The sequence below is a fragment of the Mucilaginibacter ximonensis genome, from assembly GCF_042686265.1.
Classification (GTDB): Bacteria; Bacteroidota; Bacteroidia; order Sphingobacteriales; family Sphingobacteriaceae; genus Mucilaginibacter; species Mucilaginibacter ximonensis.
Genome location: NZ_JBHUPD010000004.1, coordinates 345,698 through 461,040 on the forward strand (window position 1 = coordinate 345,698; position 115,343 = coordinate 461,040).

Sequence of the window (115,343 nt, forward strand, 5' to 3'; positions counted from 1 at the left end):
AACATTTATACACGATCTGTCTGGTTATGGAGCCGAAAAGACGGGCGGGCGCTGGAACAGTAAGGGTCGCCCGGTTTTATATACGGCAGCCTCACGTGCGCTGGCCATGGTTGAGGTTGCGGTGCACGTACCCCTGGGCATTATTCCGGTTAACTTTTTCATAGCTGCACTCGAAATTCCTGAAAAAAACATTCTGCAATTACTGCCCGGCGATTTACCAAACAATTGGAACAGCAATCCATTTACCAAGGGCACACAACTTATTGGTGATGATTTTTTGCGAAAAGCCGAACATTTGATCATGCAGGTACCGGCAGCTAGCGTACCCGGCGACTTTAACTACCTTGTCAATCCGCGACACCCTGATTTTGGCAAGGTCAAAATAAAAAGTATTGACCCGTTTGTATTTGACATTCGGCTATTTAAGCGGTAGCCGCTAACACTCGGGCAAACTCAACGGGATATTAATTGCCAGGCCCCCATCGGCAGTTTCTTTATATTTGGAGTTCATGTCCTGCGCGGTTTGCCACATCGTGATGACCACCGCGTCCAAACTTACTTTAGCTTTATCGGGGTTGGTTTGCAGGGCCAATTGTGATGCTGTGATGGCTTTGATGGCACCCATGGTATTACGCTCTATACACGGCACCTGCACCAGTCCGCCTATCGGGTCGCAGGTTAGGCCCAGGTGATGCTCCATCGCTATCTCCGCCGCCATTAAAACCTGTCGCTGCGAGCCGCCCAGGCATTCTGTAAGCGCCGCTGCAGCCATCGCCGACGACACGCCTATCTCGGCCTGGCACCCACCCATAGCGGCTGATATTGTTGCTCCTTTTTTGAAGATACAACCAATTTCAGAAGCCGTCATCAAAAACTGGATGATGCGTTTATCACTAAAGCCGTCGCAAAAAACAATAAAATATTGCAGCACTGCCGGGATAACCCCTGCAGCGCCATTAGTTGGTGCAGTTACCACACGGCCAAAAGAAGCGTTTTCTTCGTTTACAGCGAGCGCAAAACAACTAACCCAATCTAATATATTCTGAAAGCCATTGCCGGTTTTGCGAATAGCTTCTATCCACTCGTTGTAGTTACTATAGGTGTTATTGCCAATGAGTCGCTTGTTCAGATTGGCGGCGCGACGAGCTACGTTCAGTCCGCCGGGTAAAATTCCCTTTTCATGACTGCCACGATACATGCATTCAGCCATGGTATGATATATGTTCAATACCCCGGCTCGGGTATCCTGTTCGCTGCGCCAGGCCTGCTCATTCTCGGCAACAACTTCTGATACTTTCAGTCCGGTTTTAAGGCACCAATGCAACAAGTCGCCGGCTGTGTCAATCGGGAACGGTAGGTCGACTTCTGTTTTTTGTTGCCCCGCCCCTCCTTCCTGAACCACAAACCCGCCACCTATAGAGTAATAAGTTTCTGAAAGTGCTTTGCCTGTAGTTAGAAGTGCCTGGAAAGTAACCGCGTTGGGGTGGAAAGGTAAACTTTCGTTATATAAGAAGAGTAAATCGGCATCAATTGTAAAATTAATCTCCTGCTTGCCGCCAAGCGTCAGTTTATGGCTTTCGCGAATCTGATTGATTTTCGGAACAACGTTATCTACAGCAAAAGTTACGGGGTCATCGCCGCTTAGACCTAATATAACCGCAATGTCGGTACCATGACCGTGACCTGTTTTGGCAAGAGAGCCATATAGTAAAATTTTCACTTGGGTTACCAGCGGCAGCAGGCCCTGAGCTTCCAGAACCTGAACAAATTGCTGGGCGGCACGCCACGGGCCAAGCGTATGTGAGCTTGACGGGCCGATGCCAATTTTAAACATATCAAAAACAGAAAGTTGTTCGCGTTGCATTACGGCTAATATACGGCTAAAAGCGGCTATTATTACAGTAAAACCGGATATTTACGCATCATGTGCCCAATAGCCGTATGCCGCCGGCTTTCAGGTCTTTTATGATTTTTTCTTGCAGGGCAATTTTAACGGTTAGAAAATCAGCTGGATTTACCCAGATATTGACTGCATAACGAATACAATCCACCTCTAAACCAATGATACCTACGCGGATAGCCGGATTCTTGATCACGCCGGGGATGGCGTTTACCGCGTCTGTCATAATCTGCTTAGCTTGATCGACATCGACATAATAACCCAGTTTTACCTCAAAATCCAGACGACGCTTACCCTGCCGGGTATAGTTAACAATAACCTCGTTAAAAAGCTTACCATTGGGTATGATGATGGTTTTATTATCAGGCGACAGCAAAACGGTGTAAAATATCTGAATAGAGGTAACCTTTCCTTCCTGCCCTTGTGCCAGGATACTGTCGTCAAGTTCAAAAGGTTTTAATAGTAGGATTAACACCCCGCCGGCAAAGTTTTGAAAGGTGCCAGATAAAGCCAGACCTATAGCAACCGTAGCACCGCTTAAAATGGTAGTAAACTCGTTAATCGGGATACCAATGGTGATTAACACCAGTATCAGCAACAAAATATACAGCGATGTTATAGAAAGACTGATAAAGAAGGGCTGTAGCGACGAGTGCAGCTCGCGCTGGCTCATGCGACTGCGGATACGGGTTCCTAAAAACTTAATAAGCTTTAGGCCAATAAGCAATATAATGATTGCCCCTACCAACCTGACGCCGCTTACCAGCAGCCATTGGTAGGCATAATATGTAAAATCGTGAAATGCCTTTATCATAGCGGCACGAAGTTACAAATTTTTAACGTCCGTAGATAGATACGAAAAGCTCGAAGCCTTTGTAAAAGACCCAGTCAACGACTGTGGTACGTATTTGTGTGGTTTTTCCTTTAAGCGGTTTCATTTGGGTAGATGTATTCAATTGTTGTGCCTGTTTTTCTGTTTGTGAAATTAAGCACAAATTTAAGCATGAATGTTACCGTTTTATTATGAAATTAATCATTTGATTAACAAATGACGCTCCGTTTACCCCTAGATGACAATGAGTTATGTTTGGCAAAAAATGCAGGCTGTATGAAATAGCGTACAATGGCATTTGACGGTGTTTTGTTTCACGCGGATGTGAAACAGATGAAACAAAATGAAACAGCATTTTTTGTAAACAACTAATAAATAGCACCTTACCAAACACAAGTGAAACAGGATGAAACAAGAAAAAATACTTTTAGGTCATTTTCTTGTTTCATCAACCAAACCTTATGTTTGTTAAGAAAGCATTTTTATAAATTAGTATATGCCTAAATCGGTAATCAGTTTTTTGTTGGCTATACTATCATTGAATGCATTAGCGCAGTTTAAAAACTGGGAATACGGCTCAAAATATACTGCAAATTACATGCTGGCATCAAGCGAGATGAATCGGAAATATTTTGAAGAAGAGGGACATCCTTTTGCGCTTGTAAAAAATGCGGTCGAACTTCAAAAACTGATCGACGAAAAGCTTGCTCCTAAAATATTTGCTGTAAATCTGCAGCTAAACAATGACGATGATTTAACAAAATCAGTAATCCTACTCAAACAGTTCAACAAACTGGAATACCTAAACCTTACGTTAACGATACCGGGGCCATTTAAACTACCACAAGCCATTGCAGAATTACAACAATTACAGGGAGTGGAATTTAACACGGAGACCATTGATATGAATGATGCACTAAAAAGCTCATCGCATTGAAAAACTTGCATGTTATCTCATTCTCCAAATATAAAGCCGAGCTACCACCCTCAATAACCAGACTGGCGCATATAGATAGCATCAAACTTAGCACCACAAACATTGGCAATAATAACCTAAGTGGGGTTCAGTGGAAAAAGGCACATATCACCGGCGATCCGGCGGCGTGGAAAGATTCGACAGGTATTCATAAACAAACCGAAGAAAAAGCTTTACTGAGTCTGGTATCTGTCAAAACATTAAGGACAGTTTACTTTGATGATATAAAACTTAATGATCCGTCAATAATAAAACGATTCACACAGATAGAAGATTTGAGAGGGCTCTTTGAAGGCGACGACGACCCGGAAGCGTTTTTGATAGCGTTGAGCAGCCTAAACAATGTGCATACATTATATCTCAATTTATTTTATGACCGCTCCATCAGCCTGAACTGGATAGCAAATATGCCGCAGTTACAAGATGTTTTTATTGGGGGTATGGATCATCCTTTTAAAAGTTTTGAAGCGTTAGGCCAGCTTACCAATTTAAAATCGCTCACCCTACATCAATTTGCGCTTGGCGCTATGCCAGATATTTTTGGAAAACTTAATCATCTAAAAAACTTACAGCTTACTTTAAATGGCATTACAAAGGTACCTGCGGGCCTGTTTAATTTGCCCGCGCTTGAAAACCTTGATCTCACTGAAAATAGCTTAACTTATTTACCTCCGCTTTTAAGCTACGGTTGTACCGGGTTAAAACATGTTAATTTGATGATGAACCAATTAACCTCATTACCCGCGGCTTTTAGTGGTCTGCAAAATCTGGAAACCCTTAATTGCTCGAACAATAAAATTGAAACCATCCCCGGCGGTTGGGCTTATTTAACACATCTTAAAGAGGTGAACTTTGCGATCAATCACCTAACAGAATTTCCGGAGGGATTGCAAAATAATCACTCGGTTGAACGCATAACGCTTTTTTTTAACAAAATTCAGACCGTTCCTGATATTGATGGCGATGGCTATAAATTGCGTTACCTGGGTATAACCGGCAACCGCAATATGTTTGCTTTGCCTGAGCATATTGGCGCCTACACACAATTGGATACTTTAGAAGCTCAGTATCTTAATTTAAATGAGCTGCCCGAATCATTAGGCGATTGTAAGCAACTAAAAATGCTGTTATTAAGCAGAAGCATTACAAAGAAAACAACGCTGCCTTCCGGCTTAAAAGATACCAGGAACCTGGAAATACTGGAGCTTAATGATAATCCCCTGTTAGATCACCGTAGTATTTTCGATGTCATCCTGTCTCAGCCAAGATCAAATTTTAGAATAAATTTGTCTAATTGCGATATCAGGCAGTTACCTTCTGCCAGCAAATGGCTCAGCATACCTTTTGTTTCTATGAACTTGCGTGACAACCCCATCAGTGAATTACCGCAGGAACTAATAAACAGCAAGGTAAAAGGCGCTATAGATACTAATAGCACGAATATTCATCCATAAAAAAACCCCGCTTGCATTGCAAACGGGGTTTCTATATTCATCAGCTCCGGAAGCTTGATATTACATCATGCCACCCATGCCACCGCCACCCATTGGCGGAGCCGCAGGAGCATCTTCAGGATCGTCGGCTAATACGCACTCAGTTGTTAATAACATTGAGGCGATAGAAGCAGCGTTCTCTAAAGCTACACGGCTTACTTTAGTTGGGTCAATTACACCTGCGCCAATTAAGTTTTCAAACTTGTCGGTACGGGCATTGTAACCAAAGTCGGCTGTGCCTTCTTTTACTTTTTGTACTACGATAGAACCTTCAATACCTGCGTTTTCGCAGATCTGACGTAATGGTTCTTCAATAGCACGACGGATGATCTGAATACCGGTATTTTCGTCATCGTTGTCACCTTTCAAATCTGCCAAAGCAGCTACGGCACGAATGAAGGCTACACCACCACCTGCTACGATACCTTCTTCAACAGCGGCACGGGTAGCGTGTAAAGCGTCGTCAACACGGTCTTTTTTCTCTTTCATCTCAACTTCTGATGCTGCACCAACATATAATACAGCTACACCGCCAGACAATTTAGCTAAACGCTCTTGCAGTTTTTCCTTATCATAGTCAGAAGTAGTTGCTTTGATACCAGCCTGAATCTCAGCTACACGAGCTTTGATCATATCTGATTTACCAGCACCATTGATGATGGTGGTGTTATCTTTATCAATTGAGATTTTTTCTGCCTGGCCCAGGTCGCTCAATTCAGCCGACTCTAATTTGATACCTTTTTCTTCAGAAATTACAGTACCGCCAGTCAGGATAGCGATATCCTCCAGGATAGCTTTTCTGCGATCGCCAAAGCCAGGTGCCTTAACAGCAGCTACTTTCAGTGAACCGCGGATTTTGTTAACTACCAAAGTAGACAGCGCTTCTCCGTCCAAATCTTCAGCAATAATTAATAATGGCTTGCCAGTTTGAACTTGTTTTTCAAGGATTGGCAATAACTCTTTCATTGAAGAGATTTTTTTGTCGTAGATCAAAATGTAAGGGTTTTCCAACTCAGCTTCCATTTTGTCTGTATTGGTTACAAAGTAAGCCGACAGGTAACCACGGTCAAACTGCATACCTTCAACAGTTTTAACTTCGGTTTCAGTACCTTTTGCTTCTTCAACAGTAATCACACCGCCGGTACCAACTTTTTGCATCGCATCAGCAATCATTTCGCCAATAACGTCGTCGTTGTTAGCTGAAATTGAAGCTACTTGTTTTACTTTGCTAAAGTCATCGCCTACATCTTGTTTTTGAGTTTTTAAGTTCTCAACTACAGTTTTAACTGCTTTGTCGATACCGCGTTTCAAATCCATTGGGTTTGCGCCGGCGGCAACGTTTTTAATACCTGCAGTAACAATAGCTTGCGCTAAAACAGTTGCTGTTGTAGTACCGTCACCTGCAATATCAGCAGTTTTTGAAGCTACTTCTTTAACCATTTGCGCACCCATGTTTTCAATAGGGTCTTTCAATTCAATTTCTTTAGCTACGGTAACACCGTCTTTAGTAACTGCCGGCGAACCGAATTTTTTATCGATGATAACGTGGCGGCCTTTTGGACCTAAGGTTACTTTAACCGCGTTAGCTAAAGTGTCAACACCTCTTTTCAGGGCGTCTCTTGCTTCGACATTATATTTTACTTGCTTTGACATGCTTTTGATTAATTTTTTGATTTGGTAATTTATCGAATCACTGACCAAGCGATAAGCCACATTCGTGCATTCGCTTAATCATACATTCACTAATTATTATAACACAATATAAATATCAGATTCTCTCATTATCAGGTAATCTTTACCTTCAATAGTTACTTCCTGACCGGCAAATTTTCCGTAAAGAACCTTGTCGCCGGCTTTCACTGTCAGCGGGATCAAGTTACCGGTAGAGTCGGCATATCTGCCCGGACCTACAGCTACTACTGTACCATGTTGCGGTTTTTCCTGAGCGGTTTCCGGAATATAGATACCAGAAGCGGTTTTAGTCTCGGCAGGAGCAGCTTCCACTACTACCCTGTCTCCGATAGGTTTAATGTTTAATGACATAACTAATATTATTTATTTTATGATTTATAAGTTTGTTTGTGCTTACCCTCGCATCATCAATTATGCCAATTGAATAATTGACACTACTTACTGTTGTATTGTCAGATTTATGTAACCACGAAGTTTTTATGGCTGTTTAAATTACAGGTGCAATGTCATGATGACAGTGCGCAACTAAACAAAAAAAGCTTTGAAGTTTTTACCTCAAAGCCTTTATATATGCATATTTTCTAGCTTATTTTTTAGCAGGTAACTGCAATGGAGCAGTCTGACCGGCAGGAGCTGTTGTAGTTGGCGCAGCTTTCAAAGATTTGTCAATCTGATCTTTATATTGCGAGCCCGGAGATGTTGAGGCGCCGCCTTTGCTAACCACATTAATTGCCAAAGCCAATACCATCAAAGTAATAGCTAAAACCCAGGTGCCTTTTTCTAAAAAATCGCCGGTTTTTTGAACGCCCATTAATTGAGATGAGCTCGAAAAATTTGATGTCAAGCCACCGCCCTTTGGGTTTTGGATAAGTACGATCAGCCCTAAAAGCACACACACTATCACAACAATAATCGATAATACTAAATACATTTCTTTATATTAATTTATTTTATTTTCTAATTGCTCAATTTGGCCTGCAAAGTAAAGGCTTTTTTCCGGATATTTCAACATCAATTTTTTATACGTGATGATAGCTTTGTGATAAAGCATCTGCTCGGTATAAATGCGTGCTAACGTTTCAGTTACAAGCTCTTCTTTATCTTCTGAACTGCGCTTGGCTTTATTCTCATTGTCAAGCTTAATTTCAGCCGGATGTTTGATATGCGGTTCTTCCTGAATAAAGCGTTCAATGATCTTATCTTCTTTACGATTTGATTGCGCATTTGTTAACAGCGGCGCAGTTTTGTCGTAATCAGTTAGCGATGTATTAGCGACAATACTTTGATAATACTGTTGCTGCAATTCATCAACTACAGGCTTTTGCGGTTTATTTTCAGCAGCAGGCTGTGTACTTTGCTTAGCTGAATGATGGGTATAAGGCTGATAAATGTATGCGTGCTCTTTACGGGTTTTGTCAAGCCACCACATAAAGGTATAAGGCATTTTTTCATCATTATACTTTGATACATCGTCCTTAAAATAAGGGTCAGGATACGCTACATCGGGCGGAGGCGCTTGCTGATAAGTTGCAGCTGCCGCCTGTTGCTCAGTAGTTTCGGCATATTTTTCAGGCTCTGGCGCATTTTGTTGATTTGAATCGCCGCTGATAGCAGGTTCAAAAACAAAATAGTTTTCATCAGCGGTAGCCTCCTGCGCTGATTTATTCAAAATAGCCAGTTGCTCCAGGCCGATATCTTCAATGCTTACAATCTCATCATAAACCTCGTCATCAATAGGTTGATGGAAATATCTAACCTCTTCATAAGATGAAACCGGCTCTGTGGGAGTGATATCTGTTTTGGCCATGTACGCTTCATACTCTCTGGCCAGGTTGTTTTTTTGTTCTTCGTGAAACGAGGCCGCGGGTTCAGGCTCTGGCGCTGACAAGGGTTGTTCAATAACAGGCTGCAGCTCAGTTTCCTGATGAAAGGCCATTGGCGTTGCCTCAGCCACAGGCTCAGGCTCCGGAGTTATGGACGGTACTTCAAGGCTATCAACTGCATCTGCAGGCTCGCCTTCATCAATATAAGCCGGAATATTTTCGCGTGTGGAGTCAACAATCGCCTCGGGTTCAAAGGTTGGTACCGGCGGTGGCAGGTGATCATCAGTGAAATCGGCGGCTTTTTCAACAGGTTCGGCGTCATCATCATTTAACACCTGAACGTAAGCTGCTTCAGCATCGGGTACAGGCGGCACAAAAGGCTCCGCTTGCGGGATAGCGTAGTTAACATCGGTTAATACCCCGGTGCCTGCTTCGTTAAATATGATCTGCTCGTTGGATACTTTTGCCAGACTGTCAGGAGCGGTGGCCAGCTTATGCAGTAAACCCGGATTAAAATAAGCTGCAGCGTGTTTTACATGACGCTTGTCGCCATTAGGCATCAACAAGGCGCGTAAGGCACCGCTTTGCGGGAAGTCTGAAACTAACGACTGTAAGCTGAAGATATACGAGTGATTATTATCGGCCGGATTAGCCAAAAGCTTCCATAAAAAATCGTATTCTGCGGTATTTCCTTGTCCGTTCACGGGATGAAGCTATAAAATACTTACCAATTATTAAAGGCCTTGTTAAAAATATCGTCGATCAATTGGGTAGTAACCGTCTTAATCAGCTTTTGTTCTTGTGTGCTGATATCGCCCTGAAAATTGACATTTTTTGCAAAGGTCTGTTCAAAATTCAGCTTCTTGTCTGCATCATATACAAACTTAACCTTAACGGTAATGGTCAGCACCGAGGCATTAGCAAGAGGCGGTGCATTTGGGTTAGTAGCCTGTACAGAAACCGGGGCATATGAGTAACCAATGATAGACCCCGTCATTCGGGCATCGGCTTCTCCATTTACGATATTAAGGCGTGTGGTGGTGCGAATACGATCTTTAAGCGCCTCGGTAAAAGTCTGGCTTAAATTGGCTACTACAATAGGCGCGTTGTTTTCAAAGAAACCAACGTTAATGGTATGCATAGCCTCAGGCACGGCCGAACCTGATAAACCATAGTGGATTGAACACCCCGGCGACACAAACAACACTGTAGCCAGCATTAGCCCCAAATAGATACTTAATGATCTTTTCATCAACCCTTATAAATTTAATTCTTTTATTTTTCTGTATAAAGTACGCTCTGATATGCCCAACTCATTTGCGGCCAGTTTACGCTTGCCTTTATGCTTTTTCAAGGCTTTGCGTATCAAATCAGATTCTTTTTCAATCAGCGATAACGACTCTTCTACTTCCTCCGCATCATGAGTGATATTAAAGCTGTTGGTGTTATTAACGGGTTGTTGAATGGTAAATTGCTGGTCAGGGCCATCAGGCATCTCAATATCACGATAAAGCTGATTAATAGCCTTGGAATTATTGGCAAAATTTGGTGTCACACCGCCATGTTCAATAATGTCGGCCACCAATTTTTTCAGCTCTACCATATCACGTTTCATATCAAATAAAACCTTGTATAATATGTCACGCTCACTAAAATCTTCTTTCGGCTGATTATCAAGACGCATCGGCAGGTTTTTGCCGTTGGCCTCCTGCGGTATATAGCTTAAAAGTGTTTGGGCGCTGATAGTATGGTCGCGCTCCAGAACGGCCAGTTGCTCGGCCATATTTTTCAACTGGCGCACGTTACCCGGCCATGAGTAATTAATTAAGACCTGTTGTGCTTCTTCATCAAGTTGTATTGGTGGCGTACGGTATTTATCTGTAAAGTCTGATGTGAATTTCCTGAACAGCAGATAAATATCCTCCTTCCTGTCGCGCAAAGGTGGTATACGCAACGGAACCGTGTTTAAACGATAGTACAGATCTTCCCGAAACTTGCCATTTTTTACTGCTTCGTAAACATCAACGTTAGTTGCTGCTATTACGCGCACATTGGTTTTTTCAACCTTTGAAGACCCTACTTTAATGTACTGCCCAGATTCCAGCACGCGCAACAAACGTGCCTGCGTGCCCAGCGGCATTTCGGCAATCTCATCTAAAAAGATGGTACCGCCATTTACTGTTTCAAAATAACCTTTACGCTCGCCAACGGCACCGGTATAAGCCCCTTTTTCGTGGCCAAAAAGCTCTGAATCGATAGTACCTTCAGGTATGGCGCCGCAGTTAACCGCTATAAACGGCCCATGCTTACGCGGGCTCATTTGATGAATAATGTGCGAGAAAACCTCTTTACCGCTACCACTTTCCCCGGTTATTAAAACGGATATATCGGTAGGCGCTACCTGGTTTGCAATATTTATAGCCCGGTTAAGCAACGGTGAGTTGCCGATGATACCAAAGCGTTGTTTTATTTCTTGTATTTCCATAAGGTTGGTGAGTGGTTGATTTGGTTAGATTAGGTGAAATGGTTTTCTGCTTATAACTACTCACTTAATCAACCGATAAACTTAATCAACTATAGTTCCCATTAAAGTTGCTGTAGTACAGCGTTCCGCCATAACATTTACGTACATACCCGGTTTAAAACGATCATCTTTCGGGAAAACCATCATTGCATTTTGATCGGTGCGGCCGCAATAATCGTCTTTTGATTTTTTTGACAGTCCTTCAATCAATACTTTTTGAACTTTACCCAGTTGCTGTTGTAAACGCAGGTGCGACATTTTTTGCTGTAAGGCGACGATTTCGGTTAAACGCGCAGCTTTCACCTCTTCCGGAATGTCATCAGCATAGCGTTTGGCTGCCAAAGTTCCGGGACGCTCGGAGTACATAAACATATAGGCAAAATCATATTGTACATATTCCATCATGCTTACGGTTTCTTTATGTTCCTCATCAGTCTCCGTGCAGAAGCCGGTGATCACATCGGTCGAGATAGCACAGCCAGGTAAAATACGCCGGATGGCATCCACCCGGTCAATATACCACTCGCGTGTATAGGTACGGTTCATCAGGTCAAGTATTCGGCTGTTACCAGATTGCACCGGCAAATGAATATACTTACAGATATTATCGTGCCTGGCCATGGTATACAGTACTTCATCAGTAATATCCTTTGGATGCGATGTCGAGAAACGCACACGCAGATCAGGGTGTATCAGTGCAACCATTTCCAGAAGGCCGGCGAAGTTTACAGCCCCCTCTAAATCTCCCCCGGTTGGGGAGACTTGTTCGTTGGCCTCTTCAAAGCCCTCCCCCCCGGGGAGGGTTGGGTGGGGCTGTTTCGCCCACTTATAACTATCTACATTCTGGCCTAACAAAGTTACCTCGCGGTAGCCATTGTTGAACAGATCCTGACACTCCTGTACAATTGAATACGGATCGCGGCTACGCTCACGGCCACGGGTAAATGGCACCACGCAGAATGAGCACATGTTGTCGCAGCCCCGCATAATGGATACAAAGGCATTAATGCCATTGGTATTTAAACGAACCGGGTTAATATCGGCATATGTCTCTTCGCGCGATAACAACACATTCACCGCCTTTTGGCCACTGTCAACCTGGTCTATCAGATTTGGCAGGTCGCGGTAGGCATCGGGACCAACAACAACATCAACCAGTTTTTCTTCTTCTAAAAATTTTGCTTTTAAGCGCTCGGCCATGCAGCCCAGCACCCCAACCACCATTCCCGGGTTTTTACCTTTAGCCACCTTAAATTCTTTCAGGCGGTTACGTACCCGGGTTTCGGCGTTTTCACGGATTGAGCAGGTATTGATGAAAACCACATCGGCATCGTTAAAGTCGCCGGTAGTTTTAAAACCCTGCTCTGACAAAATGGATGCAACTATTTCACTATCAGAAAAATTCATGGCGCAGCCATAACTCTCAATGTAAAGTTTACGCCCGTTATTTTTCCCTTCAATTGGGTCTAACACCAAAGCTTCACCTTGCCTGCTCTCATCATGCGTCTTGTCCTGACTAATCAAATCCATCATTATTTATAAAATTGAGCAGCAAAAATACATAAATTTTGAATACCGTGTGACAGATTGGCAGAATTATGAAATTAAATAAACACTTCGCTGGTATGTAATATTCTTATAGAGATTAAATGAAATGTACACAAAAACAACATTGAGCTGTTAAAGCAATTCATCTATCTGCCTTGAAATGACACAACATAACCGAAAATATACCATCCGCATATGGCCCATCGTGATATTGGTGTTCATATTTGCATTGGGCGGCACCGGCTGGTATCTCTATAAACGCTTTATAGCGGGCGACAAGTGGAAGCCCCTGCTGCAAGCCAAACTGAAAGAACTGGTTTTAAGATCCAGTGATAGTTTATATCATATCGAGTACTCCAACTTCGACCTGAATTTAACCTCAGGCAACGCCACACTCTCCGACTTTAAACTGGTGCCGGATACGGGAGTATATCAGAAATTAGTAGCAGCGCATAAAGCTCCTGACAACATCTTTAACCTGAGTGTAAAAAAACTTACCATTAAAAACGTAGGCGCTAAAAAAGCTTATCAGGACAAGATCTTAAATATCGACGACATTGAGATCGATAAACCCAACCTTACTATTATCAACAAACGATACAATTTTAATGATACGGTTAAGGTAGGTAAGCCTAAAACCCCTTACCAGATTATTGAAAAAGTGTTTAAGCAGTTAAAGATCGATTCTATATCGCTCAAAGACATCAGCCTCAATTACATTAACAAAAACGAGGCGGTAATGAAACAAACCATGTTGAAGCATCTGGATATTAATATCTCCAAAATACAGATCGACTCGGCAGCTGCACTTGATACTTCGCGCTTTTATTACACCAGAGGTGTCGACGTTACTTTACATGATTATAAGATTGCAACACCCGACAGCATGTATCGCGCCGAGCTAAAGCAAATCTACTTTTCGACCGCTAAACGTGAGATAATTTTGGACCGGGTAAACTTTACACCCCGTTATAATCACACCGAATTTTATAAAGTGTTAGGTACGTCGGCAGATATTTTCACACTAAAATTTAAAAAGATAGCTATTACCGATATAGATCTGCAACGTTTTTTGCGCGATCAGAAACTCTATGCAGGCAGTATGGATATCGATAAAGCTAATGTTGAAATTTTTAGCAACAGCAATTACAAAGGCAAAAAAACCAGTAAGATTGGTAAAGACCCGCACCAGGCATTGCAACGGGTGGCATTGGATATGAAACTGAACAGGTTGAATTTAACTCATAGCAACATTATCTATTCAGAACTTGACGCCACTACCCAACAAACCGGCGTTATTACTTTTAACAATACCACCGGGCATTTCTTCAACGTAACTAACGATCCAGATGCTAAAAGACGTAATCCATTCATGATAGCCGGTATAAATACCCGTTTCATGAACGCAGGGCCGCTGCAGGTGAATTTTAAATTTAATTTGAATGCTAAAGATGGCGCCTTTAATTATTCAGGCACACTGGGTAAGTTCGATGGGAGAATATTGGATAAATTGGTTAAACCGCTGGCTATGGTGCACGTTAAAAGCGCCGATGTTGAGCGCCTTAACTTTAACGTAAACGCCAACAACTATGGTGGTAAGGGTCACCTGGAGTTTTATTATAAAAATCTGAATGTTGAACTGTTAAAAAAAGTAGATGGTCAGAAAAAATTGCAGACGCAGGGGTTTATATCCAAAATAGCTAATGCGCTGATTATTGAAAACGACAACCCGGATACAAAAGGCAATTTTCGCCTCGGACCTATCAATTTGAAACGTGAACCAACAACCTCTTTTTTCAGCTTTTTATATAAGGGTTTGCTTGACGGCCTGAAGCCAAGTGTAGGTTTTACAAAGAAAACTGAAGGTACGGTAAACAAAGTAGTAACTAAAGTGAGTAGTTTAATAGATAAATTCAATAAATTTAAAGCAGACAGAAAACAAAGGAAACTGGAAAGGCAAGCACGACGCCAGGCTAAGCGAGACTCTGTTGCTAATCTTAAAAATAACAAGAACCGCTAATGGCGTTAAAATTTTTGAAGCATAAATGGCACAAAACTACGCTGATTGGCACAGGTGTGTTTGTAGTGCTGCTGTTTATTGCGGCCTTTGTTATAAATAGTTATTGGTCGCCGGTATTGTCGTCAAAAGTCAAGGACGCTGTTATAAAGGCTACAGACAGTTTATATTCGGTCGACTTCTCAGATGCCGACCTTCATGTGCTGGAGGGCCGGGTGCTATTTTACAATGTTACCCTCAAAATAGATACGCCGGTTTACAATCGTCTAAAGGCACGCGGATTAGCGCCCAATAACTTGTTTAGTGTGCACGTTAAGCGATTAATCTTATCGCACATTCATCCCTTTAAACTATATTTTAATCACGTAGTTGACATCGACCGGATTTCGCTCACGTCTCCGGATGTACAGTTAAGTTATCAATTAAATCATACCAAAGACACTGTTAACAAAGACCACCGTACCATTTGGCAAAAAATCAGCAAATCAATAAAATACATTCATGTTGGCGATATTTTATTAAACGATATCAAGTTCAAATACAAAAACTACTCGGGTAACAAACTTGCAGTTTCTGAATTGAAAGAAATGAACCTCCAGGCTAATGATCTGCTTATAGACTCGGCCACTCAAACGGACAAAAGCCGGCTGATGTATTGTAAAAATATCATTGCCGACCTAAACGATTACAAAGGCACCACTGCCGACGGCTTGTATAAATTCAAAATCAAACAGCTTAAATTATCAACGCAGATATCGCAATTGATGGTACACGGGGCAACATTTGAGCCGGTTAACCCGCTTACTTTTTTTGGAAAAACGCTCCAGGATCGCTTTGCTTTTGGCATCGATTCATTGTGGCTCAATAACTTCGACTACCTTAATTACCATAAGTACCGCATTATCAATGCATCCAGCCTGGTGGTTAAGGGCTGTGATTTTTCATTGTTTAATAACCCAGGCAAACCCAAAACTTTTAAAGATAAGATCAACAGCTTCCCCAACGTTGCTATTTATCAGGTTAATGCCCGGGTTAAGATTGACACCATACGTTTGAAGCATGTCAACGTTACCTACTCAGAGCACAATAAAAAATCTAACATGGATGGCAGCATCTATTTCAATAACACATCAGGCACCATCTTGAATGCTACCAATAACAAAGAAGCATTACAGAAAAACAACCTGATGCGTATTTCGCTGAACAGCTATTTCATGAATCGTGGTAACTTCTCTACGACATTTGTTTTAAACCTTACAGACCCTGATGCCGCTTACAGTTATACTGCTCATATGGGCCCGATGGACCTGTCGGTTGTAAACACAGCGCTTATGCCATTTGCCCAGGTTAAGATTACCAATGGCACGCTTAAAAGCCTTGATTTTAAATTTGATGCAAACAGGCGTCGCTCAAAAGGTACTGTTACTGTACTATACAATAACCTGAAGGTAAAACTGTTAAAGACAGACACTGTGCACTCAACATTGCGAGGCAAAATGGTGGCATCGCTATTTGCCAATATATTCATCCTGAAGCACGATAACCCCGATGCACCCGGGCTAATTCCACGTTCATTCCATATCGATATGAAACGCCAGCCCAACTTCTCGTTTTTCAAAGCTATATGGCAGAGTTTACTACAAGGTTTAAAGCCGTCGGTGGGTTACGATAAAAAAACTCAAAAGGCCACCAGTGAGCGCATGGCCCAGAGTGAACTGAAAAAGAAAAATCGCCAGACAAAAAAAGAGCAGCGGCAGGCACGTCGCGCAGAGCGTAAACTAAAACGAAAGCTGAAAAAGGAAAGGAAAGAAGCTGAGAAAGCGGCGGAGGCTAAGCAATAAACATATAAACCACCTGGTTATTTACTGCAACAACAATTTCAAGTTAACCCCAAAGTTGGTAAACGAGGTATTGAATGCCTGCGAAGTGTATGGTTTTGTCAGGTTTGAATCGTAAAACAGATTTAGTACAAAACGCTGACTTATGGCATAATCAATTGAAGGCCGGTAAGTAATATTCTGTGCACCTGAAGATATTTGAGCCGCTGCTAAATCAGCCTGATAGATCAGGGTTTTATTGTTACGCAGGGCAAAATCAATCTTGAAGGTTAAATCATTTTTAAGAATCAAACCATCAAACAAGCCAAACGGAAAACGAAAATCTCTTGTTTTATATCCAAATCCAAAAGTAACCACCTGTTCATTCTGCTGCGTCAGCTGGCTGTTTAACAAACTTAAACTCAGCGCCCGGCTTTGGCGGTATTCAAGGTTGGTAGTCATATTGTTTTTAAAACGAATATCAATACCCAGTAAAGGCACAAATTGCTCAAAAATAGTGATTTGCGAAAATTGATATTTAGGCAAAAAATCGTTATTCACATCGCGCTGGCTTGATGCGCCGCCCAGTTCCTGATATTGTAACAAAGTGTTATACTGGCTTACTGAGTAGGAAGACTGATAGCCATGGTTAATATCAAATGAGTCAAAAAGTTCTTCAAAAAACGGCAGCCTGCTTAAACCGGTATATCTTATCTGCCAGTTGGGTATCGGCGTACTCGGAAACTGGCTAAGGCTGGCGCTGTTAGCACTTTTGCCAGTATAAGCCGCCAGGAAGGCCGGCACTAAAACGTTTTGCGAGTTTGGCCCGTAACCGTCGGCATAACCGCTTGCACCTGTGCCGCCAGAATTTGGGTTGGTATTGCCCAGGCGCCTGGAAATAGCTTGCCTGTTGTCTAAAAACTTCTGATAAGGCTTTGAGGTGTTATTTACACCGCTTTCTTTAGAAAATGCAGTGGCCAGCGAAAAATAAGAAATACTGTAATTTCCCGTAGTAGTTGGCGTAAGGTTTTCAAATGATCCGCTGGCGCTTAAAAACTTGAAGTTGGTTTGATAGGTATGGTCTTCAGTTTTGTAAGCCGATAACTGAATCTGCAAGTCGGGCGTAGGCTCAACGGTGGCTTTTAAACGCAGGTCGACATTTACTGACTGTACATACAACTGATTTTGTAAAGTGTCGCGCGTTATCCAGTTATTGGCAATGGCCCGGCTGCGAATATCAGCCTGGCTACCCAACAAGAAACCAATACCCGGCGCATCATAACTCAAATCCTGCCCAAACAAATTAGATTGCGGCAAATACCCCGGCAGAAACGTTGCGTCTGTACGGGTATAATTAGCGCTCAGGCTTTTCACACTGGTAATCAACCCGGTGAATACGCGGGTTAATGCGCTATTTTGCGGGTTGGTACCATTTCTAAGAAAGCCAATTTTGTTGTACAAAGTCTGCATGGTCAGCACCGGATCCAACTGAATTTTGCGGGCATTTTGAATACTGTTACCTACATTAAATTGCGGGTTGCCTATGGCAAACTCAGGCGCTGCCTGCCAGGTAAAGTTAGTACTGTAATGCGTGGTTAACGCGGCCCAGTCCATGCCCGGTATTTTATTTAACGGTACCGTATAGTTGACATTAAAGGTGTGGTTATAATTAGTAGTTCGGCCAAGCTTCCGGATGTTTTGCCAAAGCGTATCAATCTTCAAACCGTCCAGTTTACCATAAGGCTCGTCCACTACTGAAAGGTTAGTTGCATCCACATCAACCGATAAAGACCTGGTAAGCTGCCAGCCAAAACCATAAACACGGGTGATGTTAAAATTTTTGTTGTAAGTGGTTGGGATGAATACAGGGTTATTCGGGTCATTATTTCGCGGCGAATTCTCAGAGTAAAACCTGTCAAAGTTGATACTGAAATTCAACCGCGTTGGCGCCAGCGCAAAGTTAATATCCCTTATTAAGGCTAACGAGTTGGCCTTTATAATTTTAGCAAACGGACTGACAAATTTAGGCGCGTTGGTATAATTATAAGCAAAAGCCAGGTGGTAGGTTTTTTCCAGATCGTTCTCTGTCGTAAAATCATGATGCGTGTACTCGGTATAAGCGTAGCTGGCATTCAAATTCTCTACGTCATACACATGGTTCGTCTTTTTGTCGGGCGCCCGCTCTTTATGCACGTTGGTAAAGTTTACGCTTTTGCGCATGGTATAATCCTCGGCTGCATGCTTAATGGAGTCGCGCTGCTGCGCCGATTGTGTGGTACTCAGCGTTTGTTTCAATAAGATATCGGCCTGCGCCGGATCATATTGCGGGGTATTTACCTGGTTGGATACATTGACGTAAGCCGGAATCCGGATACCGCTCTTTGCCGGGAAGAAACGGCCCAGATCCATATTGGCCGATACATCATACCCCTGGTTATCGGTAAGCTGACGATCTTCAAGTTTAGAATCCAAAGCGCCAAAGCCAGCTGTACTTTTATTGCCGGCCACGGTAATAGTACCCAGATCAGCCAGTTTTACATCGGCCCGGGCAACGGCTGCCCATCCGCCTTTGTTGTCAAAATCAGTTAAACGCAACTCGTCAAACCAAACAATGGCCGACTTGGCCAAGCCATCATCAGCACCGGGCGCAGCGTTATTTCGATAAGGATTGCGCACGCCTAGCATAATCGTTCGCAGACGGCTCAGATCAGGCACCCCCATAATGGTGATGCGATTCTTCCCATTGGTGAACGTAAATGGCTTGTTCACAGGCCATGGTTGTCCGTTAAACTTAGCGCCGTTACGAGCTATCTTGGCATCGGTTAATATGGACAGGTCAATATCTAATTGGTTGGCATCCGGCCATATTGAATTTTCGTTGGTCGTACCCGGGCCGGTAACCGTCAACGGAATTTCATATTCGTAATAATTATCCTGGTAATCTGCCCCTAAACGAATAAAAGCGCTTACATCATTGTCGTGCAGCGTGCTTTGGTTGGCTTCTGCGTGAATAAACATTTGCAGATGCTTGTATTTGCGCAAGTCATTATAAAAAGTTTTAAAGGCAGCTTTTGAATAACCATCGCTTAAGTTCTTTACGTTCAAAGAAAGCGATTGCTCGTTTAATTGAGTATTGCTTTGCAGGTTATTATAATCGCGCTGACGAATGATACCTGGCGGCACTACATACGGGATAGGTATGCGCTTACCATTTTCCTCAATATTTACCGTCTCAACGCTGATGCTGGAATTATCAAGCGGCGGATTGGTCAAAGCCGGGTCGGCAATTACATTTAACGGGTTATTTTCGGTATTGTAAGCCCGCCAGTCGCCGCGAACCAGCTGCAGCGTAGCAAAACGCAGGATAGCGGTATCAGCGAAACCTGTCATGAACATACGCATATAGCGTATTGCTTTAAAATCCTGTATACCACCAACAGCTTCGTTGTAAGCTGTTATTGGTATCCTGAACTGATACCAGTTAACCGATTGTGTAGTACCATCGGCCAGTTTAACCTGGGCCGTGATCTTATCGTTTACAAAATTTTGGCCCACAACCAAATCTTTAGGCCGCATGGAAACTTTGTATTGAAAATACTGGTCGTCCTGGCTCATATTGTTATCCCTGTCGATATCTTCACCATCGGGCAATGAAGTATTGGCCGATGTTTGCAGGCCCAATAAAGCCTGTGATTGCTCGGCCGTTTTAGAGTTACTTTCGTTACCGTTGTATTTGGAGTAGCGTTTTAAAATATCGGCTTTAGCATTATCCTGATTGGGCCCCAGGTAATATTCATAATCATCTGAAGAGGGGTCGGCCGCGATAGCACTGGCAGCGCCCGGGTTCAAAGCAGCTTTAGCTGAATTAACAAAAGGGGCAAATTTAGTTTGCTCATCGGCATCACTTAAACCGTCCAGACCAACGTCCTGTAAAACACGCGACGCCGGATTACTGTCAAAAGCGTTAACCACGGGCTGTGTTTTGGGTACCCGGCCCCAGGCAGTTGTATCAACAGTACTCAGGTCGCCGTTAACAGGTAAACCGTTCTCTAAGCTTTTACGGCCGTCTTTTAAAACGTCCTCAGAAATACTACCCAGGTTAAAATACAGATCGCCGCCGGCCGAGTTGGTCTTGTAGATAAACGGGTCCATCACCCAAAATTCTATGTACTCTACGTTAAGCGACTGAAAATCATTAGTCGATATACCACGATACATACCGCCCCAGCGCGATGTCGGATTTTGCAGGCTGCCATCGGCATTAACGCCGGTAGTAGTATAGTTATACGGGCCGCGCACTGTTGGATAGAAAGCTAAATCTAAAGTCGCAATACTCAAAGGCTGCCCTGTAACCGATTGTTTATAAGGGAAAACCTCAGTCTGTAAAACCTGGCGCTGATAGTGGTTTGATAACTGCGTCCGTGTTACACCGGTTGAGCCGGTGTTGGTATAAAATATGGGGTCGATGTTATAAAAGGCCAGTCGCGCCCGATTATAGCCATAGCTCAGGTTATTAAACAGCCCCGACTCCGGGAACATCTGTGGCGTAGCCGAAATCTGCCAGGTATTAGCGCTTTTGACGTCGATAATAGATTGGCTGTTTTCAAAATCATCTAAATATGAAGTGCCGTTTCTTGAACCGGCATAGTTTAAAACGCCAGGGCTGCCCGGCAACAGTTTGGCAAACTCACCGCTTAATGCTATGGACGAAGGCGCCTTGGTTTGAATGAACGGAATCTTATCTACCAATCGTGTTAAAAAACGCGAGTTTGAAGCATAATTAAAGTCAAAACCCAAAATGGTATTCGAGATAGACTCCTGCCCTATTTCTTCATTTTGCGAAATGGGTTGCTCGGTAAGGTGCATTATGGTAGCGCCCAGATTCAAGTTGGGGCTATACTTATAATCAAACCTCGACCCATATAATGACCTTTGCTGAGCACCAAACAACTCATTATTTTCCACGTGTACCGCTATTGGCTGCCCTGACGACAGTATAGCTGTGTTGATTACGTTCAATCGCCCGGCATTGTAATCAATAGTATAATCTGTTCCTTCAATAAGCTTTGTTGCGCCTGCCGAAACTGAAACTGCTCCCTGCGGAATGTTAATGGCATTTAACTGGTAGGAGCCGCCGCCACCCTGTGCCGTATAGGTACCCTTAATGGTGTATCTGTTAAGTTTTGGAAAAAATTGCTGGGCGACAGTTTTGGTAGAATCATACAATTGCTGATAGACGTACCGGGTATTCAGCTCTGTTTCAGCAGGTGTAAATTGCCTGGCAAGGTCAGAGCCAAAAGGCTCAAGCACCGGAAACATAATACGCCCGTTCTGCGAATCGATGGTGATGCCCTCTAAAAAGTCAAAATAACCGTCGGGCTGTTTTTGATTTTGCTGATCCAGATTATCTAAACCGGTAAGCTTCAGCCAAAGCTTTGAACTAGTGTTTTGCCCCTCCTCCATCACCGGTTTTTCTATGCCGTTTTTATCATCTAAACGGGTAACCCCCAATTTAAAATTAGCAGGGCTCACCTGGAAGGCATTTAACGAGTAGATGTTTTTCATCATCAGCTTCCAGGTTGGCAGGTTGGTTTTTAATAAGGTGTTCTTTAACAACTTTACGTAAAGCACCTTCGGCGCATTAGGTGTCGCCGGTATATCACTTGAAAACTCGCCCACCTGGTATTGCTTACCGTTGTAAGTGTATTGGTAAGCTACGGCCAGTACCTCGTCGTTATTTAACGGGTAGTTTAAGGAAATATAACCCAGTTGCGGGTGCAATGTATATTCCTTTGAAGTAAGTTTGCGCGCATAAGTAAGTTTAGCATAGTTATCAGTACCGCCATGGGCTGCAAAATAAGTAATCAGCGAATTCGACGGGTCGTTAGTATTGCGCGCAGCGGCGGGTATATTAGCTAAAAGGTTGTTTGACTGATCGGCAAAACCCGGCCCCTGAAAACCTGCCGGCAAACCTGAAAAACCCGGGCCACCCTGAATCTGCGCGGTATTATACGGTGCATTCTCACCAAGATCCAAAAAGCCCACTACGTCGCGCGAGTCGGTGGTGGCATTGGTGCGGTTGGTTGTCCAGACTTCAATTTTGGTAATATTGATGTTTGAATTAATGATGGGTATGTTAGCCAGCGCTTTATTATAGTTATTGCGAAAAAATTGCGATAAGAAATAATGCTTGTTGGCCTCATAGTCGGACGCTGAAATGGCAAAGTTGCCTTGCTGGCCCTGATTGGTTATGGTGATGTCTTTTGATTGTGACCGCTGCTGCGAGAAAATAGACGTTACTTCAAGTTTACCAAACTTTAGCTTTGTTTTTAAGCCAAATAGGGCCTGTGTGCCGGTAATAAGCTGGGTATTCAGTGGCATGCTCACCGTACCTGCCTGTATTTCCTGGATAATCTCGTCCGGGTGCCCCACATAATCAAGCTTCACCTGGTTATCAAATTGAAATTGGGCATCGGTATTATAATTGGTAGCTATCTTTAACTTATCGCCGATAGTACCATTCAGGTTCAACTGAATGTGCTGATCAAAGTTAAAGTTGTACTGCTTACGCTGTTTGGTATTAAATAGCGGATTCTCATTTTTATTAATCTGTCCGCTCAGAATAGCCTCTACTGATCCCTGCGGACGTATATCAATAATCGAGCTGCCAAATATTTTTTCAAAAGTTTGATTATGAACGTTTATCTGCGGAATAAAACCCGGCTGTGTTTGCGCATACGAGTAATTATCGGCCAGCCGCTTAAAGTAATCCCGCCGTTCTTCTTGTTGCTTCAGGGCAAGGTATTGGCTAAAAGTAAGATAAACCGGCGGCCTGTAAAGCAAGTTACCCACACGTTCATACAAAATGTACTGGTTGGTAAGTGCATCATACTCAACGGTGCGGGTAACCCCAAAAGGTGGCGGGTCAAAAATTCCCTGCCGGTTTAATGCATTGTTGGATTGGGTGCGTTTATAAGGTGCTTTTACAGTAACAGAATCTTTTTTAGGCGATTGTTGCGCAAAAGCAGATTCAGAGCCGCAAAATGCAGTTATCAAAATCAGACCCAGAAGAAATTTATAAGTAAAATTTCTTATCACTTGCAACAACTAAAATCTCATCGTAATTATAAACTTTTTAAGGCTAATTTTATAAGCGCTTCAACTGTTAAGCTTTGGCCATTTTTGTTCAGTTCATGGTCAAGTACTTTTTCAGCAGCGTTACGCGCAAAGCCCAGCATAATCAGTGCAGCCAATGCTTCGTCTTTAGCCGTTTGCGCAACCGCCAATGTAGTTGTTGATGTTCCGGGACCCTCTTTACGCAATTTATCCTGCAGCTCTAAAATCACTCTTTGTGCCGACTTTGGGCCTATTCCTTTTATTCTTTGTATTACCGAAACGTTGCCGTTAACAATTGCAGCGTATATTTCGGCCGGGGCAAGCGAGGATAACATCATGCGGCCGGTATTTGGCCCTATGCCCGATATAGATATTAAATGCAGAAACAAATTACGCTCACTTTCATCAGCAAACCCATACAACGTATGCGCATCTTCTTTTACGTGAAGCCAGGTAAAAAGTTTGCAACGCTCGGCATCGCCCAATAAAGAATAAGTATTTAAAGAAATATTAATGTGGTAGCCCACACCATTAGCATCAATTACCACGTAAGCCGGGCTTTTAAAAACTAATTTCCCATCTATATAAGCGTACATGTTTTATCTATAAGTAAAGGTAAAAGGTCCACAAATCTTTCTCACTAACATTGTCTCAAATCTAATCAACAAACGCTAAACGGGCAATGTTATTTATTATTATTTGCTTTCGCCTGGGCGTCTACAACAGCAATGGTCACCATGTTTACAATCTCCCGTACAGAGCTGTCCAACTGCAATATGTGTACTGATTTTCGCAGCCCCAGCAATATAGGCCCAACAGCTTCGGCATTGCCTATCTCCTGCAATAATTTGTAAGCGATATTGCCCGACTCCAAGTTGGGAAAGATCAAGGTATTTGCCGCCCGCCCTTTTAATGTTGAAAACGGAAAGTTATCGGCCAGTAACGATGCATTCAAAGCAAAGTTAGCCTGCATATCGCCATCGACGATCATTTCAGGATAACGTTCATGTAAAATACGCACAGCTTCGCGTGTACCCTCGGGAATGGGCCCCTCGTTTGAACCGAAGTTTGAATAGGAAAGTATGGCTACCCGCGGACTTATGTTGAATTTACGCACAGAACGCTCTATAAGTACAGTGATATCTACCAACTCTTCGACCGACGGATCTACATTTACGGTAGTATCGCCAAAAAACACCGGACCTTTTTGTGTAATCATCATATACATACCCGCTACGCGGCGTACACCTGGCTCAGTGCCAATAATGTGCAATGCCGGTTTAACCGTAGCCGCGTAATTTTTACTCAGGCCAGATATAAGGGCATCGGCCTCGCCAAACTGAACCATACAGGCACCATAATAGTTTGAATCGGCCATAAGCTGGCGGGCTTCAAACAGGGTGATACCGCGGCGCTGACGCTTTTCAAAATAAAACTGAGCATATTCTTCGGTACGTTTAGTACCAAGATGCGGATCAATGATCTCGACTTCGCCCAACTCCATTTGATTTTCTTCAATAACCTGTTTGATCTTGTTTACATCGCCCAATAATATTGGCGTAGCAATGCACTCGTCTTTAACAATCTGCGCAGCACGTAATATCTTATAATTCTCGGCATCGGCAAAAACAACACGTTTAGGGCTATTTTTAGCCATGATGGTAATGTTCCTCAACAATTTATCATCGTCGCCTACGCGGGCTCTTAGCTCTTCTGCGTAAGCTTCCCAATCGGTGATCACTTTCCTGGCAACTCCCGATTCAATAGCTGCTTTGGCTACCGCCGATGAAACTTCGGTTATCAATCGCTGATCCATCGGTTTGGGGATGATATATTCCCGGCCAAATTTCAAATTCTTGGCGTCATAAGCTAGGTTCACCGCTTCTGGTACCGGTTTTTTGGCGATACCGGCAATGGCATGCACAGCCGCCAGTTTCATCTCCTCATTAATGGCGCTTGCGCGGACGTCAAGGGCCCCTCTGAAAATATAGGGGAATCCTAAAACATTATTTACCTGGTTCGGAAAATCTGACCGGCCGGTAGCTATAATCAGATCCTTGCGCGCATTCACCGCCAGATCATAAGCTATCTCTGGCTCCGGGTTAGCCATGGCAAATACTATTGGATTTTTAGCCATGCTGCGCACCATATCCGGCGTAACCACATTGCCTGCCGAAAGGCCTATAAAAACATCGGCATCTTTCATCGCATCAGCCAGCCTGGTGATTCCTTTGCGCGTTGTTGCAAATTGCAGACGCATTTCGTCCAGGTCAGTGCGTTCAGGAGTGATCAGGCCGTTAATGTCAAACATCACCAGGTTTTCTTTTTTAACGCCCAGGGACAGATATATTTTTGAACAAGAGATGGCTGCAGCGCCTGCGCCGTTAACCACCATCTTTATTTTTTCGAGTTTTTTATTTTGAATTTCACAGGCATTAAGTAATGCCGCGCCCGATATAATGGCAGTACCATGCTGGTCGTCATGCATTACCGGGATCTTCATTTCGGCCTTTAACCTGCGTTCTATTTCAAAACAGGTTGGCGCTGATATATCTTCCAGGTTAATGCCGCCAAAAGTTGGCTCCAGGGCTTTCACAATCGTCACAAATTCATCAACCGATTTGGCGTTCAGTTCCAAATCAAACACATCAATATCGGCATAAATTTTAAACAGCAATCCCTTACCTTCCATTACCGGTTTGCTGGCCTCGGGGCCAATGTTACCTAAGCCTAAAACAGCCGTACCGTTGCTGATCACGCCAACCAGGTTACCCTTTGCAGTATATTTATAAACATCGTCAACATTTTGGGCTATGCGTAAACATGGCTCGGCTACTCCCGGCGAATATGCCATAGTCAAGTCGCGCTGCGAATTGGTGGGCTTAGTGGGCACAACCTGTATTTTGCCCGGGCGACCCTTGGCATGATAGTTTAATGCGTCCTGTTTACGGTTAGATTTATCCATAGGTTTATAATGAAATCAGCATCCAAAGTTAAGGCTTTTTAAACTTGATAAGCAAAATGCCCTGACGGTTAATTGTGAAACAATCAATTCAGATCATTTAACATACCAAAACAAAAAACCGATGACTGTTTATACAACCATCGGTTTTTATTATATATTTTTTTCAATTAGTCGGCTTTAGCAATCTTTGCAACCGGGCCCAGAGCCACTTTTTGTCCGGCGGATAACTGCCCGTCAGGAATGTTATTCCAGGCTCTTACATCGCGAACATTCAAGCCGTGGTGAGCGGCAACTTGCTCTAAAGTTTCACCCTGTTTAATCACGTAATATTCAGGTACTGCATCTGCTGATTTTGAAGCAGGCGTATAAACCAAAGTATTAGCTCTGGCGGGCGCGGCACTGGCTACATAAACAGGTGCGGGCGCTTTTACAGGTACTGATAAAGCAGCTACGGTTGGCAGCGGCTGTAAAAGTACCGGGTCATTAATACCATTTAATACATTGTACAATGCAGGGTAGTTTTTTTGATCAACGTGTGGGATTATCAAACGACGTTTAGCTGTGGTTGTACCGTTAATAATCAATCTTTTATAAGCCGGGTTCAACATGCTTAGGTCCATGAGATTAGTATTAAGCGCTTTGGCTACATTTCCCAGATCAACCATACGGTCAACCATCAAAGTATCCGTTTTAGGATTAAAGTTCAGAATATCAGGAATAATAGCATGCTTTTTACCATAGTTCATCACGTATGACATGGCAATAAAAGCCGGCACATAGTTACGCGTCTCGGGCGGTAAATATTGACGGATAGTCCAGAAGTCCATAGCGTTAGCTTTTTCAATAGCACGCTCTACGCTGCTTTTACCGCAGTTGTATGAAGCAATAGCCAGCAGCCAGTCGCCAAACTCCTGGTAAGCATCTTTGAGGTAGGCCGCAGCCGCGTAGCTGGCTTGTATCGGATCGCGGCGTTCGTCAATATAGCTATCCATGTTTAAGCCATAAATTTTGGCTGTGGTGGCCATAAACTGCCACGGGCCGGTTGCACCTACACGCGAAATAGCAGCAGGATCTAACTTAGACTCGACTATTGACAGATACTTAATCTCTGTTGGAATGCCTGCCTCTCGGAATATCTTCTCATAAATGGGGAAATAATATTTAGAAAGCGCCATTACATGGCTCATCTCATCGCGGTGGCGGGTATAAAGGTCAATGTAAGTTTGTACATACTCGTTGTAATCCAAACGTATATCCTTCTGAATTGAGTCTAATCGCAGCTTAAAGATGGAATTAGTATAAGCACTAACCGGGATTTCTAAACTGGTATCGCCAAAACTTTTTGGTGAATAAGCGGTTAGCGACCCTGCATTTACAGCAGCGGCGTTTAACGAATGAGCATTTACAATTTGCAGTGATAAGATGAAGGCAGCAACAGTTAAAATTCTCTTCATTATTAGTTTAATAGGGTTGAGCCATTATACGTAATTTGCGGCCAAATGTTTTACCAATATATTAATTTATTAAAGCTCCACGAAATATTTGGAGAAATTAAGTAATTCTTGTTCGTTAAAATGTTTGGCTAACAATTGTAAACCTAACGGTAATCCGTCGGCGTTATTGCCCACCGGCAGCGAAATTGCAGGTACTCCGGTTAATGATGCCTGCACCGTAAAAATATCTGCCAGGTAACTTACTACCGGGTCGGCCTCTACATTACCCAAATCATAAGCCGGGCCTGGCGCAGTTGGCATTAAAATAAAATCGTATTCCTCAAATATCTGAGCTGTTTTATCCTGTATCAACCGGCGCACTTTTTGAGCTTTGGCATAATAAGCATCGTAATAACCTGCGCTAAGTACAAACGTACCCAGCATAATACGCCGTTTTACTTCCTTACCAAAACCTTCAGAACGAGAACGTTTGTAGGTTGACATCAGGTCGGTAGCCTGCGGGCTGCGGTAGCCATAATGTACGCCATCATACCTCGACAGGTTTGATGATGCCTCAGCAGTAACCAAAACATAATACGCCGGTACCAGGTAATCCAGATAATCAAAGGCTATAGGGGTCACCGTGTGGCCGTCAGCACGTAATTTATCTATGGTGGCGGTTAAAACGTTTTTAAGATCTTTATCAACTCCGGGGCTTGAAATTGATTCCTGTAAATAGGCTATTTTTTTCTTTCCGGTCGGTTTTTGCAGATTAGCGGCATAAGTCGGTACAGGTTGAGACGACGAGGTGCTATCATAATCGTCCGCACCCGCCATCACTTCAAGTAATAAGGCTGCGTCTTCGACGGAGTTGGTTATCGGGCCAGCCTGATCAAAAGACGAAGCATACGCGATTAATCCATGACGCGAGATACGTCCATACGTTGGTTTAAAACCAACGGTACCGCAAAAAGCAGCCGGCTGCCGCACCGAGCCGCCTGTGTCAGTACCAATGGCGGCGTGACACATCCCGGCTTGCACAGCTACTGCTGAGCCACCTGATGATCCGCCCGAAACTTTAGTATTGTCAGCATAATTTTTTACAGGGCCATAATACGAGGTTTCATTAGCAGCCCCCATGGCAAACTCATCGCAGTTGCAGCGGCCAATAATTATGGCATCTTCACTCAGCAAACGCTCAACTATTGTCGCTGAATAGATAGACTCAAAATTGGAAAGTATTTTAGATGATGCACTAACCTTATGCCCTTTATAACAAATATTGTCCTTTATGGCAATGACCATACCAGCCAGTTTACCGGCTGCACCTTTTTTAAGGCGGGCATCAACTTCAACAGCGCGTTGTATCGCCTCGTCAGCAAAAACCTCATTAAAGGCATTCAGGTGGGCATTTTTTTCGATTGCACTCAGATAGCCCTTTACCAGTTTTTCAACGGTAACCTTATTACTTTGTAACTCGCTCTTTATCTCATTTAAAGAGGAATAAATTTTAGTCATGGGCCGAAAATAAAAAACTTATCTGTTGAAATAGAAATTAATTTCAACAGATAAGTTATCAATACAAGCTCTGATCGTAACGATCAGAAATTATGAGTTATGCTTTTCTTCGTCGTTTGCGCCGTTTGAAGCATCCTTAAATTCTTTAACGCCTTTACCCAAGCCTTTCATCAGTTCAGGTATTTTTTTGCCTCCGAATAGTAACAACACTACTATCAGGATGACAAAAACTGCAGGTCCATCTAATCCCATGATATTTTACTTTTATATTAGTTTATAATTAATTATTCGTTCGTTTTTTTCTCAGGCTCCGCAACGTGAGTTGATGCTGCTCCTTCCGCAGGAACCTCGCCACGGTAATGTTTATACAACTCAGGATCACTTTCTGCCGAACCATCAAATACAACACTGTCAGTAGCTGCATGCGACTGACCAACCGGAACGGTATTGGCCACCGGAGTAACAGCAGGCGTTGTGGTAGTTGAAGGAGTTTCTTCTTTAGTACCGTCAGGGTTATCTGTAGAATGCTCTGCAATTTTTGGAGTTTCTTCAGCCGCAGGTTTTGGCTCCTCTTTTTTCTTGTCGTAATTATCAATCTGGTTATTGATCTCTCTCTTCACCCCCTCTGAGGCTTCTTTGAAATCACGGATACCTTTGCCTAAACCACGTGCCAGACCAGGTAATTTATCGCCACCAAATAACAATAATACTACGAACAGGATTAACAGTATTTCGGGTGGGGTAAATTCAAAGAATAATAAAACTGAACTAAACATACGCTCTCTCTTCTTAATTAGGTTACAAATATAAGCATTAATTATTTACAAGTTATCTTACCTGTCAGCCAGCCAAATTTTAGGGTCGACAGGCGTACCGGCTTTATACAATTCAAAGTGCACCATGGTATCGCCGGTCACACCGTCGGCACCTGCGACACCTAATGATTGCTTGGTGCTTACTTTTTGCCCGGCAGCGACAGTAGCCGATTTCAGATTAGAGTAAGCTGTCAGGTACTCGCCATGACGAATAATGATGAGCCATGAGCCCAATACATTCTGAACTTTTGATACAGTGCCGTCAAATACAGCCCTTACCGTTGCACCTTCGTTGGTACGGATATCCAGGCCGGTGCTTTCGCTGCGGATACCATCTGTTGTAAAGCTACCAAAACCCTGAGTTATTGCCCCACTGGCGACAGGCCAAGGTAAGCGGCCACGGTTACCCAAAAAGTCGTTAGATAATTTGGCTGCCTCAGGTGTGGCATTTAATATTTCGCTATTTGTTTTACGAGCTACCGGTTTTGCTGGCGCGGTAACCGTTGTACCGGCAGCGGCAGCTCTGGCTTTTTCGGCAGCTAATCGTGCTGCTTCTTCAGCCTCTGCTTTCCGTCTTGCTTCTTCAATCTGGGCCTTGATAACGGCACGTGTAATTCTTCGAACTTCGTTTTGCTTTGCCAAAGCCTGTTTCCGCAGTTGTTTTTCCTGACTGGTCAGGTTTTTCACAGCTACTGATTGATCGTTTCGCTCTTTACCCAGGTTATCCTTTTCTTTTTCCTGATCTAAAAGTAACGTGTGTTTTTGCTCTTTAGTCTTATCGAGCTCTACTATTTTTATATGAAGATCCTTTTGCTTACTTTCAATAGACGCGGCCTGGCGTTCACGATAAGTAGCAAATTGCTGCAAGTATTTTAAGCGTTTATAGGCCTGGTTAAAATCTTTAGCTGCGAAAATAAACATCAATTTATTATACCCGCTTTTGTTACGGTACGCAAACAACACCATATCGGCATACTTTTTCTTCAGCAATTCAAGCTGGCTTTGCAAGCTATGCACGGTGTTGGTATTTTCTGATATCTGGCTGTCAAGGTTTCGAACTTCGCCATTTATCACCGTAATTTTTTGTTCACGCAAACTAATTTGCGCCTTCAGGATATTAAGTTGTTTGAGCGTTGACTTTTTGTTTTTTTGCGTCTCGTCTAACTGCCGGTTTAATTGCTCGAGCTCGTCATTAATACGGTCGCGCTGCTTTTTTAGCTCTGTACTGCTTTGCGCACGAACGGCTACGGCTGCAAAAATGCATATCAAAAAGAATAATACTTTTAAAAATTTCATCCGGTTCAAAAATATTAATTTTTTAATCGGCAGGTGTATATCTGTCCGGAATATTGAAAGGAAAATCTAATTCAAGATCAAAATCGGCTTTGGTATAATGTAAATTAGCCTGTATCTTCTTATTCTGAATGGTCGATAAAATATCAATTTGTGAAGGCAGTAATTTATTGCTGGCCTGTATAAAATTACTGTTGGTAACCAACAGCGCTTGCTGCTCGGCCTGGTTTGATAAATTAAATTGCGTTACCCGTAAATTGGTGCCCATATTAAGGTTGTAAACCAGATCCTGCAAAGTACCCGACAGCGTTACATAACCCATGTCGGCCCTGATGTTTGAATTTTCTGTCAATGTTTCAGGCATAGCATTACCTACCAATAACGATTCGATAGTTTTATAATTAACCTGGCGGCTGGCGTATTTATATATGTAACTAAAAGGCTTTTTCAAGTAAACGCCTTGTAGTTTATTAATGATCTTGATACTATCCGGCGTGATCAGGGCACGGGCCACCTCAATACCCAATACCGCGGTGATAGAAACCCAGATCTTTTTATCGCGGGCTATACGCACATTCATGGTCACATCGTTCGAGCTGCCGTTAACATCCAGCTTGGTTGACGCCCTGCCCGAGAAAGTATTGAAAGTTACCTGGTGACTTTTAATTGCAGCAAGCTCATTTTTTACATAAGTAATGTCAGGAGGCGTGGTAGCAATAGTTGTGACGTTGTCTACCTTGGGTGTGGTAGAGGTAACCGTTGTAGTTATTGCTTTTTTGCGGGCCTTGCAACTTACCACGGCCAACAACGCGCAAACTATCAGTACCTTATTCAATATATTTCTTTTCATTTATTTTTCGGTCCAAAACGGGCGAGCTTGCGCCGTATTCTTTAGCTTTTTTCCAGTACTGTACTGCCCCGTCGGCATCACCTAAATAAAACAATATATCGCCATAATGTTCGGCTTGTACGGCACTTTTATTTTTGTTATGCGCCTGGGCCTTTTCCATCCAAACTTTAGCATTTTGATAATCCTTTTGCTTAAACAATATCCAGGCGTAAGTATCCTCAAACGATGCATTCCCGGCTTCCAGTTCATTGGCGTGTTTGGCCATCGCGGCCGCTTTGTCCAGCTGTTCGCCCCGTATAGATAAGTAATAGGCATAGTTGTTCAGCGTATACTTATTATCAGGCATATAACTCAATGCTTTTTGGTAAGCATTGTCAGAGCTTTTATTGTCTTGCATGGCATGGTAACAATCGCCCAATTGCGAAAAACCTTGCGACAGCAGGTTTTTATCTTCAAATTCAAGCGCTACTGCGTTTTTTAAATAGGTAGCAGCCTTTTTATATTCTTTTTTTTGCAGATAAGCGGTACCCACAAAAAAGTTCATCCAGCTTTGGTTCGGAAAAAATGTAAGCGCATCCTCGCCGTCCCTAATGGCAGCCTCCAGATCATTATCTGCCAGATCAAGGCGCACCAACTGATCACGGGTTTCATAAATCTGACCATTTAAGGCTACCGACTTTCTGTATACCGCTTTAGCCTCTGTATATTTCTCGCTTTGCACCAGCATATCCCCATAAAGCGCCTGCGCCTTGGCTTCGTTTGGATGTGTATCGACAATAATCTTACTCAGTTGCAACGCACTGGCTAAAGCGCCCGTTTTTGCTCCCGGATCAGAAAACTTTGGGAAATAGCCCATCATAATCCTGATCTTTTGATCGATATTAAGATTAGGGTTGGCAAAGGCAATTTTCAACTCGGCAAAGCTTGCATCAATATCTTTTTTGCTTTTATAAACATCAGCCAATCCTAAATGCACCAAAGCATTATCGGGGTCAATAGCTTTAGCCTGCTGCAGCACCTTAAAAGCTTTATCGTTCGCGTTGTTATTGGTATATATCTCGGCCAGCAACAAATAGTATTTGATTTGATTGGAATTAGCCGCAATCATTTGCTCCAAACCCGCAGCAGCTTTATCCAGTTTACCTTGTTTCAGATATATTTTTTGACGAGCTAATATTAAGTCGTCTGAGTTACCGGCAATTTGTTCAATCTGATCATAAACTTTCAAAGCCTCATCATACTGGCCCTGTATCACCAACGCATTAGCTTTGTCAAAGTAGTAATCTGTACGATCAGGGTTTAGGCGGATAAGTTGAGAAAATACATTATTCAGTTTATCAATCTTATTACCCTTCTCGTAAATTTCGGCTAACGACGCCCAATACCACTCATTATCCGGCTTAACGGCTACTGCTTTTTCAAGCAGTGGTTGGGCTTCGGCCAGTTTATTCTCTTTCCGGCGAATATTGGCAAGTTCATAAAGCGCCGCATCATTTTGCGGATCGAGCACTAAAATCTTGTTAAATAATTCGGCAGCCTGTGCGTTATTTTCGACAGTCTTTTCGCGCAGCGCGGAAAAAAATAGGTTTTGAATGGCGCCCGAATCGATACTGGTTTGGCTGGCCTGAGCAGGTGCAGTTGTTTGTGCGTGGGCAGGCATAGCCAACAAACAAGAGCCGGCTACTGATAAAGCGCATGCCCAACGTTTAAATTTGATTACCCCTGTTAGCTTTCTGTCCATTTGATACATCGCAACTTATTTGCTGAAGATTGCTTTAATATTTTTCCACTCCAAAAACAAAGCCCCGCCACCAAATAATAGCAAGAACGCATTGCCAATAAATATGTTGCGTTTAAATATATAGAATGATAGATAAACAAACACAATCGACACTAAAATATAGCCCAGGTTTTTTTTAAGATTGTACGGTATCGGGTAGTTTTTTTGCCCCCAAATGTACGACAGTATCATCATTACGGTATAAGCCGTTAAAGATATCCAGGCAGAGGCCATATAACTATATCGAGGAATCAGAATAACGTTAAGCACAATAGTTAGCAAGGCACCAATACCCGATATATATAGGCCATATTTAGTTTGATCAGACAACTTATACCATACGGAAAGATTCATATACACACCTAAACTCACATAGCCAAACAACAATGGCGGAATAACTTTGATACCTTGCCAGTAAAGCAAGGTTTGCACGTGGTCTTTACCTTTAATAAAATACTTTAACAATTCAATATTCGCAACCAGCGCCACAAATATTCCGCAAACGGCAATTACAAAAAAATCCATAATGCGTGCATAAGTCTGACCCGCATTTTTGTTCTTTGCGTGATTAAAAAAGAAAGGCTCGGCGCCTAACCTGAAGGCATTGACGAATATGCTGAGAAATACCGCTATCTTGCTGCAAGCCCCGTAGGTTCCCACATCAAGCAACGGGTCGCCGGGCAGTAATTTACCCAGCAGTACCTTGTCCATATTTTCATTTACCAGATATGAAAGGTTAGCTATCAATATGGGCCAGCTATAACGGTACATATTAAGCAGCATATCCCGGTCAAAATCAAATCTGATTTTAAACAACTGCGGCATTAAACACAATAGCGTGACTGCACTTGATATTAATTCTGAAATAAATACATAGCCAATCCAGCCCTTAGCATACCAGTGGCTTATCCATACCGAGCCAATCAGCTGATGTTTGATCCAAAATGGTAATAAATAGATAAAAGACAGGTTGAATCCCACAAAAACTAACACGCTGATCAGTTTAATAATACTGTACCTGCCCGGTTGTCCATCTGCGCGTAACTTAACAAAGGGGATGGCACACCAGGCATCAAGTATAACTATCGCCATAAAAAGGATAGTATACCGTAAAAAATCAGCTTGCGAAGTACCAAATGCCGGAGTTGTGTTAAGCCCTTTTTTAGCCATCGCCTCGGCATGATCTACATTAATGAAACCGGCTATTTGTTTCAAAAATGGCAAGGTAAACAGCAAAAACAACACTGTAACCACAAATACCGACGCAAAAGCATTGTTGTAAACCTTCTGCTTTTTGTCGGGATGCTTGTTAAGATACCTGAAAAAAGTGGTCTCCATGCCAAAGCTTAGCAAGGCGTTGGTCATGGATACATAGCTGTACATGGTAGTGACCACACCATAAGCGGCAGTAGCGTAGTTACGGGTATAAACCGGTGTCAGGAAAAAAGTAAGCACCCGGCTGGCAATGGTACTTAAGCCATAAATAAAGGTTTGCCCGGCAAATTTTTTAGCTGTTGACAATAGATAAATTATTAAATTGATGTCATGCTGAACTTGTTTCAGCAACCTACGGTACAGTTTTATTTAAACAATCCGCGTTTTAATACCTCAAAATTACGATAGTTTTTCAATTCGCCCTCATGCGATTCGATGGTGATGACCTCGGCATTTTCAGGGCCCTCTTTGCACCATTCCAAAAACATATCCAGCATGGCCGGCTCGCCTTCGGCTTCAATAAAAACATCGCCATCCGGCTGATTTTTTACGGTACCGCGAATACCCAACTGATCGGCCACTGCTTTGGTTGACGCCCGGTAAAAAACGCCCTGTACTTTTCCGCTAACTATAATGTCAAGATGCTTCATTTGAAGTCAAAAGTAGAAATTAAAAAGTCAAAAGCTCGCCTTATTTATCATTTCGACCAATGAGCGAAATCCCTGCCGCTGTTGGGCATGACTGCTTTGCAAAGGGGGGATAACATCTTTCGCTATCGCTCAAGATGACAAAACGATAAAGGAAATTCGAAAGTATAGCTACACCAATTTTTTAACTTTTGTTTCAGCGGTAATTTTCAGATCGTCAAGGCCGGTTATGAGGTTGAGGCCGGGGGTTTTGCCGGGATCAAGACTGCCTTTCTCCTTGTCGATTCCCAGCAGGGTGGCACCGTTCAGGGTAGCCCATTTTAGCAGACGCTCCAAATTAAGCGACGCGAAATTATCTTGTAGCACCTTCATTTCGCTCAAAATGCAAAGCTTATTGTTTGATGCCAGGCTGTCCGTACCCAAAGTTAGATTAAAGCCCTGATCAAGAAAGAGGTCGATTTTTGGCAAGGCGTCTTCGATGTATAAGTTGGCATTTGGACAAAAGCACCAGTTTATACGTCGGTCAAAGCGCTTAATGAAATAAATATCCTTTAGGTTAGTTGTGGTATTATGTACCATCAAAATATCCTGCTTGTTGGTGAGCAGGGGTATAACAGATTGTAGCGAATTACGCGCCTGTGGCTTAAAATAGCTTATATCTATACCAAAATGGGCATACAGATCATTAAACGCGCCTAACTTATAGCGGTAAAACTTATTCTCCTCCTCACTTTCCTGGTTATGTATGCTGATGACGTTTTTGTTGGGATGATCGTCGCAATACCTTTTGAGAAGTTTAAACAATTCTTTTGAAACTGAATATGGCGCATGCGGCGTTATGGAACAAGGCTGTGGCTTAAACTGATCCATCAACTTCAGCGCCCCTTCAAAAGTAGTTTGTGCCCTTTCAGGAGTAAAACTAAAGGTCTCTACAAAAGTGTGGTAATATATCTTGCTTTTAGCCTTTATAGGTATGGTAATATCGCTGTTGGAAATGTCGCCCACGGCAACAATTCCGTTTTCGTACATCTCACTATCGGCTTTAATGGCCGCAGCCTCTATTTCCTGAGGAGTTGAGTTTCTGATTGCCTGCAGGTTCTTGATAAACTGCACCAGGCCACCTCCCTTTTGTACTTTGCCGTGCAAATGCGAAAGCTCGACATGACAATGAGCGTTCACAAACCCAGGGGTTATCACACCACTTAAATTTTCGACAGGAACATGTTCGAACCCTTTTGGGACCTGGTCTGATACCGCGATGATCTTATTCTGATCATCAATGGTAACATAACCATTTATTATCGGATCGGCACTAATTGGAAAAACGTAATCGGCTCTAAAAATTTTCATTAGATTTAACTTAACGGTTACCCACTTTTTTCGATCTATTAACTTTAATACATTAACTTTTGGTTATTGTTTTTAACTCAATGATTTTAAAGATAGATTTTTTAAATTTTCGTATTTTTGCAGCGTGAGCGCTGAAAAAGAGAAAATTGATATCCGTAGCCTGAGCCTGGCCGACCTGCAAAAGCATTTTATCCAAATGGATGAAAAAAGCTTCAGGGCAAAGCAGGTTTACGACTGGCTATGGAAAAAATCTTGCTTTTCGTTCGACGAAATGAGCAACCTTTCAAAAGAACTTCGTGCCAAACTCGACAGCAAATTTGTTATTAATAATGTTAAAATTAATAACTCGCAGTTTAGCGCTGATAAAACTATAAAAAATTCTTTCATTTTACACGATAAGCATTTAATTGAGGGTGTTTTAATTCCGACACCCGAACGAATGACCGCATGTGTGTCTTCCCAGGTAGGCTGCAGCCTTACTTGTAAGTTTTGTGCTACCGGATATATGGAGCGCAAGCGCAACCTAAATCCTGACGAGATTTACGACCAGGTAGTACTTATTGACCAACAGGCGCGCGAAAATTATGGTATCCCGCTAAGTAACATCGTGTACATGGGCATGGGCGAACCATTGCTCAACTATAAAAACGTTTTGGAGTCAGTTGAAAAGCTTACTTCAGAGGATGGTTTGAACATGGCTGCCAAGCGTATCACCGTGTCCACAGCCGGTATTGCCAAAATGATTAAGAAATTAGGCGATGACAATGTAAAGTTTAACCTGGCCCTGTCATTACATGCCGCTAACGACGAGAAGCGTAATACCATTATGCCCATCAATGAGCAAAACTCGTTAAAAGCGCTCGCCGAGGCTTTAAAATACTACTACGCCAAAACCAAGAACCCGGTAACCTACGAGTATATTATTTTCGATGGTTTTAATGATAACATCGCTGATGCCGATGAACTGGCTCGTTTTTGCAAACACCTGCCGTGTAAGGTAAATATCATCGAGTATAACCCTATTGCATTTGCTGCTTACCTGAATGCCGGCGAGGATAAAGTTGAGGCCTTTGCCAATCATTTGCGCAAGCAAGGGGTAAACACACACATACGCCGCAGCCGGGGTAAAGATATTGACGCAGCCTGCGGACAGTTAGCTATTAAGGACGGCAAATAGCAAACACTCAGTTAATACAGCAAATTAAGCTTTATTTGATAGGTAATTAGCAGCTTAAAATTTATATTTAGGCACCAATTACTTATCACAATGGATATTGCCGAAAAACAGATAGTCATATGGCCGCGTTGGAGAAAGGTCGTCTTCAGATTTCTTTTTATTTATTTTACACTTACCATAACCCCCTGGGCATGGTTTGATGCGGTACCATTTTTGCCTAAATATTACAACCAATTATGGGCCTGGTTAGTCAAGTTTGGCAATGATCACCTTTTTCATATTACCAAGGTATTGGTATACCCCAATGGTAGCGGCGACACGTCTTATAACTGGGCCGAAATTTCGCTCATTTTAACACTATCCCTGGCAGGTTGCATAATTTGGTCGGCGGCCGACCGGGGGCGAAAAAACTATGAGCGATTAAATTACTGGCTATGCGTGTTTACACGCTACTATCTGATCATGACAGCTTTAGTATACGGCATCATAAAGCTGTATGCATTACAAATGGAGTTTCCCAATTTGCATCAATTGGCAACGCCGCTGGGTGATTATTTGCCCATGCGCCTATCCTGGCAGTTTATAGGCTACTCAACGCCTTATCAGGTATTTTCTGGCGCGATGGAAGTAGTTGCTGCTTTGCTGTTATTATATCGCCGTACAATTACCCTTGGCTTGGTTACAGCGTTAGCTGTTTTTACCAACGTAATGATGCTTAACCTATGTTATGACATTCCGGTTAAGATATTTTCTATGCAATTAGTTTTTATCTGCTTGTTTTTATTAGCCAGTGACGGTAAACGTTTGTTTGATTTCTTTATCCTGAACAAACCGACACCTGCTGCGGACAATTATAATTTCCCGTACCGAAAAAAATATATGCGTATAGTCCGGGTGGTGCTTAAGGTGATATTTATTGGTTATGCCTTGTGTATGCAAATTTATAGCAGTTACAAGGAATATTTAGACGAACATCCGGCACAAACAAAGTCTTTGATTAAAAATGGCCTATACGATGTTACCAGTTTTAAACTCAACAACAAATTGCCAGCGCTTTTCACAGCCGACAGCCTGGCGTGGCAGGATGTTATCCTTGAAAATGGAACAGGCAGCATTAAAACCGGCGACTCTCTATTTAAAATGAGGTATAGCCGCGGCTATTTTGATTATTTTATTGATACGCTAAACCGGCGCATGGATTTTAAAAGGGAATATAAAGGTTCAGTATACACCATACTTAGTCTGCATTTTGAACTTCCTGATTCCAATACGATAAAGCTATCTGGTAAAAGGGGCGAAGACAGTTTGAAGGTGGAATTAAAACGCAGCAAACATCATTTTCAACTGGCCGAAAGGCAGTTTCACTGGCTTAGCGAGCATAACCGATGAGGATAACCTTAAATCTCAGTTACGTTGCCGACTTTGTGTCGTTGTTGTTTCCGCAGTTATGCCCGGCGTGTGGCAATGAGTTAGTAGCGCACGAAAAAGTGATTTGCACCGATTGCCAATACAATTTGCCGCAAACCAATTTTCATCTGATAAATGACAATATTGTCGCTCGTCAATTTTGGGGTAAGATTAATCTGAATGCAGCTTATTCGCTATATTACTTTACAAAGGGCGGCAAAGTGCAAAACCTTATGCATCATTTTAAATATAAAGGCATGTCGCAAATTGGGAATATGCTGGGTAGGATAGCCGGTTCTCAACTGGCTGCTAATGCTACATTTGCTTCGGTCGATTACATTATCCCAGTGCCTCTGCACAAAAGCCGCTTAAAAGAACGCGGTTACAACCAAAGCGCATGCTTTGCTGAAGGATTAGCTGAAAAGCTTAAGGGCACTGTAGAAGAAAATAACCTGATTAGGATACGCGCCACACAAACACAAACCCATCGATCAAGATTTGAACGTTTTGAGAACATGCAGGAAGTTTTCGCCGTAAAAAATCCGCAGAAATTAAAAGACAAGCATGTGCTGCTGGTTGACGACATTGTCACTACCGGCTCTACGCTTGAGGCCTGTGCTATCCCGCTTCTGGAAATTGATGGATTAAAACTCAGTATAGCTACTATTGCATATGCTGAGTAGAACAGTGATTAGTTAATTAGGGATCAGAGATCAGACCTAAACGCGACAACTAATCTCTAATCACCAACCCCTAATCTCTATTTCTGGTATTTGCTTAATTTCTCGAAAAGAATCTTCGGTTCGAAAGGTTTAAGAATGTAATCGTTCATACCTGCGTTACCTATATCGCCCATCTGGCTGGTAAGCATTGAAGCCGTAAGCGCAATAATCGGCAAGTTTTTGAAATATGGTTCAGGCTTATTGCGGATAATCTGCGTGGCCTCTAAGCCACCCATTTCGGGCATGTGGATATCCATCAATATTACGTCGTACTTTTGAGTCTCGATTTTGCTTACAGCCTGCACACCGTTTTCTGCAAAATCAATCTGTGCGCCCCATTTGGTCAAAATCTTATTGATCAATAATCTGTTGATCTGATTGTCATCAACCACAAGTACACTGATATTTAAAGCTGTTTCCACGTTTGAATGATTACTTTTTTTGTTTTCTGTTTTATTAAATGTAATAGTAAACCAAAATGTTGAACCTTTGCCAGGCACACTATCCACGTTTATAAATGAATCGTGCAATTCAATTAAGCGCTTACTAATTGCCAAACCAAGGCCTGTACCGCCAAATTTGCGGGTTGTACTGGCCTCGGCTTGTTTAAACGATTCAAATATCGTATTTAATTTATCACCCGGTATGCCAATTCCTGTATCAGTTACAGAAAAGCGTATGCGTACATTTTTCCGGGTTTGATCAATAACATCCAAACCAATCTTAACGCCACCTTCGGTAGTAAACTTAACCGCATTACTGGCAATGTTTAATAAAATTTGCGACAGCCTCGTGCTATCGCCTATCACTATATCAGGCACCCTGGGGTCTATTTGGGCCTGAAGGTAAATATTTTTTTCTTTAGTTTTATATTGCAAAGATGAGGTTACGCCTTGAACCATATCGCGCAGATGCATTTCTGACTGCTCCAACTCTACGTTGCCGGTCTCGATCTTGGTAAAATCCAATACGTCATTGATCAAGGTCAATAAATTGTCTGACGAAAATTTAAGTACTTCCAGATTCTCCTGCTGAGCATCCAGCTTCGGACCATCCAGTAACAAATGCGACATGCCAATAACGGCATTCAATGGTGTACGTATCTCGTGGCTCATTACCGAGATAAACATATCCTTGGCCCTGCTAAGCGCAAGTGCCTCTTCTTTAGCGGCAATCAGTTCCAGCTCAACCTTCTTTTTAGAACTGATATCAATTACAACCTCAATATATTTATCAACCTCGCCTTTTTTATTCAGGATAACCGAGTTGATTACTGTAAGCCACATTGGCTGGCCATCTTTACGGTAGGCAAGCAGGTCAACTTCAAACGATTGTTTATTTTTTGACAGTTCGCGGCCTTTTTGAATAATGGATATGTCTGTAAGTTCGCCCTGTAAAATATCGCCCAAATGCTGGTTGCGTACATCGTCAATGCCATAACCGGTAATTTTCTCGAAGGCTGTATTTACCCATTCTATCTCGCCGGCGGCATTATTGATAACCACGCCACTTGTAGTATTGCTGGCTACTAAAGAAAGCATTTTGAGCTCGGCCTCAACCTTCTTACGCTCTGTGATGTCTATCATTGTGGTAACCTGACGTTCAACATCGCCGGCATCATTTAGCAAAGGGCTATTTGACATGGCGACCCATATGGGTTCATGATTTTTTGGATAAATCAATATTTCGCAGCTGTACGAGCGGCTTTCCTGAACTGCCTTCAATGCCGATTCAAACACGGCCATATCCGTATCTTTACCTATCAGTATCTTACCAAAGCGCTTACCCTTCATCTCTTCCAGGGTGTAGCCAGTCATCCTTTCCATCGCTTCATTCATCCAGATAACCGTACTATCTGCGCTACGGCTCATCATGCCGCTGGGCGATTTGCGAGCCGCAAATGACAATATCTCTACATCGCGCTCGGCATTTTTACGTTGGGTGATATCTGAAATAACCCGGATATATTTGTCCACCTCACCCTTATCGTCATAAATAACTGTAGTGATTAACGATAACCACACCTGCTGCCTATCTTTACGCGTAGCATAAACATGGACAGAGTACGATTTTTTTGTGGCTATCAAATCGGTATACTGCTGCATCGGATTATGATAGTCATCCTTACCTACAATTATATCGCGCAGGCGCTTACCTTTTACATCGTCAAAACTAAAGCCGGTAATTTTTTCAAAAGCATCGTTCGTCCAGATGATATTATCTTTCGCGTCGGCAATCATCACGCCATTGATAATCTTACTGGCCACCAGCGACAACTGCTCTAATTCGGCTGTCAGTTTTTTCTGATAGGTAACATCTCTGCCGTTTGAATACCATTTACCGGCCTTGTAGATGCCGCACCAGCCTATCCATTTCTCGCTACCGTCAACATTGTAAGTGCGTGTTTCCAGATCAAAAGCCTGACCGGTAGCCTTGGCCTTTTCAATTAGCGGAACAAACTCTTCCCGGCCTACGCCTGCCACGAAGCTCCACAGTGGCTTGCCGATACATTGCTCGGGTGTGTAGCCTAGAATATGAGTCACCGCTTTGTTAATGAACTGGATACTGGCGTCCTCATTGGCAATCAAATGCAATTCGGGAGATGAGTCGAACAGGCTATAAAATTCTTTATGTGCGTCTAATGATTCCTGAAGTTCGCGCTTTTGCTTACGCAATAAAAAGTGTGACATTACCTCATCGGCCAATGTACGTAAAGCATCGCGTTGTTCGGCGGTAAGCTGTCGTGGTACGGTGTCAATAACACATAATGATCCTAAACGATGTCCCTCAGGATCAATAAGCGGGGCACCGGCATAAAAGCGAATATTCAGCTCGCCGGTAACCAACACATTGTCTTTAAAGGTATCGTTCTCGGGCGCGTTGGTTATTTCCATCAACTCGTCAGTGAGGATGGTATGCGCGCAAAAAGCATCTGCACGCGAGGTCTGGTCGAGCTCTAAACCAACTTTTGATTTGAACCATTGCCTGTCGCCGTCAACCAGCGAAATAAGCGCAACGGGTACCTGGCAAATGTAAGAGGCCAGGCGGGTAATGGCATCATATTCCTTCTCCGGCAACGTGTCTAACACATGGTATGAACTAAGCGCCTTGAGGCGCTTAGTTTCATTATCTGTTACGACTTGTTGCGTTTGATTCATTTATAATGGCTATTCCTTGTATAACGGAAACTTTTCCGTTAGCTTATGGACCTTTTTACGAACTTTCTCCAAAGAATGTTCGTTTTCCGGATCATTAATTACTTCATCAATCAGCTCCACTATGGTTTCCATTTGTTTCTCTTTCATGCCGCGGGTAGTTACGGCAGCAGTACCTATACGGATACCTGAGGTAATAAATGGCGACTTGTCATCAAACGGCACCATATTTTTATTAATGGTAATATCTGCTTTAACCAAAGCGTTCTCGGCAGCTTTGCCGGTTACGTTTTTGTTACGCAAATCTATCAGCACTAAATGGTTATCGGTACCACCCGACACAATCTCATAGCCCCTGTCTAAGAAAGCCTTTGCAATTGCTGCGCCATTTTTCTTAACCTGGGTAATATATTTCATATACTGTTCAGACAGGGCTTCGCCAAACGCAACTGCTTTAGCGGCAATAATATGTTCAAGCGGGCCACCCTGTGTGCCTGGAAAAACTGCCATATCCAAAAGATTTGACATCATTTTGGTTTCTCCTTTCGGGGTTTTTAATCCCCATGGGTTTTCAAAGTCTTTCCCCATCATGATCAGGCCGCCACGTGGACCACGTAATGTTTTATGGGTAGTGGTAGTAACAATATGACAATGCGGCAGCGGATCAGTCAACAATCCACGGGCAATTAAACCTGCAGGGTGAGAAATATCTGCCAATACCAATGCACCAATTTTGTCGGCAACTGCTCTAATACGGGCGTAATCCCAATCGCGTGAGTATGCCGAGGCACCGCAGATAATCATTTTCGGTTTTTCTTTTAGGGCTACTGCTTCCAGTTGCTCATAGTCAACGTACCCGGTTTCTTTTTTAACTCCGTAGAAAAACGGCACATACAACTTACCTGAAAAGTTTACACCCGAACCGTGCGTTAAGTGCCCACCGTGCGAAAGGTCAAAACCTAAGATCTTGTCGCCTGGTTGCAGACAGGCCAGCATCACTGCAGCATTAGCTTGCGCGCCTGAGTGCGGCTGCACGTTAACCCATTCGGCGTTAAACAATTGTTTGGCGCGCTCAATAGCTATGGTTTCAATTTCATCAACTATCTGGCAGCCACCATAGTAACGTTTGCCCGGCAGGCCTTCAGCATATTTATTGGTTGCAACAGAACCTGCCGCTTCCATAACTTGCCTGCTTACAAAGTTTTCAGACGCTATAAGCTCTAATCCTTCTTCCTGGCGCTGTTGCTCTTCGTCTAACAGCTCGAATATAAGTTTGTCTCTTTTCATTGTGATATTTAAAATCGCCGCTAATTTAGTAAAGATTAACCTTTTAGACTACAGAATTACTGGATTTAAAGCTATCCGTGCAAAACTTTGCAGATATGTTAATAACTGTCCCCGGCTATTCGGCCACTAAAAAAGCGGTTTTATTGCGTATTGATTTGCTGTTATTTGCTTAATTCAAATCCCCAATCTTTCCCTTTTTCTGTCGCAGGCACGCCGGTAGCCATCCACTCAGGCATTGGTGCGCCTTTCAGAAAATGGTCAAAAAACTGCTGCTCGCGTATAGTAATGTCTTTACGGTTTTGGCGCTGTACCAGGTTATGCGCCTCGCCATTATACATGAGCAGCCAAACCGGTTTACCCAGTCTGCGCAAAGCCGTAAACATTTCAATACCCTGATAGTATGGCACTGCTCCATCGGCATCATTACTCATAATAGCCACAGGCGTGTGCACGTTCGGGAAGTGAAATAAAGGCGAGTTCTCGATATACAGATCAGGCCTTTGCCACAGACTGGCTCCAATACGGCTTTGGGTATGCTCATACTGCGACTGGCGATTATTACCACTCTCCCAGCGGATACCGCCATAAGCCGAGGTCATGTTGGCTACCGGTGCGCCGGCCCAGGCCGCAGCATACATATTGGTAGCCGTAATCAGGTAGGCCACCTGGTAACCGCCCCAGCTTTGGCCTTGTATGCCTATATGCTTACCATCAACCCAGGCATTCTTTTTCAAAGCCGCAACCCCCGAGTTTACATACTCAACGGCTGATTTACCCGGATGGCCGGTTTCATAGCTAATATCAGGCGTAAACACCAAATAGCCATTACTTACAAAGTAAGATATCGGCAAGCGCGAAGGTGTAGGTGCCGGTGGAATATAATTGTACAGTGTCTCTGATACTTTTTCATAGAAATAGGCAATCATCGGGTACTTTTTCTTTGGGTCGAAGTTTTCAGGCTTGAAAAGAATACCCGTGCCCGGGTGACCTTTTGGCGTTGTCCAGTGGACCAGTTCGGCAGTACCCCAATTGTAATCGGCTTGCTGCGGATTAATAGCGCTCAGTTTGGTCTCTGTTTTCAGATCGGTTGAGGCATACAGATCGGCCGGATGCTGGTAGTTTGATTTGGTGTAGATGAATAGATCAGCATCTTTAGCTCTGCGCAGTGTGCTGTAGGTGTAAGGCGCCATTACCGCCTTCTCTGGATTGCCTGTAGCATTTAAAGCTTTTTTATAATACCCCCACTGCTTGTTCTTTTCATTCTGTGTAAGCAACCAAAGCGGCTTGGTCGACGAGATTGACTTCTCTTCCGGATCAGTAGCCCGATAGCGAAAGATCAACTTATTCAATCTACCTATGTTGTTGGTGAGGTTCACCGCAGCAGCAGTAACCGGGTCTACTTTCCAGATATCATACCGGTCGTAAATCAACACGCTTTTATCCCCCTCTTCCCAACCGGCTACCCCATAAGGCGAGGCATCGTCAGGCATATCATTATCCTCCTGTCCCATTTTGGTATGCACGTTGGTATTAAGGTTTATTTTTTTGCCGGTGGCGATGTTGTAGCTTACCCAATTTTGTTTTTTAGCGTCGAACCATAACACAAACTTACCATCGGGCGATATATCATAATTTGCCTTTAAGCCCGGGTTGATCAACTGGCGCGAGCCCGTATTGATATTGATCAAAAAGGCTTGCTGGCGTGAGTAGCCCTCCCACTGTGCTGAAACGCGTGCACCGGTATCGCTTACACCTAAAACATAATCACCTTTATAATTATCGGGGATAGATATGTTCATGATGGCTTTATCGCCCAGTTGAATGGTTTTAGCGCCATTTGCCGGGTGAACAACCGCCAGGTAACTGCGGCGCAGGTCGCGGTTCAGGTTATGCAATTGCTGCGATTGCAGGTAATCTTCCTTATAATTCCAGATATCAAGCTTGGCCACTTCAAAATCAACAATGGTCGTATCAACCGGTTTAGGGATAGGCGCTGTGCCGAAGTAAAGGCTCTTGCCATCTTTACTAAACTGCAGGCGACCGTTTTCGCTCACGGCCCAGTTATCAGCCATTCCGTTTGAATTTGGCGCCGATAATATCACAGCGCTATCTGCCCCGAAATTATAATAGTACAGGCTGTAAGGTTTAATCTTTACTTTCTCCGGATGCTTTTCGGCTACGAAAGCCAACTGCGTACCGGCGTCATCAAACAGCAAATTGCGGTAAGTACCATTGCCTGTGCTGATATGTTTCAATGATTCATGGCTGATATCATAAATAAATATGCCGGCCTTAACATCTTTCACCTTTTTAGGCGCCGATACGGAGAACGCCAGCAAAGTACCCGTTTTGTTAAGTTGATAGTCGGTAACATATTTAAAGGTTTTGCTTTTGCCGGTAGCCAACTGCCTCACTGTCAACTCAGCGTCCGGCGCATTGGCGGCAGCTTTTGCGGTATCCACAGGTTTTTGTTTGGCTACGGCGCTGCTATCTGCAGGGATAAAGTAGGCTATAACCGGTGCTTTCTCTGCCGTCTTAAAGTTGCGCACCGATGGCACCTTTTCTATACCCGACTGCCCCAGGGTTATAATCCCCAGCGTATCTTTTGGAAACTCGGAGGGCTTCTTCTTTTTAATCCGCAATTGGCGCACCTCCTGGTAAAAAGGTCTGATTAACGTGATCACATATTTTGAGTCGGACGTAAACCGGGCAGTATCTGCCCGGGGGATAATCGTCTTGCCGGTTTGTTTAGGGTTGGTGATAACGAGTTGCGCGTCGCCTGCCTGAGGTTTTATGGTATAAAATACCCCCGCGCCATCATTACTAATACTCTCGCCGGTGACACTCTGCCACCCATCAAATACAGAATGATCCAGTGGTTTTTTGTTATTTTTTTGCGCAGACGCAGTAAGACAAGCCCCAAGGGCAATGGCGGAGATCAGTAATTTTTTCATTCAAAATGATTGAACTCTAAATATGCTGATTTTTAAGGGCAGATGAAAGTCGATGAACAGGTTTGTTACGTTGGGGATATAGTGTGGAGCGGGGCGCTGTCATGCTGAACCCGTCGAAGCATGAGGGCAAAGGCCGGCGCTCGCCCTTCGACAAGCTGGGTGACATCCAAACCTAATCTCTAATCAACTAATCACTGCTCGCTCCCTTAGCCGATATCCAAAAGTTATTATACCCTAAACCAATTTGGATATCGATCAGTTCCTGTTGCAGCATCTCCAGTACGGCTAAGAAGTTATATACAAAATGCACCTTATTTTCAGACTCACGGGCGATGGCCTTAAAATCCATCATTTTGTTGATACGCAGCAGATCGTCAATAGCTTTTTTTTGCTTTTCAATGGTGTACGGGTATTGTACTACGGTGTGGGTAACCTGCTCACTACGGTTTTGGTAATTGCGCATCATGCGGTTATAAACCATCATCAGGCGATATAACGTCAGGTCGGTTAGTTCTTCGCCAGGGGTGGCCGCACGTTCTGCGCTTTCCACATCGGCAGCTATATTGCCGCGACGTTCCTGCATCAGGCGCTCCTCTTCCATGGGGCGCAATTCCTCGCACACTACCTTGAATTTCTTGTACTCAACCAATTTGCGTATCAGTTCCTCGCGGGTGTCTACTTCGTTTTCCGGGCTTTCGCTTTCATGGCGGGGAAGCAGCATTTTAGCCTTAATGCGCATCAAGGTAGCGGCAACAAAAATAAACTCGCTGGCCAGCTCAATATTCAGGCTCACCATGTGGTGAATATAGTTCAGAAAGTCGTCAGTAATACGGGCAATAGGTATGTCCTGTATGTCCAGCTCATCGCGCTCAATAAAGAACAACAACAAGTCAAACGGACCTTCAAACTGGGGTAGTTTTATCTCAAAGCCTTCTTGCTCCATATGTTGCTGTAAAAATACAATTTTTTGCCATTGCTATCGCGATAGCAATTTCCATAGCACGCCACTGATTTTTTTAAAAATTTTGAAATATGAATATTCTGTTTTAACTTTGAAATACAAAGTACTTTTTAAATTAAAAAACATGAAACTTTCCAGAAAAAAGTTTACCCTGATATTCCTGGCATCGGCGTTTGCCTTTATAATGATTACCAACCTGATTTTAGTACCCGTAAATGGCGACTGGTTTGCGGGCACCAATTCGCCAATAGCCTGGAAACGCACAATGGCTGCTGTGATATATCCTATAAAAGTTATTTTGGTTGGCCCATTATCTTTAGTACTGAATGATCCTGATCCGGCGCCACCTATCCGGGTACTTGGTTGTGCCGTATACTGGTCTTTTATTGCACTGCTTATTCATTTCGTTTTCAGCAAAATCATACCGGTAAAAAAGCAGAATATTGAAATTAATCAGCCAAAATAAGACCGGTAAATTGGATAATTATTTTTTAGACACAGACATTACCAAAATATCCTTAAATTATAAATTAAACTTAGTTACTTTGTAAGTTATAATAGTCGTATAAATATCAATGCAGGTAAAAGCCGGTGATTTATTAGAAAACATCAACTATCCCTCTGATTTAAAGAAGCTTAGTGAAGAGCAATTAGAGCAGGTTTGCCAGGAGCTGCGTCAATATATTATTGACGTGGTATCTGTAAATGGCGGGCACTTTGCCGCCAGCCTGGGCGTGGTTGAGCTTACCGTTGCCCTGCATTATGTACTAAATACCCCTTACGACCAATTAGTGTGGGACGTTGGCCACCAGGCCTACGGCCATAAAATACTGACCGGCCGCCGGCAGGTATTTGATACCAACCGCATTTATGGCGGTATCAGTGGTTTCCCTAAGCGTGCCGAAAGCGAGTATGACACTTTTGGTGTGGGACACTCATCAACTTCTATTTCTGCAGCTCTGGGTATGGCAGTAGCATCGCAATATAAAGGCGAAATCGACCGCCAGCACGTTGCTGTGATTGGCGATGGCTCGATGACTGCTGGTATGGCTTTCGAGGCACTGAACCACGCGGGGATTGAAAATTCAAACTTACTGGTTATTCTTAACGACAACAATATGGCCATTGACCCTAATGTTGGCGCTTTAAAAGATTATCTGACCTCAATAACTGTTTCAAAACCATATAACCGGTTCAGGGATGATATTGCCGGCGTACTGGCCAAAATATCGTCAATAGGCCCTGACGCTTATAACCTGGTGCAAAAAATAGAGAAAAGCATTAAAGGCACTCTGCTTAAGAGAAGTAACTTTTTTGAGGCCTTGAAATTCAGGTATTTTGGACCGATTGACGGACATGATGTTAAAAACCTGGTTAAGGTTTTAAATGACCTGCGCGATATACCGGGGCCAAAACTTTTACATTGCATCACTACCAAAGGCAAAGGCTATGCACTTGCCGAAAAGGATCAGACCAAATGGCACGCTCCCGGTTTGTTTGACAAGATAACCGGCGAAATCAAAAAGGCCACATACGACAAGCCACAGCCACCAAAATACCAGGATGTGTTTGGCCATAGTATTATTGAACTAGCCGAAGCTAATCCTAAAATTATGGGTATTACTCCCGCTATGCCGTCGGGCTGTTCATTAAACCTGATGATGAAGGCAATGCCAAACCGTGCATTTGACGTAGGCATTGCTGAGCAACACGCCGTAACATTTTCGGCGGGTTTAGCTACGCAGGGTTTAATACCGTTTTGTAACATCTACTCCAGCTTTATGCAACGTGCCTATGATCAGGTGATCCATGACGTGGCGATACAAAAGCTAAACGTGATATTTTGCCTTGACCGCGCCGGTATTGCCGGTGCCGACGGGCCTACCCATCATGGCGCTTACGATTTGGCTTTTATGCGCTGCATACCCAATATGACAGTGTCGGCACCGATGAATGAAGAAGAGTTGCGCAACCTGATGTATACGGCACAGCAGGACGATATGGGTCCGTTTGTAATACGCTATCCGCGGGGCAACGGGGTAATGGTTGACTGGCAACGCCCGTTTAAAGCCATACCGGTAGGTAAAGGCCGTAAGTTAACTGATGGCGAAGATGTGGCTATATTAACTATTGGCCACGTTGGTAACCAGGCCGTAAAAGCTATTCAAGAATTAAATACCGAGGGTTACTACCCTGCACATTACGATATGCGCTTTGTAAAGCCTTTAGATGAAGTTTTACTACACGAAGTATTTAGCAAGTTTGGCAAAGTAATTACCGTTGAGGATGGCTGCCTTGAAGGAGGCATGGGTAGTGCCATATTAGAGTTTATGGCCGATAACAACTACAATGCACAGGTAATACGCCTGGGTATCCCTGATCGTATTATTGAGCACGGCGAACAACCAGAGCTTTGGGCCGAGTGCGGTTATGACGCGGCAGCTATCGCAACGCAAGTAAGGGCCATTGGTATAAAAAGCAGTACTACTACTATCGCCAGTTAAAAAATAACTTCGAACACGATCTTCCGGTTTGTCACTTTGAACGAAGAGAGAAATCTATATATTGATATATGACGTTCTTGGTGCTTGTATGGATTTCTCCCCTGGTCGAATGACATTTTTTAGTATTAAAAGTAAAAGGGCTTTTCGTAGTAACGAAAAGCCCTTTTACCTTTAAATGTATATACCCCGACTAATGAGCCTGGTAACTTGCTATGTCGTTATATATCTGCCTGAAAGAGCTTCGCAAGCCTATCGTTATCATGGAGGTTTTGTCTTTGAACTGCGAATTACTTTCCACACGATAAACACCACCTAACTCAATCCTAAGGTTATATTTAGGGTTAAGGAGGTAAGCTACCTTACCTTCGGCATAAGCCATATTAGTTGTTAATCCCTGGCCTATGTAATTTCCATATTCGCGCGCCGGATTATTGTACAGCTTAAATATGTCTTTACCATAATTTAAGCCATTTATATCCAACCCGTAGTGACCATAATCTAATTCGCCGCTAAAGTCGAAGCGCTTATAGCTATAGTTAAGTAAGCCTACCAATTCTTTAAAATTTGCCCCCCAAGGGTGTGCCAACGGTTCGCCCTGTTCGCTATAGTTTTTAATAGACATAGTTTCAGAGTAGGTATATGGCAAAGCGCCGTTATATTCGGCCAGGTAGTTCAGGTTTTTAACACTAAACAAATTTGCCCCTTTTAAGCCCAATTGCCAGCTATATTTATTCCTGAAGCTACCTTTTCCTGAAAAGAAATCAACAGATCTGAACTCGTCCAATACAAATTGGCCATAAGCGGTTATGCCATCAGTAATCTTATATTTTCCGGTAAAACCTATCATTGCGTTATCCGGTGAGCCGTTGGAGGCCTCTACCGGTCTTAAAAAAACAATCGGATCTAAATAAGCAGGGTCCAATCCGCGATGTGCATTAGTAACAGAATCCCTGTCGGCAGCAATAACAGCATCAAAGAAACCCAATGACACGCGATTACTTACGTTCCAATCCAAATAGTGAAATATCCCCCATTTGCGGTTGTAACCGTTTACGTAATTATTTAAGGGAGATGGCGGGTCTGTCATATATGCCCACATGGCCATATACCGCACATTACCCAAATTAGCAGTCAGCTTTAAAAATGGATAATTTGAGGCATAATCAGATAATACAACAGAACGATAGCCGTCCCCAATAAAGGTTTTATCATTACCTAAAGTAATATTCAGGTATTTTATAGGCGTGTAAGAAACAACTGCACTGACATCAGACCAATCTTTAGTTTTCTTTTGATAGCTGCGGTCATAAGCCCGGCCAGGTACAATACCCACCTGATTGATATAGGTATCTAAATATTCAGGAAATACAGCCTGGTTTTCTGAACCGCTTGAGTAAAAATAAAAGTTCTTGCCTACAGTACCTCCAAGCTGATAGGCGCGCGTATTCAGCCAGGTGGTTTTGTGCCCTGAAAAGTCGCGGCCTATTACCAAATCAGGCATAAAATCGCCAAAAAAAGTAAAGTCTTTTTGTTTGACGTCGAACAGGTGTTCATTAAAGATCTTACGGTATAACCAGCTGTGGCGCCTCGATGTATCTACACCATAATTCATCAATGAATCATACTTGCGTTGCAGATTGCTGTCAATGATGTACGATTTTAAAGCTGTATGAATACGGGTTTTGGTAGAATACAGCTCCTCATTAAATTTCTGATAGAACTGATATGAATAAGGTTGGTATGTAGCCTGAGCCATACCAACCTTAACAAATATTAGAAGCAATATTACACTGCTAATGATCTTTTTCATGGAAGTAGATTTAGTAGAAAAGATACGCCTATTCGAAGTAGTTCATGATTTTGAAACCACCTTTTTTCAAATAATCGTCTTTTTTAACCAAATGCAGGTCTGACTCCATCATATCTTTAACCAATCCGGCTAAATCATATTTTGGTTTCCAGCCTAATTGTTTTTGAGCTTTAGTTGGGTCGCCAATCAACAAGTCAACCTCGGTTGGCCTGAAATATTTAGGATCGATTTTAACTACAGTCTGGCCAATTTTTAACAGTTCCGGATCCAGATTAAGCTCTTTTTGTTTTTCCTTATCAATGTCTATAACTACACCACGTTCATTTTCGTCTTTACCGCTAAACTCCAATGTAACGCCAACTTCATCAAAAGCCATACGTACAAAATCTCTGACAGTGGTAGTTACACCAGTGGCAATGACATAATCCTCGGCTTTGTCTTGTTGCAGCAATAACCACATCGCTTCAACATAGTCTTTGGCATGGCCCCAGTCGCGTTGCGCAGAAAGGTTACCTAAGTAAAGGCAGTTTTGCAAACCCAAAGCAATTTTAGATGTCGCACGTGTAATTTTACGGGTTACGAAAGTTTCCCCACGTATCGGGCTCTCGTGGTTAAACAAGATGCCGTTACAAGCGTACATGTTGTAAGCTTCGCGATAGTTTACAATAATCCAATAGCCATATAGCTTAGCAACAGCATACGGCGAGCGTGGGTAAAACGGCGTAGTTTCACTTTGAGGAACTGCCTGTACCAAACCATACAGTTCAGAAGTTGAGGCCTGATAGATACGGGTTTTTTGCGTTAAGCCCAGCAGTCTTACCGCTTCTAGAATGCGCAGTGTACCAATACCGTCTGCATTACCGGTATATTCAGGTGTTTCAAAGCTCACCTGTACGTGCGACATCGCGCCCAGGTTATAAATCTCATCCGGCTGAATCTCTTGTATCAGCCTTATTAAATTCGTTGAATCTGTAAGGTCGCCGTAGTGCAACTTGAATTTAACATTCTGTTCGTGCGGATCAGCGTACAGGTGGTCAATACGATCGGTATTAAATAATGACGAACGTCTTTTAATACCATGCACCTCATACCCTTTTTTTAGTAAAAATTCTGCGAGATAGGCACCATCCTGACCGGTGATGCCGGTAATTAAAGCTACTTTCATTGTAATTGATTAAGTCTGCTGCAATAATACACTTTTATTGCAGAAACTGGTTAGTTATGATTGATGATAAGCTTTATTAAGTAGTATTGTTTAAAAAAAATAAAAATACTTTTATTTAGCTTCGTCAAATGCAGTAACAGCCTCTTCTAATTCACTATACCATACCTGGCCATATTTGCGGGTAAGCGGGCCTTTCAAAAACTCATGAACACGCACTTTTAGCTCATCGCCGAAACTACAGGCGGGGCTGCATATACTCCAGCGATCATAATGCAGTACATCAAATTCAGGGTATTTCGTAATACGGATAGGATATAAATGACAAGAAATAGGCTTTTTCCAATCAACCGCCCCTTCTTCGTACGCCTTTTCGATAGCACATTTGGTGATGCCGCCTTCCCATATTACATAGGCGCATTCTTTATTGGTGTCTACACAGGGAGTGGTGTAATCACCTTCAAAATCGGTCACATAGGTGCCGTTTTCCTCAATGGTAGCAATTCCTTTTTCAGTCATGTAAGGTTTTACCTTCGGATATATTTCATTCAGAATATGCAACTCACTGTGATCTAACGGAGCGCCTGAGTCGCCCTCTAAACAGCAGGCTCCTTTACATTTGGTAAGGTTACAAACAAAGTTTTCACGTACAACATCCTCGTGTACCAGCACACTACCAACCTCTATCATCATTTCATTTATTTTAACGGGTTAAGCGGGTACTTCAACCCTTTAGCATCAGTTAATTCCATGGTAACACTACCCACTATCAGGCCTACATTTGCTTTTACCGGTATCCGGTTTGCATCATCTGTTATCCACAAATACAGCTTACTGTCTTTTTTAAAGATCCGACCCGGTATTATAGTGGGGTTAAATTTCAGGCAGTTGAATTTGCCGATACTGCTATCCATTATTTCCTTCCCTACGTAAGTAATACTTAGTGTATAAACCCCGTCATCCAAAAAATAAGGTAGTTCAAATTTATCGCCCACTTTAATTTTAGATATATCGAGCCCGCGGGCAAAGTAATATGCCGATACAAAGTCAAACGTCTTGCCTTTGGTCAGAAAAGTACCTTTATTGGCTACTATTTTACCCTCGCTTTGATTAAACTTTACTTTATCTGTATGCTTCCAGCTCCCTTCTTTCCTATTCTCAACATACAGGTATGGCAACAGTGTCGAACGGTCTACATAACTTTCATAACGGTTGCGTACTTTGTAAAAAAAATCGAATGTGCCGGCCGTTTTACCGTCGGCAATGATGTGGAATGTGGGGTGCCCGTCTATCTTTTCGCCGTCTTCAACTTTAAGGTGCCCCTCCGCGCCGGTAAAGATGCCGTATCTAAACTTATAAGTCAACTCTTCGCCGGCTTTAAATACCGGTTCGTTAATATCCTTAAGCTCTTGGGCAAAAGTGACATTAGCGCCTAATGCAAATATTACCAGCAGTAAATACTTCATTTAATAGTTTATAACAAAAAGGTATTGCAATTAGGGGGTAATATAGCTATAGCGCTACAAAAATCAATATCTCCTTGTTTTTTTATATAAAACGGCCACGTCTGCAATTTAGTCTTTACGTTTATAAATAGGCACGGTTGAGCATGGCTCGCCAAACATGAGGCTTTTTACCACCGGCGTCAATTTCTTGCCTAATTCCACATAAGCCGACACCGGCACGTCGATATCCCCACAGCCCTTAATTACAAGCCGCTGGTCGCGATATTGCTCCACGTCGATACCAGCGAACGCTTTCGTATATAAAACAGTCTCCAGAGTCTCTAAATCGCCAAAAACAACCTCTTTAGCATAAGGCGCCATACGGTTTGCCAACAATAAATACGCCCAGGCAGGTACAATAGCATCGGCTGTGCAGGTAAGCGCCACCAGTTTATCCTGGTATTGGGTCCAGTCATGACCCTTTACAAAGTCGCGAAAATCCTTTTCCCGCAATATAAGGCCATGAAACAGGTTGTCTTTTATATCGTAAACCACGCGGTTGCCCGGGGTGTAAAATTCGGCAGGGTCCAAAGTTACCAAACCACTCTGCGCCACTTTATTCACAAAGTTCTCTTGTATTTCCATTTCCAATAAAATAAAAATCCGGGATACGTATTAGCAACGTTATCCCGGATACAAAATTACTTTAAATATTGATTAGAGTATCTTAGCTCTGTTATCTTTTACATTATCCTTATCTTTCAAGGCATCAAACAGCGATCCTTCTATACGCTGTAACAAGGCGCTGGCCATTTGTTCTTTCTCTCTGACAGCGTTGGTAAGCGGTGCCGGATTAATAAAGCCATCAACCTGTAATACATAGACACCTTGCTGGCCCGCAATTGGTTTCGACAACTTGTTAACCGCTAAACCAAATACGGTACCAATTGGCTTATACTCGGCCGATGAGCCTGGTATAACAGGGTTAGCAAAAACAATGTTTTGTACAGGCACCACTTTAACACCCACCTTTTGGGCAACCTGATCAACAGAAGTTGCGCCATTTGCAGCAGCGGCAAATTTATCTGACAGCATTTTGCCTTTTACCTGCTTAATTACTTCAGGTTTGATTTTGTCTTTAACCAGGTCAAGCGACAAAATGCCTTTAGGTTTAACTGTAGTTAAATGAGCAACCACGTATTGGTCGCCCAAAGTGAATACCTGGTCGCTAATTTCGCCTTGTTTTGCTTTAAATACCCATCTAACCAATTCACGAGCCTCAAATAAGCCAGGTAAAGCAGCGGCAGTACCTTGTATATCGTCAGCTTTCTGAATTTTTAAACCTTCTTTAGTAGCCTCAGCATCAAAGTTATCTTTATTGATGGATGCCAGGAAAGTTTGCGCTTTGCTGTAAGCAGCAGATTGCGTAGTAGTGCTTGCCGTTAGCGGTTTATCAACAGTAGCAACTTTAACTACTTTTGATGATCCTTTTTGATCCTCGATCTCAATAACGTGAACGCCAAACTGAGTCGTAACTACTTTCAGGTCGCCTTTTTTCCCGCTAAAAACAGCATCGTCAAACGACTGCACCATAGCGCCACGACCAAAAGTACCTAAATCCCCCCCTTTGGCAGCCGATACTTTATCGGCAGAAAAAGTTTGAGCTAAAGCAGCGAAATTTCCTTTACCGCTTTCAATTAATTTCCTTAACGAGTCGGCTCTGGCCATAGCTTTATCAGGGCCGCCAGCTTCTGCAGCGGTAATTAAAATATGTCTGGCTTTAACTGAGTCCGGGAAAGTGCGGGTTGCAACCAGTTTAGATAATTTGTAAGCACCTGCAGAAAGGTACGGACCATAAATGAAGCCCGGGATCTGCTTAAACATGATGCTATCAATTTTTGGATCAAGCTGACCTTTTGCCTGCCAGGTTAACGGCGCCTTAGTTTCTGAGTTAATCTGAACAAACAATGAATCGTCTGTTGATTTGATAAAATCAGGCAGCAGCTTGTTCATCTGCGTTTCAACAACCGCCGAATCGGCTTTTGAAGGCGCTGCATTGAATGAAACATAGCTGATAGCTCTTAGCTCCTGCGGATTTTTAAATTCGTTTTTATGCTCATCATAGTAGCTGCTGTAATCAGCATCCGTCGGGGTGGCTTTAGCATCAGGTATCGAAGCGTACTCCAGCAAAGCATATTTAAAGTTAGCTAGTTTATTTTTAGCCTCGTAACCGTCTTTTGCATCAAGCGAGTTAATGTAAATTCCGTTGCTTACCAGCGCCAGATATTTTTCAGCTTTTTTACCGTCAATAAGGTCTGTAACAAACTCGTTCCATTTAGCTCTCTGGGGATCGTCGTCCTTCATGCTCTTAATAGCATTTTGGGCATTAGTTATAGCAGCCGGGTCAAACTTACCGGTTGACGGGTCTGTAAAAGCCTGAACCACACGAGGATTTGGATTTGGACCTGTTAGCATATTTTGTGTTTCGTCGCCACCTACAGCAAGGCCCACTTTTTCAACCTCTTTGGTAAAAATAGCTTTGCTAACTAATTGGTTCCAGGCACTCTCTTGTACATAAGCAGTGATTTGCGACGTTACATGCGTTTGGCCCGATTGCCTGAATTGAGCCAGGTTTTGCTCAACCGCAGCATTAAATTTATCCAGAGGGATTTTTTCATCGCCAACCGAACCTAATTCATTATTATCTTCTTTAAAAAAAGATCCACCGCTTCTTACTGCCTCAGTAGCAATAAATGCAAAAAGCGAAAGCCCGATCACACCTGCGACAATTTTACCCATTCGGTCGCGCAGATAACCCATTATAGCCATAAACTTATTCTATGTTGTTTTATTATTAATAGTAATCTCAAAAAGAGGGCGCAAGATACAATTTTTAGTAAAATTTTATCATACAAATTTTTACGATAAAATTACTTATTTCTTTTCGGTATGACAGGCGCTTTTTGAAACGACGCCGGAGCCTTTTTCGGCATAGCCGGGCCTGCAGGCTGGTTAACCGGTGGCGTAGTAATTTGCTGTTGATTTACCGGTGGTGTAGTAAGGGTTGGTACCTGGTTAACCGGCGGCTGATTAGCTGGCGATTGACCGCCTGCCGACTGATCGCCGGTTGGCATGTCATTTACATTGAATGACCCTGTCGATTGCGTCATCTGAGGGTTACGCAGTTTATCGTCACTGGTAAAGTTTATTCCATTTAATATATCGCCGGTAGCGGTTATAATTTGGACCGGTTTGTTGGAATACATGATCTTTTTCTGTTGATCCCAGATTAACTCATCCGATTTGAAAACATCACCTTTAGCTGTAGTATAAACCACATGATGATAAAATTCGATTTTTTGCACCACGGTATGGTACACGCCCGAGTCGGCTACGATATTACCATCTTCTTGGGTATTAATATCGTAAAATATAATTTTCACGCCTTTAGGCATCATCCAAAAAGGATCTGAGATATTGTACTGGATCATCATGGGCGTGACCATCTTTCCCTTTACAATAGCAGAGTCGCTGTAGATTATTTCGGCCCCACGGATAGTATCAACCGGAGCGCTGGTATATTTGGCCGAAACCTCTTTGATTTTTTTCAGGTCATTTTCGCATGCGCTTAACAACAGCACGCCGAAAAGCAATGCCGGGAAAACAAAAGGTATAAACCGTTTTAACCGACTATGCATCATTCAATTAATCAAATTTATAGCGCTGGAACCATTTATCGTTCAACGTAAATCCTATTCTGAAATTAATGAAATTCTCTTTTACCAGTCCGTTGTTCAATGTTCCGCGCTGACCAAACTCAGCAGCCAGGTTCAATTTATAATAACTGGTTTGCGAGCCTCTGAGCGGAATACCCACACCCAGGTTAACTGATTTTGATTTGATATTGGTATAACCGCCCCCGGTTACATTGGGCACGTTGTAGTAAGTGTTATCCAGCGTAATGCCGGCGCGATAATCCAAAGTGGCAAGCCAGTTATTAAGCGCGTTAATATTTGGGGTGTACTGTCCGCCTAAATTAAAAGTACTGCTGTTAACGGTGCCGGGGTTAGTGCCGTCAATACGCAAATCGGCCCATTTACCGATCGAATAATCAGCACCCACCAGAAATTTCAAATCCTGTTGATAAGACACACCAAAATGATGTACTTGCGGCAGTTGTATTTTTGACTGATTATTTTGCTGATTAACAATAGAATCAAGATTAACGTTGCGGTTACCGCTTACATCAAATGTATAATGGCTGATGATATAGCTGCTTTTTGATGTAATCTGCGTACCTGCCGAACCTGAATACCCTAAAGTTAAGTGGCGGGTAAGCGACATATCATATATATATTGAAAACCGTAATCATAGTTCCAGCCGCCTACAGCATTATTGCGTTCAACACTGGTATTTAAGGCGCCGTTTAATTGCGGCATCTCGACAGATTGATTGTGCTTAATATTACCAAAAATATATGAAGCATTGATACCAAACAAGAAGCTGCGGGCAATAGAAAAGCCGTAACCAATGTAGGCTTTGTTTAAGCCACCCTCGCCGCTGTAAATGTAATTGGTGGCATTGGTGTCAATGCTTGAACCTGTACCATAACCTTTAATAGTTTTGGTATAATTATAACCAACCTGACTGTAAGGCAACAAACCAAAGCTCAACGCCGAGCCGGTAGTGACCGGAATAGCAAAGGCGACATGACTCATTCTAAAGCTGCCGTTTTTTTGCGACGGTTCGCCGCTTTGACTTAATGAAAGACGATTAGCATAAATACCGGCATCAATAACTGTAAAACCTATAGCTGCATATGATGCAGGGTTTTGCGGGTTGATACTTGAATATCTGTTGATGGTGTTAACACCGGTAGATATACCGCCCATTGAAAGGTTTTGCGGCAATAAGCTTGGAACCAGATCGCCCAAACCATATTGTGAGTAAGGCGAGCTTGTAGTAGCTGTAGTCTGCGCGCTGGCTTTAAATACAATAGCTGTAAGTAAAAATGTAATAAAGAACTTGGTATATCTAGTCATTATGCTTTTTTGTAGCTGCGTTTAATCCTTTTAGAACCAGGTATGGTTCATTTTTAATATAGGGGGCAAAGATGCTATTTTTTAACAGGCTATCAAAAAAATTACTATCACCCCCGGTTAGTATAATATTTAGTTGCTGCCCGTTGTAAGCGTAGCTTTCAATAAAGCCCAGCAGCTCGTATTTTATTCCGTTTTGTACGCCTGAGCGTATAGAGGTCTCTGTATCGTCGCCCCCTTTGCTATCAAAAGCTGCATCCTGCTTAACCACCGGTAAAGCCGATGTATAGTGGTTAAGTGCATTATAACGCATATTTAATCCCGGTGATATGCTGCCGCCAAAATAATTTCCGTCAGCATCAACCCAATCATAAGTAATGCAAGTGCCGCCGTCTATTACCAGATTATTTCTATCCGGGTATAGGGAATGTGCCCCTACCACACCCGCCAGCCTGTCAAGGCCCAAAGTTTTCGGTGTACGGTAATGGTTGCGTATACCTGTGGTCATTTCGGTATCAAAATATATTACCGCCATTTTTTGCTGCAACACGGGCTCCCATTGCTGGTTTTGCTTTTTTACTGTTGATATAATCGCTCTATCAACGCTATACTTCGTTAAAAAAGTATCTATAGTTGATGCCGCTAAATCTGTAAAATACTCGGCGTGTATCAGCTCATCCTCCTCAAATATGGCTGCCTTGGTAAATGTGTTCCCTATATCGACAACCAGCACAGGCATCAGGCCTTAACCATTGATAGGATAGATTCAAAAATGGCAAGGCCATCCTCATTACCAAGTATAGGGTCTGCAGCACGCTCAGGGTGCGGCATAAAACCAAATACGTTACGGTTTTTATTGGTGATGCCTGCAATATTTTCTAATGATCCGTTAGGGTTCGAATCGGGCGTTACGTTGCCTGACTCATCGCAATAGCGAAACAATATCTGGTCGTTATCTTTTAACGATTGCAATAACTCTGCATCGGCAAAGTAGTTGCCCTCGCCATGTGCTACCGGAATTTTAAGTGCACGCTCAGGATTAATTTGTGCAGTAACCAATGCGTTTGTGGTTTCTGCTTTCATGTAAATATTACGGCAAACAAACTTACGATGGTTATTGTGCAATAATGCACCCGGCAACAAACCCGCTTCAGTCAGTATCTGAAAACCGTTGCAGATACCCATTACATAACCACCTTTTTCGGCAAACTGAATAACCTGTTGCATAATGGGCGAAAAACGGGCAATAGCGCCAGAGCGCAGGTAGTCTCCAAAAGAGAAACCGCCTGGCAATATAATAAATTCGGCACCTTGAAGGTCATGATCTTTATGCCAAAGTCTAACCACTTCTTGACCCATTATTTTTTCTAATACGTGAATGATATCTTCATCACAATTAGATCCGGGAAATATTACAACTCCAAATTTCATCAGCTATGCTTTTTTATTTTAATCTGCAGCACAATAACGTCTACATAAAAATTGACGCTACAAATCTAACATAACAGCCGAAATTTGAACGAATGTAAAAGTTAAAAAGTGTTAAACTGAAAATAAACGATGCCCGCAAGCAGTATAAAATACAGGCTTTCATAAAACCAACGCACGCCGGCATATAAAAAATAATAAGCGAAATATATACTGAGCGGTACTACGCACAGCAAAAAATGTGTCAAAGAAAATTGAGCTTTTACGTAGAATGATAAACCTGTTATCAAAAACACAACAAACAGCAACTGGAACGATTTACGTATCTGCACATAGCTTCTGAAAAAGACCTGCTGTATACGTACGGCGCCTAAAACAAATATCAGTACAACAGGTATGAGTATGAGATAATTGTAGCTGGTAATGCTTACGTGAGTAGGAAATTTAGAAGCCAATGGTGTCCAGATATCTGAAAACTCAGGCAATTTATCGCGCAGGTAATAGATTACCGCCAAAAAGAAAAAAACTGTGGCGTAACCCATGATACCAATGATCCACTCGCGCCAGTAAAACGGTCTGAAGAGCAGCAGCGCTGCCCATATTGACAGAAATAAATAAATGAATGGGAAATAAATCAAGGAACCAACGGCGACAATCATTCCTAAATCATAAGTTATGGATTTCGCATCGTCGCCTTTATAAAGGTCGAAGAGTTTATAGAGCATCCATATCAACAAAAAATTACAAACCAGCGGTGGGCTCAGCACTAAAAATGGCGTGAACAGCCCCGACAGCGTTACATACATCAATGCCGGTAAAAAACTGGGCTTACCCAACAGGCCGAACTGATTGGTTAAACGGTTAACCAGCAGGGCTTGTCCAAAAACCAGCAAGGCAGCCAGAGTAATATTTACCAAAGGCGGAAAATCATAATGATAAGCCTTAGGCGCAAGCATACGCGCGAAAGGCTCGAGATACGTAAAATCAATCTTGGCAGGGGCGTTATAAACATAGCCCACACGCAGTAAAAACAATAATATGCCCAGCCACAAAATATTTAACGGGTTGTAGGTCCTGAACAAATTTATCATGTGGCAATATTAGCAGAAAAAGAGGACAAGTTAAAAGCCTCCTCTAAATCTCCTGCCCGGCAGGGCACACTTTTTATTGTAATATTTAAAAAAGACCTTCCCTGCCGTGGAGGGTTTGGGTGGGACCAATCACCGTGCGTAGCGCTTAACCATATTGTGCACCACCTCGGCTGTTTCATCCGGAAAGTCAACCCATACCCTATCCTCACTTTTGATCCAGGTATTAACGCGTCTCACAAAACCAGCGTCGATATGCTGTACCACGGGTACACCCATGCGCGAAGCTGCCAGCGCATTGCATTGCTGCTCATATTGCCCTGACATAGGTATCATCATCACCTTCTTTTGCAAAAACAGCGCTTCAGCCGGCCCCTCAAAACCACCTCCGGTAAGCAAACCGTCACAACTGGCCAGGCTAACATTAAATCCTTCATTGTTTACCGGGATTACTTGCACATTGCCATCAGTATAACCCGTTTTTTGGCGTTTAGAGAAGATATGCCATTGCACATCTGTCTGCTTGAGCAGCGCTGTTAGCTTTTTGTCGTCGTAAGCGGGTAGATATACGGTATAATGCCCCAGGTTACTAGTATGCATATCGCGTATCTCGCTCCTGATGACGGGGGTGTGTATAAAATCATCATATCGCTCAAAATGGAATCCGACATGATGCGTAGTGGGCGAATAATGGTTCAATATTGCCGGCCCGTAATTAAACCATCCGGCTTTTGGTCGCGGTGTTTTAGGTGACACAAACGCACATTGATGACTCAGTGAAACCGAAGGCATGCGCTGCAATTTACAGGCCCAGGCACTAACGGGCTCAAAATCATTAATGATCAGATTGTATTCTTTTAATGGCAGATGGTGCATATCGCGCCACATTTGCGGCAGGTTCATGAGCTTATAAGTTGCCCATTTATCCACCCCGCCCCTGGTACCAAAAACAAAGCTTAAACCATGAAACTTGTATTTGACGGGTTGAGTAAGCGTTACCTCAGCCTCAGTGCCGCTTACCAGTAAATCAAGCTCGCCATACTTTTGCAGCAACGGCACAATCTCCCGCGCACGGCTTATGTGCCCGTTGCCCGTTCCTTGTATGGCATAAAGTATCTTCATCAGGTATTGTGGTACAGACAAAGATATTATTTGCGTGAAAGAATTGCGTATTAAAACAAATAACTTGCAGAAAGGGCAAAGCCGGCGCTTTTTTCCTCGTTATCTATACTACCTTGTTCTGCATGCTGAAAATCAAAAGTATAATGCAGATTTATCCCAATATTTTTAAAAAAGCTATAGCCGACGCCTAGGTTGCCTCCAATTACTTGCTTACGATAACCATTGGTGGTGGTATAGCTTATATTTTGATTACCCCCACCACCTGCTAAAGTACCTTCTGTCTTTTGCGATAGTAAAAATGCTACCTGCGGGCCTGCCATAAAAGTCAGACCGGCCAAGGGCTTATAACCAATTAGCAGCGGCACATCCAGGTAATTATACCTGATTTTTAAATTAACATTGGCAATTTGGGTAGGTGAAAGATAAACCGGATAACTTAACGTGGCGCCCTTCTGCGTATATAACAACTGTGGTATAAATTCAAACTTACTGTCCAAATGTATAATGCCGTAAATGCCACCTTGAAACCCGGCACGATAACCATAAGTGTCGCCGGGGCCGTGCGAACCACTTTTGGTTGTGGCAAAACTCATTATATCGGCTCCGGATTTAATGCCAAGGTGCACTTTAGCATTTTGTGCATAACTGTGATTAATATGGAAAAGTATAGCTGAGCAAGCTAAGATACAGCTTAGTAGAAAGGTTTTCATGTTTGTTTCGCGACAGTATTTATCTTAATTAAACAAATAGCTTACCGTTAAAGCAAAGCCGCTGTTTCTTTCAGGACTGTGCAAATCATAGCCGCCATCGGCCACGCCGGGGGAATATATATGCTGAAAATCATACATATAATTAAGACCAAGCATAAAATCGGGATTAATGGCGACAGCCATACCTAAATTACCACCATAACTAACCTTTCTGTATCCAGAGGTGTTAGAGCTTGAACTTTCGGTATTGCCGTAATTTACTGTTGTTTTTTGTGACACCAAAAATGAAAGCTGCGGTCCAAGTGTAAAGGTAAGGTCAGGTCGGGGCTTAAATCCTACCAAAAAAGGCACATCGATATAATCCATCGAAATTTTGTAATCAGCTCCCGATACAATATCTCCAACAATATATGATTTAGTTGCTTTAGCCCCTTTTTGCGAATAAAACAATTCAGGCATAAAATCAAACTTGTCGCTGAATACAAAAGGTAAAACACCCACAACACCAGCCTGAAAACCGGGACGATAAGAATAATTGCGAACGCCTCTTGCGGCATCGTTATAAGAGCCTAAAGTAGTCACATTCAAGCCACCTTTAATGCCCCAACGTGCTTTGGTACTTTGAGCAAAAGATTGATTAATACTGGCTAATATGGAAGCGCAAGCCAACGCGCATGACAGGACAAGGTTTTTCATTTTTAGGTTTATTGGTTTATACCTCGCAATATAATCATTGATCGAATAAAACCAATAAAAAGAGATGAAATTACGACTGCTCCTGCCTGAACCTTTCCAGCAATAAATTTACGTCCATCTTAGCGTCCAGGTCTTCTGTATCGGTATGGTCGTCGTCCTCTTCGTTTTCTTTTTTGAAATCTTCGGGGTTGTATTTAAAGATGTTCCAATTACCCTGGTTGTACTCCAGGGCTGTAAGGCTTTCAACCCAGTCGCCGCTGTTCAAGTAAAGCACTTTGCCGGGTTTATCGGTAGCGATAATTTCGCGTATTTCGGCTTGGTGAATATGCCCGCAAATTACGTATTGATATTGCTTGTCGACAGCCAGATCGGCCGCGGTTTGCTCAAACTGATTGATAAATTTAACTGCATCCTTAAACCTGGCTTTAATCTTAGCCGAAAAGCTCATTTTTTGGCGCCCCATTGCGGTTAACAGCCAATTGGTGAAGCTATTTAGCAGTATTAAAGTATCATAACCAATGGCGCCCAGTTTAGCCAGCCATTTGGAGTGCTGCATGGTTACATCAAACACGTCGCCATGAAAAATCCAGGCTTTATTGCCATCAATATTTAATACCAGTTTGTTTAATAACTTGAATGAGCCGAGGTCAAAATCGGCAAACTTGCGCAGCATTTCATCATGGTTGCCCGTAAGGTAATAAACAGGAACGCCGTCAGTAATAAATTTCATAATGCGGCGCACCACCTTCATGTGCGCCTCTGGCCAGTAAGACTTACTAAACTGCCAAATATCGATAATATCACCATTAAGAATCAGCATTTTAGGCTTAATGCTTTTCAGATACTTCAATAATTCCTTAGCATGACAGCCATAGGTACCTAAATGCACATCAGAAATAATTACAATTTCAACTTCGCGCTTCGCCATGAAAATATTGGGGGATAATAATCTGGCCGGTAATTTTTACCGGAAAATTTAATTGGCATTTAGAAAGCAAACACTTAGTCTTCGCTTTCCTCTTCATTAACTGTAAGTTCGTATGGACTAAAGTAAAACACCCCTACCATTACCAGGAGCATTACCACAACGACATATGCATATTCAAATTGCATAACTTAAATTTTAGCAAAGTTCAGATTATCAGATTATTTTAACATTAAGACTCTGTTAAATGTAAAAGGTTTCATCAACCCTCAAATTTATTTTTTATTCGCTCAATTTGTTTAAGATGATGCTTTAAATGAATGAGGGCAAACTTGAACCATTGCTTACCATTAAGCATGCCCAGGATTGCGTGGTTAATTTTGTGTATGCCGGTTTCATCGGCCAGGCGCGGTGCAATAACCTCAATGCGGTGGCGACATTTAATGATCAGGTTGCGGGCCTCTTCTTTACTGATCTTGCTGACGTTCATTTTTGAAGCTACTGACGCCGGAGTTTTAACCTTTACCGGAAACATGCGAAAAAACAGAACAAAACGCCCCATCCAGTTCAAACCCTTGCGCGTAGTATCGCAGGTACCGTTGACACAACGTTCAACAGCAATAGATGCCCCGAGTGTAGATTGCAGTACATGCGCATAAACTTCGGCTATTGACCAGCCGCCTGCTTCAGGTGTTTGGGCAAATTGCTCGTCTGTCAACCTATCTAACAAGTCGCGATAAGTATCCAGTGTTTGATCGATGGCACGGCGTTCTTCGGCTATTTTCACGGTTAATATTTGGTTATAACAGTAAAGTTAGTTCTTTCAGATCACTAATCTGCACCTTTACCTCATCGGGCTTGGGTGCGTTAAACGGATTAAAATAAATGGCATCCATACCGTAGTTCAGCGCACCCAAAACATCCGCTTCAAGGCTATCGCCAATCATTACACTTTGCTCCCTGGTAGTGCCGGCCAGGTTAATCGCATGTTCAAATATCGCAGCATCGGGTTTGTTAACGCCTACCAGTTCAGAAATCACAATATGTGTAAAATATTTACCCAGCCCCGAGCCGCTGATCTTAATATCCTGCGATTCTTTGAATCCGTTAGATATTAAATGCAATTGATATTTTCCTTGCAGATACACTAATGTTTCATGCGCATTGGGAAAAAGGTTTGTTTTGGTAGGACACAGCTGTACATAAGCATCCTCAAACCCTTGGGGAATGACATCAGGTTCAACACCCAAATCCAAAAAAGTTTGTTTAAAACGCGCCTCGCGCAATGCCTGTTTGGTAATGTTACCCAGGTGGTATTCGCGCCACAGCCGATGATTATTTTCGGTGTAAGTTTCAATAAAAACATCTGCCGATTTAAGCCCGATATCGTTCAAGCGGTGCGTTACAAATAGTTCGTGCAGCGCCTCTTCAGCATTTTTATCAAAATCCCAGATAGTATGATCAAGGTCGAAAAAGATATGTTGGTACTTGCTCATGGTTTGAGCAAAGTTAAGGTTTTATTATTGGCGGGGCGACTCACCCGGTCATAGCTTCGCTCAACCACCCGCTCTTCGCCTGCGGCGTAAAGAGGGTAAAAAATATTCAACTTCAAATAACGAGATATTTCATACACAAAAACCCTCTTTACCGCTTGCGGAAGCGAGGGTCGACAATGGGAACGATGCTGGGGTGAATTCCCGCGCGCTTTAACAATTATCTGAATGAATAAGATATACTCCCTTCCTGACTCATTGGGGCGCGGCGGCTTTTGTTAAATTTCATGTCGCGCACAGCATCTACAACTTTGCGTACAAAACTTTTATTCATTACGGTGGTATGAAGGCCGTCGGCCTCTGCCCAGGTAACGTTGCCCTTACGGTCCATTTTAAAATTTACGGTTACGGTGCCGTAGGCGTGACCCAGTTTATTAACACGCGCTTGCATGGTAATGCTGCGTCCGCGGGGAATATGTACGCTTTCGCGTTTAGGTAGTTTGTCGGCAAATACGCTTAAGCTGCCGGTAACCAGCAGCACAGTAAGCAATTGGGTGAGTGTTTTTTTCATGGCGATGTTATGTTATACCCTATAACTCACCGCCAATAAGATTGTTTATTGATTTTTGCAAAATACACCTGATGATATCCAGAAGTGTACTTCCTGTTAGTACGGATTTGTAATCCGGACCTCATATTATGGGAATTTGCAATCCCCTTCCTGCACTTAGCGGATTACAAATCCGCAACCATCAAGACCGGATTACAAATCCGGACTAACATATAAACATATCAAAATCCGAAATCGAACATTTGAATTCGAAAATCTCCTAAACCTTCTCTCCAAATGCCAAATCGCCGGCATCGCCCAGGCCCGGTACGATATAAGATTTACTGGTCATCTCCTCGTCAACTGCGCAAACCCATATCTTAGCTTTTGGCAGGTTGGCTCGCACATGCGTAATCCCCTCCGTACTTGCAATTACTGAGGCAATATGCAGATTATCTATTTTATAAGTCGCCATGAGTTCTTTACACACATCGACAATACTTTGCCCCGTAGCCAACATTGTATCGCACAAAATAAACGTCTTGCCGTCAAGGTTGGGGGTTGAGATATGATCGATACGGATGGTGAAAGCGCCAGAGCGTTTGGTTTTACGGCAAGCGGTGATAAAAGCCGACTCCGCATCTTCAAAATAATTTAAAAAACCCTGATGAAAGGGCAATCCTGCGCGTAATATCGTCCCCAGCACCGGCGTTTCTATGGGGAGTTTGAGTGCACAAATACCTAACGGTGTTTGCACCTCCGCGTCGGCGTACTTAAACGACTTGCTGATCTCGTAAGCTAATATTTCGCCAAGTTTTTCCTGATTGCGTCTAAAACGCGTCTTGTCCTGCTGCACAGCGCTATCGCGCATCTGCGCTAAAAAACTATTGGCAATTGTGTTGGTTTTATTGAGCACAAAGAGCATAGGGGGTAAAGATTAGGGATTAGAGATTGGTTTTAGCTTTTACTTGGTTATAACGTAAATTTAATTATTCCTTATATAAAACCTAATCTCTGATCAACTAATCGCTAGTTAATTAAACCTGCTGACATAGGGCTGTCACAGCCGGTTTTTTACTTTGCCGAACATTAGATAGTCATAATCGTTTAATACTAATTACTAATCTCTAATCTCCAGCCTCTAATCACTACTTTTGTAAAGATGGATTTTAAATTAACCTCTCAATATAAACCCACCGGCGACCAGCCTGAGGCCATACGCCAACTGGTTGAAGGTGTAAACAACGGCGATAATTACCAGACATTACTGGGCGTTACAGGCTCAGGCAAAACGTTTACAGTGGCCAACGTCATTTACCAGACACAAAAGCCTACGCTTATATTGAGCCACAATAAAACGCTGGCCGCGCAGCTGTATGGCGAGTTCAAACAGTTTTTTCCTGAAAACGCCGTAAACTACTTCGTGTCGTATTACGACTATTACCAGCCGGAAGCTTTTATCCCGACTACCAATACTTATATCGAAAAAGACCTGCAGATCAACGACGAGATTGAGAAGCTGCGCTTGCGCACCACCTCTGCTTTAATGAGCGGCCGCAGGGACGTTATCGTGGTGTCGTCCATATCCTGTATTTACGGTATGGGTAATCCTGAAGATTTTGCCAACTCAGTATTTAAGTTTGCCGTTGGAACGCGTATTAGCCGCAACGCCTTTTTACATCGGTTGGTAGAGATTTTGTATTCGCGCACCACCGCTGATTTTAAACGCGGCACGTTCCGGGTTAAAGGCGATACCGTAGATATCTTTCCGGCTTATATGGACCACGCTTACCGTATTTCATTTTTTGGCGATGATATTGAAGAGCTAAGTACCTTTGACATACAAACAGGCAAAACGCTGGAAAAAATGACGCACATGGTGCTTTATCCAGCCAACCTGTATGTGGCGCCGCGCGACAGATTTACCCAATCTATCTGGGCTATTCAGGAGGAACTGGAAACCCGCAAAAAGCAATTTATTGATGATGGCCGTTACCTGGAAGCGAAGCGATTGGAAGAAAGGGTTAATTACGACCTGGAGATGATTCGCGAGTTGGGGTATTGCTCGGGCATTGAGAACTACTCACGCTTTTTTGACGGGCGGCAGCCGGGTGCCCGCCCCTTCTGTCTGCTGGATTATTTTCCGGATGATTACCTGATGGTTATTGACGAGAGCCATGTAACTGTTCCGCAGATACGGGCCATGTATGGCGGCGACCGTTCGCGTAAGATCTCGTTGGTTGATTATGGCTTCCGCCTGCCGGCGGCTTTGGATAACCGGCCGCTCAATTTTATGGAATTTGAAAAACTGGCGCCGCAAACCATTTATGTTAGCGCTACGCCCGGCGATTTTGAATTGGAAAAATCTGACGGTGTGGTAGTTGAACAGGTAATACGCCCTACCGGCTTGTTAGACCCCGTAATTGAAATACGCCCGGTAATTAACCAGGTAGATGATTTACTGGACGAAGTTGATAAAACGGTAAAAATGGGCGACCGCGTTTTGGTGACCACACTGACCAAACGTATGGCCGAAGAACTGGCCAAATACATGGACCGCCTGGGTATTAAATGCCGCTACATCCACTCAGAAGTAAAAACACTGCAGCGTGTCGAAATTTTACGCGACCTGCGTTTAGGCGTTTTTGATGTACTGATTGGTATAAACCTGCTGCGCGAAGGTCTTGACCTTCCGGAAGTGTCACTTGTTGCTATTTTGGATGCAGATAAAGAGGGTTTTCTGCGTAGTGAGCGCTCCTTAATTCAAACTATTGGCCGCGCTGCCCGGAATGACAGGGGCCGGGTAATTATGTATGCCGACAAGGTTACCGACTCAATGGATATCACCATAACAGAAACATCGCGTCGCCGCGAAAAACAGATCAAATACAACGAAGAGCACGGCATCACACCAATGACCGTTGGCAAAACCAAAGCAGAGATTATTGAGCAAACCTCGGTTGTTGATTTCCAGGGCGGTGTGCAGAAGGCTTACGTAGAAGAGGAAACCCTTACCCTGGCCGCCGACCCGATAGTGCAATACATGTCAAAAACGGATTTAAAAAAATCCATCGACAATACGAAAAAAGATATGCTTGCCGCTGCCAAGGACATGGATTTCCTGCGCGCCGCGAAGCTGCGCGACGAAATGTTTGCCCTGGAGAAAATGATGGAAGAAAAGTTTTCGTAGGGGATAATGCTCCCCCAATTGTCATGCTGAACTTGTTTCAGCATCCCACAAGCTGAGTAAACGCTTATATGCATGATGGGATGCCGAAACAAGTTCGGCATGACGACATTAACTCCACTCATTAAATTGACACTCCACTGATGTAACAAGCTTAGCGGTAAGCTGTCTTACCATAAACGTGCAAATCATAAGCAAACAATTTTGACGTTATTATAATTATATTTGCAGTCGCTTTAACAGCAAAACCAAAGTAAATGGAAGAGTTAATTCGTTTTTTATTCATCACTATCGCCATACTTTACATTGTACGGGCGATTTTACGTTGGGCCATTCCCGCCCTTTTTCAAAGTGTAGTAAACAAAGCGCAACAACAATATAACAATCAGGCTAATTATCAGCAAAACCGCCAACAGCAGCCTTCCGGGCGTGTTACGGTTGAATATATTCCTGAGAAAAAAGAAAAAAAGACCCATTTTTCTGATAAAGCCGGCGATTTTGTTGACTATGAAGAAGTAAAATAAATGGCATTTGAACCCAGGAGAGAGCTTTTTACCCGCAGGCCCCGACACAACAAAACACCAAAATATGTTTTGCTGATCATAGCCAACTACGTGGTTTGCTGTGCACTCTTTACGCTCGACGTTAAGTTAAACTGGTTCTTTTTTACCGCTATTGGCTTTTTAGTTATCTATAACTATTTCAACATCCGCAGAAATATTGAAGAGTTTACCCGACAAGTCATTATTGCCTATGGTATTAGTTTGCTCGGGCTAATATTATTATTTGTCCTGGCACGTAACCAGACTTTATAAATCCTTCCAAATAACTTCCTATTGTCGGGCAATTTTCTATTTTTGGGCAATAATATATTATCCAAATTTAAAAGAGCTTAGATGAGTAACTGGTTTAAGCGCAATGGCATTCATTTTGCCATCGGCGGAATTTTTTTAGTGATATGCTTTCTGTACTTAACCCCTGCTTTCCAGGGCAAGGTACTGGGTCAGGGCGACGTGCTAGGTGCCAAATCAACCACCACCGAGATAGATGCCTATAAAGCCAAAGACACCACCATACTTTGGACCAACCAGATATTTGGTGGTATGCCTGCATTCCAGTTATGGGCTCCTTACAAAGCCAATATAACTACGCATGTTATTCACGTAATAGATACCATATTCCCGAACCCAATCGATACTTTGTTATTGTTTTTGTTTGGCACCTATTTTCTGTTTATCGTACTGAAACTTAATCCGTGGCTTGCTGCAGCAGGCGCGGTGGCGTTTACGTTTTCGTCCTACAATATCATCTTGCTGGCCGCCGGGCATAGTAACCAGGCTTTTGCCATATCTTATTTTGCGCCATTATTAGGTGGCATATTACTGGCCATAAGAGGCCAGCGAATTTTGGGCGCAGCCATTACGGCGCTCTTTTTATCGTTAGAAATAAGAGCCAACCACGTGCAGATGACCTATTACTTAATGTTTGCTATCATCATCCTGGCGTGCATTGAGTTATACCATGCTATTAAAAACAAAACACTTAATGAGTATCTGAAATCACTGGCCTACCTGGGCGGCGCCATCGCAATTGCCTTGTTGGTAAATGCGTCTATACTCTGGAGCACCTATGATTATGGTAAAGACACCATCCGCGGGCAATCAAACCTTAAGCAAAACACTGCTGAGCCAAGCACAGGTTTAGCTAAAGATTATGCGTACCAGTGGAGCCAGGGCGTTACAGAGTGCTTTACTTTCCTGGTACCAAATGCTTACGGCGGCGGCTCAGGCACTGAGCACCTGGACCAAAACTCGGCAACTGTTAAAGTTTTCACTGATGCCCAACAACCCGAAGATCGTGCCATTGGCATTGCCAACCAAATAGCCTCGGGTAGTGAGCAAATTGGCATGCATGGCCTTGGAACTTACTGGGGTAATAAATCTTTCACCAGCGGTCCGTTTTATTTTGGTGCTGTAATTTGCTTCTTATTTGTATTCGGGTTACTTATAGTAAAAAGCCGTTTAAAATGGTGGATACTGGCGACAGTGTTATTAACTATGTTGCTGTCATTTGGCGGCAACTGGCCTTACCTGTCAGATCTGTTCTTCAACTATTTCCCTTTATATAATAAATTCAGGGTGGTTGAATCGATACTCGCCGTCGCCGGCCTTTGTTTCCCTATTTTGGCGCTGCTTGCGCTGAAAGAAATGATTGATGCGCCCGACAGAAAAGAAATTACTAAAAAGCTGAAGCTATCATTATACATTGTAGGCGGTTTACTTTTAGTATTAATTGTAGTGCCTGAATTATTACTGAGTTTCAGATCGACCGGGCAGGCAGACAGTGTAGCCAATCTTACCCAATCCTTACAAAACGACGCTAAATTAGCTCAGGCCGTTTCGGCGGCGATTGTTCAGGATCGTATCAGTCTTGAAAAGGCTGATGCTGTACGTTCATTAATATTTGTTGTAGTTGCATTTGGTTTACTGTTTGCTTTCGTCAATAAAAAAGTTAATGTTACCATCTTGTCGCTTGGTGTATTGGTATTGGTTTTGGTTGATATGTGGCAAATAGACAAACGCTATTTAAATGCCGACAACTTTGCTGATAAACAGGAATCTATAACACCTCAGCCACGAGAGGTAGATCAGTTTATTGCGCGGGATACCGACCCGGATTTTAAAGTATTTGACACTAGTGCGCCATTATTATACGACACGCATAATCCGTTTTTCCATAAATCATTTGGTGGCTACTCGGCCGCGAGATTAAAACGTTACCAGGAAATTGTTGACAATCAGTTTACCAAAAGCGTCAATCATGATGTACTGGATATGATGAACGTGAAATACATCATTACTGCCGATCCTAAAACCCAGAACCTTACCATGCAGGCTAACAACACTGCTTGCGGCCACGCCTGGTTTATACAAAAAGTTAAGTTTGCCAAAGATGCCGATGAAGAAATGCAAGCCATAAGCAGCTTTAACCCTAAAGAAGAGGCTATCATTGATCAGCAATACAAACCGATGATTGATCAGAAAGAAGCATATCTGGATACCAACGCCACGATTAAGCTGGTGAATTACAACCCCGATCATATGACTTATGAATCAAGTTCGGCAGGCTCACAGATAGCGGTATTTTCTGAGGTATACTATAATCGCGGCTGGAAAATGTATATAGACGGAAAAGAAACACCATATTTCCGCGCTGATTATATTTTACGCGCCGCGCAGATACCGTTGGGTAATCATAAGATAGAATTTATATTCCACCCAACATCCTACTATACCGGCGAAACCCTTTCAATGGTGGGGTCAATCCTATTGGTATTATCGTTGGGCTTTGCAGGATATGTCGAAAACAAAAAGAAAACGCCGCCTACTAAGGCAGCATAGCTAATACCCAATAAGAAAGGCGATCTGAAAATAGGTCGCCTTTCTTATTTCAATCATTTGTTCTTCTATTCTTCAACCAATAGAAACCTAAATTGAGCGCAATTATTGTGTGATTAAAAATTGTTGGTATCAGGCCGTAGTATCGCTTCATGATATCAAAGCGCTCCATCAAACTTTGGCGATGCTTGTGCTTAGACATCCCTCCCACCTTATATTTAGCCACATATTGATGTACGTTAACAATAGTCTTAGCTTTTTTAGCAGCACGTAATATCCAGTCGATATCGGCACTGAGCTGATATTTCGGGTCGTAGGGTTCAACCAGCGAGCGTTTAATATAAATGGCCTGGTGGCTGATGCTCATGCCATATTTAAAATTGCGCCAGGTAAAGTTTTCGGGAGCCTTATGACGGCGTTGGCCCAGACTTTCGTTATTAGCGCCGATCATTTCTGTTTCGCCGTAATAGATATCAGCATCAGGAGTACTGGCAAAAACTTGGGCAACTGTTTCGGGCGAGTAAAACTCGTCGGCCGAGTTCATGAAAATGACGTAATCGCCGGTGGCTAATGCGAGGCCCTTATTCATGGCGTCGTAAATGCCTTTATCCGGCTCGCTCACCAAACTGGCTATTTTATCTTTATATTTTTCAATGATTTGTAACGTACCATCCGTTGAAGCGCCGTCAATAACAATATATTCCATATTCGGGTACGTCTGATTAATCACCGAAAGCATTGTACGCTCAATATCAGTCGCGTTATTATAAACCACGGTGATGACACTCAATATGGGCTGTCCGGCTTTCATTTGATCAATAACGATTGATATACATTAATATATTGCTCGGCTATTTTTTCATAGGTATAATCGTCCAACACCTTTTGGCGTGCATTGGCTGATAGTTGTTTAATGTCGCCATTTAACACCTCTGCTAAACCTTTAGCCATATCGGCCCGATCTTTTAACGTGGCCAGATACCCATTATGTTGATGATCGATCATCTCGGGTATTCCTCCGGTTTTAAAAGCTACCACGGGTGTCCCACAAGCCATCGCTTCCATGACGGTATTGGGCAGATTATCTTCCAGCGACGGCGTCACAAAAACATCCGCCAGGCTATAAACCTCAGCCAGCTCATCCTGCGAGGTAATAAGATTTAACTCATATACTTTAAAGGGTAACTGGCTTACATCAAAATGTTTATTCTTACCAAAAATCACCATTTCTACGGGTTCGCTGGTGTACCGTTCCTTCAGGAGCTTCAACGCTTCCAATAAATAAATTAGCCCTTTACGCCTGTCGTTAATATTAGCAGCACCAAACAAAATGATTTTAGCTTGTGGATCAATCCCTCGCTTTTGCCTTGCCGCTATTTTATCTTTTGGCGAATAGATATTGATATCAATCGGATTAGGTATGGCTTCGATCCTGAAATCTTTAATCAGCGAACTTCTTTTGGCCTCGCCGGCCAGCCATTTGCTACAGGTTACAAAAGTAACATTCGGTGCCCCGGCAAATAGCGCGGCTTTGCGAAGCCAGCCTTTGTGCGAGATATCATTATCACCGGCATCGCGCAAAAAAGGGCAGTTACCGCATTGTTTCAAAAAACCCTCACAGTAGCCTGCATAATGGCAGCCGCCAGTGAAGGCCCACATGTCGTGCAGCGTCCATACTACAGGCTTGCCGGTATTTACAAGTGCTTTCAAATCGGTAATGGAAAGGAAGCCCGAGTTTGTCCAATGTAAGTGGATAATATCTGCTTCTTTAATCAGCCGATGCTCTCTGATATTGACACCTGCATCGGCTGTCGAAAAAGCAAAGTTGACTGTTTTATCCTTTGCATGGAATAGCATGAAGGGTATACGCTCGCGCAGAAAATTCAGGTTGGCGATAAACCGGGTGAATCGATTTACGGCAATGCCTTGAACCAGCTCATCATGAGTTTTTTTATATTGAACCAGTAACCTTGCATCCGCTTTTTGCGACACCAGCGCTTTCAGCAACCTCAAGCAAGCGGCGGGGGCGCCGCCTCCGGCATCGGATGTATTGATGAGGGTTACTTTCATTAGCACAATTATACTAATAATGCTGATAGCTATAGTATCCCGAAAATTTTTACTTTTGAGTATTAATCTATAACAACCCGGTACCAAAACACATGAGTTACTTATTTCAGGATTGGCAGGCAAATCGTCGCAATTTTAAGGGGCAACTGGTGTTGTTTATGTTCAGGCTGGCATCGCTCATTAACCGGTCGATGGTAGCTAAAGTGGTATTTTATCCTTATTTGCTTTGGTACCGCTATGTGGTTGAATGGGTTTGGGGAATTGAGATACCGCGCAAAACCCAGATCGGCAAAGGACTTTCCTTGTATCACGGCACAGCTTTGGTAATTAACCAAGGAGTTGTTTTTGGCGATAACTGTACTTTGCGCAACAGCGTAACCATAGGCCACAAAAAACTGGCCGACGGCACTTTTAGCCGCTGCCCGCGATTGGGAAACAATGTAGACGTCGGCGCCAACGTGGTCATTATCGGTGACATTGAAATCGGCGATAATGTGATTATCGGTGCAGGTTCAGTAGTAACTAAAAGCATACCGGCTAACAATACGGTAGTGGGCAATCCGGCAAGGATACTGGAGAAAAAAGAGACTTTATAATATCGATGAATTTAACTGATCGTTCTTTTTGGAAAGCATTTTGGGAATCAAGACTGGGGCTGATATTTAATATTAAGCGCGATTATGTTTTCGGTAATATCCTGGGCAAATTAAAGGCCGACAACGGCTATAAAACGGCCATTGAGCTGGGGGGCTTCCCGGGTTACTATGCCATCTACCTGAAAAAATACGAGAATATGGATACCACCCTGTTCGACTATTTCATTCACCCCGGACTGATCAATCAGTTATTAGAGGCTAATGGACTAAAACAAGGCGACGTCAACATCATTGAAGCTGACTTATTTGAATACAAGCCCACGCAACAGTACGATATCGTGTCCTCATTTGGACTTATAGAACACTTTAAAGACACCAAAGCTATCATACAAACGCACTTACCTTTTCTTGAAGAAAACGGTACGCTATTTATAACCCTGCCTAACTTTAAAAGCATCAATGGTTGGGTGCAACGCACCTTCGACCGCGAGAATTACGACAAACACTACATTGAATGCATGGACCCTGCCCTGCTGTCCGGTATTTTTAATGAGCTGGGGTTGAAAGAGGTTGAATCATACTATCACGGCAAGTTTTCCATGTGGCTGGAGAATAAAGGCACACAATCAGCCTTTGCAAAAGCTTTTGTTAAAACTTTATGGTTTACCGGTAAGGTGATCACCAGGATTGCGCCTTTTGAGAGTAAGGCATTGTCGCCTTATATTGTGGTGAAGGGGAAGAAATAAGAAAACCTTTAGCCGCCTTGTCATCCTGAGCATCGCGAAGGATCTTATAGAAGCGATAAGCAAGGGCGCATAAGATTCTTCGCGATGCTCAGAATGACAAACCACTGATTTATAACGCTTTCTTAGCTGCTCCCTTAGCCCGCCATTGCTTAAACAACCGCAAGCCGCGTTGCACCAGTGAACCTTTACGCTTTTTCAGGAAATTGCGGATGGCTATGTGCGCCTGCTCATTTTCTTTGATCTCTGCAGGGAAATATTTGATAGGTTTTTGTGCGATGTCAACGCCGTACATATGCTCAATGTTGGAATGCACTCCCGTACCGTCATGACCGATGTTATGCACCAGTGAGTGGGCCGGATTAAGTGATAATCCGTCTTTTAGAAATATTGACGCATACCAGCGTATTGCCCATGAATTATTTCGGCCGGCTTTAAACTCCTCCATCTGGCGCCAAAAATTCATGGTGTATTCAACCGAAAAATTAAAACGTTTCTCAACGTCAAACTGCTTCATCAGCACGTCAATATCCGGTTCAAAGTTTTTCCAGGCGCGCGCCCAGGTGGCCCAGCCCCAACTGGTTGCTATACGGTAAAAGAAGGTCTCAGGCAGATTTTTATCCTCTAAAGGATACATATAGGCGCCAATATGCATCACCCTATCATCGGCCAGGTATTTATCTAACGATTCGTTAAAGTATTCCAAAGTATAGGGTGACGTAATCATGTCATCCTCAAAAACAATGATCTTACCAAATTCGCTCACCAGCTGGCTTACGCCCATGATAATAGAATTAGCCAAACCCAGGTTATCCCTGCGGGCAATTACTTTAACTGATTTGAAACCACTTACCTCATTAGCCAGTGCGCGTACCTGTTCAACTTTTTCTTTGTCGGCGTCTGTTTTTGGGCCGTCGCAAAAAATATAAAGCTTACTCTCGGCAGCTAGTACATTTTTTTGCAATGAAGCAATCGTCCGCCGCATGTGGTCGGGGCGGTTATACACAAATAAAGCTATAGGGGCCAGGTTTTGCATATCGTTTAAAATATATCGGGTTTGTGTTCAGCTTTTTTACACAGAACGGTATAATAGTTGGCAAATTTTTCTTCAAGTTTTTTCCCGAAGACAGAAGCTGCCAGTTTTTTTACATTGTGCTCTAAGTCGATCTTAAAACTGCTCAAAAAATTTTCAGTTTTTTTTAAGGTTTTAAAGGTATAAAACTTGGTTACCTCGGGCGCTATGGTATCGGTCAGGTCTTTTACCACCTCAAAGCCTTCCGTCAATAACAAGTAACGCAACGAAGTCGGTGTATACATATTGATATGTCCGTAAGCCAGGAAGTGCTTAATGCGCGAATCAACACCGGCCCGGTAATCGCGCGGCACCTCGATCAATACCATTTTGGCTACACGCTTTAGTTCGCGCAGCAGCATACGTTCGTGCTCTACATGTTCCAATACGTGCGTCAGGATGATAAGGTCCATGCTGTCATCGCCGAAAGGCAAATGATAGCCATCAAACTCCTGCACCGATTTTATGCTTGAGATATTACGCTCTTTTATACGCTCCACACCACTTGCTGAAAGCTCTACCGCATGCAGTTCGGTCGCAAAATTTCTGTCAGCCAGCAACTTTAATATCACACCATCGCCTGCGCCAACTTCAAGCACTTTGTTGAAAGTGTAGCCTTTACAAACTTCTAAAATGTGCTCAACTTTATATTTGGCACCCAGCATACGCCAGGTTTCATCATTATTTTCATAATAACTGTCGTAAGCCGTTTTTAAGTTGCCGCTGCTGTTAACTTCCTGCATTTTGGGTTTTATGGTGATTTTTTTGTGACGACAAAATTAATATATAAATGCTAAATAGCTTGGCCTGTACTGATTAAATGTTACTTTATGATTGTGACCCAGCCTGACAGGGGTTTGTCGCCGGTTTGCAGGTCGATAACATAATAATAGGTACCAAACGGTAAGGCAGAGCCATTAACTTGCCCGTCCCAGGGTTTGGAATACCCTACGCTGCGAAAGATAGTCGCCCCGTTTCGATTAAACACGGTGAGTATGCTTTTGGTATAAGTTGAAAGGCCCACGATTTCCCACATATCATTATGACCATCGCTGTTGGGGGTAAAGCTGTTGGGAATAATTACTTTTTCGTATACATTCACCGTTACCTTATCGGTTACAAGTGAGCAGCCCTGGTCTGTAATAGCCGTGAGTTGATAAGTTGTCGTTTCGGTCGGCGAAACAACCGGGTTCAGGCTGTTAGGGTTATCTAAACCCGTGGTTGGCGACCAGCTATAGGTTACATTACTACCGGTAACCTTAGCCTTAAGCTGGGCATGATCGCCTTTAAACATCCTGATATCGGGGCCTGCATCAACAATTGGCTTGGGTATTACAATTACTTTAAACGTAGTGGTAACGGCGCAGTGACCGCTGTCTGAAACCGCAACGGTGTATAAGGTAGTTTTAGCTGGCGATGCCGATGGAGACGCAATATTAGTAGCCGACAAACCATCGGCAGGTGACCATTGATAAGTGTTTCCTCCCGCTACCGTAATTGTTTTTCTATCGCCGGCGCAAACGGTAACACTATCAGGTGGGATAGCCGCAGGTGTATGATAAACCCTGATAGCAACCGCATTGGAGGCTGAGGGAACATTACAGACAGCTGTCGACACCAATCTGCGGTAGTAAACTGTGGTACTGCCTGGCGGCGGATTATAATCAGGATAGTTGGGGTTACCTGTCATAATATCCTGATAAATAACGTTGTCTGTTGAGCTTTGCCATTGATAGGTAACTCCGTTGCCGGTTACTACTGAACCTTTAATAAAATCGGCATCGCCCTGATCGCAAAAAGCAGTATCAGCCGGAGCTGTAATGTAATTGGCAGATGCAGTTGCCGACACGTTAATGGTAAGCGTGTCACTATACAGCGGCGCCAAACATGGATCTGTTGAAACAGCTGCACGGCGATATGACATGGTCTGACTTATCGGTTTAGGCTGATAGTCGCGACCCGTTGCACCATTTATATCGCTGAAATGTATGCCATCCACAGAGTTTTGCCATTGATAGGTAAATCCAGTACCTGTTGCGTCGCTACCTTGCATAAATTTGGGGGTTGCAGGTATTGAACATATTACCGAAGTGTCGGGCTGAGGCTGAGAAATAGTATTATTGGAGACATTCACGGTAGATACTTTAACCACCACTACATTGCTTAAATTAGGTGTAGAGCAGGTATTCGAGTGATCATCATCTACATAGGTTACTACCCGGCGGTAATAAGTGGTTTGCGAAATTTTAGGCGGATCATAGTCTTTGCCGGTGGGATTGTTTGCTGTAAGATTACTGAAATGCACATTATCTGTTGATTGCTGCCATTGATAATAAAAGCTGCCTGTGCCGCCGCTAACCTGTTGCCCGGTTATTAGTGCAGGGTCAGCACTGGCGAGGCACAATGTACCATCGGATGTAGCTATAGTGTTATTGGTGATGGTAATTGGTGTTTTTATAAAAATACTTACCTGATTAGAGTTAAGCCCAATGATACCGGTGTAACACGGACCGGCATACACTTCGCGTTTAAAAAAAGTGGTTTTAGTTAACACGCCCGGTTTGTAGTCAGCATTGGTAGCGCTATCTATAGGCTGAAAATTATCGGAGGTTGTTGACAACCACTGATAAGTGTAAACACCGCTACCACCTGTAGGCGGCCGGGTCGACATGAGTGTGCCGGGGTCTCCTGAGCCGCAAAAGGTCGTAGGGCCCGTAGCACGTAAACTATCAATATTTTGCAGCTTTGGAACAGCGGTGAACATCATTACCGGGCTAATTGACGGCACATTACAGCCTGGTGTAAAAACGAGTCGTCTAAGGTAAAAGGTGTAAAGATAACTCACGGCCCCCAGATTTTGATTTGTAGGAAACGTAACGATAGATGCCTGCATGTTTGTCCAGTTACCACCAATGGTATCTGTGGTTATCTGCCATTGATAGCTGTACTTATCGCCGCCACCGGTGGGCAGGCTACCGGTTAAATTGCTGGCGCCGGCCGCACCACACCCTACCGTAGACTCGGGCGGAGCAGGCGGGTTGATAAAGTTATTTTTTACCGTAGGCGAGGATGGATCTACTTTTAACGGGTTGCTTAAATTAAATTCGCATGGTCCGGAAAATACTTTCCGAAGGTAGTAGAAGGTGCCTGTTTCATTAGGAGGCGTATAATCCATACTGGTAGCAGCATTGCCGGGCGCGATAATTTCCGTAAAATTAGTACCATCGGTTGATCGTTGCCACTGATAGGTATAGGTGCCTGTACCGCCAGCAGGCTGAGTACCCAGCAAAGTACCGGCAGTGCCGCCGCAGTTGGCCGGATTACTGATTATGTTATTGGTAATTGATGCAGCCTGCGTATATTTTGCTAAAAACATATCATAATCGGCCACGGCAGTTTCGGGTTCAGGGCATTTGTCGCCAAAATCAACAGTTGAACAAAATGTTCCGGCCACTATCACCCCATTGTCGTTGGTTGGGGCCAGGGCTGCGGCGCTTACATTATTACATGTATTATTACCAGAGGTAGCCAATGCGGACAGATTGAGGTTGCTGGTAGTATATCTGCCTAAAAACAAATCCTGTTTGCCATGATAAGATTTTGTAACAAATGCATTATTGGTGCTAAAATCTACATTACCGGTGAAGGTTCCGCTTATGTAAATGTTGTTTCCGTCAGGGCTTATAGCAACATCTGCAGGCAATACAGTCGCCCCAGCGCTGCCAATGTTTTTGAAAGCGGTAAAGCCCCCGGTTTGGCTGTATTGCCCAATAAAAACGTCTCTGCTGCCCTTAGGATTCAAAGAGGCATTTGCTAAATACCAGGCAGGCGACGTATAAGAACCTACGACATAAACTCTGCCGAATTTGTCTACGGCGACTTTAAAGGTTTGGGTATTATCAGTGAAATTATCGCCGATAGTATTGATCCAGTTAAATGCACCAATGGGCGAATATTGCACAACAAACAGCGATTTTTGTGCGCTACGCCGGTTTAGGACACCCAAGGGATTAAAATCCACCGCCCCGTTTAAATAACCTGCAACATCAATATTACCGTCTTTATCAACAGCCAGACTACTTACTGTATTATCAAAACCAGTGTAGCCCAGATCTATAACAAACAGCACGTCGCCCAAAGCCGAATATTTGATCAGCATGCCATCAGCATGATTAGTGCCGCCTTTTGCAGTATAGCTGGTATTGCCAACTGTTGCCGTTTGCTGAAATTGCAGACCAACATAAGTATTGCCGTTATCATCGTTAGCGACGCTATTTCCCGAGTCGTCGGTGACGCCGCCAATATCGTCCGACCACAGATACCCCCCATTAGCATTTAAACGTACAACAAACGCATCATACCCTCCTGTGGATGTGAGTGTGTTTCCTCCATTTGTGTTGGCGTCCATAGTGCCTGAAAATTTACCGGTGACAGACAGCGCACCGCCTGTACCAATGCTTATGCCGGTCGGAAAAACATCCGGACCAGCAAAAGCATAGGCCCAGGCGAAGGTGCCGTCGCTTGCATATTTGGCAACGAAGCCATAGGTTGAACCCGATGGAGCTGTAAGCGCAGTAGTGTTAGCCGGGCTTGGATTAAAGTCGACAGTGCCGGTAAAACTGCCAATTACATACACATTATTACCGGCATCGACCCTGGCGGCAGTTGGGGTAGCGTTGCCGCTTGCACTGCCTGCATCCCCAAACCATTGGGGTACCAAAGCCGGCACGGTTTGGCACAATACGGTTACCGGCACAAAAAGCAGGCAAAGTACTGTAAGCAGTATATTTTTAAGGCCAGATGTCACGTGGTTATAATTGAAACGAAAAAGTTACAAATTCTATTTCAAAAAAGACCATTACATCTCAAAAAAAGGACACTTAAGTAGGCGTATAAGATTATAAAAGCTATTTGGTTATTTTTTTTAGCGTAGCGTCAATCTTTTCATTGATATCCACAGAGATTTTGAAGAAATAGGCTAACACACCGTAAACCAAGGCAGTAACACAACTGCGAACAGCAATGTCCAACAATACAGTTGGCATGCGCCACAAATATCGCCCTGCGGCCCAACCAACGATTGCAGCCACTATTACCAGCAGATGCTTATAGCCGAAAGGCTGCATATTAAAACGATATTTTAAATAAAACCAGGTGCACAAATTAATACCCAGTGTGGTAAGCAGATACGAAATAGCAGCCCCCAAACCATAGTATTTAGGGATGAGAATATAGTTTAAACCAATGCAAAATATCGCGGCAAAAATGGTAAGCAGCGTAATGAGCCGGTATTTATGTGAGGTGGTTATGATGTAGGTATTCAAGCCCCCGGTAATATCAACCAAAAACCCAAGACCGATCACCAGAAATAGTGTAAAGTATTTAGGGTCGGTAAATTCTTTGTTGTGAGCAATAGCATACAAATTTTCACGGTTTACAATAATGCCAATAAACAGCAAGCAACCTATCACCATTTGTATGATGGATGTTTTGTAGTAGACATCTTTAATATTTTCGCGATTATTTGCTTTCCAGGCGTCGGCAACAATAGCGTAGGTGGTACGGCTCAAAGCCTGCGCAGGCACACTGATCACTATCGCGATATTAAAATACCAGCTATATACGCCCTGGATATCGTCGCCGGCCATTGAACTAAGCATCAAGGTATCCACTTTTTGCAAAAGCACATAAATTGAACTTGATATCATCGTAAAAACTCCGAAGCCCAATACTTCGCGCTTGTTTATGGCTTTAAAACGGTTATTATTCAGGCGATATGAATATTTTTTGGTGGCGATAATGTTGATGAGCAACAATAAAGATATCAGCCCGTTTGCTGCGATGTATACCACTATAAAGGCATCAAAATTCATCCACCCGGCTATCATCATTAACAGCATACCGGTGGTAATAAGCCGCAGCAGCACATTTTGCAGGAAATTGGAATAGATAGTCTGGTAAATAACACGCCCCGTCATTTCCAGATAATTAAACGTGAGCACAAAAAACGATAGCGGGATGAGGTAATAGTAATACTCTACCAGGAAAGGCTCTGCTCTAACTGCATCGGGCTTTTTAAACTTAGCAGCGGCTATGTGTTTGGCGGTTTCAGCATAAGCAGCAGTTATAACCGGTTTAAAAACTACAAAAAGTATTGTGGCTGCTATAAAACCCAAAAACATTAACCCTGCCGACCAATGCATAAAGCCATTGTGCTTTTTATCGTCGGTACGGTAAACGGGAAAATACTTGGCCAGTATGCTCGGTACTCCCATCGAAGCCGCCAGTGAGTACAAAACTGAAATACTGATAATAAGGTTATAAAACCCATACTCGCTTGCCGTGCAGCTGACAGTAAAAAGCATGACCGTATTTACATAGGCTATGATCATACCTCCGTATGATATAACTGTATTTTTGTACGCGTCCTTTTTTACTAATCCCATTCGGTGCTGTCAGCGTTAATATTTTATACCGATGCGGCCGGTATAATCAATACGATTTAGCAATAACGGTAATTTTTGGGCTTCAATATATTCGTCGACAGCTTTGCGGGCTCCTTCCCAATGACCATAATCGTCAATGATGATAACCCCTCCCGGCACCAGCAGCGGGTACAGGTATTTCAACTCATGCGCGGTCGACTCGTAAAAATCAGTATCCAATCGCAATAAAGCTATTTTACCGGGCAGCGTCTGCGGAATAGTATCTTCAACCTTACCTTTTACAAAATGCACTTTTTCTGATGGATATTTTAAGGTACCCACATTGCGCTGCACCTCCTCAATAGCTGAATAGCACCAAACAGATGTCGGGTCCTCGCGGTCTGTAGTTTCCATCAAATGGTCGGCACCTGTGCCGGTGAAAACTTTGTCCACCTCGGTAGGTTCAGACATGCCCTCGTAAGTATCATATAGGTAGATCTCGCGGTTTTTATCACCGTTTTTAAGCAGGGTGTCAATAGCAGCCATAGTGCTGCCGCCGCGCCATACGCCGCACTCCACAAAATCGCCCTGGACGTTGTTTTTAACCAGGTAATTCACCGCGTTAACCAGCGAAGCAATACGCTCGGGCGTGGTCATGGTGAAGGGCTTTACCTTTTTGAAGGTATCAACCGTCTGTTTATCAAAGTCGGCTGGCAGGCCGTCAACCACTAATCGTTCATCTGGTTTAACAATATCGTAACCAAATTTTTGTGCCAGTCCGCGTACGGTTTTTCTAATCATGTTTTTTATTTGCTATTGCTTGCTCAAGCAGTTTCGTTATTGTTTTTATGCGACTTTGAATATCGTAATTTTCGCGAATATATGTTGCCTCCTTTTCCCCCAGTTCGACTGCCAAATTTACATCAGCGGCAATCATTTTCATATAGTGTGCCATACCTTCAATATCATACTCAGGCACAAGGTAGCCTGTCTGGCCATTTACCACAGCTTCTTTAATACCGGTATGGAGTGTGCTCACGATGGCCAGACCTGACGAGCCAGCCTCCAGGATAGTAACAGGTGTGCCTTCTTTGTCGCCATCTTTCGCTGTTACAGAGTGTTGTACAAAGCATCGGCTTTCTTTCAATAAGTTTTTTATTTGGGCCTGATTTTGAGCGCCCAAAAGCCTGACACTATTTGTTAAACCTAATTGGCTTACCAATGCTTTGGTTTCATCAAAAAGCGGCCCTACGCCTACCATGTTTAAGGTAGCATCAGAAAATTCGTCATGTACCAGCTTAAAGGCTTGTACAACCGATTGGGGCGACTTCTTCTCAACAAATCTACCAACTGATAAAAATGCTGCGGCTGTTTTTGAAATATCTAACTTAGGAAACGCATCAGGGTTAACGCCGCATGAGGCTACAGTAATTTTTTCGGCGGGGGCTCCCAGCGCCACAAGCGCCTTACCCATATCGCCGGATACGGCGATCAAGGCACTCGCATAGGCAAAGGCTTTTTGATAAAGGCCGTGATAGCGTTTGATAGTTTCTGTATGATGTACATCTGCTCCGTGGTAATGGATTACCAGAGGTACGTTGGCCATCTCACACGCTTCGGCAATGGATGCTCCTACCATGCCATATTCAGCAAAAACTACATCAATTTTATTTTGGGTAAGATATTTGGCCAAAGCGTGGGTGCGTACTTTAATATCTGTACGTTTGAATATCTTTTTTTGGATCAAATAGCTCAGTATGCCAAATGGCGAGCGTATCAGATATTTACCCTTATCATCGTAAACCGGGAAAACACCGCCGTACAGCACCTTTTTATTACCAGGCAGTCGCTCGATATGTTCCCTTACAAAAGTTTCTGAAACGGTTTCTTTATTGGGTTTAACAATGCAAAGGTTAAATTGCTCCATTAATTATTTCAACGGTTTTTGGGCAAGAACTATGTAGAGCGAGGCATCTCTGTCGCGTTGTGGCTGCGAGTTTATCTTGTTAAACAGCATGATCTTTAACTGCATAATAAACGCAAATGGCGGGCGTAAAAACTTAGGCAATTTGTTAATAATGGCATCCTGTAATAACTGCAAGCCGCTTGCCGCCAAACCCATTATACCGAAGAATGACGTGACTATAAAGTTTTCGTCTTCTACGGTTTTACGCAGGCCGGCACTGGTCCATCGCCAATAATCATTTGGTGTTGGATGATAATACCAGTAACCGTGAGTAGTAAGAATGATTGAACCACCGGGTTTTAAAATACGCAAGGCCTCTTGCAGGTAACCTGATGGCGTATCCACATGCTCTAGAACCTGGTTTGAAAGGATGATATCGCAATAATTATCAGGCAACGTGGTCTTGCTGTCAAAACCGATATGATGATCGGCCTTTGGATTCATTTCCAGATCGACACCCAGATATTTACCTACGTGCGGCTCAATTACTGACCGGTACGGCATGTCGCCGCAACCAAAATCAACCAGCAACAATTCTTTGTTACCGGCAGTTAATTCTTCTATTTTTTTAATGGTTGCATCTCTTAACTGGGTTAGATGCACATATCTTGGATGAAATATATTGGGGTTTAGCCGGTCATTAGCTTTCATGGGGCTAATTTAGTGCTTTTATGCAGGTTATTAAAATTACTTAACAGCGCCTCTATTTAAACGCTTTAAAGTTCAGTTATTTATGTTTAGCATAATGACGCAGATAATTTTGTTTTGCTGTGGTATCCTTACGCCATATTACCAGCGAATCAGTATTCAGTTTCTGTATCTCATACGATCTCTCATTTGGCTTGTTTTTATCCAATATCAATACACAGCCAGGGTTAGCAATACCCCAGGTACCGGTAACCGGCGGCGGCGGTGGGTTACCGGCCAAAACAAGATCGTAACTTGCATCAGCATATAGTCTGAAATAGCCAGCTTCGGGTACTATTAAATTTCTAAACACGGTATCGACACCATAGGGCGACTGCGTAGTAAAGGTTAAATCCCATCTAAATTGCAAACTTGCCAGACTCGGGCATTTAAAAACTCTGTATTTTTGAGTGATAACAGTCAGGCCGCTGGTTTGCTGAAGTGTAAGCGAATCATCTGAAAGTTGGGTAACTTCAAAAGCACGCTCTCTTGAGGTACCCGGATTTAACACGAACTGGCAGTTGCCATTGATACTCCATTTACCTTTTACCGGCGCATCGTCGCTATAGATGTAATAAGTAAAATCGGCGTTGATTTCAAAATAGCCATTGGGCTGAGTTACAACATTACTCACCAATTTGTGGTTGGCATCATAAGTCTGGATACGGGTACTTTTAATTGCCCAGCGTTTCTGATAATCGATAGATGAATTATGCAGGCAAACCCCGGTAGCTTTTTCAGCCTTGCGGCATGAGCTGGCGGCAGCCATCGCACCCAAAATCACAATCGTCCAAAAACAGTTTTTTAAAGTCATATTACACAGGCAAATATAAACGCTATACCTGAAACAAAAAAAGAGCCGCTATTATGGCGGCTCTTTTTTGTACGAATTATAATTTCAATTACGACTGGAACCTCTTAGCGTTGATTTTACGCTCGTTTTCTGTCAGGTAGATTTTACGCAGACGGATACTTTGCGGCGTAACCTCAATATATTCATCAGCCTGGATGTATTCCATAGACTCTTCTAACGAAAATTTGATAGCAGGTGCAATACGCACGTTATCATCGCTACCAGAGGCACGCATATTGGTTAACTGTTTACCTTTAACCACGTTGATCACCAAATCATTATCGCGGATGTGCTCGCCCAGTATCTGGCCTTCGTAAATGTCAACGCCCGGGTCAACAAAGAAACGACCACGGTCTTGTAATTTATCAATTGAGTAAGCGGTAGTCTGACCTTTTTCCATAGAGATCAATACCCCGTTGCTACGGCCTGGGATAGTACCTTTCCAGGGCTCATAGGCTTTGAAACGGTGTGCCATGATAGCCTCGCCACCGGTGGCTGTTAATACGTTGTTACGCAAACCGATGATGCCACGTGCAGGGATTTCAAACTCCAAATGCTGCAAATCGCCTTTTGGCTCCATGATCAACAAGTCGCCTTTACGCTGTGTAACCAGCTCGATTACCTTACCGGCTACGTCAGCAGGAACGTCAACAATTAAAGTTTCAACAGGCTCGCATTTCACTCCGTCAATTTCCTTAACAATAACCTGAGGTTGCCCTACCTGTAACTCATAACCTTCGCGACGCATGGTTTCGATTAATACTGACAAGTGAAGAATACCACGGCCATATACCAGGTAAGAATCAGGCGAATCTGTTTCAACCACACGCAACGCCAGGTTTTTTTCCATCTCTTTGTACAGACGGTCGCGTACGTGGCGTGAGGTAACAAACTTACCCTCTTTACCAAAGAAAGGCGAGTTGTTGATGGTGAACAGCATGTTCATGGTAGGCTCATCAATTTTGATGACCTCCAGTTGCTCGGGATTTTCAAAATCGGCAATAGTGTCGCCAATATCAAAACCTTCAATACCTACCACAGCGCAAATATCGCCAGCTTTAACTTCGGTAGCTTTAACTTTACCTAAACCTTCAAAAGTATAAAGTTCTTTGATTCTTGTTTTCTGGATAGTACCGTCGCGTTTTACCAATGATACCGGCATGTTTTCTTTGATGGTACCACGAGCTACACGACCGATAGCGATACGACCTACGAATGAAGAATAATCCAGCGAAGTGATTTGCATTTGCAACGAACCCTCATTAATAGGCGCAGGCGGAATGTTTGCCAAAATAGCATCCATTAACGGGAATATATCTTCTGTCGGTTTTTTATAATCGGTGCTCATCCAACCTTGTTTTGACGATCCGTAGATCACCGGGAAATCCAGTTGCTCTTCGGTTGCGTCAAGGTTAAAGAACAATTCAAAGATCTGCTCATAAACCTCTTCAGGCCGGCAGTTTTCTTTGTCAACTTTGTTAACCACCACAATTGGCTTTAAGCCTAATGATAAAGCTTTTTGGGTAACAAAGCGGGTTTGAGGCATGGCGCCTTCAAAAGCGTCGCAAAGCAATAATACGCCGTCGGCCATTTTCAAAACACGTTCAACCTCGCCACCAAAGTCGGCGTGGCCCGGAGTGTCAATGATGTTAATTTTAACATCTTTGTACATTACTGAAACGTTTTTTGAAACGATGGTAATACCACGTTCACGCTCCAGATCGTTATTATCCAAAATCAGCTCTCCGGTTTCTTGTCCTTCACGGAAAATAGCGCAGCTGTGCAGAATTTTATCAACCAGAGTAGTTTTACCGTGGTCAACGTGTGCAATAATTGCAATGTTTCTTATTTTTTGCATGAAATGCCTTTAAAAATTTGGCGCAAAGGTACGCCTAATTTATGGTAAATGAAAGGGTTTACGGCTTTTTAATACAAAGGTAATCTCAGCCAAAAGTAATTTTACCCTTAAATGTGTAAGATAAGTATGTTGTGTACGTTTGTTAATAAATTATGTAATTTTGCAATTATGAATATACAGGCACTAATAGTTGTTATATTATTTGCAGCCGCCCTGTTTTACATTGGCAGGATGTTTTACAGAAGTCTGTTTGTGAAAAAAGGATGTGGCGAGAACTGCAAGTGCGGAGTTGATTTTTCAAATATCAACCCTGATAATAAATAACATCAACCTAAATATTTACCAAACTTATTAAATGGCCAAGCAGGTTTTTCAAGCTGATACCCCCGGTAGATGGAACCGTTTTAAATGGCTAAGCCGCATTCTGCTTATTGTATTGATATGCAGCGTTATCGGCTCAGTTGTTACCATTACATCACATACTTATCCTGAGTTACCCAACCTTAACCCGGCGCCTAAAAAACTGACCAAAGAAGAGCTCGAAGCCCTCAAAAAATCAAAACAATTTAAAGATTTTAAAATAGACGAGGCTCAGATAAAAAAACTGGAGCATGTGCGTAATGCTTATCGCTTAAAACATCCTAATAACAAAGACCGCATCAACGCAGCTTTTTATCGTCCGTGGGAGGCGCAAGCTTACAATTCACTGGTAGACCATATAACTCACCTTGACATGGTAGTTACCGAGGGCTTTTTGATGAAAAAAGGTGCGGATACTATCACAGCTACCATTGACACTGGCCTTATTAACCTCAATAAAAAATACAAAAAGCCGGTATTGGTAACATTGTCAAACTACGTTAATTATAATAATACAACAGGCGACTTCGATACTAAAGACGTTGAGCGGATCATTAAAAGCAAAAAACTGCGTACTACGTTCATCAACAGTATTATTACTCAGTTAAATAAATATAAATTTCAAGGTATTAATCTTGATTTTGATAATATAAAAGATCGAAACACACCCAACTATATCAAGTTTGAGCAGGAGCTTTACAACACCCTGCATCCTATAGGTTTCATTGTTACCCAAAACGTGGTGCCCGACGATGAGCAGTATAATTTGAAAATGCTGCAGCATTATAACGACTACTTGTTTGTAATGGCTATAAGCCAGCATACTGAAGACAGCAATGCCGGCGATATATCAAACCAGCACTGGGTAGAAGAAATCCTGGATGAGGTTTGCGATGAAATACCGAGCGAGAAAGTTATCCTGACCGTGTTTGGTGGCGGCGTCGACTGGCCCGAAAACAGCATTGGCAAAGGCATTGGTTACCAGACAGCCATCAGTACCGCGCATGAGAATAAAAGCAGGATCATTTATGATCCGTTTTCGGCTAATCTGCATTTTAAATACGGCGGGCAGGATGGCCTTCAGCATACCGTTTATTTTACTGATGCAGCTACCAACTTCAACATTATCCGCATGGCTGACGACTGGGATACCGGCGGCGTGGCCCTGTGGCGTTTAGGTGGTGAAGACCCGCGCTTATGGAGTTTCTTCCAGAAAAACCTGTCTATTGATTCATTGCGAAAAACCGGCGTTGATATCAAACGCCTTACCTATGTGGGCCTTAACAATAAGATCAACTATGAAGGCGATGGCGAAGTGCTTGACCTGATTACTACCCCGGTTGAGGGAAAAATTGACGTAAAGATGGATACCACCAACTACGTTATTACCAACCAAAATTATATTAAGCTGCCTACTAAATACGTTATCCGCAAATATGGTTACAAACCGGGGAAAATAGTTTTAACATTTGACGATGGCCCCGACCCTGATTATACCCCACGCATTCTGGACATTCTGGAACGGGAGAAAGTGCCGGCAGCATTTTTTGTGGTAGGCTCAATGGCCGAGAAAAATATGCAGTTGCTAAAGCGCGAGTATGATGACGGTTTTGAGATAGGCAATCACACTTTTTTCCATCCCGACATTTCAACCGTTAGTATTGATCGTGTAAACCTGGAACTTAACGCCACCCGCAAATTAATTGAGTCGGTAACCGGTCACAGCACCATCCTGTTCCGCCCGCCATTTAATGCCGATGCCGAGCCACAGACATTGGCAGAGGTAATTCCGGTAGCCGAGAGCCGCAAGCAAAGTTATATTAACATCGGTGAATCTATCGACCCGTGGGATTGGCAGCCGGGCGTAACAAAGGATAGCATTGTAGCACGCACCATCAGGCAAGCCAATAACGGCTCTATGTTACTGCTACATGACGCCGGCGGCGATACCCGTGAAGAAACAGTGAAAGCTTTGCCTGAGATTATTCACTTCTTTAAAAGCAAAGGCTACCAGTTTACAACTATTGCCGATATCCTCGACAAAAGTAAAGATGAATTAATGCCGCCTGTAAAAAACAATTCAGGCATTTACAATTCATTCTACGATATTTTCGTGGTTGGATTCTTTTACGGCAACTGGTTTCTGTTATACTTATTTCTGATTGCTATCTTCCTGGCTATCGGTCGTATTGTATTAATCGGCATTTTAGCTTCAAGGCAATATTTTGAAAACAAGAGTTTTAGTAAATACCGCGACAGGATAACAAAAATGCAGCTGCAACCGGTAAGTATCATTGTGCCTGCTTACAACGAAGAGGTTACCGCGGTAAAAACTATTGAATCATTACTTAAAACCGAATACAAAGATTTCGAGATCATTTTTGTAAATGATGGCTCAAAAGACAATACATTCCAGATAGTTAATGAGGCTTATGGCGATAACCCGCGTGTTAGGGTGCTGGATAAACCTAACGGAGGTAAAGCCTCGGCACTAAACTTTGGTATTACGCATGCTCAGTATGATTTTGTAGTTTGTATTGATGCTGACACCCAATTGAAGGACGATGCCATCTATCACCTGATGACTTACTTTACAGATGATGAAATTGGGGCTGTAGCAGGTACCGTAAAGGTAGGTAACGATACCAATATCATCACCCGCTGGCAGTCGATAGAATATATCACCGCCCAAAACATGGATCGCCGCGCCTTCGACCTGATTAATAGCATTACCGTAGTGCCCGGCGCTATTGGCGCCTTCCGCAAATCGGCCGTATTTAAAGCCGGCGGTTTTACTACCGACACTTTGGCGGAGGATTGCGATCTGACCATGCGTATTCTGAAATGCGGTTACATTATTAAAAATTGCGCAGAGGCTGTGGCTTATACCGAAGCTCCTGAAACTATCGGCGCCTTGCTAAAACAACGTTTCCGCTGGAGCTATGGGGTTATGCAAAGCTTCTGGAAAAACCGCAATGCGCTGTTTAACAAAAAGTTTAAGTTTTTTGGGATGGTGGGCATGCCTAACATTCTCATATTCCAGATTATATTACCGTTGTTTTCGCCTTTGGCAGATTTGTTTATGATTCTGGGGCTGCTGGGCGATAAGCCGGGCAAAATATTGCTTTATTACGTATTGTTTGTTGTTGTAGATTTTATTGTAGGTGTGATAGCCTTTTGGATGGAGAAAGAAGACTATAAGAAGTTGGTATACATCATTCCGCAACGATTCATCTGGCGCCAGCTAATGTATTATATCCTGTTCAAATCTTTGCGCCGCGCCCTTAAAGGCGAACATAGCGGCTGGGGTGTTTTAAAGCGTACGGGGAATGTGAAGCAGGCGGAGGAGAAGAAATAGTTTGTTATAAGGATTGCAAACCCTCACCAATAAAGTCCGGATTATAAATCCGGACTAACTATCTAAAAAACCAATGAAGTCCGGATCATAATCCGGACCCAATGTCGCGCGGATTTGCAATCCGCAAACGAATGAATATATTTAAGCATGGGCTTTAAATATCGCATTACTGCTAACGACGAACTTTATTTCCTAACCTTAACTGTAGTTGATTGGATAGATGTATTTACTCGTAAAGAGCTTTGTGAGGACGTTCTGGAGTCACTTAGGTATTGCCAACAGCACAAAGGCTTGATTATTTATGCGTGGTGTATCATGCCGAGCCATTTGCACCTAGTAGTTGCGGCAGAATCAGGTAAAAATCTCTCCGATATAATGCGGGATTTTAAAAAATTCACATCAAAAAGAATCATTCAATCGATAAGTGAAATAGCCGAAAGCAGGAAAGAATGGTTATTGCGTCACTTTTCTTTTGTAAGCAAATTCAATCCTAAAATTAAAGATTACCAATTTTGGCAAGAAGGCTTGCACCCGATTGAGTTAAGCACAGCGAAATTCATCGATCAGAAAATAAATTATATTCACCAAAACCCGGTGGAGGCCGGCATTGTATTTCGAGCTGAAGATTATGTACTTAGTTCTGCGGCTCAATATGCAGGTGAGTTCAATGCTTTACTTGAAGTATCTTTGATAGAAGACTTGAATAGAGATTCCTTTTGAGGATTACAAATCCTCACCTATCGAGTCCGGATTATAAATCCGGACTAACAATAAAATTGTCTGTTGGTCTGGATCTATAATCCAGACCCCATGTCGCGCGGATTTGCAATCCGCTCCGCAAAATATCAAATGCGCTCAATCAAACAAACCGCATAAGCCACTACCCCCTCTTCGCGGCCAATAAAGCCAAGCTTCTCGTTAGTTGTGGCTTTAATAGAAACATCTTCTTCGCTAATGCCGGCAGCTTCGGCAATATGCATTTTCATGGCCGGAATATGCGGATTGATCTTTGGTGCTTCCAGGCAAACCATAGCGTCGATATTGCCAATCTCCCAGCCTTTTTCGCGTAGCAATACCATTACATGCTGTAACAGTTTCAGGCTGCTTATACCCTTCCACCTGTCGTCTGTATTGGAGAAATGGAAACCTATATCGCGCAAATTTGCTGCGCCCAGCAATGCATCGCAAATGGCATGAAGCAGCACATCTGCATCTGAGTGGCCGTAAGCGCCCGCATGGTGCTCCAGACTCACCCCACCTAAAACAAACGGGTGCTGTTCTCTTAACTGATGGACGTCAAATCCAAAACCGACCCTGATCTTGCCCATATTATTTTGTAGCGCCGAAATTAAGCGCTAAGGTAAATCTTAAAGTATTAGCTAAGGGGCTGGCCTGCTGGGTAGCTGCTAAATACGAAAAATCGAAGCGAAAAACGTCATATTTCAAACCCAAACCCATGGTAACATATTGGCGGCCGCCCTTGGCCGGGTTCTCATAAAAATAACCTGCCCTGATAGCAAATTGCTGATCATAAACATATTCAACACCCGGTGAAAAGGTAATTTCTTTAAACTCTTCGCTAAAGCCGCCCGGAGCATCGGTAAATGAGCCAAAGATACCCGCAGGAACCGAAACGTCATCACTTTTACCTTTAATAATGTTGCCGTTGGCATCTCTTATCGGCGGGGTTGGCACCAGGAGTTTATTTATATCGAAAGCAAAAGTAAACTGGTTCAAATCGTCAATATTTATCGTATTGGCGATGCCGAGCTTTAAGTTAGTAGGCAAAAAATATGATGGCCCCACATCCGTATAACTCATTTTGGTACCAATATTTGATATGTTGACACCATAACTAAAGCTTGCATCTTTACCAAACTGCTGTACGTTACTGGTGTGGTACATCGAAATATCGGCAGCAAAAGCATTGCCTGCTTTGGTTTGCTGGCCGCCCCCGGAGGCAAACGACTGGTTAGACAGATCTGAATGAATATATCGTGCAGTCAATCCTAAAGAAAAATCATTACCAAACTTACGTGCAAATGAAACGTCAAACGAAAACTCGCTCGGGCGATACGTTCCCTGCTCATTCTGATTAGCATCTATTAACTGAATAGAGCCTAAGTTAAAATAACGCAATGAAGCGCCTATTGTATTTCTGTTATCCAGCTTATGCGCAAAGCTTAAGTAAGACAAGCTAACGTCGGGCACCAAATGACGTAGCCAGGGGCTGTATGACAATGAAACGGCATTAGCCGCAGTATCTAAAAAAGCCAGTTTTGAAGGGTTCCAGTAATTGGCATTAACATCGGGCGAAATAGCAACACCGGCCTCGCCCATTGCGCCTGAGCGTGAATCGGGCGAGATATTTAAAAATGGTACTGCCGTTGGTATAGCATTAGCGCTGCTGCTTCCGTTGGTATTGCTGCCTCCTGATTGGGCAGCAGCAAAAAATGGTATAAGTAGCGTTATGTATGTTAAAGAGGTTTTTCGGTAAGAAAACTTCATTGGACAGTCCGTTTTTTTATTTTTAATTGGATAAATATAGTGCAATTATGTATTTGTTATGGATGCTGATCTGTTTTTTTGATTTAAATTTATCATCCATGCAACACTCATTACCATTTCCACGTTAAAATGCAAGGCGCTAAAATGGATTAATTTAACGCTATATTCGAGTGTAGTATTTTATTAATAAAAATTTATAAATTTACCCCTATATATCATTCTTGTAAAAATATGAAAATACTTTTTACTTATACTGCTTTAGCGTTGGTGGGAGTTGCGTCAGTATTAAGCAGCTGTAAAAGCAAAAGTGGCAAATCCCAAAAAACGGGGATTCCTTATAACGATAAACGTTATGGTTATTCTAAGTTCAGGCAAACGCACCCTGCACCCGGCCCCGGCCTGGTAGCTATTGAAGGCGGTACATTTGTTTTGGGCGGCAGCGCTGACCAGGATATTAACTTTGAGTACAACAACGTACGTAAAAGAGTAACTATCCCCGCCTTTTACATGGATGAGACAGAGGTATCTAACCAGGATTGGCTGGATTACCTGCACTGGATCAGTGCTACTTTCCCGCAGGATCACGAATTGTATTATAACGCTGTACCCGACACCCTGGTATGGCGCAGGCCGTTGTCATACAATGAGCCGTATGTAAATAACTATTTACGCCATCCTGCTTTTCAGGACTACCCGGTAGTAGGTGTTAGCTGGGATCAGGTTCAGGATTACTGCGTTTGGCGTACCGACCGCATGAACGAATATATCCTGCAGCAAAAAGGTATCATCGTTAACCCCAGGGCTCAAAAAGGAGCGCAGGCAAATACTGCTGCCAATGCTCAAAAAACGCCGTTTAATACAGATATGTACTTAAACAATCAGTTTAGGGGCCAGGGTATTGATGGTAAAAAGATGACCGTTGACCTGAACGGTAAACCTGCGGCAGGTAAGAAAAAGGCTGTGCGACCGGCAATTATTGAAGACGGTATCTTAAAGCCGGCTTACCGCCTGCCTACTGAAGCTGAGTGGGAATACGCTGCAATGGCATTGGCAGGTAATACGCAATTTGAAAACATTACCGACGGTAAAATATACCCATGGAACGGCTTAGGCGTACGTTCTGCAAAAAAATCAACCCGGGGTTTAATTTTGGCCAACTTTAAACGTGGCGAAGGCGACAACGGTGGTGTTGGCGGGTATCTGAACGATAAAGCGTTCATCACAGCTCCGGTACGCTATTATCCGCCAAATGATTTTGGCCTGTATAATATGGCTGGAAATGTTAACGAATGGGTACAGGATACTTATCGCCAAATGTCTTTTGAAGATGTTGACGACTTCAACCCATTCCGCGGTAACCAATTTGCCGACAAACGTTTGGCAGACCCGGCTACTGGTAAATATGCAAAAGACAAATATGGCCGCCCGATTAAAGACCCGGCAAAGGCGGCTAAGAAAATGAGCTATGCAGACCTGATTGCCTCACAACAAGGCGGTGCTTCTGCTACGCCTCAAAAAGATCCGTTAGCTGGCAAGGCCTACAATCCTGACGCCCGGGGCTACCTGGATACCGTTAACAATAGCTTATACGGTACTACTACTTTGGTAAGCGACAAATCAAAGGTTTACAAAGGCGGTTCATGGAACGATTTGGCTTACTGGTTAAACCCCGCAACCCGCCGCTTTATGAATGAAGATGACGCCAGCGCCGAAGTAGGTTTCCGTTGCGCTATGGACCTTGTAGGCGCTCCTGAAATTCATCCGCAAGGCAAACCTCACTTCAGCGTGAAAAAAGCGAAATAATTATTAACCCGCTATAATTAGAAAAGGGCTATCTCTGGTTGAGATAGCCCTTTTTTTGTTTAACAAATTATTAATGAAAACCCTTATAAATACTCGTCATTGCGAGGTACGAAGCAATCTCTGCGCGATAGTCATTGTAGCTAAGCTTGTGTAGAGATTGCTTCGTACCTCGCAATGACGTGTGGTGAAAATAGTTAAGGAAATTCTACGCAAACAGCAGCAATATCTGCCCTTTTTCCAACTTATCGCCAGGCTTTACCTTGATAGATTTAATCACCCCACCGACTGGCGATTTAATGATATTTTCCATCTTCATAGCTTCAAGGATAAACAGGCTGTCGCCTTTTTGCACGGCAGTACCTTCTTCAGTAAATACTTTTAACACCAAACCCGGCATGGGAGCTTTTAGCTCGCTTATTTTAGCACTGGTTAAATTAGTGAGGCCCATTTGGTCAAGCAGCAGATCAAAGCGATCTTTCGCTGTAATAGTATAGATATTATTATTAACCCTTATCTCGGCTGTTTTTTCCATCTTATCAAAGCTGATGAGGGCTACGTTGTACGATTTTAATTGCTCAATGATATGCCAGCTATTTGGGCTGAGCTGTTTGATATCAACCTGTATTTCGGTATCGTTTACCAAAAGCTCGCCGCCTTTGGAGTCGATAGCATAATCATATTTATTATTTACCTTAAACTTGTACATAGCTTATTGAGTTAGCACGTATTGAATCAAATTAGCGCCCATTTTTAAGGCCTTGATGCGGTTTTCTTGTGTGTCGCCGGCATAGGTTCCATAGTCTTCCCAACCGTTGCCTAAATCGCATTCGTAAGTGTAAAAACACACCAGCCTGCCCTTATAGATCAGGCCAAACCCTTGCGGACGTTTACCGTCATGTTCATGTATTTTAGGCAAACCGTTAGGAAACTGAAATTTTTGATGATAGATCGGATAATTCAGCGGCAGTTCCACAAAATCCAGCTCAGGAAAAACTTTCTTCATTTGCGGGCGAATGAATTTATCCAGTCCGTAGTTATCGTCAATATGCAAGAACCCGCCACCGGTTAAATACTTGCGCAAATTAGCAGCTTCCTGGTCAGAGAAAATCACGTTACCATGACCCGTCATAAATATAAAAGGGTAATTAAATAATTGCTCACTGCCAGGCTCAACTATATCATCCTCTGCTTCGAAATTGGTTTTCAGGTTATCGTTGCAAAATTTAATAAGATTGGGCAAAGCCGTGCGGTCGCCATACCAATCGCCGCCACCATTATATTTGAGCTTGGCCATTTTATAAGTAGGCGCATTGAAACTGCTTATCAGCGTTAACAGGCAACAAGCACAAATAGTGTATATAGCGCGTTTCATTGAGTTATATTAACCTAGCTGTCATTCTGAGCAACGCGAAGAATCTTATGTAAGCGAAAAGTATGGCGTATAAGATCTTTCACAACGTTCAGGATGACAAATGGTAAGATTATTACCTATTCAAAAAATTCACCTCAAAGCAAGCTTCAAGCGCGGCAGTTTCTGTACGCAGCCGGCTTTCACCTAAAGTTATGGCTTTATATCCATTATCCAAAGCGCCGTCAATCTCGGCAGAAGAAAAATCGCCCTCGGGCCCTATTAGTATCAGATAACGGCCTTGTTTTTGCAGTTCGGTTTGCAGATTAGTTTTCTCTTGATCTTCACAATGAGCAATGAACTTTTGACCATCGAAAGGCTGGGCAAGAAATTTATTAAACGCGATGGGTTCATTTAATATTGGATGATAAGCCTTCAGCGATTGCTTGATGGCCGAAGTAATGATCTTATTCAATCGTTCGGTTTTAGCTTCTTTGCGCTCAGAGCGGTGACAAATAATCAGGGATATTTCATCAATACCTATCTCAGTAGCTTTTTCCAGGAACCATTCCAGCCGGTCGAGATTTTTTGTCGGCGCTATTGCGATATGAAGGTAGTGGTTTCGCTTTTGATACCCGGTAGTTACCCCGGTTATTTGCAAAATGGTACGTTTGGGGTGCGCATCTTTGATCTCGGCCGTATACAGACCTCCTTTTCCGTCAATCAACTGAACCGGCGAACCCGCCTCCAAGCGCAATACCCGCACGGCGTGCTTGCTCTCCTCTTCGTTCAAAAAATACTGGGGAGTGGATGGAGTAATATCGGGCGTATAAAAAAGATGCATGTTACAATCAAGGGTCGAGAATCAAGAGTTAAGATAAAGGAATATTCTGTTTTACAGTCTTGATTCCTGCCTCTTATCTCTTGATTCTAATTAATGTAAATCTACTGTATCTTCTTCATTAAGCAATAGCTCCAGTTTAACCGACTCAATGTTTTGGTCAGATTTTTTCAATACGGTTATGTTATAGCCGTTTGATTCTTTTTGTTCGCCAACGTCAGGGATTTTTCCAAAGATCTCCCCCAACCAGCCCGATACGGTATCATAGTCGCCATCTTCCGGCAAATCATGCGGCAAATGCTCATTAACATCGTATATAGGAGCCAGGGCATTTACAATAAACTCACGGTCATTCAGTGACTCTACAATCGGTTTCTCCTCGTCGTATTCATCCTGGATCTCGCCTACTAATTCTTCAACAATATCTTCGAGTGTTACCATACCGGCTGTACCACCAAACTCATCAGATACAATGGCTATCTGTATACGTTTCTGTTGCAGCTCGGCCATCAAATCGTTAATTTTTTTTGTTTCGGGGATAAAGTAAGGTTTGCGGATGATATCTTTCAGGATAATTTCCTCGTTATGTACCAAAAGAGGCAGAACATCTTTAGCATGAACAATACCTACAATCTTATCAATCACCTCGTCATACACCGGCAGGCGTGAATATCCTTCAGTAATTAATAAATGCAATAATTCATCTTTACTGGTATTAATCTCAATGCCCGAAATTTTGGTACGGGGCACCATGATGTTTTTAACTACCCGCTCGTTAAATTCAAAAACATTTTGAATCAGCTCGTGCTCATTCGAGTCGATTGCCCCGGTTTCTTTACCTTGCTCAAGCAGATACTGCAACTCTTCTGAACTGTGGTGTGCTTCATGCCCGGGTACAATGTTTATACCTACCAATCTTAAAATAAAATTAGCAAATGCATTCAGCACCCAAATAATAGGCCTGAAAACAATAAAGAATATGCGTAACGGGGCAGATACCGCTAACGCTGTACGTACTGATCTTTGTATAGCCAGCGTTTTAGGAGCCAGCTCCCCAAAAACTATACTGAGTATGGTAATCACCACAAACGCGATAACGTGGCTGGAGGTGATAACAAAGCTTGATGTGATATTAACATTAATAAGCTGAAAGCCTCTTAATACTACATTTGTAAAAACCTCTTCGCCTATTACACCCAAACCTAACGAGGCGATGGTAATGCCCAACTGTGTAGCCGCCAGATAGCCGTCAAGGTTAGCCACTATGCCACGGGTAACTTTGGCAATGCGGCTGCCGGCCTTAGCTTTCACCTCAATCTGCGATCCGCGAACGCGAACCAGCGCAAATTCGGCTGCAACAAAAAAGCCGTTCAGTAGAACCAGTAAAAAGGTTAGGAGTATTGAATAACCGTTTATGTCGTGCGTTTCAGGGCCCATCAATTAATTATTGGTACACAGGGAAAGTCGACTTATAAAGTTCAAGACTTTCATTAACTACTTTATGCGCATACTTGGCACCAAGCATATGCTCGATGGTTACCGACTTGTTTTCCAAAGCCTTGTAATCTTTAAAAAAGCGCTCTATTTCTTTCATAGCATGTGGCGGCAACTCGTTCAAATCGTTAATATAATTTACTGACGGATCGTTCTTCGCTACCGCGATGATCTTATCGTCCTGCTCGCCATTATCAACCATATGCATTACGCCTACAATTTTGGCCTCGATGATTGACATCGGAAACACGTCTATAGAACATAATACTAATATATCCAAAGGATCTTTATCATCACAATAAGTTTGCGGAATAAAGCCATAATTAGCCGGGTACATTACTGACGAAAACAAAACGCGATCAAGTTTCAATAAACCTGAGTCTTTATCAATCTCGTATTTTGCTTTAGAGCCTTTGGGGATCTCAATAATAGCATTTACAAATTCAGGAACGTTATCACCCGGTGAAACCTGGTGCCAAGGATGTTGAGTACTCATTTAGATGTATATTATATTTATATTATTCGCTTTTTACTAATCGTTTTTTTAAGAAAGCAAAAACAAGCGGAATTGTTGTAATTATTATCAAACCAATCACCACATATTCCAGGTAGTCTTTGATCTGCGGGTATCGCCTACCCAAAAAATACCCCGATAGGACAAACGTATTTACCCAGGCAATGCTACCTGCCAGGTTATAGATGGTAAACTTCTTAAAATCAACCTTAACTACACCCGCAAAGATAGGAGCAAAAGTTCTTATTATAGGGAAAAATCTGCCTAAAACCAGAGCCATACCACCATGCCTGGCATAAAACTCTTCAGCAATAGTAATGTAACGCTTCTTAAAGAACCACGAATCGCTTTTTTTGAAAAGCACCGGCCCGGTACGGTAGCCAAACCAATAGCCGGTATAATTACCCAAAATACCCGCTAATATTACTGATAACAATAGCGTACCCAGCTGTACATCTATTAGTCCGGATGAGCATAATATTCCGGCCATAAACAGTAAATAGTCGCCAGGCAAAAAGAAGCCGAAGAACAGCCCTGTCTCTGCATAAACAACCAGCAGCAAGAGGTAAAACCCACCTTTACTTAAAATGAATTTTGCTTCAGTTAAATGTTGCAGGTGTTCCCAGAAAGTTTCCATTCAGAATATTTGTAAAACTACAAATATTAAATCATTTTCCGGGGATTTTGACAGTGTATTAAATCAGGCCGCTTACTAACTGGGGGTAAACACCAATAACAATGGTGGCCAAAGCTGCAAAACCCAGCACAAAAGCATAATACGGCGATACCGCAATCTGTTCGCGCTCGGCATTACGGAAATACATGGCAATGATAACCCTGAAGTAATAGAATATACTGATGATAGCGTTGATAACCGCAATGATCAGTAATGCTATATGGTATTGACCCATGGCCATGTTGAAGGCATAAAACTTACCAATAAACCCAGCTGTAAGCGGAATACCTGCTAATGAAAGCATCGCAACAGTCAATACAAATGCCAGGAAAGGATTTTTCTTACCCAGGCCATTGAAGCTATCAAAGCTATCGCTGTTGGTTTCTTGCTGGATCAATATCAGCGCACCGAAGGCTACAATTGAAGCAATTGAATAAGCCGTTGCGTAAACAAAAATGGTATTGGCTGATGATGCCCCTAATGACAGGATAGCAAACAACAAATAACCCGCATGCGAGATACTTGAGTAAGCCAGCATACGCTTAAAGCTTTGTTGATATAAAGCAGTGATGTTACCAATAAACAAAGTAATTACCGCGATAACAATTAAACCAGGCTGCCAGATATTTGAGATAACCGGGAAACAGGTCATAAACAAACGCAGGAATGCTGCGAAGCTTGCCGTTTTAGCTACGGTAGACATGTAGGCAGTAATTAATGACGGCGAACCTTCATATACATCAGGAGTCCAAAAGTGGAAAGGAGCAACACCTACTTTGAAACATAAGCCTACTACCACCAAAATGACGCCCACGCAAAGCATTGGTGTCATTTCTTTATGCGTCAACACCCAGGTTTGTATGCCTTCAAGACTGAATGAACCAGTTGAGCCGTATATTAAAGTAAAGCCGAACAATAAGAAACCTGTTGAAAATGCACCCATCAGGAAATACTTCAAGGCAGCTTCGTTTGAGGCGAAGTCGTTCTTTTTAATACCGGCCAGGATGTATAAGCTTACCGACATAATCTCGATACCGATAAACAACATCGCGAGGTTATAGTATGATACCATAACCACCACACCAGCTAATGAGAACAAAATGATAGCATAGTACTCGGCTACGTGATTGCTGATCTTTTCAAAGTATCCTTTTGATAGCAATAAGATCAATATAGTTGATACGATAGTAACTACAGAGAAGGCAACAGAATAATTATTGAACAACATCATGCCACTATAAATAGGTACCGCGCCGTTGTTCCACTGTGTAACCGCTAAACCTAACGCTACCAGCAGCCCGATAACGGTAACAGGTAGTAAAGCCTTTTGCGCTTTATATAAACCTAAATACAAAAGCACTATAGGTAAAACAGATATAACTATTATCGTATTCATGACTAAAACTTACCTGATGATTTAACAGTGATTATCAAATTATTAACCGCTGCTTCTGAGATGTGCAGAACAGGCTGCGGATAAATACCCAAACCAATGATCAATAAACAAATGATGCCTAATACCAGCTTCTCCGAACCGGTAATGTCGGTAAAAGTAGCGGTTAGCTCATTTGTGGTGCCCTGCATTACATGTTTGTACATGCGCAGCATATAAACAGCGCCAAAAATGATGGTAAGACCGGCAGCAATAGCTACCCACATGTTAAATTGATAAACACTGTTTAACAATAAAAATTCGCCTATAAAACCGTTGGTTAACGGCAATGCAACCGTACCCAGGGTGATAATTAAAAAGGCAATGGCAAACTGGGGGGCAACTTTAGCAATACCGCCTAGCTGGCTCAGGGTACGCGTACCCATGCGACGGCTGATAATATCCCAGATGAAGAACATACCAACAACGTTGATACCGTGGCTCAGCATCTGGATCATTGAGCCTTGCAAACCTTGCTGATTAAAAGCGAAGATACCTGCAGCAATTAACCCAACGTGCGCTATTGATGAATAGGCCACTAAACGTTTACCGTCTGTTTGCGTGAAGGCAATGATAGACGCGTAAACAATACCAATAACCGACATACCGATGGCAACAGTTTGCCACGAGTAAAAACCTGCAGGTATGATAGGGATCAACCATCTGATGACACCGTAGATACCCATTTTAAGCATGATACCCGATAACAGCATGGTACCCGCAGTTGGCGACTCGGTATAGGTATCCGGCTGCCAGGTATGGAACGGAAACAAAGGCATTTTGATAGCAAAGGCTATAAAGAAAGCCCAGAATATCAGGCTTGAATGACCTGATACAGCAGCGCCGGCTTTATACAGATCATGAATATCATAAGTTTGACCCGGCGATTGCAGGTAAACAAAGATCAATCCCAGCAACATGAATAATGAGCCGGCAAAGGTGTAGATGAAAAATTTAATGGTAACGCGAATTCTGTTTTCGCCGCCCCATAGTCCACTGATAAAGTAAATTGGAATTAAAGCTGCTTCCCATCCAACGTAAAACAAGAAACCGTCTAAAGCGGTAAATACAGTAAGCATACCGGCCTGCATAAATAGTATCAATGCGTAAAACGCATTAGCATTGCTGTATTTATGCTCGTAGGTACTCAAAATAATTAATGGAACCAGTACTGTTGTTAACAATACCATGATCATGCTTATGCCATCAATACCAGCTTTAAAGTAAATACCCATTGCAGGCATCCATGGTACATCAATTCCAAATTGACTGCTGGCATCGGGTGTAAACTTAGCTAAAAACACGCCTGCTAATGCCAGTTCAATCACCGAGAAAAATAATGCAGCGTGTTTAGCCGACTCGTTCTTGAACAGCAGAACAGCAAGCGCCGCAATTACCGGCAAAAATATTAATATGCTAACCGTCATTTTTATATTGTAAACAATTTTAAACTATATACCAAAAGGGCTACGATACCGATAACCATCATAAAGATGTAGAAGCCAACATTACCGGTTTGCAATAAGCGCAAAGCCTTACTGGTTTCTATAGTACCTTTACCTAAATCGTTAATTATACCGTCGATACCTAAGCGCTCGACAATATTATAGAAGAAACCTGAAAGGGCATCCAACGGACGGCGGATCAGGAAGTCATAGATTTCGTCCACATAAAATTTGTGGTAAGAAAGATTAGTCAGTATTGAGCGTTCCTCCGTATCTTCAACCGGAACCTGAGCATTTTTAACGTATTTGATATAGGCATAGATCAAAGCCACCAAAGCTCCGATTACTGATGCAGCCATTAGGCCCATTTCGGTGCTGCTGCTTAGCTCATGTTCGCCCATTATTTTGGCTGATGGCTCGAAAACCGGGGCCAGGAAAGCATGTAATTCATGATGTCCGCCTAAAACTGCCGGCACGCCGATAAAACCCGCTACTGCTGATAACACGGCCAGCACGATCAGCGGGATGGTCATGTTAGCAGGCGACTCATGTAAATGATGCTCTTGTTCATGTGTACCGCGGAATTTGCCCCAGAAAGTCAGATACATCATGCGGAACATATAGAACGAGGTGAGCATAGCGGTAATAACACCTACTACATAGTAAGTTGGGTTATGTGCGTAGGCTGCTGCCAAGATTTCGTCTTTTGAGAAAAAGCCTGAAAATGGAGGTATACCTGCGATGGCAATGGTGCCAATCAGCATGGTGATGAAGGTTATTTTGATCTTACCTTTCAAACCGCCCATTTTGCGCATATCCTGTTCGCCGCCCATAGCGTGAATTACAGAACCTGCACCTAAGAATAATAAGGCTTTAAAGAATGCATGCGTTAACACGTGGAAGAATGCTCCGGTGTAAGCGCCAACGCCCAAACCCAGGAACATATAACCTAGCTGAGATACGGTTGAATAAGCCAGTACCTTTTTAATATCTGTTTGTGTCAGGGCAATCAAAGCTGCAAAAGCAGCAGTGATCAAACCGATAACTGCAACCACTTCCATGGTTTCAGGAGCCAGCGTGAAGAGGATGTTTGAGCGGGCAATCATATAGATACCTGCAGTAACCATCGTAGCGGCGTGGATCAGGGCAGAAACTGGTGTCGGACCGGCCATTGCATCTGGTAACCAGGTAAACAATGGCAACTGTGCCGATTTACCTACTGCACCTACAAATAACAGCAAAGTGATCAACACAAATGGTGCATCGTGCACGCTGGTAGCTCTCTCAAATACTTCTTTGTAAGCTATGCTATCAAAAGTTTGGAAGATCAGGAATATACCCAGTAAAAAACCCAGGTCACCAATACGGTTCATGATGAAGGCTTTCTTGGCTGCATCGGCATAGCTTGGGTTGGTATACCAAAAACCGATAAGCAGGTAAGAACATAAACCTACACCTTCCCAGCCAATGAACATGATCAGGTAGTTTGAACCCATCACCAATAAAAGCATAAAGAACACGAACAGGTTCAGGTAAGCAAAGAACTTACCGAAGCCGTCATCGTCATGCATATAGCCTACTGAATACAGATGGATCAGGAAACCTACACCGGTAATGATCATCAGCATAATACCGCTTAACTGGTCAACCAGGAATGAGAAGCTAACATGCAGTTTGCCTACGTTGAACCAGTCGAACAGGTTAACTTCAATTCCATGTCCGGTTGATTTGATTTGGAAAAAAGTAGCAACACTCAATCCAAATGCTACAAGCACCAATAAACTGCCAATAGTGCCAATTACGCCTTTTGACAGCGTATTGCGACCCAGGCCGTTAATAACGAAACCGGCTAACGGTAATAAAGGAATAAGCCAGATGTATTTCTCCATTGTATTATGTCGTACGTTTAACGTTGTACGTAGTACGTTTTTACTCTATTATTTAATCAATTCAAACTCCGGAATCGAACATCCGAAATACGAAATCAATCTACCATTTCAATCTATTCAGTACCTTAATGTCTATCGAGTTGGTGTTGCGGTAAATCATTACGATGATGGCCAGGCCTATTGCAACCTCGGCTGCGGCAAGGGCCATAATGAAGAACACAAATACCTGCCCGCTGGCATCGCCCAGATAAACCGAGAAAGCGGTTAACAGCAGGTTTACAGCGTTCAGCATCAACTCAACCGACATAAAGATCACTATCGCGTTACGACGCAGCAAAACGCCAATAACACCTATTGAAAATATAACCGCGCTTAAAGTGATGTAAGCGTTAAGCGGCACGGTTTGTATGGTTTGTGTTAATTGTTCCATGATGATTACGCAGTAGGTTTTGGATCTTTAGTAGCCAGTAAAACCGCACCTACCATTGCCGATAGCAGCAATACCGATGAAATTTCAAAAGGCAACAAATACTCGTTGAACAATGTCTTTCCTAAGTTTTTAACCAAACCCAGGTTGGTATCTTTCAATACCACAGGTACCGAGCCGGTAAAGGTTTTTAAAGCTGCTACTATGGTTACCAGGAAACATCCGCCACCAATAACCGCTGCTATTTTTACCAGGTTGGTTTTGACAGGCTCGCTCTCTTTGTTCAGGTTCATCAGCATCAGCGTGTACAGGAATAATACTAAGATAGCGCCCATGTAAACAATAAAGTTTACGATGGCCAGAAACTGGGCATTCAGTAAAATGTAGTGAACAGTGAACGTAAAAAACGTTAAGATCAGATAAAGGATACTATGAACCGGATTTTTGGCAGATATCACCAAAATGGCGAAGATGACTGACAAAGCCGCAATAAAGTAAAATGTATTCATGCTTAAATTTACAAGACATTTGCCCCGCTAAAAATCGGGGCAAATGTATAAAACTTCTTTATTGATTTAACGGCGCCTCAACTAATTTGTCTTTGCCGTAAATAAAATCCTTTCTCAAATAATCAGACGGAACAAAGTCGCCATCCAAATAAATTGCCTCTTTAGGGCATGCTTCCTCACATAATCCACAGAAAATGCAACGCAGCATATTGATTTCATAAACTGCAGCATACTTTTCTTCGCGATACAGGTTTTCTTCACCTTTCTGACGCTCGGCAGCAGTCATGGTAATAGCCTCTGCCGGGCATGATAAAGCGCACAAGCCGCAGGCGGTACAACGCTCTCTGCCTTGCTCGTCGCGTTTCAAAGAGTGCATACCACGGAAGTTTTCAGAAAACTCACGCCGTTCTTCAGGGTATGAAATGGTAACCGGCTTTTTCCAGAAGTGCTTCATGGTAATTGAAAGCCCTTTAGCTATAGCAGGTAAATAAGAACGCTCAAGCAGGTTAAGCGGCTTGTTATTTACTTCTTTTCTTTTATTACTTAATGGTTCCATCTTTATCCTCTAATAAAAGTAATCCAAACTCCGGTGATAATAATATTGATTATGGCCAGAGGGATGAGGCTTTTCCAGCCCAGGTCCATCAATTGGTCATAACGGAAACGCGGGATTGTCCAGCGTACCCACATAAAGAAGAATATGAACGCAAATATTTTTGCAAAAAGCACCAGTACACCAATAATGGTTACCAGGTTTGGCGAATGGATCATATCCATGAACGGAAAGTTGTAGCCGCCAAAATACAGCGTAGCCATAACTGCCGATGAAATAAACATATTGATATACTCAGCAAACAGGTAAAAACCCAGTTTCATTGATGAGTACTCAGTATGATAACCACCTACCAGTTCGGTTTCGCACTCAGGCAAGTCGAACGGTGAACGGTTTGTTTCGGCGAAAGCACATACGATGAACAGCAGGAAGCCCAATGGTTGTTTGAAGAAGTTCCAGGTAAACCAGCCATGTTCCCAAAAACCGTGTTGCTGCTCTGCTATCTGACGAAGGCTCAAGGTACCTGTTACCAGCAATAATGCGATGATAGACAAGCCCATTGAAATTTCGTAGCTGATGTTTTGTGACGCTGCACGGATAGCGCCCAGCAAAGAGTATTTATTATTTGATGCCCAGCCACCAATCATGATACCATATACACCCAGCGACACTACGCCAAAAATGTAAAGGATACCTACATTAATATCTGCAACCTGCAGATCAATAACGTGGTTACCAATAGTTAGCGTTTGCCCCCAGGGAATAACAGCCGAGCCTATACATGCTGTAGTAATTGCCAGCGCCGGACCAACAATAAATAAAAAACCGCTAGAGTTGGTTGGGATGATCTCTTCTTTCAGAAACATCTTACCACCGTCGGCCAAAGGTTGTAATATGCCCCACGGGCCGGCACGGTTGGGGCCTACACGGTCCTGAAAAAAAGCCGCCAGTTTACGTTCGGCATAAGTAGAATACATGGCAATGACCAGGCTTATCGCAAAGATCACAACCACCAATATAATTTTAACTATGATGTCTGCTAATTCCATTATAATCGGGTTTCGCGTTCAAATTGTGTTTTATTAGCCTCTTGCAATACCGGATTGGTTTTAACAACCGGCAGCGGTTTCAGGGTTTCGTAGTGGTTAGCACTAATCACCGAGTGATGATCTACCTTACGCGGACCTTCAATTACCCAGTCAGCAGTTTTCTTTTTATCAAAACGGCAGGTGTTGCAGATAAACTCTTCAACCTCGCCATATTTGTCTTTACGTGCAGTTACGCGGATAACGTCATCGCCTTTGTACCAAAGGGTTACTTTACCGTTGCATTTTTCATGATCGCAATCGCGGTGAGCTTCAACCGGTTTGGTGAACCACACACGGTTTTTAAAGCGGAAAGTCTTATCAGTCAAAGCACCCACAGGGCAAACGTCGATAACATTTCCAGAGAAATCATTATCTACGGCTTTCTGGATATAAGTAGATATTTCAGAATGATCCCCGCGGTTCAATACGCCATGTACGCGTTGGTCGGTAATCTGGTCGGCAGTGAACACGCAACGGTAGCACAGGATGCAACGGGTCATGTGCAACTGAATTTTATCGCCGATATCAATTTTCTCAAATGTACGACGGTCAAACTCATAACGGGTTTTAACAGCACCGTGCTCAAAACCCAGATCCTGCAGGTGACATTCACCCGCCTGATCGCAAATAGGGCAATCCAACGGGTGATTGATCAACAACATCTCTACCACGCCTTTACGTGCCTCAATAACCTCTGGCGAAGTCATATTTTGCACTTCCATGCCATCCATACAATTGGTGCGGCACGACGCTACCAGTTTAGGCATAGGGCGAGGGTCTTTTTCAGAACCTTTGCTCACTTTCACCAAACAGGTACGGCATTTACCGCCACTACCTTGTAGTTTAGAATAATAGCACATAGCAGGCGGCACCACATCGCCACCAATAATTCTGGCAGCGTTCAGGATACTGGTTCCGTCTGGTACTTCTACTGATATTCCGTCTATTGTTACTTTCATTGACGCTTTATCTTAGTCAAATTATTATTTATTCTTTTTTGTCATGTTGAGCGATAGCGAAACATCTTATGCGCTTTGTTTGTCGCCTTGATAAGATCCTTCGCTTACGGTCAGGATGACAATTCCTTATCTCGACACGTCATTGCGAGGAACGAAGCAATCTCTACACATGCAAATCCGAATTGCCTATCGGGGATTGCTTCGTGCCTCGCTATGACGCGCGTACTATTTATTTACTAAGCCGTTGCTTCCGGCTTGGGCTCTGGTTTTGGCAATGGATCAGCATAATGCGCTAAACCATAGTTTCTGGTTACCGCTTCACTTGCGTGCGATACGTGCCATTCAAACTCGTCACGGAAATGGCGAATAGCACTGGCTACCGGCCATGCTGCTGCGTCGCCAAGCGGACAGATGGTATTACCTTCTATCTTTTTGGATACGTCAACCAGAAGATCCATATCGCTCATGCTGCCGTGTCCATGTTCTAAACGATGCAATACTTTTTCCATCCAACCGGTACCTTCACGGCAAGGCGAACACTGTCCGCAGCTCTCGTGGTGATAGAAACGGGCGAAGTTCCAGGTATTACGTACGATACAAGCATCCTCATCAAACGCAATGAAACCACCTGATCCCATCATGGTACCGCTCACAAAACCGCCTTCGGCTAATGATTCATAGCTCATCAGGCGACCTTCGCCGGCAATGGTTTTCATGAACAGGTTAGCAGGTAAAATTGGTACAGACGAACCACCCGCAACAACCGCTTTTAAGCGTTTGCCGCCAGCGATACCACCGCAATACTCATCGCTATATAAAAACTCTTCAACCGGCAGGCCAAGCTCAATCTCGTAAACACCAGGTTTAGCCAGGTTACCACCAGCAGATATCAGTTTGGTACCAGTACTACGGCCGATACCAATTTTAGCATACTCTTCGCCACCGTCATTAACAATAGGTACTACGGCTGCAATTGATTCGACATTGTTCACCACCGTCGGGCAGCCATACAAACCAGCAATAGCCGGGAATGGCGGTTTAATACGCGGGTTACCACGTTTACCTTCCAGTGATTCTAATAAAGCAGTTTCTTCACCGCAGATGTATGCACCACCACCCGGTTGTACATACAGCTCCAGATCATAACCACTGCCCAAAATATTTTTACCTAAGAAACCGTTTGCTTTTGCCTCTGCAATGGCTTTCTCCAGGATGCGGATCTGCGGCATCATCTCGCCACGCAGGTATATGTATGATGTGTTAGCGCCTAAAGCATAACTGCTGGTAATCATACCCTCAATTAACAAGTGAGGGATATAGGTCATCAAAAAACGGTCTTTGAAAGTGCCCGGTTCAGACTCATCACCGTTGCAAACCAAGTAACGTGGTACACCTTCTGGTTTAGCCAGGAAGCTCCATTTCATACCGGTAGGGAAACCGGCGCCACCGCGGCCACGCAAACCCGACTTCTTCACTTCTTCCACCACTTCGTCAGGTGTCATTTTCTTTAAAGCTTTCTCAACCGATGCGTAACCGCCGTTTTGACGATACACTTCAAAGGTATCGATGCCGGGTACGTTAATATGTTGTAAAAGTAATTTGCGTCCCATTTCTTAATATATTTTTCCCGTTGCTTTATAATAGTTAACGTGCTGCCAGATGCGTGTACTAAAGGCCAAAAAGGCTATCAGTACCTTGTAAGTTATATTTATTCCCGGAAAAGGGTTCAGATCTCCGGGCAGCAACAGCAATACAATCATCACTGCGTACAACACGTCCCTTATAATCATCATTGTTTTAGCGTTCATTGCTAGTAAAACCTCCCGGTTTCGTTATAATAGTTAATATGTCTAACCGCACAACTGGCAAATGCTATAACCAGCAGGGGCACCAGTATTAGTCCGTATTCGTTCAATCCGCCGGTTACCATAGTTAAGATGAAGCCTAATGCAAATAATGAATCGCCTAATATCAAATTTGCATTATCCATCACCCCGTACATTGGTCTTATCCTTTAGCTTTTAGGTCTGTGATCAATTGATCA

Annotated in this window: 95 protein-coding genes (2 of these 95 running past the window's edge); 19 read left to right on the plus strand and 76 right to left on the minus strand. The window is 43.0% G+C overall.

The annotated features are described in order from the left end of the window. Positions 1 to 433 carry the 3' portion of an RES family NAD+ phosphorylase gene (locus ACFS5N_RS18620; protein WP_377189306.1) on the plus strand. Its footprint begins 26 nt before the window's first position, so the window shows 433 of its 459 coding nt (coding positions 27-459); its start codon lies beyond the left edge, outside the window; the stop codon is at positions 431 to 433. A gap of 3 nt (positions 434 to 436) precedes the next feature. Here ACFS5N_RS18620 and ACFS5N_RS18625 read toward each other — a convergent pair whose 3' ends face one another. Next, on the minus strand, positions 437 to 1,864 hold the full coding sequence (locus ACFS5N_RS18625; RefSeq protein WP_377189309.1) for an L-serine ammonia-lyase: 1,428 nt from the start codon (positions 1,862 to 1,864) through the stop codon (positions 437 to 439). Positions 1,865 to 1,922: 58 nt separating this feature from the next. Continuing rightward, positions 1,923 to 2,714, minus strand: coding sequence for a mechanosensitive ion channel family protein (locus ACFS5N_RS18630; RefSeq protein ID WP_377189312.1), 792 nt, complete (start codon positions 2,712 to 2,714; stop codon positions 1,923 to 1,925). A 514-nt stretch (positions 2,715 to 3,228) separates the two neighbouring features. Between ACFS5N_RS18630 and ACFS5N_RS18635 the strand changes: the two genes are divergently transcribed. Next, positions 3,229 to 3,669, plus strand: a complete 441-nt coding sequence (locus ACFS5N_RS18635) for a hypothetical protein (RefSeq protein ID WP_377189315.1) — start codon at positions 3,229 to 3,231, stop codon at positions 3,667 to 3,669. Further along, positions 3,666 to 5,162, plus strand: a complete 1,497-nt coding sequence (locus ACFS5N_RS18640) for a leucine-rich repeat domain-containing protein (RefSeq protein WP_377189318.1) — start codon at positions 3,666 to 3,668, stop codon at positions 5,160 to 5,162. Before ACFS5N_RS18635 ends, ACFS5N_RS18640 begins: the two co-directional genes overlap by 4 nt. A gap of 60 nt (positions 5,163 to 5,222) precedes the next feature. Here the strand turns inward: ACFS5N_RS18640 and groL are convergent, their stop codons facing one another. From groL to ACFS5N_RS18675, 7 genes are all read right to left on the minus strand, one after another. Beyond that, on the minus strand, positions 5,223 to 6,854 hold the full coding sequence (gene groL, locus ACFS5N_RS18645) for a chaperonin GroEL (RefSeq protein ID WP_377189321.1): 1,632 nt from the start codon (positions 6,852 to 6,854) through the stop codon (positions 5,223 to 5,225). A 96-nt stretch (positions 6,855 to 6,950) separates the two neighbouring features. Next, positions 6,951 to 7,244 (minus strand): co-chaperone GroES, encoded by a 294-nt coding sequence (locus ACFS5N_RS18650; RefSeq protein WP_377189324.1) that lies wholly within the window; start codon positions 7,242 to 7,244, stop codon positions 6,951 to 6,953. Positions 7,245 to 7,479: 235 nt separating this feature from the next. Next, a complete protein-coding gene (gene secG, locus ACFS5N_RS18655; RefSeq protein WP_377189327.1) occupies positions 7,480 to 7,824 on the minus strand; it encodes a preprotein translocase subunit SecG in 345 nt (114 codons plus the stop codon). 9 nt (positions 7,825 to 7,833) lie between these two features. Continuing rightward, entirely contained in the window at positions 7,834 to 9,420 is a 1,587-nt protein-coding gene (locus ACFS5N_RS18660) for a hypothetical protein (RefSeq protein WP_377189330.1), read from the minus strand. Between the two features lie 20 nt (positions 9,421 to 9,440). After that, positions 9,441 to 9,968 (minus strand): LptE family protein, encoded by a 528-nt coding sequence (locus ACFS5N_RS18665; protein WP_377189333.1) that lies wholly within the window; start codon positions 9,966 to 9,968, stop codon positions 9,441 to 9,443. 6 nt (positions 9,969 to 9,974) lie between these two features. Beyond that, positions 9,975 to 11,201, minus strand: coding sequence for a sigma-54 interaction domain-containing protein (locus ACFS5N_RS18670; protein ID WP_377189336.1), 1,227 nt, complete (start codon positions 11,199 to 11,201; stop codon positions 9,975 to 9,977). An 81-nt stretch (positions 11,202 to 11,282) separates the two neighbouring features. Further along, the gene (locus tag ACFS5N_RS18675) at positions 11,283 to 12,773 is read right to left on the minus strand and encodes a MiaB/RimO family radical SAM methylthiotransferase (RefSeq protein WP_377189339.1); all 1,491 of its coding nucleotides are present in this window, start codon (positions 12,771 to 12,773) and stop codon (positions 11,283 to 11,285) included. Positions 12,774 to 12,948: 175 nt separating this feature from the next. Between ACFS5N_RS18675 and ACFS5N_RS18680 the strand changes: the two genes are divergently transcribed. After that, positions 12,949 to 14,808 (plus strand): hypothetical protein, encoded by a 1,860-nt coding sequence (locus tag ACFS5N_RS18680; protein WP_377189342.1) that lies wholly within the window; start codon positions 12,949 to 12,951, stop codon positions 14,806 to 14,808. After that, the gene (locus ACFS5N_RS18685; protein WP_377189345.1) at positions 14,808 to 16,646 is read left to right on the plus strand and encodes a hypothetical protein; all 1,839 of its coding nucleotides are present in this window, start codon (positions 14,808 to 14,810) and stop codon (positions 16,644 to 16,646) included. The genes ACFS5N_RS18680 and ACFS5N_RS18685 overlap by 1 nt, the downstream gene beginning before the upstream one ends. Before the next feature lie 21 nt (positions 16,647 to 16,667). Here ACFS5N_RS18685 and sov read toward each other — a convergent pair whose 3' ends face one another. The 13 genes from sov to ACFS5N_RS18750 form a co-directional block, all read right to left on the minus strand. Continuing rightward, on the minus strand, positions 16,668 to 23,720 hold the full coding sequence (gene sov, locus ACFS5N_RS18690) for a T9SS outer membrane translocon Sov/SprA (protein WP_449289013.1): 7,053 nt from the start codon (positions 23,718 to 23,720) through the stop codon (positions 16,668 to 16,670). A gap of 26 nt (positions 23,721 to 23,746) precedes the next feature. Next, positions 23,747 to 24,334 carry a Holliday junction branch migration protein RuvA gene (gene ruvA / locus ACFS5N_RS18695; protein ID WP_377189351.1) on the minus strand — a complete coding sequence of 196 codons (588 nt, stop codon included), beginning with the start codon at positions 24,332 to 24,334 and terminating at the stop codon, positions 23,747 to 23,749. A gap of 89 nt (positions 24,335 to 24,423) precedes the next feature. Then, on the minus strand, positions 24,424 to 26,703 hold the full coding sequence (locus ACFS5N_RS18700) for an NADP-dependent malic enzyme (protein WP_377189354.1): 2,280 nt from the start codon (positions 26,701 to 26,703) through the stop codon (positions 24,424 to 24,426). A 167-nt stretch (positions 26,704 to 26,870) separates the two neighbouring features. Beyond that, the gene (locus tag ACFS5N_RS18705; RefSeq protein WP_377189357.1) at positions 26,871 to 28,157 is read right to left on the minus strand and encodes a lytic transglycosylase domain-containing protein; all 1,287 of its coding nucleotides are present in this window, start codon (positions 28,155 to 28,157) and stop codon (positions 26,871 to 26,873) included. 69 nt (positions 28,158 to 28,226) lie between these two features. After that, positions 28,227 to 29,654, minus strand: coding sequence for an Asp-tRNA(Asn)/Glu-tRNA(Gln) amidotransferase subunit GatA (gatA, locus tag ACFS5N_RS18710; protein ID WP_377189360.1), 1,428 nt, complete (start codon positions 29,652 to 29,654; stop codon positions 28,227 to 28,229). Between the two features lie 90 nt (positions 29,655 to 29,744). Continuing rightward, the gene (locus ACFS5N_RS18715; RefSeq protein ID WP_377189364.1) at positions 29,745 to 29,906 is read right to left on the minus strand and encodes a Sec-independent protein translocase subunit TatA/TatB; all 162 of its coding nucleotides are present in this window, start codon (positions 29,904 to 29,906) and stop codon (positions 29,745 to 29,747) included. A 32-nt stretch (positions 29,907 to 29,938) separates the two neighbouring features. Beyond that, entirely contained in the window at positions 29,939 to 30,430 is a 492-nt protein-coding gene (gene tatA, locus ACFS5N_RS18720) for a twin-arginine translocase TatA/TatE family subunit (protein ID WP_377189367.1), read from the minus strand. Between the two features lie 57 nt (positions 30,431 to 30,487). After that, a complete protein-coding gene (locus ACFS5N_RS18725) occupies positions 30,488 to 31,765 on the minus strand; it encodes a murein hydrolase activator EnvC family protein (protein ID WP_377189370.1) in 1,278 nt (425 codons plus the stop codon). A 22-nt stretch (positions 31,766 to 31,787) separates the two neighbouring features. Next, positions 31,788 to 32,612: a DUF4292 domain-containing protein gene (locus ACFS5N_RS18730; RefSeq protein WP_377189373.1), complete on the minus strand. Its 825-nt coding sequence runs from the start codon at positions 32,610 to 32,612 to the stop codon at positions 31,788 to 31,790. Next, positions 32,590 to 34,353, minus strand: coding sequence for a tetratricopeptide repeat protein (locus ACFS5N_RS18735; protein ID WP_377189376.1), 1,764 nt, complete (start codon positions 34,351 to 34,353; stop codon positions 32,590 to 32,592). The genes ACFS5N_RS18730 and ACFS5N_RS18735 overlap by 23 nt, the downstream gene beginning before the upstream one ends. A gap of 15 nt (positions 34,354 to 34,368) precedes the next feature. Next, complete coding sequence (locus ACFS5N_RS18740) at positions 34,369 to 35,913, minus strand: oligosaccharide flippase family protein (RefSeq protein WP_377189379.1); 1,545 nt, start codon at positions 35,911 to 35,913, stop codon at positions 34,369 to 34,371. Positions 35,914 to 35,972: 59 nt separating this feature from the next. After that, the gene (locus ACFS5N_RS18745) at positions 35,973 to 36,257 is read right to left on the minus strand and encodes an acylphosphatase (RefSeq protein ID WP_377189382.1); all 285 of its coding nucleotides are present in this window, start codon (positions 36,255 to 36,257) and stop codon (positions 35,973 to 35,975) included. A 168-nt stretch (positions 36,258 to 36,425) separates the two neighbouring features. Beyond that, positions 36,426 to 37,604 (minus strand): amidohydrolase family protein, encoded by a 1,179-nt coding sequence (locus ACFS5N_RS18750; RefSeq protein WP_377189385.1) that lies wholly within the window; start codon positions 37,602 to 37,604, stop codon positions 36,426 to 36,428. Positions 37,605 to 37,728: 124 nt separating this feature from the next. Here ACFS5N_RS18750 and rlmN point away from each other — a divergent pair, with 124 nt between their 5' ends. The 3 genes from rlmN to ACFS5N_RS18765 all read left to right on the plus strand — a co-directional run bounded on the left by rlmN (position 37,729) and on the right by ACFS5N_RS18765 (position 40,871). Beyond that, entirely contained in the window at positions 37,729 to 38,781 is a 1,053-nt protein-coding gene (rlmN, locus tag ACFS5N_RS18755) for a 23S rRNA (adenine(2503)-C(2))-methyltransferase RlmN (protein WP_377189388.1), read from the plus strand. A 90-nt stretch (positions 38,782 to 38,871) separates the two neighbouring features. Beyond that, a complete protein-coding gene (locus ACFS5N_RS18760; RefSeq protein ID WP_377189391.1) occupies positions 38,872 to 40,170 on the plus strand; it encodes a hypothetical protein in 1,299 nt (432 codons plus the stop codon). Further along, entirely contained in the window at positions 40,167 to 40,871 is a 705-nt protein-coding gene (locus ACFS5N_RS18765) for a ComF family protein (RefSeq protein WP_377189394.1), read from the plus strand. Before ACFS5N_RS18760 ends, ACFS5N_RS18765 begins: the two co-directional genes overlap by 4 nt. A 77-nt stretch (positions 40,872 to 40,948) precedes the next feature. Here the strand turns inward: ACFS5N_RS18765 and ACFS5N_RS18770 are convergent, their stop codons facing one another. From ACFS5N_RS18770 to ACFS5N_RS18785, 4 genes are all read right to left on the minus strand, one after another. Further along, positions 40,949 to 44,068 carry a PAS domain-containing protein gene (locus ACFS5N_RS18770; protein ID WP_377189397.1) on the minus strand — a complete coding sequence of 1,040 codons (3,120 nt, stop codon included), beginning with the start codon at positions 44,066 to 44,068 and terminating at the stop codon, positions 40,949 to 40,951. A 9-nt stretch (positions 44,069 to 44,077) separates the two neighbouring features. Beyond that, entirely contained in the window at positions 44,078 to 45,352 is a 1,275-nt protein-coding gene (locus ACFS5N_RS18775) for a serine hydroxymethyltransferase (RefSeq protein WP_377189400.1), read from the minus strand. A 161-nt stretch (positions 45,353 to 45,513) separates the two neighbouring features. Further along, on the minus strand, positions 45,514 to 48,306 hold the full coding sequence (locus ACFS5N_RS18780) for an alpha/beta hydrolase family protein (protein WP_377189403.1): 2,793 nt from the start codon (positions 48,304 to 48,306) through the stop codon (positions 45,514 to 45,516). 187 nt (positions 48,307 to 48,493) lie between these two features. Beyond that, a complete protein-coding gene (locus tag ACFS5N_RS18785; protein WP_377189406.1) occupies positions 48,494 to 49,249 on the minus strand; it encodes a segregation and condensation protein A in 756 nt (251 codons plus the stop codon). A 142-nt stretch (positions 49,250 to 49,391) separates the two neighbouring features. On the opposite strand from ACFS5N_RS18785, the gene ACFS5N_RS18790 reads away from it, so the two are divergent. Next, positions 49,392 to 49,733, plus strand: coding sequence for a hypothetical protein (locus tag ACFS5N_RS18790; RefSeq protein ID WP_377189409.1), 342 nt, complete (start codon positions 49,392 to 49,394; stop codon positions 49,731 to 49,733). Positions 49,734 to 49,842: 109 nt separating this feature from the next. Further along, a complete protein-coding gene (gene dxs / locus ACFS5N_RS18795) occupies positions 49,843 to 51,771 on the plus strand; it encodes a 1-deoxy-D-xylulose-5-phosphate synthase (RefSeq protein WP_377189412.1) in 1,929 nt (642 codons plus the stop codon). A gap of 190 nt (positions 51,772 to 51,961) precedes the next feature. Here dxs and ACFS5N_RS18800 read toward each other — a convergent pair whose 3' ends face one another. The 19 genes from ACFS5N_RS18800 to upp all read right to left on the minus strand — a co-directional run bounded on the left by ACFS5N_RS18800 (position 51,962) and on the right by upp (position 70,165). Next, positions 51,962 to 53,581, minus strand: a complete 1,620-nt coding sequence (locus ACFS5N_RS18800; protein ID WP_377189415.1) for a gliding motility protein RemB — start codon at positions 53,579 to 53,581, stop codon at positions 51,962 to 51,964. A gap of 28 nt (positions 53,582 to 53,609) precedes the next feature. After that, positions 53,610 to 54,746: a GDP-mannose 4,6-dehydratase gene (gmd, locus tag ACFS5N_RS18805; protein ID WP_377189419.1), complete on the minus strand. Its 1,137-nt coding sequence runs from the start codon at positions 54,744 to 54,746 to the stop codon at positions 53,610 to 53,612. A gap of 111 nt (positions 54,747 to 54,857) precedes the next feature. Further along, complete coding sequence (locus tag ACFS5N_RS18810; protein WP_377189897.1) at positions 54,858 to 55,433, minus strand: DUF3109 family protein; 576 nt, start codon at positions 55,431 to 55,433, stop codon at positions 54,858 to 54,860. Positions 55,434 to 55,441: 8 nt separating this feature from the next. Continuing rightward, the gene (locus ACFS5N_RS18815; protein WP_377189422.1) at positions 55,442 to 56,209 is read right to left on the minus strand and encodes a DUF3108 domain-containing protein; all 768 of its coding nucleotides are present in this window, start codon (positions 56,207 to 56,209) and stop codon (positions 55,442 to 55,444) included. Positions 56,210 to 56,317: 108 nt separating this feature from the next. Next, positions 56,318 to 56,833, minus strand: a complete 516-nt coding sequence (locus tag ACFS5N_RS18820; protein ID WP_377189425.1) for a DUF2480 family protein — start codon at positions 56,831 to 56,833, stop codon at positions 56,318 to 56,320. A gap of 72 nt (positions 56,834 to 56,905) precedes the next feature. Then, positions 56,906 to 59,017 carry a peptidylprolyl isomerase gene (locus tag ACFS5N_RS18825; RefSeq protein ID WP_377189428.1) on the minus strand — a complete coding sequence of 704 codons (2,112 nt, stop codon included), beginning with the start codon at positions 59,015 to 59,017 and terminating at the stop codon, positions 56,906 to 56,908. A 101-nt stretch (positions 59,018 to 59,118) separates the two neighbouring features. Continuing rightward, complete coding sequence (gene lptC / locus ACFS5N_RS18830) at positions 59,119 to 59,889, minus strand: LPS export ABC transporter periplasmic protein LptC (protein WP_377189431.1); 771 nt, start codon at positions 59,887 to 59,889, stop codon at positions 59,119 to 59,121. Between the two features lie 4 nt (positions 59,890 to 59,893). Next, positions 59,894 to 61,231, minus strand: coding sequence for a hypothetical protein (locus tag ACFS5N_RS18835; RefSeq protein WP_377189434.1), 1,338 nt, complete (start codon positions 61,229 to 61,231; stop codon positions 59,894 to 59,896). After that, a complete protein-coding gene (locus tag ACFS5N_RS18840; RefSeq protein ID WP_377189437.1) occupies positions 61,224 to 61,967 on the minus strand; it encodes a type III pantothenate kinase in 744 nt (247 codons plus the stop codon). The genes ACFS5N_RS18835 and ACFS5N_RS18840 overlap by 8 nt, the downstream gene beginning before the upstream one ends. Next, complete coding sequence (purQ, locus tag ACFS5N_RS18845) at positions 61,967 to 62,659, minus strand: phosphoribosylformylglycinamidine synthase subunit PurQ (RefSeq protein WP_377189440.1); 693 nt, start codon at positions 62,657 to 62,659, stop codon at positions 61,967 to 61,969. The genes ACFS5N_RS18840 and purQ overlap by 1 nt, the downstream gene beginning before the upstream one ends. Positions 62,660 to 62,760: 101 nt before the next feature. Beyond that, on the minus strand, positions 62,761 to 63,747 hold the full coding sequence (locus ACFS5N_RS18850; protein WP_377189444.1) for a beta-carotene 15,15'-monooxygenase: 987 nt from the start codon (positions 63,745 to 63,747) through the stop codon (positions 62,761 to 62,763). Between the two features lie 129 nt (positions 63,748 to 63,876). Beyond that, positions 63,877 to 64,866 (minus strand): glycosyltransferase family protein, encoded by a 990-nt coding sequence (locus ACFS5N_RS18855; RefSeq protein ID WP_377189447.1) that lies wholly within the window; start codon positions 64,864 to 64,866, stop codon positions 63,877 to 63,879. Between the two features lie 50 nt (positions 64,867 to 64,916). Beyond that, positions 64,917 to 65,576, minus strand: a complete 660-nt coding sequence (locus tag ACFS5N_RS18860; protein WP_377189450.1) for a porin family protein — start codon at positions 65,574 to 65,576, stop codon at positions 64,917 to 64,919. A gap of 24 nt (positions 65,577 to 65,600) precedes the next feature. Beyond that, positions 65,601 to 66,272 (minus strand): porin family protein, encoded by a 672-nt coding sequence (locus ACFS5N_RS18865; RefSeq protein ID WP_377189453.1) that lies wholly within the window; start codon positions 66,270 to 66,272, stop codon positions 65,601 to 65,603. Between the two features lie 70 nt (positions 66,273 to 66,342). After that, positions 66,343 to 67,200, minus strand: coding sequence for a UDP-2,3-diacylglucosamine diphosphatase (locus ACFS5N_RS18870; RefSeq protein WP_377189456.1), 858 nt, complete (start codon positions 67,198 to 67,200; stop codon positions 66,343 to 66,345). A 259-nt stretch (positions 67,201 to 67,459) separates the two neighbouring features. Then, on the minus strand, positions 67,460 to 67,984 hold the full coding sequence (locus ACFS5N_RS18875; RefSeq protein ID WP_377189459.1) for a DinB family protein: 525 nt from the start codon (positions 67,982 to 67,984) through the stop codon (positions 67,460 to 67,462). Positions 67,985 to 67,997: 13 nt separating this feature from the next. Further along, on the minus strand, positions 67,998 to 68,693 hold the full coding sequence (locus ACFS5N_RS18880) for a YjjG family noncanonical pyrimidine nucleotidase (protein ID WP_377189462.1): 696 nt from the start codon (positions 68,691 to 68,693) through the stop codon (positions 67,998 to 68,000). A gap of 217 nt (positions 68,694 to 68,910) precedes the next feature. Beyond that, positions 68,911 to 69,261 carry a hypothetical protein gene (locus ACFS5N_RS18885; protein WP_377189465.1) on the minus strand — a complete coding sequence of 117 codons (351 nt, stop codon included), beginning with the start codon at positions 69,259 to 69,261 and terminating at the stop codon, positions 68,911 to 68,913. Between the two features lie 259 nt (positions 69,262 to 69,520). Then, positions 69,521 to 70,165, minus strand: a complete 645-nt coding sequence (gene upp / locus ACFS5N_RS18890; protein ID WP_377189468.1) for a uracil phosphoribosyltransferase — start codon at positions 70,163 to 70,165, stop codon at positions 69,521 to 69,523. Positions 70,166 to 70,402: 237 nt separating this feature from the next. Between upp and uvrB the strand changes: the two genes are divergently transcribed. From uvrB to ACFS5N_RS18910, 4 genes are all read left to right on the plus strand, one after another. Beyond that, positions 70,403 to 72,430, plus strand: coding sequence for an excinuclease ABC subunit UvrB (uvrB, locus tag ACFS5N_RS18895; RefSeq protein ID WP_377189471.1), 2,028 nt, complete (start codon positions 70,403 to 70,405; stop codon positions 72,428 to 72,430). 254 nt (positions 72,431 to 72,684) lie between these two features. Continuing rightward, positions 72,685 to 72,951, plus strand: coding sequence for a DUF4834 family protein (locus ACFS5N_RS18900; RefSeq protein ID WP_377189474.1), 267 nt, complete (start codon positions 72,685 to 72,687; stop codon positions 72,949 to 72,951). Continuing rightward, positions 72,952 to 73,242 carry a hypothetical protein gene (locus ACFS5N_RS18905; RefSeq protein WP_377189477.1) on the plus strand — a complete coding sequence of 97 codons (291 nt, stop codon included), beginning with the start codon at positions 72,952 to 72,954 and terminating at the stop codon, positions 73,240 to 73,242. An 81-nt stretch (positions 73,243 to 73,323) separates the two neighbouring features. After that, positions 73,324 to 75,828, plus strand: coding sequence for a YfhO family protein (locus ACFS5N_RS18910; RefSeq protein WP_377189480.1), 2,505 nt, complete (start codon positions 73,324 to 73,326; stop codon positions 75,826 to 75,828). Positions 75,829 to 75,877: 49 nt separating this feature from the next. Here the strand turns inward: ACFS5N_RS18910 and ACFS5N_RS18915 are convergent, their stop codons facing one another. Together ACFS5N_RS18915 and ACFS5N_RS18920 are read right to left on the minus strand one after the other, a co-directional pair. Further along, the gene (locus ACFS5N_RS18915) at positions 75,878 to 76,636 is read right to left on the minus strand and encodes a glycosyltransferase family 2 protein (protein ID WP_377189483.1); all 759 of its coding nucleotides are present in this window, start codon (positions 76,634 to 76,636) and stop codon (positions 75,878 to 75,880) included. After that, entirely contained in the window at positions 76,633 to 77,895 is a 1,263-nt protein-coding gene (locus ACFS5N_RS18920; protein ID WP_377189486.1) for a glycosyltransferase family 4 protein, read from the minus strand. Before ACFS5N_RS18920 ends, ACFS5N_RS18915 begins: the two co-directional genes overlap by 4 nt. Before the next feature lie 92 nt (positions 77,896 to 77,987). Between ACFS5N_RS18920 and ACFS5N_RS18925 the strand changes: the two genes are divergently transcribed. Together ACFS5N_RS18925 and ACFS5N_RS18930 are read left to right on the plus strand one after the other, a co-directional pair. Beyond that, the gene (locus ACFS5N_RS18925; protein ID WP_377189489.1) at positions 77,988 to 78,491 is read left to right on the plus strand and encodes a serine acetyltransferase; all 504 of its coding nucleotides are present in this window, start codon (positions 77,988 to 77,990) and stop codon (positions 78,489 to 78,491) included. A gap of 5 nt (positions 78,492 to 78,496) precedes the next feature. Next, a complete protein-coding gene (locus ACFS5N_RS18930) occupies positions 78,497 to 79,237 on the plus strand; it encodes a class I SAM-dependent methyltransferase (protein ID WP_377189492.1) in 741 nt (246 codons plus the stop codon). A 109-nt stretch (positions 79,238 to 79,346) separates the two neighbouring features. Here the strand turns inward: ACFS5N_RS18930 and ACFS5N_RS18935 are convergent, their stop codons facing one another. The 9 genes from ACFS5N_RS18935 to typA form a co-directional block, all read right to left on the minus strand. Then, positions 79,347 to 80,270 (minus strand): glycosyltransferase, encoded by a 924-nt coding sequence (locus tag ACFS5N_RS18935; RefSeq protein ID WP_377189495.1) that lies wholly within the window; start codon positions 80,268 to 80,270, stop codon positions 79,347 to 79,349. A gap of 5 nt (positions 80,271 to 80,275) precedes the next feature. Continuing rightward, a complete protein-coding gene (locus ACFS5N_RS18940; protein ID WP_377189498.1) occupies positions 80,276 to 81,049 on the minus strand; it encodes a class I SAM-dependent methyltransferase in 774 nt (257 codons plus the stop codon). An 80-nt stretch (positions 81,050 to 81,129) separates the two neighbouring features. Then, positions 81,130 to 85,113 (minus strand): T9SS type B sorting domain-containing protein, encoded by a 3,984-nt coding sequence (locus ACFS5N_RS18945; protein WP_377189501.1) that lies wholly within the window; start codon positions 85,111 to 85,113, stop codon positions 81,130 to 81,132. 100 nt (positions 85,114 to 85,213) lie between these two features. After that, complete coding sequence (locus tag ACFS5N_RS18950; protein ID WP_377189504.1) at positions 85,214 to 86,752, minus strand: oligosaccharide flippase family protein; 1,539 nt, start codon at positions 86,750 to 86,752, stop codon at positions 85,214 to 85,216. A 15-nt stretch (positions 86,753 to 86,767) separates the two neighbouring features. Beyond that, positions 86,768 to 87,532, minus strand: a complete 765-nt coding sequence (locus tag ACFS5N_RS18955) for a TylF/MycF/NovP-related O-methyltransferase (protein WP_377189507.1) — start codon at positions 87,530 to 87,532, stop codon at positions 86,768 to 86,770. Then, complete coding sequence (locus tag ACFS5N_RS18960; protein ID WP_377189510.1) at positions 87,525 to 88,658, minus strand: glycosyltransferase; 1,134 nt, start codon at positions 88,656 to 88,658, stop codon at positions 87,525 to 87,527. The genes ACFS5N_RS18955 and ACFS5N_RS18960 overlap by 8 nt, the downstream gene beginning before the upstream one ends. Before the next feature lie 3 nt (positions 88,659 to 88,661). After that, positions 88,662 to 89,348, minus strand: a complete 687-nt coding sequence (locus ACFS5N_RS18965) for a class I SAM-dependent methyltransferase (RefSeq protein WP_377189513.1) — start codon at positions 89,346 to 89,348, stop codon at positions 88,662 to 88,664. 76 nt (positions 89,349 to 89,424) lie between these two features. Beyond that, positions 89,425 to 90,198 (minus strand): hypothetical protein, encoded by a 774-nt coding sequence (locus tag ACFS5N_RS18970; RefSeq protein WP_377189516.1) that lies wholly within the window; start codon positions 90,196 to 90,198, stop codon positions 89,425 to 89,427. An 88-nt stretch (positions 90,199 to 90,286) separates the two neighbouring features. Then, positions 90,287 to 92,095, minus strand: coding sequence for a translational GTPase TypA (gene typA / locus ACFS5N_RS18975; protein WP_377189519.1), 1,809 nt, complete (start codon positions 92,093 to 92,095; stop codon positions 90,287 to 90,289). 355 nt (positions 92,096 to 92,450) lie between these two features. Between typA and ACFS5N_RS18980 the strand changes: the two genes are divergently transcribed. Both ACFS5N_RS18980 and ACFS5N_RS18985 read left to right on the plus strand, forming a co-directional pair. Beyond that, on the plus strand, positions 92,451 to 95,813 hold the full coding sequence (locus ACFS5N_RS18980; RefSeq protein WP_377189522.1) for a glycosyltransferase: 3,363 nt from the start codon (positions 92,451 to 92,453) through the stop codon (positions 95,811 to 95,813). A gap of 147 nt (positions 95,814 to 95,960) precedes the next feature. Beyond that, a complete protein-coding gene (locus ACFS5N_RS18985) occupies positions 95,961 to 96,533 on the plus strand; it encodes an REP-associated tyrosine transposase (RefSeq protein ID WP_377189525.1) in 573 nt (190 codons plus the stop codon). Between the two features lie 125 nt (positions 96,534 to 96,658). Here ACFS5N_RS18985 and ispF read toward each other — a convergent pair whose 3' ends face one another. After that, positions 96,659 to 97,141 carry a 2-C-methyl-D-erythritol 2,4-cyclodiphosphate synthase gene (gene ispF, locus ACFS5N_RS18990; protein WP_377189528.1) on the minus strand — a complete coding sequence of 161 codons (483 nt, stop codon included), beginning with the start codon at positions 97,139 to 97,141 and terminating at the stop codon, positions 96,659 to 96,661. Position 97,142: 1 nt separating this feature from the next. Then, positions 97,143 to 98,321, minus strand: coding sequence for a type IX secretion system outer membrane channel protein PorV (porV, locus tag ACFS5N_RS18995; RefSeq protein WP_377189531.1), 1,179 nt, complete (start codon positions 98,319 to 98,321; stop codon positions 97,143 to 97,145). A gap of 231 nt (positions 98,322 to 98,552) precedes the next feature. On the opposite strand from porV, the gene ACFS5N_RS19000 reads away from it, so the two are divergent. Continuing rightward, on the plus strand, positions 98,553 to 100,124 hold the full coding sequence (locus ACFS5N_RS19000) for an SUMF1/EgtB/PvdO family nonheme iron enzyme (RefSeq protein WP_377189534.1): 1,572 nt from the start codon (positions 98,553 to 98,555) through the stop codon (positions 100,122 to 100,124). A 205-nt stretch (positions 100,125 to 100,329) separates the two neighbouring features. Here the strand turns inward: ACFS5N_RS19000 and ACFS5N_RS19005 are convergent, their stop codons facing one another. The 18 genes from ACFS5N_RS19005 to ACFS5N_RS19090 form a co-directional block, all read right to left on the minus strand. After that, a complete protein-coding gene (locus ACFS5N_RS19005) occupies positions 100,330 to 100,830 on the minus strand; it encodes an acetyl-CoA carboxylase biotin carboxyl carrier protein subunit (protein ID WP_377189537.1) in 501 nt (166 codons plus the stop codon). 3 nt (positions 100,831 to 100,833) lie between these two features. After that, positions 100,834 to 101,496, minus strand: a complete 663-nt coding sequence (locus tag ACFS5N_RS19010) for a DUF4159 domain-containing protein (RefSeq protein WP_377189540.1) — start codon at positions 101,494 to 101,496, stop codon at positions 100,834 to 100,836. Positions 101,497 to 101,608: 112 nt separating this feature from the next. Then, entirely contained in the window at positions 101,609 to 102,316 is a 708-nt protein-coding gene (locus ACFS5N_RS19015) for a 16S rRNA (uracil(1498)-N(3))-methyltransferase (protein WP_377189543.1), read from the minus strand. Positions 102,317 to 102,406: 90 nt separating this feature from the next. Next, positions 102,407 to 103,750, minus strand: a complete 1,344-nt coding sequence (locus ACFS5N_RS19020; RefSeq protein WP_377189900.1) for a hemolysin family protein — start codon at positions 103,748 to 103,750, stop codon at positions 102,407 to 102,409. Between the two features lie 7 nt (positions 103,751 to 103,757). Continuing rightward, on the minus strand, positions 103,758 to 104,303 hold the full coding sequence (locus tag ACFS5N_RS19025) for an inorganic diphosphatase (RefSeq protein ID WP_377189547.1): 546 nt from the start codon (positions 104,301 to 104,303) through the stop codon (positions 103,758 to 103,760). A 22-nt stretch (positions 104,304 to 104,325) separates the two neighbouring features. Next, positions 104,326 to 104,958 carry a DedA family protein gene (locus ACFS5N_RS19030; protein WP_377189550.1) on the minus strand — a complete coding sequence of 211 codons (633 nt, stop codon included), beginning with the start codon at positions 104,956 to 104,958 and terminating at the stop codon, positions 104,326 to 104,328. Between the two features lie 58 nt (positions 104,959 to 105,016). Further along, positions 105,017 to 106,393 carry an NADH-quinone oxidoreductase subunit N gene (locus ACFS5N_RS19035; protein ID WP_377189553.1) on the minus strand — a complete coding sequence of 459 codons (1,377 nt, stop codon included), beginning with the start codon at positions 106,391 to 106,393 and terminating at the stop codon, positions 105,017 to 105,019. A gap of 2 nt (positions 106,394 to 106,395) precedes the next feature. After that, entirely contained in the window at positions 106,396 to 107,856 is a 1,461-nt protein-coding gene (locus ACFS5N_RS19040; protein ID WP_377189556.1) for a complex I subunit 4 family protein, read from the minus strand. Positions 107,857 to 107,858: 2 nt separating this feature from the next. Beyond that, positions 107,859 to 109,763 (minus strand): NADH-quinone oxidoreductase subunit L, encoded by a 1,905-nt coding sequence (gene nuoL / locus ACFS5N_RS19045; RefSeq protein ID WP_377189559.1) that lies wholly within the window; start codon positions 109,761 to 109,763, stop codon positions 107,859 to 107,861. 100 nt (positions 109,764 to 109,863) lie between these two features. After that, a complete protein-coding gene (gene nuoK, locus ACFS5N_RS19050) occupies positions 109,864 to 110,193 on the minus strand; it encodes an NADH-quinone oxidoreductase subunit NuoK (protein ID WP_377189562.1) in 330 nt (109 codons plus the stop codon). Between the two features lie 5 nt (positions 110,194 to 110,198). Then, positions 110,199 to 110,699 (minus strand): NADH-quinone oxidoreductase subunit J family protein, encoded by a 501-nt coding sequence (locus ACFS5N_RS19055; RefSeq protein ID WP_377189565.1) that lies wholly within the window; start codon positions 110,697 to 110,699, stop codon positions 110,199 to 110,201. Between the two features lie 58 nt (positions 110,700 to 110,757). Further along, entirely contained in the window at positions 110,758 to 111,255 is a 498-nt protein-coding gene (locus ACFS5N_RS19060; RefSeq protein ID WP_377189568.1) for a NuoI/complex I 23 kDa subunit family protein, read from the minus strand. A 2-nt stretch (positions 111,256 to 111,257) separates the two neighbouring features. Then, positions 111,258 to 112,301: an NADH-quinone oxidoreductase subunit NuoH gene (gene nuoH / locus ACFS5N_RS19065; protein ID WP_377189571.1), complete on the minus strand. Its 1,044-nt coding sequence runs from the start codon at positions 112,299 to 112,301 to the stop codon at positions 111,258 to 111,260. Beyond that, complete coding sequence (locus tag ACFS5N_RS19070) at positions 112,301 to 113,299, minus strand: 2Fe-2S iron-sulfur cluster-binding protein (protein ID WP_377189574.1); 999 nt, start codon at positions 113,297 to 113,299, stop codon at positions 112,301 to 112,303. Before ACFS5N_RS19070 ends, nuoH begins: the two co-directional genes overlap by 1 nt. 236 nt (positions 113,300 to 113,535) lie before the next feature. After that, complete coding sequence (gene nuoF / locus ACFS5N_RS19075) at positions 113,536 to 114,909, minus strand: NADH-quinone oxidoreductase subunit NuoF (RefSeq protein WP_377189577.1); 1,374 nt, start codon at positions 114,907 to 114,909, stop codon at positions 113,536 to 113,538. A gap of 3 nt (positions 114,910 to 114,912) precedes the next feature. Beyond that, positions 114,913 to 115,092 carry a hypothetical protein gene (locus ACFS5N_RS19080; protein WP_377189580.1) on the minus strand — a complete coding sequence of 60 codons (180 nt, stop codon included), beginning with the start codon at positions 115,090 to 115,092 and terminating at the stop codon, positions 114,913 to 114,915. 17 nt (positions 115,093 to 115,109) lie between these two features. After that, positions 115,110 to 115,289 carry a hypothetical protein gene (locus ACFS5N_RS19085; protein ID WP_377189583.1) on the minus strand — a complete coding sequence of 60 codons (180 nt, stop codon included), beginning with the start codon at positions 115,287 to 115,289 and terminating at the stop codon, positions 115,110 to 115,112. Between the two features lie 17 nt (positions 115,290 to 115,306). Next, a protein-coding gene (locus ACFS5N_RS19090; protein ID WP_377189586.1) for an NADH-quinone oxidoreductase subunit NuoE family protein crosses the window boundary here: on the minus strand, positions 115,307 to 115,343 show its end. Its footprint extends 485 nt past the window's final position; the window shows 37 of its 522 coding nt (coding positions 486-522); its start codon lies off the right edge, out of view; its stop codon occupies positions 115,307 to 115,309.

Coding starts and splice junctions, on each gene's coding strand:
- ACFS5N_RS18965 (WP_377189513.1), bottom strand. CDS start 89,348: ATGAAAGCTAATGACCGGCTAAACCCCAATATATTTCATCCAAGATAT.
- ACFS5N_RS18680 (WP_377189342.1), top strand. CDS start 12,949: ATGACACAACATAACCGAAAATATACCATCCGCATATGGCCCATCGTG.
- ACFS5N_RS19035 (WP_377189553.1), bottom strand. CDS start 106,393: ATGAATACGATAATAGTTATATCTGTTTTACCTATAGTGCTTTTGTAT.
- ACFS5N_RS18785 (WP_377189406.1), bottom strand. CDS start 49,249: ATGGAGCAAGAAGGCTTTGAGATAAAACTACCCCAGTTTGAAGGTCCG.
- ACFS5N_RS18790 (WP_377189409.1), top strand. CDS start 49,392: ATGAAACTTTCCAGAAAAAAGTTTACCCTGATATTCCTGGCATCGGCG.
- ACFS5N_RS19010 (WP_377189540.1), bottom strand. CDS start 101,496: ATGAAACGCGCTATATACACTATTTGTGCTTGTTGCCTGTTAACGCTG.
- ACFS5N_RS18860 (WP_377189450.1), bottom strand. CDS start 65,576: ATGAAAACCTTTCTACTAAGCTGTATCTTAGCTTGCTCAGCTATACTT.
- nuoF (WP_377189577.1), bottom strand. CDS start 114,909: ATGGGACGCAAATTACTTTTACAACATATTAACGTACCCGGCATCGAT.
- ACFS5N_RS18705 (WP_377189357.1), bottom strand. CDS start 28,157: ATGAAGAGAATTTTAACTGTTGCTGCCTTCATCTTATCACTGCAAATT.
- ACFS5N_RS18900 (WP_377189474.1), top strand. CDS start 72,685: ATGGAAGAGTTAATTCGTTTTTTATTCATCACTATCGCCATACTTTAC.
- ACFS5N_RS19020 (WP_377189900.1), bottom strand. CDS start 103,750: ATGGGCCCTGAAACGCACGACATAAACGGTTATTCAATACTCCTAACC.
- ACFS5N_RS18760 (WP_377189391.1), top strand. CDS start 38,872: ATGGATATTGCCGAAAAACAGATAGTCATATGGCCGCGTTGGAGAAAG.
- ACFS5N_RS19005 (WP_377189537.1), bottom strand. CDS start 100,830: ATGTACAAGTTTAAGGTAAATAATAAATATGATTATGCTATCGACTCC.
- nuoH (WP_377189571.1), bottom strand. CDS start 112,301: ATGGAATTAGCAGACATCATAGTTAAAATTATATTGGTGGTTGTGATC.
- ACFS5N_RS18925 (WP_377189489.1), top strand. CDS start 77,988: ATGAGTTACTTATTTCAGGATTGGCAGGCAAATCGTCGCAATTTTAAG.
- ACFS5N_RS18685 (WP_377189345.1), top strand. CDS start 14,808: ATGGCGTTAAAATTTTTGAAGCATAAATGGCACAAAACTACGCTGATT.
- ACFS5N_RS18955 (WP_377189507.1), bottom strand. CDS start 87,532: ATGATTAGAAAAACCGTACGCGGACTGGCACAAAAATTTGGTTACGAT.
- ACFS5N_RS18670 (WP_377189336.1), bottom strand. CDS start 11,201: ATGGAAATACAAGAAATAAAACAACGCTTTGGTATCATCGGCAACTCA.
- ACFS5N_RS18950 (WP_377189504.1), bottom strand. CDS start 86,752: ATGGGATTAGTAAAAAAGGACGCGTACAAAAATACAGTTATATCATAC.
- ACFS5N_RS18970 (WP_377189516.1), bottom strand. CDS start 90,198: ATGACTTTAAAAAACTGTTTTTGGACGATTGTGATTTTGGGTGCGATG.
- ACFS5N_RS18800 (WP_377189415.1), bottom strand. CDS start 53,581: ATGAAAAAGATCATTAGCAGTGTAATATTGCTTCTAATATTTGTTAAG.
- ACFS5N_RS18855 (WP_377189447.1), bottom strand. CDS start 64,866: ATGAAGATACTTTATGCCATACAAGGAACGGGCAACGGGCACATAAGC.
- ACFS5N_RS18835 (WP_377189434.1), bottom strand. CDS start 61,231: ATGACTAGATATACCAAGTTCTTTATTACATTTTTACTTACAGCTATT.
- ACFS5N_RS18905 (WP_377189477.1), top strand. CDS start 72,952: ATGGCATTTGAACCCAGGAGAGAGCTTTTTACCCGCAGGCCCCGACAC.
- ACFS5N_RS18910 (WP_377189480.1), top strand. CDS start 73,324: ATGAGTAACTGGTTTAAGCGCAATGGCATTCATTTTGCCATCGGCGGA.
- typA (WP_377189519.1), bottom strand. CDS start 92,095: ATGCAAAAAATAAGAAACATTGCAATTATTGCACACGTTGACCACGGT.
- ACFS5N_RS18960 (WP_377189510.1), bottom strand. CDS start 88,658: ATGGAGCAATTTAACCTTTGCATTGTTAAACCCAATAAAGAAACCGTT.
- ispF (WP_377189528.1), bottom strand. CDS start 97,141: ATGGGCAAGATCAGGGTCGGTTTTGGATTTGACGTCCATCAGTTAAGA.
- ACFS5N_RS18820 (WP_377189425.1), bottom strand. CDS start 56,833: ATGGAAATACAAGAGAACTTTGTGAATAAAGTGGCGCAGAGTGGTTTG.
- ruvA (WP_377189351.1), bottom strand. CDS start 24,334: ATGTACGCTTATATAGATGGGAAATTAGTTTTTAAAAGCCCGGCTTAC.
- ACFS5N_RS19040 (WP_377189556.1), bottom strand. CDS start 107,856: ATGACGGTTAGCATATTAATATTTTTGCCGGTAATTGCGGCGCTTGCT.
- ACFS5N_RS18920 (WP_377189486.1), bottom strand. CDS start 77,895: ATGAAAGTAACCCTCATCAATACATCCGATGCCGGAGGCGGCGCCCCC.
- ACFS5N_RS18745 (WP_377189382.1), bottom strand. CDS start 36,257: ATGAAGCATCTTGACATTATAGTTAGCGGAAAAGTACAGGGCGTTTTT.
- secG (WP_377189327.1), bottom strand. CDS start 7,824: ATGTATTTAGTATTATCGATTATTGTTGTGATAGTGTGTGTGCTTTTA.
- ACFS5N_RS18765 (WP_377189394.1), top strand. CDS start 40,167: ATGAGGATAACCTTAAATCTCAGTTACGTTGCCGACTTTGTGTCGTTG.
- ACFS5N_RS18750 (WP_377189385.1), bottom strand. CDS start 37,604: ATGAAAATTTTTAGAGCCGATTACGTTTTTCCAATTAGTGCCGATCCG.
- ACFS5N_RS18730 (WP_377189373.1), bottom strand. CDS start 32,612: ATGAAAAGAAATATATTGAATAAGGTACTGATAGTTTGCGCGTTGTTG.
- ACFS5N_RS18880 (WP_377189462.1), bottom strand. CDS start 68,693: ATGAGCAAGTACCAACATATCTTTTTCGACCTTGATCATACTATCTGG.
- ACFS5N_RS18725 (WP_377189370.1), bottom strand. CDS start 31,765: ATGAAATTTTTAAAAGTATTATTCTTTTTGATATGCATTTTTGCAGCC.
- ACFS5N_RS18780 (WP_377189403.1), bottom strand. CDS start 48,306: ATGAAAAAATTACTGATCTCCGCCATTGCCCTTGGGGCTTGTCTTACT.
- ACFS5N_RS18770 (WP_377189397.1), bottom strand. CDS start 44,068: ATGAATCAAACGCAACAAGTCGTAACAGATAATGAAACTAAGCGCCTC.
- ACFS5N_RS18865 (WP_377189453.1), bottom strand. CDS start 66,272: ATGAAAAACCTTGTCCTGTCATGCGCGTTGGCTTGCGCTTCCATATTA.
- ACFS5N_RS18775 (WP_377189400.1), bottom strand. CDS start 45,352: ATGAAAAGAGACAAACTTATATTCGAGCTGTTAGACGAAGAGCAACAG.
- ACFS5N_RS18840 (WP_377189437.1), bottom strand. CDS start 61,967: ATGCCTGTGCTGGTTGTCGATATAGGGAACACATTTACCAAGGCAGCC.
- ACFS5N_RS19030 (WP_377189550.1), bottom strand. CDS start 104,958: ATGGAAACTTTCTGGGAACACCTGCAACATTTAACTGAAGCAAAATTC.
- ACFS5N_RS18815 (WP_377189422.1), bottom strand. CDS start 56,209: ATGAAGTATTTACTGCTGGTAATATTTGCATTAGGCGCTAATGTCACT.
- ACFS5N_RS18630 (WP_377189312.1), bottom strand. CDS start 2,714: ATGATAAAGGCATTTCACGATTTTACATATTATGCCTACCAATGGCTG.
- dxs (WP_377189412.1), top strand. CDS start 49,843: ATGCAGGTAAAAGCCGGTGATTTATTAGAAAACATCAACTATCCCTCT.
- ACFS5N_RS19015 (WP_377189543.1), bottom strand. CDS start 102,316: ATGCATCTTTTTTATACGCCCGATATTACTCCATCCACTCCCCAGTAT.
- uvrB (WP_377189471.1), top strand. CDS start 70,403: ATGGATTTTAAATTAACCTCTCAATATAAACCCACCGGCGACCAGCCT.
- gatA (WP_377189360.1), bottom strand. CDS start 29,654: ATGACTAAAATTTATTCCTCTTTAAATGAGATAAAGAGCGAGTTACAA.
- ACFS5N_RS18810 (WP_377189897.1), bottom strand. CDS start 55,433: ATGATAGAGGTTGGTAGTGTGCTGGTACACGAGGATGTTGTACGTGAA.
- ACFS5N_RS18935 (WP_377189495.1), bottom strand. CDS start 80,270: ATGCAAAACCTGGCCCCTATAGCTTTATTTGTGTATAACCGCCCCGAC.
- ACFS5N_RS18650 (WP_377189324.1), bottom strand. CDS start 7,244: ATGTCATTAAACATTAAACCTATCGGAGACAGGGTAGTAGTGGAAGCT.
- ACFS5N_RS19025 (WP_377189547.1), bottom strand. CDS start 104,303: ATGAGTACTCAACATCCTTGGCACCAGGTTTCACCGGGTGATAACGTT.
- ACFS5N_RS19000 (WP_377189534.1), top strand. CDS start 98,553: ATGAAAATACTTTTTACTTATACTGCTTTAGCGTTGGTGGGAGTTGCG.
- ACFS5N_RS19070 (WP_377189574.1), bottom strand. CDS start 113,299: ATGAAAGTAACAATAGACGGAATATCAGTAGAAGTACCAGACGGAACC.
- ACFS5N_RS18665 (WP_377189333.1), bottom strand. CDS start 9,968: ATGAAAAGATCATTAAGTATCTATTTGGGGCTAATGCTGGCTACAGTG.
- groL (WP_377189321.1), bottom strand. CDS start 6,854: ATGTCAAAGCAAGTAAAATATAATGTCGAAGCAAGAGACGCCCTGAAA.
- upp (WP_377189468.1), bottom strand. CDS start 70,165: ATGCTCTTTGTGCTCAATAAAACCAACACAATTGCCAATAGTTTTTTA.
- ACFS5N_RS18715 (WP_377189364.1), bottom strand. CDS start 29,906: ATGGGATTAGATGGACCTGCAGTTTTTGTCATCCTGATAGTAGTGTTG.
- ACFS5N_RS18850 (WP_377189444.1), bottom strand. CDS start 63,747: ATGATAAATTTGTTCAGGACCTACAACCCGTTAAATATTTTGTGGCTG.
- ACFS5N_RS18930 (WP_377189492.1), top strand. CDS start 78,497: ATGAATTTAACTGATCGTTCTTTTTGGAAAGCATTTTGGGAATCAAGA.
- ACFS5N_RS18675 (WP_377189339.1), bottom strand. CDS start 12,773: ATGATGGATTTGATTAGTCAGGACAAGACGCATGATGAGAGCAGGCAA.
- nuoL (WP_377189559.1), bottom strand. CDS start 109,763: ATGGAGAAATACATCTGGCTTATTCCTTTATTACCGTTAGCCGGTTTC.
- ACFS5N_RS19085 (WP_377189583.1), bottom strand. CDS start 115,289: ATGGATAATGCAAATTTGATATTAGGCGATTCATTATTTGCATTAGGC.
- ACFS5N_RS18735 (WP_377189376.1), bottom strand. CDS start 34,353: ATGGACAGAAAGCTAACAGGGGTAATCAAATTTAAACGTTGGGCATGC.
- tatA (WP_377189367.1), bottom strand. CDS start 30,430: ATGTTTAGTTCAGTTTTATTATTCTTTGAATTTACCCCACCCGAAATA.
- ACFS5N_RS19055 (WP_377189565.1), bottom strand. CDS start 110,699: ATGAATACATTTTACTTTATTGCGGCTTTGTCAGTCATCTTCGCCATT.
- ACFS5N_RS18980 (WP_377189522.1), top strand. CDS start 92,451: ATGGCCAAGCAGGTTTTTCAAGCTGATACCCCCGGTAGATGGAACCGT.
- ACFS5N_RS18915 (WP_377189483.1), bottom strand. CDS start 76,636: ATGAAAGCCGGACAGCCCATATTGAGTGTCATCACCGTGGTTTATAAT.
- ACFS5N_RS18885 (WP_377189465.1), bottom strand. CDS start 69,261: ATGAAAAAAACACTCACCCAATTGCTTACTGTGCTGCTGGTTACCGGC.
- nuoK (WP_377189562.1), bottom strand. CDS start 110,193: ATGGAACAATTAACACAAACCATACAAACCGTGCCGCTTAACGCTTAC.
- lptC (WP_377189431.1), bottom strand. CDS start 59,889: ATGATGCATAGTCGGTTAAAACGGTTTATACCTTTTGTTTTCCCGGCA.
- ACFS5N_RS18625 (WP_377189309.1), bottom strand. CDS start 1,864: ATGCAACGCGAACAACTTTCTGTTTTTGATATGTTTAAAATTGGCATC.
- ACFS5N_RS18870 (WP_377189456.1), bottom strand. CDS start 67,200: ATGGCGAAGCGCGAAGTTGAAATTGTAATTATTTCTGATGTGCATTTA.
- gmd (WP_377189419.1), bottom strand. CDS start 54,746: ATGAAAGTAGCTTTAATTACCGGCATCACCGGTCAGGATGGTGCCTAT.
- ACFS5N_RS19060 (WP_377189568.1), bottom strand. CDS start 111,255: ATGGAACCATTAAGTAATAAAAGAAAAGAAGTAAATAACAAGCCGCTT.
- ACFS5N_RS18700 (WP_377189354.1), bottom strand. CDS start 26,703: ATGGATAAATCTAACCGTAAACAGGACGCATTAAACTATCATGCCAAG.
- ACFS5N_RS18985 (WP_377189525.1), top strand. CDS start 95,961: ATGGGCTTTAAATATCGCATTACTGCTAACGACGAACTTTATTTCCTA.
- ACFS5N_RS19080 (WP_377189580.1), bottom strand. CDS start 115,092: ATGATGATTATAAGGGACGTGTTGTACGCAGTGATGATTGTATTGCTG.
- porV (WP_377189531.1), bottom strand. CDS start 98,321: ATGAAGTTTTCTTACCGAAAAACCTCTTTAACATACATAACGCTACTT.
- ACFS5N_RS18940 (WP_377189498.1), bottom strand. CDS start 81,049: ATGCAGGAAGTTAACAGCAGCGGCAACTTAAAAACGGCTTACGACAGT.
- ACFS5N_RS18635 (WP_377189315.1), top strand. CDS start 3,229: ATGCCTAAATCGGTAATCAGTTTTTTGTTGGCTATACTATCATTGAAT.
- ACFS5N_RS18825 (WP_377189428.1), bottom strand. CDS start 59,017: ATGGCTATAATGGGTTATCTGCGCGACCGAATGGGTAAAATTGTCGCA.
- purQ (WP_377189440.1), bottom strand. CDS start 62,659: ATGAAATTTGGAGTTGTAATATTTCCCGGATCTAATTGTGATGAAGAT.